Here is a 113677-nt window from a genome sequence, read left to right on the forward strand (position 1 = left end):
GATCGTGGCGGCGTCGAAGACGCCGTCGGCGTACGGCAGGTGCATCGCGTCGCCGGCGACCATCGGGACACGGCGACCGATGCCGGCTGCGAGCATGCCCTTGGAGAAATCCGTGGCGACCACCCACGCGCCGGAGCGTCCCAGTTCGACCGTGGAGATACCCGTTCCGGCAGCGAGATCGAGGACCCGCTCTCCGGGCTTAAGGTCGAGCGCCGCACGCGTAGCCTTGCGCCAACTGCGATCCTGGCCGAACGACAGGACCGTGTTCGTCAGGTCGTAGCGCTTGGCGACGCCGTCGAACATCGACGCGACCTCATGCGGCTTCTTGTCGAGCGAGGCCCGCGATCCATGTGTGTCTGCCACGGTCGAAGACGCTACCAACCGGGTCGTTGCTGGACGGCTTCAGCCGCGTCCTCCGCCCCAACTGCGCCGTCCGACACAGGCTGGTCCGCAATCGGCGCGTTCCGACGAAGGGCGCGGGCTTTCCCTCGAGCCCACGGCACCAGCATGACGACCACCGCGGTCGTGACGGCGGACCCGACGACGGCTCCGGCGACGACGTCGTGCGGGTAGTGCGCGCCCTGCACGACTCGGGCGAGCGCTACTACGGCTGCAAGAGCTATTACGAGACCACGCTGCATGGGTGAGAGCATTCGTACGGAGGCGAGCACGATGGCGGCCGCAAGACCGAACGCGATGGCGGAGTGGTTGCTCGGGAACGACCAGTCGCTGACCGGGGGGCAGTTCGGAAGCGTCAGTTCTACATGGCACGGTCGCATCTCGCCGACGAAGACCTTGAGGACCTCGCTCAGGCCGTACGCGACCACCACGCCGAAGCCGCCCATCAACAGGTCTCCCAGATAGGACGAGCGGGTTCGCCACATCCGCACAGCGAGGACCGTGAAGATCGCGACGAGCACGAGCAGACCGCCGTCGGCGATCAGGTCGACGCCCGGCAGGTCCGACGTGCGCGGGACGATCGCGCGGTAGATCACTGCGCTGACGTCCTTCAGCAGGTAAAGGGCTACGACGACGACCGCCGCACCGATCAGCATCATCCCCGCGCGTTCGGAACTCGCGGCGCTACCCCTACCCGCTTGCATTCGTATGAGCATAGGAAACCTTCCTGAGTGAATTTCTCAGGAACTTTCGGTGCGGGCTCGCCGGCGCAGCACGAGCAGCACCGGCAGGGCGACGAGCCACGTCCCGACGACAACCGATCCGCACGGCACGATCGCGACGCTCGCGTCGCGGCCGGCGACGCGCACGAGATCCGGTTCGCTGCGCGCGTACTCGACTTCGATGCGCTGCCCTGCGGTGAGTCTGGTCGGATAGAGCACCCCGAGCCGCGGGTTGTGGGTGATGCCATCGGGGGTGACGAAGCTGACCGCCGATCGCAGCGAACCCGCCGAGAGCACTTCGGCGGTCGCGGTACCCATGTCCGACTCGATGGTCCGGTCGTTGCGCCATGCCGCAAGCACGAGCAGGACCGCCAGCACCGAGATGCCGGTGGCCACAGCGACGACTCCGAGCAGCGCGCGGTGCGCGGTCCGGGGACTCACGCCGGTCTCATAGTTGAGCCCGCACGGCGGCATGCAGTTCCCGCAGCACGGAACGATCGGTGACCACCTCGAGGACGCGGATGCCATCCGCGGGCGCGATGAGTGCGGCACCGAGATCGGCCAGAGCGACTCGGGTGTGTGGGACCCGGTACGCAGCACAAAGTGCGGCCAGGTCGATGCCGTGCGGTGTTCCGAAGACGCGGTCGAAGACGCCCGCATACTGCGGATCACCCTGTTCGAGCAGCTCGAAGATGCCGCCACCGTCGTCGTTGGCGACGACGATCGTCAAATCGGCCGGACGCGGCTCCCCGGGGCCGATGAGCAGGCCGGACGCGTCGTGCAGGAACGTCAGATCGCCGAGGAGGGCGACGGTGCGGCCCTCGGTCTCGTACGCGAGTGCCGCGCCGATGGCGGCGGAGACGGTGCCGTCGATGCCGGCGACACCACGGTTCGAGCGCACCTTCACGCCGGGCCGCGGGTAGCTGACCAGCGCGGCATCGCGCACCGGGTTCGACGCGCCCAGCAGCAACTGGTCACCACTGGAGAGGGCATCCATGACAGCGGCCGCCACATGCAGGCCCGTCGTCCGGGGGTGCGCGGCGAGCTGTGAGCGAACCGCCTTGTCGGCGTGCTCGGACAGGTGTCGGCAACGTTCGATCCATGCGGAGTCCGGGGCGCCGGACACGACGGCGCGGGTGCCGGTCCCGCGGACGTTGCCGGAGACGTCGGGCCAGCGCGGCCCGGTGGTGAGCGCGTACACCGCGACGGCAGGATCGGCGAGCAGCTTCGACACCGGACGATGCAGCGTGGGACGCCCGGTGACGATCGCCTGACGCGGCTTGATCTGCGACAACGCGAGCGGATGCAGCGGCAGCCCGTGCAGCGGCGCGGTGGGTTCGGCAACGGTCGGCAGCCCCGCCAGCTCGGGCCGATGCGCCGCGCCGTGCCCGGAGATGACGACGGTGTCGGGCGTGATGTCGATCTCCACCGGGACGTCGAGCGTCGCATGCACGGTCGTGGTCCACGCCGCGCCGTCGGGACGGCCCTGGGGGATCGGACCCTGGGCATGGACGTCCGGGACGAGTGGCTCGCGGAGCGGGATGTCGAAGTGGACGGGTCCGGCGTTGCCGGAGCGGGTGCCGCGGGCGGCTGCCAGCACGCGGCACACCGCGGATCGCCACTGGCTGTTCTGTTCGTCGAAGCGGATCCCTCGCAGCGACTCGTCGCCGGCCTCCTCGGCGAGCCCGAGGCTGATCGCGGCCCGGATCTGGCTGCCGAACAGGCCGAACTGCTCGACGGTCTGGTTGGCGCCGGTGCCGAGCATCTCGTACGGGCGGTTGGCGCTGAGCACGATCAACGGCACCCGCGCGTAGTTCGCTTCGAGTACGGCCGGACCGAGGTTCGCCACCGCGGTGCCCGAAGTCATGACGACCGGCACGGGGCGTCCGCCCGCGACCGCGAGACCGACCGCCAGGAATCCGGCGGTGCGCTCGTCGATGCGCATGTGCAGGCGAAGCCGCCCGGCGGCGTCGGCCGCGTGCAACGCGAAGGCGAGCGGCGCGTTGCGCGAACCCGGGCAGAGCACGGCCTCGCGCACCCCGCCGCGGATCAGTTCGTCGACTACGGCTGCCGCTTGTGCGGTGGACGGGTTCACGTCCTCCAGAGTGCCAGGTGCGGCGACCCACCCGCCGGGAGGGGCTGCGACGATGGTTGGCATGGTGCGCACGATCTTCGACCCAGCAGAGATGGAGCCGGGCAGCTTCTACCCGGTGTTGACCGCGTCGGTGCTGCCACGACCGATCGCGTGGGTGTCGACGCTGTCCGCAGACGGAGTGCCGAATCTGGCGCCGTACAGCTTCTTCACGGTGTCGAGCGCGGAGCCGCCGGTGGTGCAGTTCACATCGGTCACCCGCAAGGACAGCCTGCGCAACGTGGAGGCCACCGGCGAGTTCGTCGTCAACCTGGCGTCCGAACCGATGGTCGAGCACGTCAACGCCAGCTCCGCCCCGTACGAGCCGGGCACGGACGAGTTCGCGGCTCTCGGCATCGCAACCGAGCCGAGCGAGCGGGTCCGACCGAAGCGGGTCGCGGACTCCCCCATCGCAATAGAGTGTCGGCTGCGACAGGTGATCGAGGTCGGGAACTCGTTCGTGGTGATGGGGGACGTGCTGGCGGTCGCGGTGCGGCCCGAGGCGATCGCCGACGACGGACTTCCGAATTTCGCGGCACTGGCCCCTCTCAGCAGGCTCGGCCGCGACGAGTGGGGTACGCCGCCGCCGGTACGGCGGATCCCACGCCCGGGACCACCTGGCTGAAGAACGACTTTCCCGGGCGCATTAGGGTTGGCTAAACTCACGCCGGATTCGCGGGACGGGATGCAATGGCCAAACGCTCAAAGTTCGTAAAGCCCGAACAGCGCGAGATCGTCTCGGCGCACGTGCTCGGCAGCAAGCAGATCAGCCCGAACTTCGTCCGGGTCACGATCGGCGGCGACGGCCTGCACGGGTTCACGCCCATGGGCTTCGACCAGTGGTTCCGGATGTTCATTCCCGGACCCGAACAGACGGGCTTCCGACTGCCGACCACCACCGGCAATCTCTGGTACGCCCAGTTCAAGCTGATCCCCAAGGACGTCCGGCCGACGCTGCGGAACTACACGGTCCGCGAGTTCCGTCCCGAAGGCGGGGTCTTCGGTGACGGCCCGGAACTCGATATCGACTTCACCTCGCATGGTGACCTGGGCCCGGCGTCGGCGTGGGCCAACTCGTGCGCCACGGGCGATCCCGTGGGCCTGCTCGACGAGGGGCTGATCTACAACCCCACCCCCGACGCCCGCTGGCACCTGCTGGTCGGCGACGAGAGCGCGCTGCCCGCGATCGCCGGGATCCTCCGGTCGGTCGACCCCACGCTGCGGGTGCGCGCGTACGTCGAGATCCCCGACTCCGACGACATTGCGGCCGCCCGGGACGTCGCGGCGAGCGACAACGTCGACCTGCAGTGGCTGGTGCGCGAGAGCGCGATCGCCCGTCCGGGTGCGCTGGCGCTGGAGACCATCATGGCGTCGGATTTCTCGGATCTGCCGGGGGGCCCGTTCTACACGTTCGTCGCCGGCGAGAGCGACCTGGCTACGGGGGTACGACGCCACCTCGTCGCCGACCGGAACGTGCCCAAGTCCGACATCGCCTTCACCGGCTACTGGCGTCACGGTCACGCCTCGAATTGAGCTCACGCTCGGGCCGGACCGCATCCACGAACAGGCCGAAACAGACGGAGCCGTAACGACTGCGGGCCCGCCCGGATTCACCGGACGGGCCCGCGGACTCGGTCGTGCTTCAACTACGCGGCGTGCTTCTGCACCAGGTCACCAAGGCGCGGCAGGGCCTCGGTCACGTGCTTCTTGGCTGCCGGACGCAGCGTCCCGTAGACCTTCTTGATCGCACCGCGGTCGCTGGCCTCGATGCGGTCGTCGGTGACACCCAGCAGCGCGTCCGAGACGGCGTCGCCGCGCGCGGTCAGGAACGCCGAGAAGCTCGCCTCACCGCTGGCGCCGAATTCCTGCCAGAACGGCTCGAGGCGCACGACGAACTCCGGCAGCAGTCCCTCGATGGCGTCCGGCACGATCGACGGACCGAGCTTCTTGACGGCCGAGTACCCGCCCTTCAGCGCCAGCCCAGACGCGCCCGTCTTGTCCGAGACCTCCGCATCGACGAGCGCCTCGACGTCCGCGCGAACCGCGGGCATCCGTGCGTCGTCCAGCAAGGTGTCGTTCAGCGCTGCAACCACTTTCATGCCTCCATATCGATTTGTCCATTTCTGACCGCGCACGACCCTATACGACTCATTCGTCCCATGCGTCACCGCTCACGGCCAGCAGTTCGTAGCAGCGCCGTAGCCGGGCGAGCCACCACTGCGCGCGCTCGGGCGGCGCGCCCAGTTCGGCGAGACGCGTCTGGTCCGGGGCGATGGGATGCGCGGCGAGGCTGCCATCCGCCACCTGACGGGGCTCGGCGACGTCGGTGACGAACAGACCCCCGGTACCCAGTCCGCACGCGTACGGCAACGCCGGAAGCGCCGCGGCCGCGGCCAGTCCCGCGTTCATCCCGACAGCGGTGTCGAGCGCACTGGACACAACGACCGGCACACCGTGCCCGGCGAGGTCGTCAGCGAGCGAGAGCAGGCGGCGCATCCCGCCGAGCGGCGCCACCTTCACGACCGCGACATCGGCACCGCCGGTGCGCACCACCTTGAGGGGATCCTCGGCGCGGCGGATACTCTCGTCGGCCGCGATCGGCACACGCCGCCGGCCGTGCCGGTTCATGACCTCAGCCAGACGCCGTCGGACCTCGACGAGTTCGGGCACCGTCGCGCAGGGCTGCTCGGCGTACTCGAGCGGGCCATCGGCGGTGAGCGCGTCCAGCGCGGTGACCGCCTCGTCGACGGTCCAGCCACCGTTGGCGTCGACGCGGACGTTGTCGATCAACTCGCGGACCGCGGCGACCCGGGCGACGTCTTCGGCCAGGGTCTGTCCATTCTCGGCAACCTTCACCTTCGCCGTGCGGGCGCCGGGGAAGGGGGCGAGGATTTCGGGGACCTGCTGTGGGGCGATCGCGGGAACGGTCGCATTGATCGGCACCCGCTCGCGCAGCGGCGTCGGCGGACCGAGCCACGCGGCCTCGATCGCGGCGCGCAGCCAGGTGGCGGCCTCGGCGTCGTCGTACTCGGGGAAGGGCGCGAACTCCCCCCAGCCGGCCGGGCCCTCGAGGAGCACGGCCTCACGAGTGGTGATGCCGCGGAAGCGAACCCGCATCGGCAGGCTCACCACCCGCGCCCCCGCCAGGAGGTCGGCGAGGGACGGGCCCCCGAACGGAACCGTCACGGCTGTCCGGGCAGCAACTGAATCATGAGAGCCTCGCAGTCGGCGAGGATGTTTCCGTCGAGGTCCTTGAGTTCGGCGGTGCACATGAGCTTGCGGCCCTCGACTCGGTCGACGCGGCCCTCGACCACCAGTTCGGTCTCGATGGGCGTGACCTTGCGATAGTTGACGTGCAGGTACCCGGTGCGGGCAATGGGATGCCCCGACGCGTGGACAACCATGCCGAACAGGTCGTCGAACAGCAGCGCGATGGTGCCGCCGTGCGCGGCCCGGTTGCCGCCGCGGTGGAACATCCGGAACTTGCCGCGCAGGCGGACACCGTCGGCGCTGCGCTTCTCGTACTGCCACGGTAGGAGCAGCAGGCTGCCACGTCCGGGCAGGTGTGTGTTGAAGCCGGCCGGGGACTTGCCCTCCGGGACCCGGTGCGGCTCGAGCATCTCGCTCAGCGCGTCGATGCGGGCGATGGCCTCCTCGACGACGTCGTCGGGGATGTGGGTCGAGACGGCGAGGTCCTGCAGGCGGCGCAGCGATTCGACGAATTCTGCGTAGTTCGGCCCGGCCTTGACCGGCGTGAACATGGGGAAGCCGCCGTGATGTTCGTAGACGTCGTCCCCGGTGGTGGTGTCGGTCTGCAGTTGCTCGCTCATAGCTGCACCGTAACGCCGTGCCCGGGTCGACCACGCGCGAGGTGACCTACGCCACTCCACCGCCAACGCCTATCCTCGCTTGGTGACCTTCGACCCGCAGCTCTGGCGTCCCGTACCCGGTTTCGAGAACCTCACCGACATCACATACCACCGTCATGTCACGGAGGGGATCGTCCGCATCGCGTTCGATCGCCCCGAGGTACGCAACGCGTTCCGTCCGCATACCGTCGACGAGCTGTACCGCACGCTCGACCACGCCCGCATGACCTCCGACGTCGGGTGCGTGCTCCTCACGGGGAACGGCCCGAGCCCCAAGGACGGCGGCTGGGCGTTCTGCTCGGGCGGCGACCAGCGCATCCGCGGTCGCAGCGGCTACCAGTACGCGTCCGGCGAGACCGCCGACACGGTCGACAAGGCCCGCGCCGGCCGCCTGCACATCCTCGAGGTACAGCGCCTGATCCGCTTCATGCCGAAGGTCGTGATCGCACTCGTCAACGGGTGGGCAGCCGGGGGCGGACACAGCCTGCATGTCACATGCGACCTGACGCTGGCTTCACGCGAGCACGCCCGTTTCAAGCAGACCGACGCCGACGTGGGCAGCTTCGACGGCGGCTTCGGCAGCGCGTACCTCGCGAAGATGGTCGGTCAGAAGTTCGCCCGCGAGATCTTCTTCCTCGGCGACACCTACACCGCCGAGGAGATGCACCACATGGGCGCGGTGAACAAGGTCGTCGACCACGACCAGCTCGAGAATGTCGCGATCGAGTGGGGCAAGAAGATCAACGGCAAGTCCCCGCAGGCGCAACGCATGCTCAAGTACGCGTTCAACCTGACCGACGACGGACTGGTCGGCCAGCAGCTCTTCGCCGGCGAGGCAACCCGCATGGCGTACATGACCGACGAGGCCGTCGAGGGCCGTGACTCGTTCCTCGAGAAGCGGGACCCGGACTGGACGCCGTTTCCCTGGTACTTCTGACCAACTCTGGACGTGCACCGGGCAGATCGACCCGCCGCTATCCCGTCAGGTCCTTCAAGCTCCCGAACGTGAGGGCGATGTCCCACGGTGCCACGCCCCAGGTGTGGATCGCCGCCGTGACAAAGACACCGGCAACCGACAGCGTCTTGTCGGAGGCCGGCGCCACCACGGTCGAGCCTGGCTGCTCGTGCGGGACCTCCGGCCAGAAGTCGGTACCGCGCGGCGCCGGGGCCGCTTCGAGCAGCGACATCGGTCCATCGCCCTGATCCATGACCGCAAATAGGCAGTACGGTTCGGTCGGGGCGTCCCAGCCACCCAGTTCCGCGACGTAGTATTCGCCTCGGTCGGCGGCCGACACTGCTACTGCGCTGAGGAATCGGTCCATGTCGTACCACGGGTTCGCCTCCGGTCGGGTCGGCTCACCTAACTGGACGACATTGACCTCGACCTCCACCTCCACCTCCGACCTCCCCGCCCCGGACGCGTACCGACTCTGCACCAGCAAAGTTCCGTCGTCAGAGTTCAGGAATACAGCCTCTCGGAAACGGTCGTTCGGCATCGGAGTACGGCCAACCAGCCCGCGACCGAGCACCCCGCTCAGCCAGTCGGGGTCCTCGACACTCCACAGCCTGCTCCCCTCGCTCGTCCAGGTCCGGATCAGCCCACCCGCGACGGGACTGATCATCGCGGTGTTCAAGGTCGCCCCCTGCTCGATCCCCCGCAGCGCCTCGTCCGACGTCATCCGCTTCCTCCCTTTTGTCGCACCGAACCGGGTCGGTGGTGCCCTTCAGACGGGCAACACGCCAACGTATCCGCAAACTCCGACAGATCCGCAGGGCTTAGCCGCGGGCGCGAGACCGACGACGAGACCGATGTCGGGACCCATTACCCCTTGGTGACCCCCGCCGATCGGGTGTGCAATGGGGGATATGAGCGGCGAGAAGACGTTCAAGGTCGACGGTGTCCGACTGTCCGGCTCACTGACCGATCCGGTCGGCGACATGCCGGTGGTGGTGTTCGCGCACGGCAGCGGCAGTGGCCGGTTCAGCCCTCGGAACCGCCACGTGGCCAGGCTCCTGCAGGACGTCGGCCTCGGAACACTGCTGTTCGACCTGCTCGCCCCGGACGAGGAGGGGGACCGCCGGCTGGTGTTCGACATTCCGCTGCTGTCGGCGCGGCTGTGTGAGGTGACGATGCAGTTGCTTGACGGGGTGCGGACAATCGCATACTTCGGCGCGAGCACCGGCGCCGGCGCGGCCCTGCACGCCGCCGCCGAGCCCGATGCCGACATCACCGCGATCGTCTCCCGCGGCGGACGCCCGGACCTGGCGGGATCGCGGCTGTCGGCGGTGCGCGCGCCGACGCTGCTTCTGGTCGGTTCCCTCGACACGACGGTGATCGATCTGAATCGGCAGGCCGCCGAACTCCTCGAGTGCGAGCACGAGCTCGTGATCGTGCCCGGCGCCACGCACCTGTTCGAAGAGCCAGGCACCCTCGACGCCGTCGCGGATCACGCCCGGAGTTGGTTCGTCGCACACGCGCACAACCCGTGAGGGATCGTCCCGGATGCCGCTACGAATCCCTGACGCCCCCCGTCGCACCGACGACCTGCGACGCGTCGCCCGGGAGGACTTCGGCTGGGAGCAGCTCAAACCCGGCCAGCTCGAGGCGATGGCGCCGATACTCGACGGCCGCGACGTGGTGGCCGCGATGCGACGGCACCGACGCACTCGCGTTGCTTTTCTACCGCCCGGAGGATCTGACCCTGCGCACGTTCTTCGCCTCGAGGCACCCCCGGGAAGACGCACTGCGCCGGATCTACCGAACTCTCCCGACCGAGCCGATCTCACTGCGCGAGTTGCGGTTCCGAACAGAACTATGCTCTCGGACCGTGACCAACGCGGTCAACCTGCTGGCCCGCGCCGGGGTCGTCGGCGACGGGGAGTTCGGCATCGCATCCGCAGGTGTCGCAGAGGACGACGCGGTGACAGTGGCGCTGCACGTCGCCGCGACCGACCGGAGGAGGGACCGCTCCCGTGTCGAGATGATTCAGGGCTACGCCGAAACCCGCGGGTGTCGTCGCCGGTTCCTCCTCGAGTACTTCGGCGAGCACCCCGACCGATCGTGCGGTAATTGCGACCGCTGCGACGAAAACGATAGCTCGCCAATACGTTTCGAACGCTCACCGTTTCCCGTCGACACCCGAGTGACTCACCGGGACTGGGGCGCCGGCGTGGTGATCCGCACCGAAACCGACCGGATCACCGTCCTGTTCGACGAGCACGGCTACCGGACGCTGTCACTGGATGCGCTGGAGAGTACCGAGCTGCTGCGGGCATCAAACTGACGCGGCGACGCGCCGAGTCGATCGACGCGCCACGCTGCGTCACCGGATCAGGACATAGACATGGATCCGTACAGCAAGGCCACAGGCAACTGCGGCATCACCAGGGAACTGACCAGCATGCTACCGATCGCCGGAGCGACGAAATCCATCGGACCCGGCGGCGGCGGCGGTGGCGGAGCCGGCGGGTCAGGCAGTCGGGTCCAGGTGCCGCACCGACTCGACTTGAAGGCAGTGTCGCTGTAGTAGATGCGAACGACCTGCCGCCCGGAGGCGAAATCATTCGCGATGATGTCGTCAAGATCGCCGGACAACCCGCTCAAGCGCTCCCAGTAGCAACTGTCGCTCCACTGGGATTCGTAGACGCCGGGCCGAATGTGCGTCCCGACCAGGTGGGTGCCGTCCCCGAAGGACGTCGCCGCGGCACTCGCGGTGCCCGCTCCAAGAGCGATTGCGCCGACCATCACCGCTGCAACCGCGGTGGACTTTCCAATCATTGTGTGACTCTCTCGATTCCGCTCGTTGTACCTGGAGTCGGACATCGCGACTACCCGCGACGACGTCGCGGGCGGATGATCGACTTTCCTCCCCCAATTGCCATTTACTTGTATCAGCGCGGTCCGACAAACAGCTCATTCCGGACGGTCGAGGCGCTCCCAGCTCGAGCAACGCCCCAGGCAGGCACACTGGACGCATGACCGCCGACCGCGAGCAGCCCGCGCCGGAGCACCGCCGCCCGGAAGGGGTCACGGATGCCACAATCGAGGCGGTGGGCAAGCTGTCCGAGGCACTCGAGACCGTCGAACAGGCCCGCGGCCACCTGTACGCGTTTCACCAGTTGATGGGCCGCGCCGACCGGCAGCTGGGACGGGCGGCGCAGATGCTCTCCGAGTCCGGGCACACGGCGCACGCCGAGCGGCTCGAGACGGCGATGGTGGGCCGCAACGTGCTCGAGGGGCGGTGGACGTTCCAGATCGTCGAGGAGTTCGACGACGGCTACTGGGCCGAGTTTCGCGAACACGAGAAGGCGGTTCGCGAGGCACTGCTCGCTGGTCGCCGACACCTGTACGAGGCGGAGATGAAGGAGGCCCGGCGAACGAAGGGCCGGCCCGGGCACGAGGCGCGTCCCGCCCCCGAACAGTGACCCGGGTAGAGACGTCGAGTCGGGAGGAACGACCGTGGAGATACTGAGCAGCAGAACGCTTCTGCGGCCGCGGGACTACGAGGTGACCCTGTCGTTCTACCGCGACGTCCTCGGCCTCGCCATCGCACGCGAGTACCCCGGTGGCACGGTGTTCTTCGCCGGCCAGGGCCTGATCGAGGTGACCGCGCACGGCGGTACGGATCTCTATTTCCGGTTCCCGGGCGCGCTGTGGCTGCAGGTCCGGAACCTGTCGGACGCACAGGACGAGTTGATCCGCGCCGAGGTCCCGATCGTGCGCGAGGCCCGAGAGGAGCCGTGGGGCCTGCTCGAGATGTGGATCGCCGACCCCGACGACATCCCGATCGTGCTGGTCCAGATTCCCGAGAATCACCCGCTGCGACGCGACCTGCGGTGAGGCGGGGCGGCCCGCGCGAAACCGGCCGCGTGAAACCATCTGAGGGTGAGCACCCTCCTGCACCTCCTCCCGATCCCGCCCGGCAGCGCGGTGGTGTCGGTCCTACCGGAACTCACGCGAGTACTGGACGGCTCGAGCCCTCCGCTGCTGCCGGTGCCCGACGGAGATGCGAAGGAGACAGACCGGCTCGCGCACGCCCTGCGCCCGGGTGAACCGATCGACGACGTGGCCGACGACATCGCGCTGGTGATGGCGACGTCGGGCACGACCGGCGTTCCCAAGGGCGCGCTGCTCTCCTCCCGCGCGCTCCGTGCGAGCGGCGAGGCCACGCACCGCCGCCTGGGCGGCCCCGGATCGTGGCTCCTGGCGCTGCCGGCTCATCACATCGCCGGCATGCAGGTGTTGCTGCGCAGCCTGCTGGCCGGGCAGACACCCGTCATCGTCGACGTCACCGCCGGATTCGATCCGGGCGACCTTCCCGCCGCGGTCGACGCGATGACCGGTTCGCGTCGCTACACGTCGCTGGTCCCCACTCAACTCGTCAAGGCGCTCGATCATCCGGATGCGACGGCGGCGCTGGCGGCCCTCGACGCCGTTTTGCTCGGCGGCGCGGCGACCCCGCCGCCGCTGCTGCGCCGCGCCGTCGACGCCGGCATTCGGGTGGTCCGGACTTACGGCATGAGCGAGACGTGCGGCGGGTGCGTCTACGACGGCACCCCCCTCGACGTCGCCACGGTCCGGATCGACGACGACTCACGAGTGGTGCTCGGCGGCGAAATGATCGCCTCTGGCTATCGCGGACTGCCCGAACACCCGGCGTTCGCCGAACCCGGCCGGTTTCGCACCGACGACGCCGGCAGCCTCTCCGGCGGGCGTCTCACGATCCACGGCCGCCTCGACGAGGCGATCTCCACGGGAGGACTCACCGTCGTCCCCCAGGTGGTCGAGGCCGTGCTGGCCGAGCACCCTGCCGTACGCGAGTGTGCGGTCCTCGGAGTCCCGGACGATCGGCTGGGTGAGCGAGTCGTCGCGGTACTCGTCCCTGCGCCGGGGCTGGTGCCGACCGTCGAGGATCTCCGTATGCACGTCAGTTCCGTACTCGACGTCACCGCGGCCCCGCGCGAGATCCGGGTGGTCGATGCCATACCCATGCGTGGCCCGGGGAAGGTCGACCGCATTGCCCTGCGGGAGGCCTGGAATCGCCGCTGACGGTATGGCCACACCGCCCGCGTGACCTCGGCAATCACGGACCTGGCGCACCTCGGCGCAAGCGCGTGCAAGCTCGACGCAAGGCCGATGCCAGTCCGGTGCAAGCGGCCACCCTCATCGTGAGGTCATGAACCTCAACACCTCACCCCCGGCAATCGAAGCCGTCGGGCTCGTCAAGACCTTCGGTGGGCAGCGCGCGGTGGACGGCGTGAGCCTCACCGTGCCGACCGGATCGGTGTACGGCGTGCTCGGCCCCAACGGCGCCGGCAAGACCACGACCGTGCGCATGCTCGCAACGTTGCTTCGTCCCGATGGCGGCGAGGCCCGAATCTTCGGCCGCGACGTCGTCCGCGAGCCGACGGCCGTCCGGTCCCTTGTCGGCCTCGCCGGACAGTACGCATCAGTCGACGAGGAACTCACGGCCACGGAGAATCTGGTCATCTTCTCGCGTCTGTTGGGCCTGGGTCGCGTGGCCGCCAAGCATAAAGCCGCCGAACTCCTCGAGGAGTTCGGACTGACAGAGGCTGCGTCCAAGCCGCTCAAGGACTTCTCTGGCGGCATGCGCCGGCGTCTCGACCTCGCGGCCAGCCTCATCGCCCGTCCCCCGCTGCTGTTCCTCGACGAGCCGACCACCGGGCTCGATCCGCGGACACGCGCACAGATGTGGGACACCATCCGACAACTCGTCGCGGAAGGCTCGACCGTGCTGCTCACGACGCAGTACCTCGACGAGGCCGATCAGCTCGCCGACCGAATCGCCGTCATAGACCGCGGTCGGGTGATTGCGGACGGTACCGCCGACGAGTTGAAGGCTTCGGTCGGAGCATCGGCGCTGCAACTGACCCTGGCGGACCGTGACCTGATCGAGCAGGCCCGGACCGTGATCTCCAGCGCGCTGGGCGTCGAGGCCGCCGTCACCCCCGAATCGGGCCGAATCACCGCACCACTGTCGGATCCGTCGATTGCCGCGGATCTGCTTCTACAACTGCGGGATCGGTCGATCGCCGTCGACGAGATCACCGTCTCCAGACCAAGCCTCGACGAAGTCTTCCTCACAATCACCGGGCACGACACCGCAGAGTCCGAACGGAGCGTTGCATGACCACCACACTCACCTCGCCAGCCAGAACGACTGCAACGCGGACCATCGAGGCCGTCGACCGAATCAGCCCCCAGGCCGCGGTCGCCCACAGCTTCACGATGGCCTACCGCGGTATCCTCAAGATCAAGCACAATCCCCAGCAATTGTTCGATGTAGTGCTCTCGCCGATCATCTTCACCGCCATGTTCACGTACATCTTCGGCGGTGCGATCTCCGGTGACGTGCAGTCGTACCTGCCGATCATCATCCCGGGCATCCTGGTGCAGTCGGTGATCACGACTTCGATCGTGACCGGCACACAGCTACGCGAAGACATGGACAAGGGCGTGTTCGACCGGTTCAAGTCATTGCCGATCGCCCGAATCGCCCCGCTGTCAGGAGCATTGATCGCCGACGTCGTCCGCTATCTGATCGCGACGATAATCACCATCATCGTCGGTCTTGCCATGGGCTACCGTCCAGGCGGTGGGTTCGTCGGCGTGGCGTCCGCGGCACTGCTGATCATGGTGTGCGCGTTCGCGATCAGCTGGATCTTCGCCTTCTTGGGTGTGATCATGAACAAAGCCACTGCCGTGCAGGGTCTCTCGATGTTGACCCTCTTCCCGCTGGTGTTCATGTCCAATGCGTTCGTCCCGGCGGACTCGATGCCGGGATGGGTGCAGGCCTTCGTCAACATCAATCCCGTGTCGCAGTTGGTCACCGCCGTCCGCGAACTCGCGAACGACGGGCACTTCGGCATCAACACAGTGTGGGCCCTGCTGGGCGCGGCGGTGATCGTCGGGATCATGGCGCCGTTGACCGTGCGGACCTTCATGCGCAAGGCCTGACGGTTCACGAGCCCAGTGCGGCTAGGATGTCGAGGATCTCGCGGTGCGCGACGGCGCGGGGCGTCCCTTCCACGGACGCCAGCGCCGTCGCGACGTGGGCGTCGCCGAGGACCGTCCGCGCCCGCGTCAGGTGCCGGTCCAGGTGCATCGACGGACAGTCCTGCCGGGCAGCCACTCTCGTGGAAAGCGTGAGCAGCCGCAGTCCCCGGTCGAGATCACGACCGGCGGTAATGTCGAACGTACCGAGGGCACACGCCACCGCACCCACCAGTGTGAGATCGGCATAACCTCCCGGTCCAAGGCGGGCAACGACGACGGACGGCAGGCGGTCCGCCAGACCTACGACCGACTCGATCCGTCCGGCGAGGGCATGCGCGTCGATGGCCGCCACCGCCACCATGATCTCGTAGAGGTCGACCCCCACCGATACCTCGAGATCGCCGGCACACGCGGCGGCCCGCCGATACTCGGCCAGACCCTGGTCCACAAGCCCGGCCGCGAGATCCACCTCCGCGGTTCCCATCGCAAGCGACGCCTGGTTGTGCGGATCGTCGGCCCGCGCGAGCCCGCCGCGATGCGCCGGGCGGAGCCGCTCGAGTTCCGCACGCGCCTGGGCGATCTGCCCATCGCCGACCATCGCGGCCACCATGAATCCCCGTACTTGCAGGTTCTCGTCGTAGAGATGCAGCTTCCAGAGCCCCTCGGCGGAGCGGCGGTAGTAGGCGATGGCCTCGGCGTACCGCCCGGACTGAGCGCAGACGCTGCCCAGATGTTGGCTCAGCAGCGCGTGATCCCACGAGTCGGAATCCGCCGTCAGCGCGAGCGCACGCTTGGCGTCCGATTCGGAGCCGTACAGGTCTCCGTTGTTCTGCCGGAGGCTGGCCCTTGCTATCAGCGCGATGATGCGGGCGTCCGGATCGCACGAGCGGACTGCGGCCGCGAGCAACCGCGACACTCCCCGGCCCGTCGCCGGGGTGAGCACCAGCGCCGCTGCGATCCGCAGTCGTTCGGAGATGTCTTGTCGCGCAGCGAGAAGGCGTCGCAACCGGATCCGTGCGATGGCTACCGGGCGGACGTTTCCGTCCGTGGTCACATGAACGGCGGCCAGCACGTAGCTTATGGCGAGGTGGTCGCCTGGGACCTCCTCGGGTGAGAGGGCCGATCCGTCGAGGTCCAGCAGTCTCGGCGCCCAAGTAGAAACCTCGGAGTGGGCGCCGCAGGCCGCCCACACGCCGCCGAGCACCGGGAATACCGTCAACGCGGTCCGGACCTGCTTCTCGGCCAGCGCATGTCGGAGAACGGCACGGAGATTGTCGTGCTCGGCCCGGACACGGTGGGCGACCGAGGTCTGTTTGCCGGCAAAGAAATCACGCACGGCCTTCTGCGAGAGCTGTTCGGCCCACCGCGCCGTCCTGCGCCGAACTTCTTCGGCCTCCGACCCGTTCGTACCAACGAGCAACTGCTCTTCACCAAACTCACGAACGGTCTCGAGCATGTGGTACCGCAGCCCGAACGAGTCGGTCCCGGAGGCCGGTTCGACAACCGACAGCATCGAGTGGTTCGCCAGCCCCTCGAGTGCGTCAGCCGCGTCCTCGACGCCGTCCCACTGCGCGACCGCGATGGCGGCGTCCAGGGTGAACCCGGAGGGGAAGCGGCACAGTCGGCGCAGCGCGGCGCGTTCCGACTCCTCCAGCAGGTTCCAACTCCACTCGATGACGGCGTGCAGGTTACGGTGCCGTGCCGGAGACGTGCGGCTACCCGAACGCAGCAGCGCGAAGCGGTCCACGAGGCGGGCGTTGATCTCCTCGACGCTCATCGTGCGAACCCGCGCGGCGGCCAATTCGATCGCCAGCGGCAGCCCGTCCAGTGTCCGGCACAGCTGCGTCACCTCCGACGGGTCTAGACGCGCCGACGGCCGGACCGCGAGCGCACGTGTCCGGAACAACTCGGTCGCCGGGGACTTCTCGTCGCTGATCGCCAGCGGCGGTAACGGATACACCGCCTCGGCGGTGATCGACATCGGGGAGCGACTGGTGGCGAGCACAGTGAGTTGGTCACTCGCCCCGATCAGGTCGGACACTACCTCGGCGACATCGTCGACAAGGTGCTCGCAGTTGTCGAGCACCAACAGGGACGGCCCGGTCGACAGTGCGTCGCGCAGCCGCTGCCGCGCGTCATGGATGTGCGCGCGCGTCAATGCGCCAGGCCTGAGGTCGCTCTCGCTGAGGCCGAGGGTGCTGCTGATGGCGGCGACCAGGTCCTCGCCGCTGCGTACCGACGCCAGTTCGACGAGAGCGACCGGCATCCGCTCGGACACCTGGGCACCGAGCGCATGGGCCACCCGAGTCTTGCCGGTGCCACCCGGCCCCAGCACCGTGACAACCCGCGAACGCTCGAGCAGACTCTCGAGCGCGTCCAGATCTTCCGTGCGGCCGAGCAGTCGGTTCGGCGCAGCACGCAATCCGATCACGTTCGGCAGTGTTTTCGGCAATGTTGCGGGCTCAGATCCGCGTGTGGCACTCGCGTCATCCCGGACGGCCCGGATTGCCGGCTCGACGCCACCGCGCAGGATCGCCGCATTGAGGTCGACAAGCCGCGCCGATGGGTCGGCCCCGAGTCGAGCAGCGAGCCGATCCCGCAGACCGGCGAACACCTCCAGCGCCTCGTTCGATCGACCTCCACCGTGCAGGCACTCCATCAGCACGGCGTGCGCAGCCTCTTCCAACGGCGCAGCGTCCGCGACGGCGCGCGCCTTCGGGAGGGCTCGCTCGAACTCACCCAAGGCGAACAGAGCGGCGAGTTCCGTCGCTGCGAGCGCGTCGCGGTACGTGGCCGCCTCTCTCGCCAGATCGCGTGCAAGGTCGCCGTCGGGCAGGTCCGCCCCCGGCTCGCCGCGCCACAGCGCGCCGGCCAGTTGCACGGTCTCGATAGCGCCTAGGTGATCGCCGTCGGCATGCTGCTCGCCCGCCACCCGGGAAAGCTGCCTCGCCCGCGCCAGATCGACCCGTTCGGCTGCGAGAGTGAGCCGGTAGCCTGCGGGCCCGGCCTCGACAGCGCCGTCCGGCAGCACCGCACGCAGCCGTGAGATCTGGGTGTGCAGGGCATTCGCCGGTGACTTGGGAGGCGCGTCGCCCCACACGTCCTCGACGAGAGCCGCGGCACCACGACTCCTTCCGGGCCGCCTCGCGAGCGCGACCAGCAGACTCCGGGCCCGGGCTCCGGCCAGTGCGACCAGGGCGCCGTCCCTGCGGGTGGCCACATCGCCCAGCACGGCCACCTCCACCTGGACGGGCAGTCGCACAGGTGCAGGAATGTCGGGGATTCTCGTCACAGGCTGCACAAGCGGCGAGCGTATTGGACGAGCCGACCGGCGGCCACTTTGAAACTCCGAAGGTGACAGGATCGAGGCATGGCTTCTGTGTCCCAGTGGATCGAGGGCGCCCGACCGCGCACCCTCCCGAACGCGATCGCACCGGTCCTCGCGGGCACCGGCGCGGCCGCCTCGCTCGACGCCGCGGTGTGGTGGAAGGCACTTCTCGCGCTGATCGTGTCGCTCGCGTTGATCGTCGCGGTGAACTTCGCCAACGACTACTCGGACGGTATCCGTGGCACCGATGACGAGCGAGTGGGCCCGCTGCGTCTCGTCGGCTCCAAGCTGGCCTCGCCCGCCGCGGTAAAGACCGCGGCGATGATGTGTTTCGCGGTGGCAGCTGTGGCCGGCCTGGTCCTGGCGCTGTTGTCGGCGTGGTGGCTGATTCTCGTCGGCGCACTGTGCATCCTCGGCGCCTGGTACTACACCGGCGGCAAGAAGCCTTACGGATACAGCGGTTTCGGCGAGATCGCGGTGTTCGTGTTCTTCGGCCTCGTCGCGGTCCTGGGTACCCAGTTCGTCCAGGCCGGCCGGGTCGACTGGGCCGGGCTGCTAGCCGCTGTCGCGGTCGGCTCGTACTCGAGCGCCGTGCTCGTGGCCAACAACTTGCGCGACATCCCCTCCGACACCGAGTCCGGGAAGATCACCCTCGCAGTCAGACTCGGTGACGCGCGCACCCGCATCCTGCACCTCGTCCTGCTGATCGTCCCCTTCGTCGTCACCGCCGCTCTGCTCGTGCGCACGCCCTGGGCGCTGGTCGGCTTCATTGCGCTGCCGCTCGCGGTGCGCGCGAATGCCCCAGTCCGCGGCGGCAGCCGTGGCCCAGCACTGATACCGGCGCTGGCGATCACCGGTCAATCGATGTTGTTGTGGGCCACGGCAACCGCGTTGGCGCTCGGGCTGACCTGACAGACCGTGCCCGAGGTCAGCGCTTGTCGGGGACGAGGGCGCTGAGCACGACGTTCACCAACGAGATGATGATCGCCCCCCACACTGCGGTCCAGAAGCCGTCGACGCTGAGACCCCAATCGGTCTGCGAACTGATCCACGACGTCAGCAGCAACATCAACGCATTGATGACCAGGGTGAACAAGCCGAGCGTGAGGATCAGTAGGGGTAGCGAGAACAGCTTCACGATCGGCTTCACGAATGCGTTGACGGCGGTGAATACCAAAGCGATGCCGAGGACGATCAACACGTCCGCGCCGGTCCCCTCCCCCGAGCGGGCAATCTCTATACCACTCACCCACTGAGCGGCGAGCCAGATGGCGAACGCGTTGATCACCAGACGAATCACGAGTGTCATGGGTTCATGCTGACACGAACCGGTCCGGCAGGAGAGTTGTGGTGAGCGACGACTCCGCTCGGCCCGTCACGCCCGCCGGACGATGGCCGCGTTCAATCGAAGCCGCTCGTGCAGGAAGTGTTCGATGCGATCGACCTCGTCGTCGGTGCAATCGAGCAACACCACCACGTCGACGTCGCGCTTGGTCAGGTCGGCAGTGAGCGCGACCCCAACGATGCCGGTGCCTTCTGCCGACCCGCGGAACACGTCCACGCCTTCGCGGTCCCTACCCGCCGTCTCCTCGAGATAGCCGTGGTCGACCGGATAGACGACCTCCGGGAATCGCGGATGTGCGCTCCCCGTCGGACGGTCGATTCGCAGCGGAGTCTTGCGGACCAACTCGTCGAGGGCCGCGAAGTAGGCCACGAGGTTCGTCATAACTCAAGCCTGCCATGACGAGCCAGGCCGGCGGCCCAGAACTCTGGGCAGTGGGCAGGTATGTCAAAGAGATCCGCCGACACACCACACCGCCGACTGGCTCGTGAACGGCGCGGCCTAGCCTCGAATCGAAACGTCCCCACGATCGGAACGGGAGAATCCCACCATGCTGAGCAAGACCGCCACCTCCGCCCTCGCCGCCGCAGGACTCGTCGGCGGGTACGCCGTCGCCCGCCAGACCGGCAACCGCCAGCTCGGTGGCGCGGTACTCGCGGCAGCCGGGGGCGTCTGCACGTACAACTGGGCCAAGAGTTCGGGGCCCGGCCGGGCCGCGGCACTCCTCGGCACCTACGTCGCGGCGTTCGGCGGCTCGCACCCCCTCGCGAAGAAGATCGGCGCCTGGCCCTCGGTCGGAGTCGTCGCCGGGACCACCGCGCTCGTATCCCAGCTCGTTTCCAAGTCGGACGGGTAGCGACCAGGGCCTGGTCGGCCCGCCGCCAGGCGTCGGCAATTCCGTTGCGAGAGTGCCCCTACCAGCGTGTTTCGGGGGGAGGATGAGATCGCAAAAGAAACTCTTGTCATACCACACTAACGGATCTAGGTTTCACAGTGGACATTGAACTGTGGCCCCAATCACGACCGCAGTAATTCATCGCGGAATCAGCCATCCCGCCGACTTCGGCTGGAGGAGCTTTCATGGCCACTACTGCAGATGGCACTCCGGGGGGAGGTGAGAACCGCGACCCAGGCGTCGGGTTGGCCGAACGCCAAGCTCTGAGTTCGCCGACCGAGATGCCCAAGCCGCGGGTTCTGGCCGCGTTCGCGTTCGCGCAGTTCGCTCTGTTCGTTGCGCTGCTCGGACCACCGACAGTGAGCATCGCGATCAAACTCACCGCAGTGGTCGGGTCCGACAATGCACCACAGGCGGCGGGATTGGTCCTCGGCGTGGGCGCGATCGCGGCACTGGTCGCCGGTCCCATATTCGGCTACCTGTCCGACCGCACGACCGGACCCTGGGGACGGCGCCGGCCATGGATGATCGGCGGCAGCATCGGACTCGCTCTGTGCCTGTTCGTCATGGCGATCAGCGACAGCGTTCCGGTTCTGGTCGCCAGCTGGTTCGTAGCGCAACTCGTCGCGAACGCCGCCTTGGCGGCCTACTTGGCCACCATCGCCGATCAGATCCCCGTCCACCGTCATGCAAGTATCTCGGCGTTGGTGAACGTCATGCAGCAGGCAGGGATTCTCGTCGCCGTCTACGCCGTGAGTTTTCTGTCGTCGAGCATCGTTGCGATCTTCATGGTCCCAGCCGCCATCGGCGTGGTCGGCATGGTCGTGTACTCACTCGTACTTCCGGACAAGCCGCTACTCGAGAGGCCCCCGTCACGGGGCGCGCGCGAGTGGCTTTCGTTGATCTGGGTCAACCCACGCGAGCACCCGGACTTCGCCTGGGCGTTCCTCTCGCGCTTCCTGTTCTTCATCGGTCTCTTCCTGTTCACCTCCTTCCGGCTGTTCTGGATGCAAGACCGCATCGGTCTCGACACCGATACCGCCGCCTCGGTCGTGGCCACCGGGGTACTCATATACACGGTGATCCTGATGTTCACCGGGCAGATTGCCGGGATGGTCTCCGATCGGATCAAGCGGCGCAAGCCCCTGGTATTCATCTCGGTCGCAATGTCCGCGCTCGGCTTCGGACTGCTTGCCGGTGTCACCACGGTCACCGGCTTCTACGTGGTGGAAGCAATCCTCGGGATCGCGTACGGGATCTACTTCGGGGCGGACCTCGCCCTGGTCATCGAGGTGCTTCCCGATCCCGAAAATATCGCGAAGGATCTCGGGATCTTCAACATCGCCAACGCCGCCCCCCAATCACTCGCGCCGTTGTTCGGTGCAGGGCTGCTCGCCATCGGATCGGGGGGCCAGAACTACACGCTCCTCTACATCGCCAGCGCTGTAGTAGCACTGCTCGGAGCCGTCGCCATCCTGAAGGTGAAGAAGGTGAGGTAGAGCCCTATCCACACTCGCGCCGCGCTGACTCGGCAAGGCGGAGAGGAGTTCTGATGTCAGCGGGTACGCCGACAGGTCCAGGCGACGTCGAGCGCGGAAGCGCAGAAAATGCTCCGAACCCTCCTCCAGCGGAAGGCTCGGTGCTTGCTCCCCCAACTGAGATGCCCCGGATCCCGTATCTGGTCGCATTCGGGTTCGCGCAGTTCGCGCTGTTCGTAGCGCTGCTGGGGCCGGTACTGGTGAGCATGGGGATCAAACTGATCTCTCTGGTCGGCGAAGACGATGCGCCCCAGGCCACCGGATTGGTACTCGGAGTCGGAGCGATCGCAGCAATGATCGCCAATCCCGTCTTCGGGCGCATCTCGGACCGCACCACCGGGCCGTGGGGCCGCCGACGACCGTGGATCATCGGGGGAAGCGTAGGGCTGGCCGTGGCCCTGCTCGCTATCGCGCTCGCCAACAGTGTCGTTGTATTGGTGATCGGTTGGTTCATCGCACAAGTCTTGGCGAACGCGGCCTTCGCCGCCTATCTGGCAACCATCCCCGACCAGATCCCACCGCACCGGCACGCAAGTATCTCCGGGTACGTCAACATCACGCAGAACCTGGGAATCCTCGCCTCCACCTACATCGCCAGCTTCTTCGAATCGAACATGCTGGCGTTGTTCATGGTGCCGGCCGTCATCGGCTTGGTCGGCATGAGCATCTTTGCGATCGTGCTCCCTGACAAACCACTCACCGTCAAACCACCGCGCATGCGCGCTCGCGGCTGGATCACGATGTTCTGGGTGAGTCCGCGTAAGCACCCGGACTTTATCTGGGTGATCCTTTCGCGCTTGCTGCTGTTCGTGGGCATGTATTTGTTCGTCACCTTCCGACTGTTCTGGGTTCAAGATCAGGTTGGCCTCGACCTGAGTGCAGCGACGAGCGCTGTAGCGACTGCAGTGCTCATCTACACGATCGCGTTGTTGGTTACCACCCAGATCGCCGGCTACGTCGCCGATCGACTGAATCGCCGGAAGGCGCCGGTATTCATATCGACGATGATCTACGCCATCGGCACACTGCTCTTGATCGGCGTCGATACGGTAGGCGGCTTCTACATCATCGAAGCTGCCCTGGGCATCGCCTATGGGATCTACTTCGCCTCCAACTTCGCGCTCGTACTCGCCGTACTGCCCGATCCCGACAACCCTGCAAAGGATCTCGGCATGTTCAACATGGCAAACGCCCTCCCACAGTCGCTCGCACCACTGATCGGCGCAGTGCTGCTCGAGGTGGGAAGCGGCGGGCAGAACTACACGTTGCTGCTCGGCGTCGCCGGGGTCGCCGTGTTCGTCGGAGCGATGGCGGTCCTTCCCATCAAGGCGCGGTAGCGACCCCACCACCTTCACAGTGCCTACCGATCGAGAAGGAGCAACCCGTGAACAGTCGCAGTTCCAAACCCGTCGAGGACAGTTCAGGAACGCCGACCCATGCGGGCCTGATCGCGTCTCTCGATCTTCCGTCGAAGGTCCGGCTCCTCACCGGTGCAACGACATTCACTACCGCCGCTGACGATACGATTGGCCTCGGCGAGTTGCGCCTGTCGGACGGCCCAACCGGAGTCCGCGGGCTCGACTCCAGTGGGGTTCGTGAGGTGACCTTGCTTCCCAACGCAACGGTACTGGCGTCGAGTTGGGACACTCGCCTGCTCTACGACGTCGGCCAGCTTCTTGCGGAAGAGGCACTGGCACAACGGATTCACGTGGTTCTCGGTCCGACTATCAACCTCCACCGCTCCCCCCTCGGGGGCCGCCTCTTCGAGGCGTATTCGGAGGACCCGCTGCTGACCGGTCTGCTCGCGACGGCGTACGTACGCGGACTGCAGGACGCTGGAGTCGGCGCATGCCTCAAGCACCTGGTAGCCAACGAGTCCGAGACCGAACGCCACACCATGAACAGCGTCGTCGACGAGGCCACGCTCCGCGAGTTGTACCTGACGCCGTTCGAGATCGCGGTCGCCGATGCAGATCCCTGGTCGATCATGGATGGGTACAACAACGTCAACGGGGTTGCCGCCACGGAGCACGTGCACGTCAACAACGAGATCGTCAAAGGCGAGTGGAATTACAGCGGCCTGCTCATGTCCGACTGGTTCGCAACCAAGACGGCTGCCCCCGCCGCCAACGGAGGCCTGGATCTGGTCATGCCCGGCCCCGGCGGTCCTTGGGGCGAGGCATTGGTAGCCGCCGTGGAGGCGGGAGAGGTTCCGATGTCGGTGATCGACGATCACGTCAATCGCCTCTTGGTGCTGGCCGCGCGGGTCGGGGCTCTGGGTGAGCACCGGCAGTACCCCTCGGATCTACCCACGCCGACGTCACCCGAACGCAGAGAGCAACTGACGCGGCTCGCAGCCGCCGGGATGACGGTCTTGACCAACAACGAAGGCACCCTCCCGCTGCGGCAAGACCAGTCGGCCGTCCTGATCGGCAGACACGCCCTCGACACCGTATGCATGGGAGGCGGTTCCGCGGAGGTCAATCCACCCCACCAGGTCAGTATTGCCGAGGGCATCGCTGCGCTGACGGGAACACCGGTCACCGTCGTCGACGGCGTCGCCGTACGCACCCGACCGGGTTCGATACAGCGAGGTGTCCTGCTCGACCCGGAGACCCGTGAACCCGGAATGCACTTCGTGTTGCGTTCCGTGGACGGGTCGGTAATCGAGGAACGACGTTCAGCCTCGGCAGTCACAACCGTGGGCTGGGACGACGACCTCGACGTCGACGTTGCCGCTGTCGAGTTTCGTGCGGTGACCACTCTCGAGGGACCCATCGATGTAGGCGCAATGGGCGTCGGCGACTGGACCCTGAACGCCGGTGACGCCGGCTTCGAGTACACCCTGGGTCCACCACTGGCCGACGACGCCCACGCCGGCCGGCCGGGTCCGTCGTTGGACGAGATTCTGGGTGGGGCGATGCAGAAGCCGCCGTTCCGGTTGGACACCGTGGTCGTCGGATCGGGCACCGAGATCAGCGGTGCCGTCCGGCGGCCCATGACCCCCGGCAGGTTCTCCGTGACAGTGGCTCCTGCTCAACGCAGCAGCGCCGACGCCATCGCCGAGGCGGTATCGGCCGCGGCCGAAGCCGACGTCGCGGTGGTCGTGGTCGGCACCACCGAAGAACGGGAAACCGAGGCGTTCGACAAGTCGACACTGCACCTGCCGGGCGATCAGGATGCTCTGGTCTCGGCCGTCGCGTCGGCTGCCCGCAAGACCGTCGTGGTGGTCAACGCCGCGACACCGGTGATCATGCCGTGGCGCGACGACGTGGACGCGATCCTCTGGGTCGGGCTGCCCGGCCAGGAGGCCGGACACGCCGTCGCGGCAACCCTCTACGGCACCATCGAGCCGTCGGGCCGACTGGTCACCACGTTCCCGCCCGAGGACGGGCAGAGCCCGGCCTGGTCGGTGACACCCGTGGGCGGCGACCTGGAGTACACCGAGGGGACCTTCATCGGGTATCGCGGCCATCACGCCGGTCGAGCCCCGGAGCCGAGCTTCTGGTTCGGCCACGGCCTGGGCTACTCCTCGTGGGAGTACCGCGACGCCCGCCTGGCCGGCGGCTCGCGTGTGCACGTGACCGTGGCCAACGTCGGCGGCCGAAGTAGCCGCGAGGTGGTCCAGTTGTACTTCGCCCCCGACGAACGCGACCAGCCGGTGCGTCTGGTCGGCTGGCAGGGCGTGACTGTCGAGGCCGGATCCTCCGCCGACGTCGAGGTGTCGGCCGATCCCCGAGCGCTACGCCGGTGGGACACGTCCGCTTCACGGTGGACTCCGCTGTCGGGCCGCGGACAGTTTCTTCTCGCGCGCGGACTCGGCGATGTCCGGGCCCGGCTCGAAGCCGTGCCTGCCGGCTCCTGAGTCCTTGCGCGCCAGAGGAAGTGCCTCAGGTAGGACCATCCTCGGCTCGGATGGCCGTCAGTGCCGACAACGCGTCTTCGGCGTCGAATCCCGCGGCCACGACCGCGGTGAGATAGTCCCTGGCCAACCTCTCCAGCAAATCGGGTGACGGTGGGGAAGCAGACTGTGGTCGCGTGCGGGCAACTTGAGTCCCCTTGCCGCGTCGTGACTCCACCCACCCTTCCTGCTCCAAGTCGCGATACGCGCGTGCGACGGTGCCGATTGCGACGTCGAGGTCCTTCGCGAGTTGCCTCAACGACGGAAGTTTGTCCCCCGGTGAGATCTGGCCGGACATGATGAGAGCGACGATCTGCCGACGAATCTGCTCATAGGGGGGCAGTAGATCGTCGGAACGAACTACGACTCGCGAACTGTTCATCGCGACACCGGTCATCGCAACACCAGTGGCTGTGGCGCAACGAATCGGACGATGGCCCACAGGCCGAGAGCGCCGCTGTAGATCATCATTCCCACCCCGAGGATTCCGGCCGCCTTCCAGCCCCAGCTCGTGTCGCCAACACTTGCAACCGCACCTGCTGCCTTCTGTAGAGAGAACCCTGCGACGAAGAGCCCGAACGCCGAAATTGCTGCAGCACATGCAACTCCGCGGGTCGCGATTCGGGTCCGAAGCGCCATGTCGTAAACCCCAGTATCGACTGCGCCCCATCGCTGGGCGCCCTTTGCGCAGACCAGAGCGAGGACCAGAACCAAGACGATCGCGATGATCAGAGGGGAGGAGTAGAAGGATCCCGGGTAGGGCGAGAACGTACGGCCGATGTCTCCGTGTGAGATCGAGAACGCGCGCATCTCGTTGCTGAAGGAGTCTGCCGATGCCGTGAGCGTCGTAGCGATCAGCCCCCCGATGGCAAGCAGCACCCCCACCACCGCGGCAACGGTGAAGCGCAGTGGCACAACAGACCTCAGCGATCGAGGTACCAGGCTCGCCTCCCGTTCGGACGAATCGCGGTCGACCCGATCGATACTCGAGGCGCTCAGGGCAAGCCCGATGGCCAGACATGTGACTACCCCAGGCACCAGCGTCACAGGCCCACGCCCGAAGTCGTTCCACCACAGCAGAGCGAATCCGACGGGGAGCGCGAGAACACCGCCCGCCATGAGCAACAGCGCACTCCGGCGACGCGCGTCTTTCGCCGAGGCCGGCATGTCCGAGCGCCGTGCCGCCACTGCATCACTGAATCCCGCCTGAATCAGCACGAGTGCCGCAACAAGCGTAAACAGGACGAACACGAACAGCGGAGACAAGACCATCGATTCCTCCAAGTACTACTGTGTCAGCTCGTTGATACAGTAGTACTTAGAGGAGCGGTGATCCAAGTCCGCGATCAGAGGCCTAGTCGGCCCAGTGCCCGGTGCGGGCGAACCCGTCGAGGACCGCTGTCGGCCCGGTGAGATCGATTCCCTCCGAAGCGACCCAGTCATCGTCGAAATAGGTCTCGGAGTAGCGCTCACCGCCATCGCACAGGAGCGTGACGACGCTGCCGCTGCGCCCTTGCTCGAGCATCTCGGCCACCAGCCCGAAGGCACCCCAGAGGTTGGTCCCGGTCGACCCACCCACCTTGCGGCCGAGCACGTCGCTGGCGTGCCGCATGGCCGCGATCGAACCGGCGTCGGGCACCTTGACCATCCGGTCCACAACCTGGCCGACGAACGACGGCTCCACCCGTGGGCGGCCTATCCCCTCGATCCGAGAGCCGCGTTCCGATGTGGATGTGAGGGCGCAGTCGTCACACCGCCACGCGTCGAAGAAGACGGAGTTCTCCGGGTCCACGACGCACAGTCCGGTGTCGAACTTGCGGTACCGCAGGTACCTGCCGATCGTCGCCCCAGTGCCGCCGGTGCCGGCGCCGACCACGATCCACTCCGGAATCGGGTTCTCCTCCTGCTGAAGCTGCGTGAAGATCGACTCCGCGATGTTGTTGTTGCCGCGCCAGTCGGTCGCCCGCTCGGCGTGAGTGAACTGATCCATGTAGTGGCCACCGGTCTCGGTCGCCAACCGCTGCGACTCGGCGTAGATGCGTGACGGATCCTTCACGAAGTGACAGCGACCACCCTGTGCTTCGATGAGCGCGATCTTGGCCGGACTGGTACCCGCAGGCATCACCGCAACGAAGTCGAGGCCCAGGAGCTTCGCGAAGTACGCCTCGCTGACCGCGGTCGATCCCGAGGACGCTTCGATGACCGTGGTGTCCTCGCCGATCCAGCCGTTGCAGATCGCATACAGGAACAGCGAGCGGGCCAGCCGGTGCTTGAGGCTTCCGGTGATGTGGGTGGACTCGTCCTTCAGATACAGCTGGACGCTCCACTCCGGCGGGAGCGGGTAGCGCAGCAGATGTGTGTCCGCGCTGCGCTGCGCGTCGGCCTCGATCAGACGGACTGCATTGTCGACCCACGCTCGTGGGCCCCGCCGGTCGAGGACGACCGTCACCGCCGGTCTTCTCCCCGGAGCTTCGCCTGCAGGTCGGCCTTGTCGGCACGGCGCTGCGAATCGACCGCGGCGATATCGCGGTTGACCCTCTTGCGAAGCCTCGAGAAGAGAACCAGCGAGAGCGGCAGCGCGATGAGAACCGCGAACAACGCCGCCACGAGGAGCGGCACCTCCACGCCGAACAGTTCGCCGCCGAACAGGATGACGGCCGCGAGTACGACCACTAGTCCGAGTCGCGCCGCCGAGTAGGCGACGACGTCGCGGACAAGGGTGCCGGTCGTTACGGTTCCGCCAGCCGGGCTGTCGGTATTTCGATCCTGTCCAGGAGGAGTCTGCGCTGCTTCACTCACACGATCAGGGTACCGACAGCAGGTGGCGCCCACTGCAGAGCAGCGAGGCGGGAAGGACGGAACGACGACACCGGGATGAGGTCATCCGATCGCGGAAGCGAGATTTCGTGCTGAGGGGCCAAGCGTCGAACACACAGATGGATCCACATTAGGTGCTGGCAACACCATCCATACTGGGATTTCCGATACCCGTGCACACCCCGTAATACACGAGTCCGACTAGTCCGTTTTGTCTATTACCTCCGCTTTACCAACTTTAGATCGTTCGAGTACCCGGGGGGTTGAGTGCCACTATGTCGAAGCCGGTTGACAAACGAACCGGTCCCGTATCCCCCCGGCCGACCCCCGCGGTAGGCCCCGAACCTTGGAGGATCGATGAGCGCACCCACCTACAACGGCGCCAAGGAAGCCTTGCTGACTCCAGGCCAGGTCGCCGCACTGTTCCATGTCGACCCCAAGACCGTCACGCGTTGGGCGCATGCCGGCCGGCTCGGATCTCTGCGCACCCCCGGAGGACACCGGAGGTTCCGTGAGGCCGAGGTGATGGCGCTGCTCTCGTCCCTCACCACCGAGGCACACCACTCCTGAGTGGCGTAAACGCCGACCGGGACAGGTAGATGCCGGGGTGACCCGGACACGGCTACCCTCGTAATCAGGAGGTGCACCGTGATCTACCTGTTGGCCTTTATCGGCCTGGTAACGCTCGCTGTCCTGTTGTGGAAAGCGTTCGGTCCGTCCGCGACGACCATGGTTCGCGGCGGCGGCGCGAGCAGGACCGGCCGAGTAGTCGGCCCGGACGACGATCCCGAGTTCTTGTGGCGCGTGGATCGTGAAAACCATCGCCGACAGTCGGGAACCGACACCCCGACCGACCCGGAGAGCTGATCCACGCTCCCCAGGGGTGACGGCCCACGCCGGGTAGGCCCGACGCGCCCGGACGACAACCGAACGAGCAACGGTCGCCGTGCTTCTGCACGGCGACCGTTGCTCGTTGCCGCCCGACTCCGTTCGGGCGGTGAAGTTCAGTTGAGGCCGGCGTAGGAGTGCAGGCCCGAGACGACCATGTTGATGATGAACAGGTTGAACAGCATCGCCACGAAACCGGCGACGTTGATCCAGGCCGCCTTGGTGTCGCGCCAGCCCGACGTCGCACGGGCGTGCAGGTACGCCGCGTAGACCACCCACGTGATGAAGGAGACGGTCTCCTTGGGGTCCCAACCCCAGAACCGGCCCCAGGCGGCCTCAGCCCAGATCGCGCCGAGGATGACGCCGGCACCGAACAGCGGGAACGCCACGATGGTCGTCTTGTAAGCAAGACGGTCGAGGGTCAGAGCGTCGGGCAGACGTTGGGCCAGCTTGGCGAACGGCCCGGTGCCCTCCTCCCCCTGCGGAAACCGGATCCGGTACAGAAACAGCAGGCTCGCGACGCCGGAGACCAAGAAGATCCCGCTGCCGACGCTGATGATCGTCACGTGGATCGGGAGCCAGAACGACTGGAGCGCCGGAACGACGGGGGCCGCATCGGAGTAGAGGACGGTCGCCGCGAGGAACATCAGAACCAGGACCGGCACCAGCAGGAAGACGAACAGGTCCGTGTTTCTGCGCATGGCGACGATGCCAGCGACCACCGCGGCCGCACAGGCCATCGTCACGAACTCGTACATGTTGCCCAGCGGGAAGCGGTCGGTCGCGAGTCCTCGCAGCACCATCGACGCGATGTGCAGCACCACGCCCACGATCAGCAGGGAATACCCCATGCCGCCGAACTTCTCCGACCACGTCTTGCCGGGCGTCGTCGCCACCCGGCCGGGCTGCTGGCCGGTCGTGGCCACCGGGCCACCCCCAGCTGTGACCAGCTCGCGTTCCTGGACCTCACGCGCCCGCATCGACGCGTACCGGGCGATCAGCAGAACGGTGGCAAGGACGTATATCGCGAACGCCGACTCGAACGACCAGTCGCTGTAACGCGCGAGTGTCTCGTTGATCGTCATGAATTCATCTCCTGCGCGTCGTAAGACCGTGCTGTCCGTTGTGCGGAGGGCTGACCGAGCATGCGGCGGCGCAGTCGGTCGAACTCGTCGCCCCAGCCCGCCTGATCCGTTCGAGCCAAGCCACCGAGTTCTACTACGGTTCGTCGTTCATTTGCGGCCAATGTAGCCGACGCCGTTTCGGGACCCTTCCCGGGCGCAGTCTCCGGGTAAATCCGCACCCACACCCGACGACGCTTGACCACCAGCGAGACCAGCAGGCCCGCCATCATCACGAGCGAGGACACCAGAACCCACTGCTGCGCGGGATCGTGCGAGACCTGCAGGTTGACGAAGTCGACGGCGCCGTCGAAACGCACCTCCGTGCCGTCGGCGAGGGTTGCGCTCTCACCGGGGAACAGGTTCACACGCTCCTGCTTGACCAGGCGGCCCTGGTTGATCAGCTCCTCGTTGAGCGAGAAGATGCTCTGCGGAAAACCGGTGTCGAGGCCGGTGTCGCCCTTGTAGATGTCGATCGCGACGGCCGGATCGATCAAATCAGGGAAGCCCGACGACAGCAGGTTCCCATCAAACACTGCAGTCGGGGCGAAAAGGCCCTCGATCGCGATCTGGTTCTTGCGCCGATCGTCCTCGTTCGGATACAAGCCGCCGGGCGGGTCGAAACGCATCGCGCCGCTCGACAGGAACGTCGTCGCGTCCTCAGGTGCCCACTGCAGGGTCTCGGTACGCGTCTCACCGTTCGGGAACGTCACGGTGAACGTCGGCGCGTAGCCATGGCCCTGCAGGTAGACCCGGTCACCTGCGACCCGCAGCGGATGGTTCACCTTGAGCTGGGCGTCGCGCCATGTGTTCGAGGTCAGGTCGTCACCCACCTGGTACGAGATGTTCGAAGTGAACATCTCGGCCTGACCGTTGTCGAGGTAGTCGGCCGTGAAGTCGTTGACCTTGACGCACAGCGGGGTCATGCCCGTGCCGTCCCGCTCGTTGCCCGCCCGGAACGAGTCGAAGACCGCGGGGGACGTCGTGCAGATACCCGGCCCACCGTTCGCCACGATGATCACGTTGCCCTCGTAGTGGAACAGCTTGCCCGCTGCGATCGAGATGAGCAGCGCCACCAACGACAAGTGGAACACCAGATTGCCGGCCTCGCGCAAGAAGCCCTTCTCGGCGGAGAGTGTGATCTCGCCTGTGTGCTTCGCGCGCTCCCCGCCGGAGCGCTGCTCGACGCGCCAACCGCGCAGGTGGCTCCGGACGCGCCCCGCGACGGCCTCAGGGGCCTCGTCGACGGTCTCGACATGGTGATGTGGAAGCCGACTGAGGTTGCGTGGCGCAGCAACGGGCTTCGCACGCAACGCCTTCGCGTACTCGACGCAGCGCGGGACGATGCAGCCGACCAGAGAGACGAACAGCAGGACATAGACCGCGGTGAACCAGAAGCTACCGAAGACGTCGAACAGTTCGAGTCGGTCCATGATCGGCCCGAGCGTCGGTCGGGCCGCGATGTACTCGTCGACCTTGCCCTCGTTGAGGCTGCGCTGCGGAAGCAGGGCGCCCGGAATGGCCGCGAACGCCAGCAGGAACAGCAGCACCAAGGCGGTGCGCATCGAGGTCAGACCGCGCCAGGTATTGCGAACCACGGCGACAGCACGGCCGAGCAGCGACTGCCGTGGCGGACGCGGCGACGGCTCGTCGATCCCGTCCGGGGACGACGCGTCGGCACTCAGTGTGTCTCGAGCGGTCATATCGGCAGGACCACGTCCGTGATGAATGCGTCACGGACCCAGCTGACGAACAGGTCCCACGCCCCGGTGACCAATGCGATACCGACCAGGATCAACAAGATCCCACCGAACACCTGGATGGCCCGGCTGTTGCGGCGCAGCCAGCCGACACCGGCCAGCGCGCGCGCCGAGCCGAGCGCCACCAGTACGAAGGGAAGCCCGAGGCCGAGGCAGTAGGCGACGATCAGGGCGACGCCACGTGCTGCCGTCGCGCCTTCGGTACCGGCCGCGACCGACAGGACGCCGGCAAGCGTCGGACCCAGGCACGGCGTCCAGCCGAGTGCGAACACCCCTCCGAGCAGCGGGGCACCCGCCAACCCCGAGACCTGTCGCGGCGCGAACCGGGTGTCCTTCTGCAGGACCGGGATCAGCCCGACGAACGCCAGGCCCATCACGATCGTGACGACCCCACCGACACGCTGGAGGACCTCTCGGTTGAGCGCCAGTGCCTCGATGGCACCGAAGACGGTCGCGGTCGCCATCACGAAGACGACGGTGAATCCGAGGACGAACAGACCGGCAGCCCCGGCGACGCGCAGTCGCCCGTCGCGCAGCGTCGCGGTCCGCGTGTGCGCCTCCGCCGTAGTCACGGCCGGCGCCTCCGCCCCGACCACCCCGGCCAGATACGACAAGTACCCAGGAACGAGTGGCACGACGCACGGTGAGGCGAAGGAGACCAGACCGGCGAGCACACACGCGCCCAGTGCGAGCAGCAGTGGGCCGCTCGAAGCGGTCTGCTGGAACGCCTCACCGATGCCGGCCAGAAGTATCGTGTCCTGGGTCATGCCTGATCCTGCGGTTCCTGCGCGATCCGTTCCACGACCGGTTGCAGATCCTCGGCCAGCAGTTCCTTCAAGTAGACGGCCGCAACGCGATGCTCACGGTCCAGCACGATCGTCGTCGGCACGACGCTGGTCGGGTAGTTCTTCCCGAGCATCATCAGCGTGCGGAACTCGGGGTCGTAGATCGAGGGATAGGGCACGTTGTAGTTGACATGGAAGTCCTGAGCCTTGCTCTTCGTCGGATCCTTGACGTTGATGCCGAGGAACTGGACGCCGAGATCCTTGGTGTTCTGGTAGACGGTCTCGAGATCGTCGGCCTCAGCGCGGCACGGGGCGCACCACTGGCCCCATACGTTGAGCACCACGACCTGTCCCTCGTAGTCGGACAACGATGTGGTCTTGCCTTCGGTCATCAGGTCCGGACCCGAGACGTTGCCGGCCTTGCCGCGATCGGAGGGCGGATCGTAGAACAACTCGGTCTTGCCACCCGGCGAGACGAACACGAAGGTGCCACCCTGCGCGACTGCGTCACTGCCGGTGGCGCAGCCGGCGACAACGGCGGCGAGGGCGGCCGAGCAGGCCGCCGCGGCCATACGTAGAGAAAGGAACTTCATGCGCCGGTCACCCTCGGGTCGGACGCACCGGCCGGCTCGGAGTAGACGATGTCGACGAGTGTGTCGTCCTCGTAGACGAGGGACGTCAGCGACGCGAGGCCGCACTGCCGGTTGCGTGGATCGTGCCAGAGCCGCTCGCCCTGCAGGAAGCGGCGCAACGTCCACACGGGCAGCTGGTGGCTCACGCACACCGCCTCGTGACCGGCCGCGGCAACACGAGCGGCGTTGACGGCGGCGAGCATGCGGTGCGCGATCTGCAGGTAGGGCTCGCCCCACGACGGGGTGAACGGATCGCGCAGCTTCCACCAGTGCCGCGGGCGGCGCAGCGCACCGTCGCCGACGGACACCTTGAGGCCCTCGAAGTCGTTGGCGGCCTCGATGAGATTGGCGTCGGTCCCGATCGGCAACCCGTGCTTCTCCGCGATCGGCGCGGCGGTCTCCTGCGCTCGCTGCAGCGGCGACGCGAAGACGTGAGTGATGTCGTGGTCGGCGAGCGCCAACGCGACCGTGCGGGCCTGCGCTTCACCGGTGGCCGACAGCCGGAAGTTCGGGAGACGTCCGTAGAGAATTCCGCTCGGGTTGTGCACCTCTCCGTGCCGGAGCACGTGGACGATTGTGCGGGTGTCGGAGTGCCGGTGGTCGGCAGCGCTCGCGTTGTCGGCGTCGGTCACGTTGTGGTCCCTGCGTTTCGGTTGTCAGCCAGTTGCGGTTGTCAGTCTGCGCTGCGGCTCAGTTCTGTGCTGCGGCGGCTGCCTTGGCCGCGTGCGGGGCGGCGTCGGCGATCTTCGAAAAGGCGTCGTCGTCGAGGGCCGACGAGACGAACCATGCCTCGAACGCACTCGGCGGGGCGTAGACGCCACGCGAGAGCAGGGCATGGAAGAAATCGGGGAACCGCCACGTGTCGGCGGCCTTGGCCTCGGTGTAGTTCGTAACCGGGTCCGCGGAGAAGAACACGCTCACCAAGGTTCCCGCGAACTGGACGCGATGCGGGACCCCCTCGGCGGTGAGCGCGTCGCCGAGCAGTGTGCCGAGCGTCCGCGCGTTACGGTCGAGCGCGGCGTACACGTCGTCGTCGGCGGCTCGCAGACTCGCCAGGCCGGCGGCTACGGCCACTGGGTTACCGGACAGCGTGCCGGCTTGGTACACGGGCCCGGACGGTGCCAGTCTGCTCATGACGTCGGCGCGGCCACCGAATGCGGCAGCCGGCAGCCCACCACTCATGACTTTTCCGAACGTGTAGAGGTCACCGGCGACGCCGTCGCAGCCGTACCAGCCGGAACGGCTGACACGGAAACCGGTCATGACCTCGTCCATGATCAGCAGTGCGCCGTACTCGGTGGTCAGGGCGCGCAGGCCCTCGTTGAAACCGGGCAGCGGAGCGACCGCCCCCATGTTGCCAGCGGCGGCCTCGGTGATGACGCAGGCGATCTCACCGGGGTTCGCGGCGAACGCGGCTCGCACGGCCTCGATGTCGTTGTAGGGCAGGACGATGGTGTCCTCGGCCTGTGCGCCGGTCACCCCGGGGGACGTCGGGAGACCGAAGGTGGCCAGTCCCGATCCGGCGTCCGCGAGCAGCGCGTCGACGTGCCCGTGGTAGCAGCCGGAGAACTTGACGATCTTCGAGCGGCCGGTGAAGCCGCGGGCCAGGCGCACCGCACTCATGGTGGCCTCGGTGCCGGAGTTGACCAGGCGGACCTGCTCGACCGGTGCGACACGGGTGACGATCTCCTCGGCGAGGGCGATCTCGCCCTCGGTGGGAGCACCGAAGGACAGCCCCGTCGTCGCGGCCTTCTGCACGGCTTCGACGACGGCCGGGTGCGCGTGGCCGAGGATCATCGGGCCCCACGAGCACACCAGATCGACGTAGTCGTTGCCGTCGACGTCGGTGAGCGTGCAGCCGGATGCCTCTGCCATGAAATGGGGAGCGCCACCGACGGAACCGAACGCGCGTACCGGGGAGTTCACGCCACCGGGAATGACCTTGGACGCCCTGCCGAAGAGCTCAGAAGAACGGGCATCACGAAATTCGGGTCCCGCACCGGACCCGCTGGAGGCAGCACTCACGCCTCCAGTGTCCCAGTTCTTCCGAATTCGACAACGACGGGCTGTAGGAGGTGGCCGGAATCACACCAGTTCGCGAGCGTCTCGCCGCGACTACGCACCCTGCGGCGCGACGTGGAGCACCTTGTCGTCCGAACCGTTGTCGGTGGTGATCAGCAGGCTGCCGTCGGGCATGCGAGTGGCCGAGCGCAAGCGACCGTATTCCTCGGTGAGCGCTGAATCCGTCGCGACGACATTCTCGCCGTCGTCCGACAACTTCAGGAACAGCAGCTCCTGCTCCTTCTGACTGGTGACGGCGAGCGCGCCGTCCCACTCACCCCAGCTCGCGCCGGAGACGAAAGTGCCGCCGGGCGTCGCGATCGTCGGCGTTCCGGAACTCCACACGGCCGCGACGGCACCCGGTACCCGGTCCGGGTCGGTCATGGGCACGCTCTCGTCGTATATGCCCGGCTCGCGATCCGGCCGCCAGCCGTAGTTGTTGCCGGCCTGCAGGAGGTTCACCTCGTCGTCGCGATGGGTGCCCTGTTCGATGCTGTAGAGCCGCCCGGTGCCCGGCTGCAACGCCAGGCCTTGTACGTTGCGATGCCCGAGCGTGAACAGCGGGCTTTCGGGGTCGGGGTTCCCCGCCGCCGGGGTTCCGTCGGTGTTGATGTGCAGCACCTTGCCGCCCAGGGAGTTCCGATCTTGCGGCGCGGTCGGTGACGTCGCATCACCCGTGCCCACGTACAGAGTGCCGTCCGGATGGGCGAGGATACGGCAGCCGCCGTGACGTCCATCGGCAGCCGTCGGCATTCCCGTCAGGACGTCGCCGGTGCGGGTGAGGGTGGTCCATCCCGGATCCACCGTCCACGACACGACGCGGATGTCGGTGCCGCTGCCGGTGTCGACGGATCCGCCACCGTCGCTTCGATGCCCCTGGCACGTGTAGATCGTCCGACTGGTCGCGAAGTCGGTGGCCAGCGCTATCCCCATGAAACCGGTCTCACCCTGGGCGTACAGATCCGACAGGTCCGCGGTTACCTCGCCGACGCTGCCGTCGGCCCGCTTGACCACGAACCGGCCTGCACGTTCACCGGTAAGGATCGCGCCGTCCGGGGCGACCACCACGTCCCACGGATTCGCGAGATCGTCCAGGACCGTGGTGACTTCGAGCGCGGGAAACGACGTCGTCGGTTCGGCACAGGCAGTTGGCGCGACGACGATTCCGATGACCGCCATCACACCGATACCTACCCGTCGAACCGGTGCGCGCACGAATAGGCCCTCCCTGTCGACTGCCGATTCGTACACACCCTACGACAGCGCCGCCGCGCCCGCGGTCAACCCGACGGTGGTTCCTGCGCCAGGTGGCTACTGGACGAGCTCGTAGCCAGCCTCTGCGACCGCGGCGGCGACGGCGATCGTGTCCATCGGCACATCACTCGTCACGACGACACGTCCGGACGCCACGTCGACGTCGACGTCAGTCACCCCCGACAGCTCGCTGATCTCCTCGGTGACCGCGGAGGCGCAGTGCTGGCAGGTCATGCCCTTGACGATGTAGGTGTGCTCCATCGGGGTCTCCTCATCCGGGGTCTCCTCATCGAGGATCGCGCAGTGGTCAGGATTTGGCAGCTCTCACGACTTGACGAGGCGGGCGATGGCGTCGGAGGCCTCCTTGACCTTCGCGTCAGCTTCCGGGCCGCCCTTCTTCGCGGCCTCGACGACGCATCCCGCGAGGTGTGCCTCGAGCAGCTTCAGAGACACCGACTCCAGCGCCGACGTGGCCGCCGACACCTGGGTGAGCACGTCGATACAGTAGCGATCGTCCGCGACCATGCGCGAGATGCCCTGCACCTGTCCTTCGATGCGTCGCAGACGCTTGAGCAGGTCCTCCTGCTGCGAGCTGTATCCGTTGTTCATGAGCCCCATGATACCCCCTACGGGTACTTGCCCGATGAAGATCGCCGCGCGTATCGACGTAGAACAGCCAGCACGAGTAGACCCGCGACGACTAGCAGTGCGAACGCTGCCGAGATCCACCCGCCCGAGTACCGCACCGACGTGAACGGTGGCGTCCCGGGTGCTATGGGTGCGAACTCGACGGTGGTGACACCTCGCGTCCAGCACACGAAGGCGAGCGCCAGTGCCAATGCAGCACCGAACACCTCGGCGACCAGGATCACTAGGGCCCTGGCTCCTGTACCCGTCGCCACCGGCCGCTTCACGATGTCCCCCGCACCCGGGCGAGCGCATCGGTGAGAGCCTCCCGTAGGCCGTCGTCGTCGCGGGCCCACGCCTGTACCAGCGAGCCGTCACGCAGCCTCAGCCCGATCCCCTTGCGCCGCCTGGGCACACCCGACAGTTCCCCGAGACTGCGTGCGCGCTCCCAGCGCTGGGGTTCGTCGGCATATGGGTCGGCCTTCGGCAGCACGGTCTCGATCTCAGTGAGGGGCAACGCCGCCGTACCCTGCCGCAGCGCCGTCTCTGTCAGTTCAACGCTGACGTGCCGACGCGCAGCGACCACCTGCGCGTACACGATGCCGGTAAGGATGACGGCGAACAGCGTCAATGCGAACCAGTGCACAACGGGGCCGGTCAGCAACTCGATCACGAGGGCGACGACGCAGAACACGGGACCATAGGCGACGGCCCGCCAACGGGCACCGGGCTCGGTGAACAGCACGTTCGGCCCGGTGACGGTCAGCTCAGTCGGACTGTCGGCGTCGAAACCACTCACGCGCACCCTCCCGGAACACCAAAATGCAAGCCACGACCAGCAGCAACGGAACCACGAGCAGCACCGGCGCGATCACCCCGACAGTGGACAACGCGATCGCCGCCACCGCGAACACCGCCGAGAGCAGGACCACGACGTTGCGCAGGCGTGGATTGCCGGCGCGCACGGGCGCTGCGAGGAAACCTATAACGAGTCCGAACAGCAGCGATGCGATTCCGATTCCGCGCAGCACCCCGACAAACGAGTCTGCATCGGATCCGAGCCGTTCTTCGATTGCGTCCGCGGACGTGGTCATCGCCAGCAGACCGAGGAACACCATGGCGGCGGCGCAGACCACCCAGATCCAGTAGGCGACGGAGACCAGGCGCGGGGTCGACTCACTCACCACCACATCCTGATGCATCGATCGCTCGCCGACGAGGGGTCCAGCAGACGCGGGACAGGGCTCAGCGGACAAGGGCGCCCGATACAACCAGGAGCACGAGTGTCACCAGTCCGAACAGCGCGAACAGGGCGATCCACAGCAGTTCCCGCCGACTACCGGTTCCATGATCGACACGCATCACAACTCCCTGAACGAATCCGAGCACCGAGCCAATGTGACGTGCTTCACACTACAGGGGCGGTGTACGGAACCCCGACCTCCGGGGCGATCAGTGCCTCCCGGCCCGTAGTCAGCGCTCCGGCGGAAGTTTCGCGAAGTACTCGTTGGACCCCTGGCGGTACATCAGCACGATCGCACCGACCGCCATCACGGCCTGCAAGATCACTGCGGCACCCATGACCAACGCCGCGGACCCACTGGCCGGCCCCCCGCTGACGACCGTTTGCATCGCTGAGAACACGACGAACGCACCGGCCATCGTCAACAGCACGCGGGCCCAACTCCTGCCGCCGCGCATCTTGAACGCGAACAGCACGGTCAATCCGCCCAGCACAACGGCGAGGAGGACGCCCGTGATGACGAGTCCGATCGCCAGCAATTGCTCGGCCTGCGCCCGCGTGACCTCCTGGCCCGACTGCGTGGCGACGTCGTCCAAGAATTGGTCGACGAACGCGGCCCGGTCGTTGTAGAGGAACAACAGCACCGCAACCAGGTGGACCACACCGAGCGCCGCGACGCCGAGCCACAATTGGAAGGCGGTGACGATGTCGGCAGGCACCGGCTTCTGCTGCTGCACCACGGGCCGCATCGGATCCTGCCCCGGCGGCTGGGGCGGTCCCGCCGGATACCGCGGAGTACCCGGCCACGGGTCGGGCTGTCCCGACTGCTGCTGGTTCTGCCCCGGCCACTGTTCGGTCATGCCAGCCACCCCGCAGCCTCGGCAGCCCAATAGGTCAGCACGATGTCGGCTCCGGCACGGCGGATGCTCAGCAGCGACTCGAGGACGGCGGCGTCCCGGTCGATCCAACCGTTCTGGGCGGCCGCTGTGATCATCGAGTACTCGCCGGAGATCTGGTACGCGGCCACCGGAACCGTCGAGCGATCGGCGACCTCACGAAGCACATCGAGATACGACATGGCGGGCTTGACCATCACCAGATCGGCACCCTCCGCGAGGTCCAGATCCACCTCGAGCAGCGATTCGCGCCGGTTCGCAGAGTCCTGCTGGTATGTGCGGCGGTCGCCTTCGAGGGACGAGCTGACAGCCTCGCGGAACGGGCCGTAGAACACCGACGCGTACTTGGCCGAGTACGCCAACTGCCCGACGTCGGTGTGTCCGGCCTCGTCGAGACCCTCGCGGATCGCCGCGACCTGACCATCCATCATCCCGCTGGGGCCGAGCAGGTGGGCGCCGGCTTCTGCCTGGGCGATCGCCATCTCGACGTACCGGGCCAGAGTGGCGTCGTTGTCGACCCGGCCGTCCTCGGAGAGCACACCGCAGTGCCCGTGCGAGGTGAACTCGTCGAGGCACGTGTCCGCCATGAGGACCGTCGCGTCGCCCAGTTCGGTCTTCAGCGCGACCAGACCGCGGTTGAGGATGTTGTCCGGGTCGGTCGCGCAGGAGCCGTCCTCGTCCTTGTCCTCCTCGCGGGGCACCCCGAACAGCATCAGTCCGCCCACGCCCGCCTCGACCGCGTCGGTCGCGGCGGCCCGGAGCGAGTCGAGCGTGTGCTGGACTACACCCGGCATGGAGGAAATCGGTCGCGGTTCGTCGATGCCGTCGGCGACGAACATCGGAAGCACCAGATGGCGTGGTTCGAGTGACGTCTCGGCGACCAACCGGCGAAGCGCGACGGTGCCACGCAGCCGCCGCGGGCGGCGGGCGGGAAAGTCACCGCGGCGGGCGGGAAAGTCACCGCGGCGGGCGGGAAAGTCACCGCGGCGGGCGGGAAAGTCACCGCGGCGGGCCGGAAAGCCGCCGCCGGCGGCCGGAAAGCCGTCGCCGCGGACGGGAACGCCATCCCGGCGGGCGGGAAAGATGTTGTCGCGGTGTGTGGGATACAAGGGGACGGCTCTCCTGTGCCTGGCTCTCTCCTGTGCCTGACTCCGGTCAGCGGCGGGCGCGAGACTTCTTGCGCGGGGGCGGCAGCGCACCCTCGGCGCGCAACCGCGCCGCGTGCTCGGCGAGCGCCTCGACGAGCGGACCCATCTGCGCCGTCTCCGGTCGGACGTCGACGCGCAGACCGAACTCGATCGCGGTCTCGGCCGTCTTGGGCCCGATGCACGCGACGATCGTCCGGGCGTGCGGCTTACCGGCGATGCCGACGAGGTTACGGACGGTCGACGACGACGTGAAGCACACCGCGTCGAAGCCACCAGTCTTGATCATCTCGCGGGTCTCGGCCGGTGGCGGGGCCGCCCGCACCGTGCGGTACGCGGTGACGTCGTCGATCTCCCAGCCGCGCTCGCGCAGACCCTCGGCAAGGGTCTCGGTGGCGATGTCCGCACGCGGCAGCAGCACGCGGTTCACCGGATCGAAAACCTCATCGTACGGCGGGAAGTCGGCCAGTAGACCCTCACTGGACTGCTCGCCGGACGGCAGCATTTCCGGGGTGATGCCGAACGAGCGCACCTTCTCGGCGGTGGCCTCGCCAACGCAGGCGATCTTCACGCCCGAGAAGGCACGTGCGTCCAGGCCGAACGCCTCGAACTTCTCCCACACCGCGCGCACGGCGTTGGTGGAGGTGAACACGACCCACTGGTAGCGGCCGTCGACCAGTCCCTTGACGGCCCGCTCCATCTGGGCCGGGCTGCGGGGCGGCTCGACCGCGATGGTCGGGACCTCGATGGGGATCGCGCCGTGGGTGACCAGCCGGTTGCTCATGTCGGCGGCCTGCTCCTTGGTGCGTGGCACCAGGACGGTCCAGCCATACAGTGCACGCGACTCCCACCACGACATCTTGTTGCGCTGCGAGACGATCTTGCCGACCGTGACGATCAGCGGACCGACCAGTTCGGACCCGACCTCGTTGAGCGTCGCGAGGGTGGCCTCGACGGTGCGCTGCTGACGGGTGGTGCCGCGCACTGTGATCGCCGCCGGGGTCTGCGGAGCAAGGCCGTGTTCGACGAGCGCGCTTGCGGTCTCGGCGAGATGCGCCGAGCTCGCGTGCAGCACGAGGGGGCCGGGGGCACCGGCCAACGCCGCCCAATCGACCTCGCCGCGTACATCGGCCTCGGTGTGCGTCGAGCCGAGCGCCATACCGGCATAGCTCGGCACCGCGGACCCTGACGGCAGCCCAGGAAGCACCTCGAACACCACCTGGGTTCGGGCAACACACGAGACCTCCGCGATCACCGAATCGGTGGTCAGCGGGTCGCCCGCCACGAGACGGACCACGTCGCGGCCGCTGCGGGCCTCGGCGACAAGGGTCTTGGCGACCTCGGCCGGCTCTCCGAGCGCAGGCCGGACCTCGGCGATCGGCTCGTCGGTCTCGGGGTCACGGCCGAGTGCGGTGCCGACGAGTGCGGTGATGCCCTTGTCGACATCGGGATCGGTGAATGCCAGGGCTGCCGACTCGAGCACATCCCGCGCCCGGACGGTGAGCAATGCCGGGTCACCGGGTCCCGATCCCACAAACAGGATCCGCCCGGGGCTGTTCTTACGGACTCGGCTCATCGGTAGTTCTCCAGTGCGGTCTCATGTCGATAGGAAGAAAATGCAAAATCGGACTCTTGACGGTCAAGCAGATCAATCATCGGCATCACCGTCCTCTGCAATCGTCATCAGATCTCGTGCGCCGAGTTCGAGTAACTCACGTGCAACCGCGCGCCCCAACTCGTCCGCACTCTCGGGCGACCCCACCTTAGATGCCCGAAGCACGTCGGAACCGTCAGTTGAAGCGGCGCATCCGCGCACCGACAATTCCTCGAACACGCGACCCTCGCCATCAATCGATTCGACGATCTCGGCAATGGCGCCCACCGGCGCGGTGCAGCCCGCCTCGAGTTCCGCGAGCAGTGCGCGCTCGGCGGTGACCTCGGCTCGCGTGGTCGAGTCGTCGAGTTCGGACAGGATCGCAATCAGGTCCGGCTCGTCGGCGCGGCACTCTACGGCGAGGGCCCCCTGCGACGGGGCCGGCAGCATCTGCACCGGCTCGAGCGTCTCGGTGATCTCGGAGGCACGGCCGATGCGGGACAGGCCGGCGCGCGCGATCACGATTCCGTCGAGCTCACCGGACGCGACCTTGCCGAGACGGGTGTCGATGTTGCCACGCAGCGGCAAGATCTCGAGGCCCAGGCCGAGAGCGCGCAGCTGCGCGCGGCGGCGCGGCGCCGAGGTCCCGATCTTCGAACCCGAGGGCAGCTCACCGAGCACGAGCCCGTCACGGGCCACCAACGCGTCACGCGGGTCCTCACGCGGCGGGACCGCCGGGATCACCAGCTCATCGGGCTGCGCCGTAGGCAAGTCCTTGTAGGAGTGCACCGCGACATCGACCTCACCGGCCAGCAGCGCCTCGCGAAGTTCGGCGACGAACACCCCGACGCCGATGCGCTGTACCGGACCTGCTGTGACATCGCCCTTGGTCTTGATGATCACCAGCTCGGCCGGGTGTCCCGCCGAGATCAGCGCGTCCCGGACGGCACCGGCCTGCGTCATGGCGAGCAGGCTGCCGCGGGTCCCGATCCGCAGGGTGCGGAACTTCGGGCCGGTGAGATGTTCAGTCGCGGTCGACGTTGCCGCGTCCGTGCTCATGCCTGCGCGTCCTTTCCTGCTGTACCGGGGCCGGTGGCGAATTCGTCGAGATCGATCGGAGCGACGACGGCCTCGGCCGCACCGGGCCGCAGCTCGAACAGCTCACGCAACGCGGCCGCATACGAGTCGCCACCGGGTGTGGAGGCCAATTGCTTGACTCGCACGGTGGGCGCGTGCAGCAGCTTGTCGACCACCCGGCGGACCGTCCTCGCCACCTCGTCGCGTTGCGGGTCGTCCATACCGGGCAGACGCGAGTCCAGTCGCATCAGTTCGGCCTCGACAACCTCGGCCGCACGCTGTCGGAGCGCCGTGACCGTCGGGGTGACCTCGGCTTGTCGCTGCGAGGCGAGGTATTGGGCAAGTTCGGACGCGACGATCTCGCGTGCGGCATCGGCGTCGTTGGCAGCGGCGCCGGCGGCCGGATCGCGTTGCAGCGCAGCCATATCGAGCACGACCACCTCGGGTAGCCCGACCACAGCAGGCTCGACGTCGCGGGGCAGACCCAGATCGCAGATCACCAGTGGCCGCTTCGGGTCGCGTCCCGGCTGGGCGAGCGCCAGGTGGGTGTCGGCGAGCGTGACGACCGCACCGACCGCACCCGTACAGGTCACGAGGACGTCTGACTGGGCCATCGCCGAGGACAGCTCGTCGATGCCGACCGCGGTCGCGTCGACACCGTTGCCGATTGCTGTGGCAGCGAGGTGCTCGGCGCGCTCGCGGGTGCGGTTGGCGACGAGAATCCGGCCGATGCCGACGCGGGTGAGGTACGCGACCGACAGGCTGCCCATCGCACCGGCACCGAGGACGACGGCCGTGCGACCGTTCAGCCCACCGTCACCGAGGATGCCTGCGGCACGGTCGAGCGCGACCGACACGACAGAGGCGCCGGCGGAGTCGATACCGGTCTCGGCGTGCACGCGCTTGCCGACCCGCAGAGCCTGCTGCGCCAGCTCGTGCAGCGCGCGCCCGGCAGCCTGCTGGGCGTCGGCAGCGGCATACGCGGCTCGGATCTGGCCGAGGATCTGCTGCTCGCCGACGACCATCGAGTCCAGGCCGCTGGCGACCGCGAACAGGTGCTCGGCGGCGGCCTCGCCGTAGTGGACGTACGCGTGCTTGTGCAGCTCGGAGAGGTCTAGCCCGGAGTGCCCGGCCAAGAGGCTGCTTATCTCGGTCAGCGCGCCGTGGAACGCGTCCACCACGGCGTAGATCTCGATGCGGTTGCACGTCGAGACGATCATCGCCTCGTGTATGTGGGCCGAAGCCAGCATCTTGTCCGTCAGCTTCGGGCGGTCGGTGTCGGTGACCGCGATCCGCTCGAGGACGGAGACGGGGGCACTCCGGTGTGAGATCCCGACGAGAAGCACACTCACGGCCGTATCACCGATCCATTCCGGTCGCAGTGGCGACCGCTGCGGGTGCAGCGGCAGCCTGGGGATTTCGTTGCTTTTCCGGAGCGTTGTTCCGGGCCATGTTGAACGACAGCACCTGCATCTCCATCGCGAGATCGACCCGACGCATCTCCACGTGGTCGGGGATCTCCAACGCGAGCGGGGAGAAACTGAGAATGCAGCGCACGCCCGCCCCGACGAGCTGGTCGCATACGTCCTGCGCGGCGGAGTCGGGGGTGGCGATGACGCCGATCGTGGCCTCGAGATCACGACATGCGTCGGCGAGTTGGGCGACGTCGCGGACCGTAAGGCCGCCGACCGTCGTGCCGATGCGGTCGGGGTCCGCGTCGAACAGGGCGACCATCGAGAAGCCGCGCCGACCGAAGCCGCCGTACCCGGCGAGGGCTCGGCCGAGATTGCCGACACCGACGAGCACCACCCGGTGCCCACGCTCGAGACCGAGCGCGGACTCGATGCGCGCCCGCAACCGGGTGACGTCGTATCCGACACCGCGAACACCGTTGGGGCCCAAATGAGACAGATCCTTGCGGAGCTTGGCCGACCCGACGCCGGACGCGGTGGCCAGCTCCTCGCTCGAGACGATGAGTACTCCGTCCTCGGCGAGGACTCCGAGGACCCGCAGATATGTCGCGAGACGCGTCACCGTAGCCTGGGGGATGTCACGTTGCGAAGCCGGAGAGGCATCCCTGCGCTGAGGAGTGGACGAAGCAGCCCCGGCGACGCCACGGGTTCCTGTCCCCTGCGTCTGGTGCTGTTCGGTCACGTCGATGGCTCCTCGTCCGGTCGGCCACGTACCCCGGCCCTCACGTCGAAGGTCCGGGGAAATTGTTCACCCCACGGTAACTGCTTGTGAAGCCATGCACAAAGTCGATCGACTGCCCCCGAACGTGCTCTCACCTGCAAAGTGACCGAATCCGACGGTCCGGGGTGACCCTTCCCACTCCCAGGCGGACCCCCGCTGCCCGAGGCGTAACTTCAGCTCGCGGCAAGGTCCCCGCGCAACCGATCCTCGTCGACTTCCCAGTAACTGTGCTCCTTGCCGTCGAGTAGGACGACGGGCAACCGGTCCCCGTACTCGGCCCGCAAGTCGGGGTTGTCGGCCGCCGCCTCGTCTACGTCGATGCAGGTCAGTTCCAGATCGAACTCCTGACAGACTTGGTCCAGCACCTCGCGGGCGGGAACGCACGCCCCGCAGCCTGCCCGCGTGAGAAGGGTGATCCGGTTTCGAGACTGATCCATGGCTTCCAGTGTTCCTCGAGGCCCGTGATGTCGATCCGACGACACCGGCCCATGGGAGTTGCGGACCGTTCCGTTTCGAGACGAACATCACACGCTGTCGATAGTGCCCTGTTCCGACGGGATACATCACGACTGTCGGGCTAGGGTGAGCCAGAGGTGTCTGCGACACGGGAGGTTCGAGTGCCTGGGCGATCACTGCCGAACGGCGCCGGATTCGGTGTGGGTCTGTCCGGGATTCTGCGCCCCGGACGTCGCCGGATCCGGAACCTGCTGGGTCCGAGCGAGGCCGAGCTGCGTGCCAACCTCGCCGGTGAGGCCAGCGCCGACGCGGCGCTCGCACTGCAGGAAGCCGAGGCCGAGGCGGCTACCCTCGCCGCCGACGAGACGGAGGCCCTCGAAGAGGCTTCGGAAACGGCGCCCGCGCCCGAAACGGTGGAACCGCCCGCCGAGCCGGCCGTCCCCCGGGATCTCACCGCCGCCGCGTTCTTCGATGTCGACAACACCATGGTGCAGGGCGCATCGATCATCCATTTCGCGCGTGGTCTCGCGGCCCGCAAGTACCTCAAGACCTCGGACCTGGTCGACTTCGCATGGAAGCAGGTCAAATTCAGGGTCACCGGCAAGGAGAACAGCGACGACGTCGCCGAGGGCCGGGAGAAGGCACTGTCGTTCGTCGCCGGCCGGTCGACGGCGGAACTGGCCCGCCTCGGCGAGGAGATCTACGACGAGGTCATCTCCGACAAGATCTGGGAGGGAACCCGGGCGTTGGCGCAGATGCACCTCGACGCCGGCCAACAGGTATGGCTCGTGACGGCCACACCGGTCGAGCTGGCGCAGGTGATCGCCAAACGCCTCGGCCTCACCGGCGCGCTGGGGACCGTTGCCGAGAGCGAGGACGGCGTGTTCACGGGCCGACTCGTCGGCGACATCCTGCATGGGCTCGGCAAGGCGCACGCCGTGCGTACCCTCGCGATTCGCGAGGGGTTGAACCTCAAGCGCTGCACGGCGTACTCGGACAGCTACAACGACGTGCCGATGCTGTCGCTGGTCGGTACTGCCGTCGCGGTCAACCCCGACGCGGACCTACGCGAGCTCGCGAAGAACCGCGGGTGGCAGGTACGGGACTTCCGGACCGGCCGCAAGGCCGCGAAGATCGGTGTACCGACGGCGCTCCTGCTGGGCGCGGTCGGCGGTGCGGTGGGCGCGATCCTCAGCCGCCGCCGAGAGCGCGTGCGCGCGGCGACGGCCTCCGAGTCGAACCCTGAATTGAGCGGCGCTCAGCCCATGAAGACGTTCCGGCGCTGGGCCAACAAGCGGTAGAGCGTCTGCTGGATCGTCTCGCGGACGTGGTCGGTGACCTCGAACAGCACCATCGGGTCGTCGGCCTCGGCAGCGTCGTAGGTGTCCGTGACGATCGGGGTGCCGAACTCGATGTACCACTTGGAGGGTAACGGCACCAGGCCTAGCGGCCCGAGATGCGGAAACAGTGGTGTGACCGGGAAGTACGGCATGTCGAGCAGCCGGGCCAGCGGCGTGATGTCGCCGATCTTGGGGTAGATCTCCTCGGATCCGACGATCGAGCACGGAATGATCGGTACCCCGGCGCGCATCGCGGCGCAGACGAAACCGCCGCGGCCGAACCTCTGCAACTTGTAGCGCTCCGAGAACGGCTTGCCGATGCCCTTGTAGCCCTCCGGAAACACCGCCGCGAGCTCGCCGCTGCGCAGCAGCCGCTCGGCATCCGGATGGCACGCGAGTGTGTGCCCGGCCTTGCGAGCGATATTCCCGATGACCGGCATCTCGAACGCCAGATCCGCCGCCAGCATCCGCAGTGCCCGATGCTCCGGATGGTGGTCGTGCACCGCCACCGACGTCATGAGTGCATCGATCGGGACCACGCCGGCGTGGTTGGCCACCACCAACGCTCCGCCGTGCATCGGGATGTTCTCGACGCCGCGGGTCTCTACGCGGAACCACTTCTCGAACAACGGCCGCAGAGCGGGGAGGAAGACACTGTCCGCGAAGTCCTGGTCGTAGCCGAACTCGTCGACCTCGTAGTCGCCCGTGATACGGCGACGCAGGTACCCCGCGACGCCGGTGACCTGCTCGATGACGAGGGAGCGGAGGCTGTCGACCGGTGAGCCGCCGTGCTGCTCAGCGGCAGGCTGTTCGTCGGATTCCTCGGTGGCTTCCGCAGCGGCAGGCGCCTCGTGTTCGCGGAATCGCCGACGGTCCACAGGGCCTGACGAATGTCGATTCGTCGTGCGACCATGCACCGGTGGGCGACCCGGCCCGTGCAACGGAATCACTTTCGCCACGTCGTTCACAAAAGCCCCCTGCCCTGGTTTCTGCCCATATCGATGGTCACCTGATCTGAGACTCGGCACCCGCGACAGCAAGCACCGTAGATTCGGCCCGGTCTACCCAGTGGGGTTTGATCACACGGCTGAGCCGTGCACCCCGGACGAAGTCGTCGAGCGCCTGCAGCGTTGTCCAGCGCGGCTCGAAGCTGAGGTCGGCGCGCATTCGCGTGGTGTCGAGGCCGCACCCGAAGTGGAAGTAGTCGAGCTGTTCGTGGGTGAACGAACGCATCTGCGACCCCATCAGGGCCCGACCCGCGCTTCGGAACAGGGAAAACGGTATCGGTACCTCGGCCCGTCCGGCCCGGCGAATCGCCTGGGACATCATTACCGCGCCGTCACCGGCCACATTGAACGTCCCGGCCGGCCCGGCGACGGTCGCCCGTTCGAGAGCGGCGAGTGCGTCCTCCTCGTGCAGCAACTGCATGCGGGCATCGCGCCCGAGGATGCTCGGGACGATCGGCGACGACAGGTACCGTGCCACCCATCCGTGCAACCGCGGGCCCATGAGCGGGGCCAAGCGGAGGATCGACACCCCGATGTCGGGACGATGCCTGCCGAGACGTCGCGCGTACCCCTCCATCTCGATACAGTCACGTGCCCACCCGCCCTGCAGCGGCCTGCGGGCACTCATCTCCTCGGTGAACTTGGCCGGGTCCTTGGGACTACCGCCGTACACCGCGGACGCGGATCGCAACACGACCTTGCGGACACTCGGAGCCTTCTGGCACGCCGCGAACAATTGCATCGCGCCGATGACGTTCATGTCCTTCATCGCCGCCCGACTGCCGGACTTAGGGGCCTGGGCCAGCACTGCCGCGTGAACTACCGTGTCGACCTCGGTGCCGCGAATTACCTTTCCGATGAGCGGGTTTCGAATGTCGGCACGAACGAACTCGGCGCGCCCCATCCGCCTCATCATGTCCTTGCTCGGCGAAACTGCGTCGACCGCGACGACTCTATCTATCTCGGGATGCTGAGCGAGTCGTGACACAAGGAACCCACCCGGGAACCGGCTGGCACCTGTCACCAGCACTACCTTCGGTAGCTGCGCGCCCCGATCGTCAGAATTCACATCTGCCCCCGTCCCTTCACCCCTCCGGCGAGCCTAGCGAATCCGGGCACGTGGGCAAGGGTTCGGCACAAGCCTTTACAGCCTGGCAACCTGCCGTCCACATCCGGGTGAACCTCGGCGAACATGCGCCTGCCGAACACGTGACTCCGAACGCACAGATGCCCGCCACCGAAACGGCGACGGGCATCCGAGTACACGACCCTGTGCGGCTTACTTGCCGAGTTTCCGACGTTGAACCCGCGTACGACGAAGCAGCTTGCGGTGCTTCTTCTTCGACATGCGCTTACGGCGCTTCTTGATCACTGAACCCATGGTGGGTGTCCCTCACAGTCTTCTCTAGCGTTCAGCGCACGCCGGTCACGTACGCCTGTGTCTTCCTCTGGCGCTTCACGCCTTCGATTGCCACTAGGCCTCGAGGCCGCGTTGCCACCGGACCCTCGAGGCCTGGTTGCCACTGGCCTTCAGGCCGCGTTGCCATTGGCCTTTCAGGCCGCGTTGCCACTAGACCTTCTAGGCCGCGTTGCCACTGGCCGCTCTCACGACGCCAGCGCCTGACGACACCGGCTGGCTGGTACGACGACTCATGATCGTACCGGGACAAGCCCGCGCGACGAAAACCGAGGTTCAGCTCCGACTCACGGCCGGTCAGCCTGCGTCGAAGAACGAAGTCTCCAGGTAGTCGTGCACCGCCTTCGCATGGACGCGGAACGAGCGCCCGACGCGAACAGCGGGCAGTTCACCGCTGTGCACGAGGCGGTACACGGTCATCTTCGAGACCCTCATGAGGGCCGCGACCTCCGCGACAGTGAGGAACTGCGTCCCGGCCAAACCTGCGCCGCCAGGACTTTCTTGTTTGCCGGACTTGTCTTGCCTAGCCGGCTTCGCTGGGTTCTCAGGAGATCCCATCTGTCCACCTACTTCCGGCACGTGTCGCGCCGCCGGCTTCCCCTCCGGCGGAACAGACACGCACGTGCTGACACGAGAGCTTAGCGGGACCAGAGGGGTTGGTGCGACGGGTGTTACAAACACGATCAATAATCGCGATCTACTCGGGTGCCACTCCAAGCTCGGCCGACCGATCGCGCGCGGCAGTGAGGGCATCGTAGAACGCCGTCCGCAGACCACCGCGCTCGAGTTGGCGCACTGCTGCTGCGGTGGTACCGCCGGGTGACGTAACGGCGGCCCGAAGCTCTGTCGCGCTCTCGCCCGACTCGGTGAGCATCGCCGCGGTGCCGACCATCGTCTGCACCACCAGTTCGCTCGCCGTCGCACGGGTCAGCCCGAGCGCGACCCCGGCGTCGATCATCGCCTCGACCACCAGAAAGAAGTACGCCGGGCCAGATCCGGACACCGCCGTCGCGGCGTCGATCATGGTTTCGGGCACCGTGGTGACCGTGCCGACGGTCCCGAGGACCGAGCGCACCAGTTCCAGGTGCCCGCGCTTGACGTGACGTCCGGGCGTGATGACGCCCGCGCCCTGCCCGACGAGCATCGGAGTATTGGGCATTGCCCGGACGACCGGGAAGCCGGCAGGCAGCCTCGCCTCGTACCGCGTCGTCGGGATGCCGGCCGCAAGCGAGACCAGGAGCTGTTCCCGATCGCTGTCGAGATCGACCTTGCCGAGCTCGGTCAGCACGGTGTCGACGTCCGCAGGCTTGACGGCGACGACGATGACGTCCGCGCCCTCGGCTGCATCCGCGATCGTGGTGACACGGATCGAGTACTCCGTTGCCAGGTCCTCCGCGCGAGGCTCGTACTGCTCGGCAACAACCAGGTCTCGGACCGAATGACCCCCGTGCAACAGCCCCGAGATCAGCGCCTCGCCGATCTTGCCGCCACCGATCACCGCAATTCTCGTCATGGCCTCCAGCCTGCCACGACGCGCAATCGGGACCTCCCCCGGTCCCCGAGGTGACAGAACGTCAGCGGGGGATCATTGCGAGCTGGCGACTCTGGACAACGACCGCTCCGGTCGAGTCGAGGACCGTGTGGTCCTCCTCGAACCACGTGCCGCCGAGCACCGTAGAGGAGGCCATCACCCGCAGCCATCCGGGCGCTGGTTGCCGACGCAGGTAGGTCGTCAGCTGAACGGTGGGTGCCCAGCCGAACATGCCCCGGTTCATCGTCACCGGAGCACTGACATCGCCGGTCATGATCGCGAACAACGCCGCGGTGACCGGGTCCTCCTCGTCGGCCGACCATGGTCGCGCCCACATCCGCACCTGGGGCTCGCCCTGCTTGCCGCTCAGGAAGTGTGCCGACGAGGCGTCGACACTCAGATCGCAGCCCTGGGAGACGTGCACGACTTGCGCCATGGGGTGGTCGGCGACCAGCGCGTCCTCTGCGGGTGGCTCGACCGGCAACTGCGCGAGCGTCTGCTCCTCGGTGTAGTGCGGCTCCCCGGCGTCGGGCACGCCCATCGTGACCGCGGCGTGCACGGCAGGCCGACCGCTCTGGGACAATTCGACGTCGACGAGTGAGACCTGACGTCCACGCTTGCGGACGGTCACGACCGCGTCGACCTCACCCGGGTCCGGTGCGTTCAGGTAGCTGGCGCTGACTGCGAGAGGCACCACCGCCGGGTCCAAGGGCATCTCCGGTGGTGCCGTTTCGAAGAGTTCACTCCGGGCCGCCGCCGCGCAGACGGCCATCAGGCAGCCGCCGTGAACCTTCGGCCCGATGGTCCAGATCGGGTCGATGTGGGCGGTGTACCGACCGGCACCGTGCGGGGTGACGGTGGTGAGATCCCGAAACGGGTGAAGGGTCATGGGTTTTCCTGTCTATCTGGGGTAGTTCTATCTGGGGTGGCGAAGCCGTCGAAGGTACGCCGGGCGAACATCGTGGCGCCGACGTCCTGGTGTGCCAGGCGGCGCAGCGCGGTCAGAACCGGTTCGTAGATCGCGGTGCCGAGCACGGCGTACTCGATCGCGGACGCGACCGAATCCGTGGGCATGAGCTGGAGGTCGATCTCGGCGATGGAACGAATGTGCCGCGCGTACACATCGAGCCGCTCGTCGGTCATCGGTATGCCGACGTCCTCGGCCGCAGCCAGCGCCTTTTCCAGTTGCGCGACAACGGGATACGACGGCTGGTACACCTGGCCGAGTCGCTCGAGGACCGCACGAGCGCGCGGGTAGTCGTCGGCCTCCGCGTCCGCGTCGGCGGAATACGGTGGCAACGCAGCCAGCGCGCGACCGATCGTCTCGAAGACGGTGTCGGCAGGGTGATCGACGAGCCCGACGATGGTGCGGATCTTCGCCAGCGGTAACCCGACGCCGGCGAGTGCCTTGATGAGCGAGAGGCGTCGCACGTGCTGCTCGCCGTACTCGGCCTGAGTCGCACTGCTGGCCTCGCCGGGCATGAGCAACCCCTCACGCAGGTAGTACTTCACGGTCGCGAGGGGCACACCGCTGACCGCGACGAGTTCGGACACCCGCATGTCGACCCTCCTCTGCTTGACACCCGGCCACAACGTGTGTTGATCATGGAATTCGAACTGGATAGTCGAACTATCCAATCTTGGGCAGAATACCTCACGCAAGGAGCACCGCATGAATCCCGTCCTCACCATTGTCGTCGGCGTCACAGTGCTGACGGTCGTCACCATCGCGTCCGGCGGAGTGTTTCTGCTCCGGATCCTGACCGGCCGCCAGGGTGCCAACGAACTGCAGAAGTCCTTCTTCCGCGCCGGTCACGCACACGCCGGTGTGCTGGTCACACTCGGCGTCCTGCTCGCGACCCTCACTGCGGTTGTAGACGCGAACCCCGGGTGGGCAGCGGCCGGGGCGATCGCGGTGCTCGCCGCCGCGATCTTCATTCCCGCGGGCTTCTTCCTGTCGGTCCTCGGCCAGAATCCCGCGAAGCCCGGGCCGATGTTCGCATCGATCTGGATCGGAGCGGCCTGCCTCGTGGCGGGACTGGTGATCTCGGGGATCACGGTGATCAACGCGGGCGTAGCCGCCCTGTAGAGGTCAGCGCAGGAGAGGTCAGCGCAGGAGAGGTCAGCGCAGGAGAGGTCAGCGCAGGAGAGGTCAGCGCAGGTTCTCTCTAGCGAAGCTCAGTGCTTGGCCCAGCATCGAGGCCCGCTCGGGACGGGTCCGCGCGTTCTGGGTGTTGATCTCCACGACGACCTGACCGCTGAATCCGTTCTCGACCAGGTGCCTACACACCTCGACACACGGCTGCGTCCCGTGTCCGGGGATGAGGTGCTCGTCGACCGATGCGCCGCGGCCGTCGGCGAGATGCAGGTGCGACATGCCGCTGCCCATACGGCGTACCAGATCCATCGCATCCATGCCGGCGGTCGCCGTGTGCGACAGATCCAGTGTGTAGTGCCGATGCCCGGATTCGGTGGGGTCGTACGACGGACTGAACGCCGACAGTGCTGCACCCGGGCCACCCCGCTTGCGGAGCCGCTCGGCGGTCCTCTCCCGTCCACCGAAGAAGCTGTCCGCGCGCATCGGAAACATGTTCTCGACCGCGACGACGACACCCGTCTTCTCTTCGAGTCCGGCCACCTGGTCGGAGAATCCGTCGGCGTACCGACGCTGCCAACGGAACGGTGGATGCACCACGACGTTCGACGCCCCCAAGGCTTCGGCGGCCGCGACCGAACGGTCGAGCTTCGCGGCGGGGTCGGCACCCCACACGCGCTGTGAGATCAGCAGGCAGGGGGCGTGCAGGGCCTGCACGGGCACCGCGTACTTGCGGATCAGTCGCTTGACCGCCGAGACGTCCTGGCTGACCGACTCGGCCCACACCATCAACTCGACGCCGTCGTAGCCGACCTCGGCCGCATACCGGAAGGCCGCCTCCGTGTTCTCGGGGTAGACGGAGGCGGTGGACAGTCCCACGAGGATCTTCCGATCCGACATGCGCGCCCTCCCCGCGACCTTCCCGATGCCGTCCCCGATGTCGTCCCCCTATGCCGTCATATCAGCTGGTACTGAGCAGGAAGGCCAGTGGACCGAGGGTGACGAAGACTCCGGCGATCAGTGCAATCACCAGGCTGGTGACGTCGTCGGTGCGACGCAGGATCCGAACCATTGCGACCAGCCCGACGATCACGAGGACCGAGAGGACGAGCGCCACCATCGGCAGCGTGTCCCACAGCTTCTCGAAGCCCTTGAACATCAGTGCCCCGGCGACGACCGCCACGGCACCCTGGCCCAGCAGGACCGCCCACTGCTTCACTCGGTTGGGCTCGGGTTCGACGTCGGTGAGGTCCGTATCGTCTGCGTATTCCGCGTCGTCCGCGTCGCCCACATAGTCGACGTCGTCCGCGTCACCGACATCGGCCGCCAGTGCTTCATCGGGTTCGGCGACCGCCGCATCGCGACCCTGCCGAAGCGGATCGTCCCCGGCCGACCACCCGGACAAGAGCTTCGGTTCGGGCTCGTGCTTCGGTTCGGGCTCGAACTTGGGTTTCGGTTCGAACCTCGGTTCGGGCTCGTCGAGACGCTCGTCCGACGGCACCTGCGGGATGATCGTCGTCGCGGCCGAATCCTCGGAAGGCTCCGACGCCTTCCACGGCTTGGCGGGCCCCGCAGGACTCGATGGGCCAGAGCGCGGAGGCCCGGCAGGACTGGACGGCGCGGCGGGACCCGAGGGCGCGGCAGGACTCGAGGGCCCAGACCGCGGAGGCCCCACAGGACTCGATGGCGCGGCGGGACTGGACGGGGCAGCGGGGCCCGAGGGCGCAGCGGGACTCGAGGGCGCAGGGCGCGAAGGCCCGGAGAGCCCGGAGGGCTTCGGGTACGAAGCCGTCCCGAATGAGGCGGATCCGTTCGGGGTCGCTCCATTCAGGGCCGCCCCGTTCGGGGCAGCGGTCGGTCCGGACCTCTCGGCTGCCCTCTTCTCCGCAGCAGCCGCCTCCGCTGCGGCCTTCTTGTCCTCGACGGTCTCCGTGGCGTTGGAGAACCTGAACAATGCGGTCTTGTCGACGTCGGCGGGTGCGTCGGATTGTGGGGTCGGGGCCGACTCCTGCTCGTCGTCGATGGCCGGAAGGTCGCCGGTCAATTCCGCGACGGAGATGCCGCCCTTGGAACCTCGACGACGTCGTCCACCGCCACCGGAGCTAACCCTCTGGCCGTTGCGGGCCAACAGCTCCGCAACCGAGATCGCCTTGCTGTCACTCTCGGGGTCAGTCATCGTGTGCTCACCACCAGTTCTCCACCCATGTCCGTATCGAGCTTGCGAAGAATCAGACCTTCACGCAATGCCCACGGGCAAATCTCCAGCGTGTCGATCCCCAGCGCGCGCATGCTGGCCTCCGCAACGAGAGCACCGGCCACGATCTGCTGCGAGCGGTCGGAACTCACACCCTCCAATTCTGCACGGTCCGAGGTAGTCATCCTCGAGATGAACGCGATCAACTGCCGCAGACCGCTCGCCGTCAGGGTCCGCTTGACGCGCGGACCTGCGCCTGACGGCGCGGCACCGGTCAGACGCGCGAGTGAACGGAACGTCTTCGAGGTGCCGACACTCAAGTCTGCACTCCCGGCCTCGCGCAGGCGCTTCGCCGGGCCCACCAGTTCGGCGTCGAGCCAGTCCCGCAGCACTGCGACGCGACGCTTGCCCGGCGGATCTTCCTGCAGCCAGTCGCGCGTGAGGCGTCCGGCACCGAGCTGGAGCGAGAACGCGACGTCCGGGTCCTCGTCTCCGCCGGACGTCAGCTCCAGCGAGCCGCCACCGATGTCGAGGTTGAGGATGCGTCCAGCACTCCAGCCATACCAGCGGCGCACTGCAAGGAACGTCAGCCGCGCCTCGTCGACGCCGGACAGCACCTCCAGGTTCACGCCGGTCTCGGCGCGCACACGCGACAGGACTGCCTCAGAGTTGTTGGCGTCGCGAACCGCGGACGTCGCGAACGCCATCAGTTCCCCGCACCCGGAAGATTGCGCGATGCCGGCGAAATCCTGAACTGTGGCAACCAGACGGTCCGCACCGCTCCGGGTGATGTCACCCTTTTCGTCGGTGTTCTCCGCGAGCCGCAATGCAGCTTTGGTCGAGCTCATCGGTGTAGGGTGCCCACCACGATGAGCGTCAACCACGAGCAGGTGGATGGTGTTGCTTCCGACGTCGAGTACCCCAAGGCGCACACGGCTACGGTACTGGGTCTACGGTCGGGCACTGTGACAGCAGGCAGCACAAGCGGCTCCCACAAGATCTTGCCCGCGCCGGAAGTCGATCTCGATTTCCCGCGCGAGTGGGTCCAATTCGTCGACCCTGAGAACCCCGAACACTCCATCAAAGCCGACCTGACCTGGCTACTTTCGCGCTGGACCTGCGTATTCGGCACCCCCGCGTGCCAGGGCACGGTCGCCGGACGGCCCGACGACGGCTGCTGCTCGCATGGCGCATTCCTCTCCGACGAGGAGGACAGGGAGAAGCTGGACGCGGCCGTGAAGATGCTCACACCCGAGGACTGGCAGTTCAGAAAGAAGGGTCTGGGGAAGAAGGGATACGTCGAGGAGGACGACCTCGAGGACGAGCCCGCGCTGCGAACCCGCAGGCACAAGGGCGCGTGCATTTTCCTGAACCGTCCAGGCTTCGAGGGCGGCATCGGCTGCGCACTGCACAAGATGGCGCTGCGCAAGGGCATCGAGCCGCTCGAGGTCAAGCCCGACGTGTGCTGGCAGCTGCCCATCCGCCGCACCCAGGAGTGGGTGGACCGCCCAGACGGCAAGCAGATCCTCGAGACGACCATCACCGAGTACGACCGCCGTGGCTGGGGCGAGGGCGGCGAGGACCTCGCCTGGTACTGCTCCGGGTCACCGGATGCACACGTGGGAGAGAAGCCGGTGTGGCAGTCGTACGCTCCGGAGCTCACCGAATTGCTCGGGAAGGCCGCGTACGACGAACTGGCGTCGCTGTGCAGGCGTCGTCAGGGCCTAGGCCTGATCGCGGTGCATCCTGCGACCACAGCCGCAGGCGAGATGGCGGCGAAGGCACAGCACTCGCAGGAGTGACGCCCGCGCGATGACCGACCGTCACAGTGGTCACTCCTCGAGCTTGTACCCCAGCCCGCGAACGGTCACCAGGTGCCTCGGCTTGCCGGGATCGGCCTCGATCTTGGCGCGCAACCGCTTGACGTGGACGTCGAGTGTCTTGGTGTCGCCCACGTAGTCGGCACCCCACACCCGGTCGATGAGCTGTCCGCGAGTGAGGACCCGACCGGAGTTGCGCAGAAGGTACTCGAGTAGATCGAATTCCTTGAGTGGCAGCGACACCGGCTCGCCACCCACGCGCACGAGGTGGCGCTCGACGTCCATCCGAACCGGGCCGGCTTCGAGGACACCTTCCGCAGCACCGTTGTCGGCCTCGGCGTCGACACCACGGCGCAGCACGGCCCGGATCCGGGCGATGAGTTCACGAGCCGAGTAGGGCTTGGTGACGTAGTCGTCGGCGCCCAGTTCGAGCCCGACCACCTTGTCGATCTCGCTGTCGCGGGCGGTGACCATGATCACCGGCACCGACGATTTGGCACGCAACTGCTTGCACACGTCGGTTCCGCTCATTCCGGGCAGCATGACGTCGAGCAGGACGATGTCAGCACCGGACCGCTCGAACTCGGCCAGGGCGGACGGGCCGTCACCGACGACAGTCGCCTCGAACCCCTCCTTGCGGAGGAGAAACGCGAGGGGGTCGGCCAGCGATTCCTCATCCTCCACGATCAGCACACTCGTCAACGGTTCCCCTCCTGGCTCATGCCGCATCGCCTCAGGATGCGGCCCTCTTGTCGATCATTGCGGGTTTGCGGGATTCGGCAACATCGGCCGCATCAGCGGATGCGGACGCGAAGTGCCCGGGGATCTGCAACGTGAAGGTGGATCCGGTGCCGGGGCGGCTCCACAGGTCGATGGAACCGTTGTGGTTCGCGGCGACGTGCTTGACGATCGCCAACCCCAACCCGGTCCCGCCGGTCTCGCGTGACCGGGCCTTGTCCACCCGGAAGAAGCGCTCGAAGACGCGCTCCTGGTCGTCCTTGTCGATACCGATGCCGCGGTCGGTGACCGCGATCGCGACGTTGCCGTCGCGGACCGTCCGACTCACCGACACCGACGTCCCCTTCGGCGAGTATGCGATCGCGTTCTCGACGAGGTTGGACAGCGCGGTCACGAGCAGGGTGCGGTCGCCCATCATCTCGAGACCGCTCGGAGCGTCGGTGTGAACAGTGATCTCGGCGGCCTCGGCGGCCAGCGTGGATCGGCGCAGCGCCTCGGTGACGACGTCGTCGACGTCGACCACCTCGAGGTCGGGCAGTTTCTCGGCGCCCTGCAACCGTGAGAGCGCGATCAATTCGCTGACCATGTTGCCGAGCCTGGACGATTCACTGAGCACGCGTTGACCGAAGTAACGCACCGAATCCGGGTCGTCCGCAGACTCGAGCAGCGCCTCCGCGAGCAGGCCCATCGCGCCTACCGGCGTCTTGAGTTCATGGCTGACGTTGGCAACGAAGTCGCGGCGGGTTGCCTCCATCCGGACCTGCTCGGAGTCGTCATCGGCGGTTATCACGACGAACCGCGGGTCCGCCTTGCTCAACAGGCGGGCCTCACCGCGAACCGCCATCTTGTCGCGGCCGCGTACCGATGTGCACCCCGTGAGATCGATCTCCACCGGCTCGCCGGTCTCGAACACCTCGGCCGCGGCGACCCACGCCCGGTCGTCGATCGTCCGGTTCCGGACCAGACCGAGTACCTCGGCGCGCGGATTGGACAGGACTACGTCGTTGAACTTGTCGACGACCGCGATGCCGCTGTCGGAGGTGCGAACGATCAGGTCGAGGACTTGTGACAGCGTCAGGCCCATCTGGGACTGCCGACGCTGCGCGTGACGAGAGGTGAGTCGATGGACGGCCGCTCCGCCAACGACGAAACCGACGACGGCGATCAGGGCGGCCAGCATCACGGCCTGAACGACAGTCACACCTGAATCGTACGTTCGGCAAACCTGATCTCGAGGCTGGGTGTGACAGATTACTCGCATGTCACAGGACTGAGAGCTGGCGTTTCCTGGTCGTTCACCGTTCGTTTCCGAACGGGCGTTCGCTCAGCGCAACAAGCTGGGGCCGGCACGAACGTCGTTCCGTACCGACCCCAGCCGGATCTTCGTCAGAACTACCTCGCACCCTGGTTCGCAACGGCCGCAGCTCCCGCCGCGGCGGCTACCGGGTCGAGATAGGTGCCGCCAGGGTTCAGCGGCCTCAGGTTCTCGTCGAGGTCGTAGCGCAGCGGGATGCCCGTCGGAATGTTCAGGCCTGCGATGTCTTCGTCGGAGATGCCCTCGAGGTGCTTGACCAGCGCACGCAACGAGTTGCCGTGGGCGGTGATCAGGACGGTCTTGCCGGCCCGGAGGTCGGCGGCGATGGTCTCCTCCCAATACGGGATCAGGCGCTTGACCACGTCGAGCAGGCACTCGGTCAGCGGAACCTCCGGCAGGTCCGCGTACCGCGGATCCGCGTCCTGGCTGTACTCGCTGCCGGCCTCGATGGGCGGCGGTGGGGTGTCGTAGCTGCGGCGCCACAGCATGAACTGCTCCTCGCCGAACTCCGCCTTGGTCTGGGCCTTGTTCTTGCCCTGCAGGGCGCCGTAGTGGCGCTCGTTGAGGCGCCAGTCGCGCACGACCGGGATCCAGTGACGGTCGCACGCGTCGAGCGCGAGGTTCGCGGTGCTGATCGCGCGGCGCAGCAGCGACGTGTAGAGAACGTCCGGGAGCAGGTTGTGTTCGGCAAGCAGTTCACCGGCACGCTTGCCCTCGGCCATGCCCTTGTCGGTGAGATGCACGTCCACCCAGCCGGTGAACAGGTTCAGCGCGTTCCATTCGCTCTCGCCGTGGCGGAGCAGCACGAGTGTTCCGGTACTCATGCCGTCAATCCTGGCATGACACGTAATCGGGTGGTCGCGCGAGCCTTTGGGCGCCCCCGTCGGCGGGGACACTCGGTACGGAAACAGCTCGGCCGGCCGACTTTGCTCGACGGCGGTTGGCGTCATTTGCGTGCCGATCGAGAGTAGTCATTGAAACTCTTGCGTCCGCGTTCATACCGTGGGTGGAGTCATCCCGCGATTGGAATGACGTCCCCGTCGAACGGAGAACTCTCGATGGCTGACGTGAGCCAGGCGACCTACGACGTGCTGCGGGCGCACGGTCTGACGACGATCTTCGGCAATCCCGGATCCAACGAACTGCCCTTCCTCGCCGGCATGCCCGACGACTTCCGCTACGTCCTGGGCTTACATGAGGGCGCTGTGCTGGGGATGGCGGATGGCTTCGCGCAAGCGCGGCGCGGCGCGGCGTTCGTCAACCTGCACGCGGCTGCGGGCACCGGCAACGCGATGGGTCCGCTCACCAACTCGGTGTACGCGCACAGCCCACTGATCATCACGGCGGGCCAGCAAGTTCGCTCGACGATCGGTCAGGAGGTGATGCTCGCCAACGTCGACGCTCCGACCCTCCCGAAACCGCTCGTGAAGTGGTCGAGCGAACCGGCGTGCGCGCAGGACGTGCCCCGGACCTTCAGCCAGGCCATTCATATCGCGAACCTGCCCGCCAGGGGGCCGGTGTACGTGTCGGTGCCCTACGACGACTGGGGACAGGAAGCCCCCGCCGAGACCCGGCACCTGGTAGAGCGCACCACGGCGCCGGCCAACTCATTGAGCTCCGATCAACTCGGGGCCCTCGCCGAGGCCCTCGACCGTGCCCAGCACCCCGTCCTGGTCCTCGGCTCCGAGGTGGACGCCGAGGGCGCCAATGACGAGGCCGTTCGCCTCGCGGACGCCCTGAACGCGCCGGTGTGGATCGCACCATTGCCGTCGAGGTGCCCGTTCCCCACCCGCCACCGCAGCTTCCGGGGCGTACTGCCGGCCGCCGTTCAGGAGCTGACCGACGCGCTCGCCGGGCACGACCTGATTCTCGTCGTCGGCGCCGCCGTCTTCCGGTACCACCAGTTCGTGCCCGGTGAGTACCTGCCTGAGGGAGCCCGGTTGATCCACCTGACCAGCGATCCGAGCGAGGCGGCCCGGGCGCCGATGGGCGACGCTTGGGTCGCGGGTGTACGCGACTCCCTGACCCGTCTCGCCGATGCCGTGACACCGGGACGTCGGCCGGCACTCCCGCCGCTTCCCGACATCGCGCCGCCTCGAACGTCACCGGAGGCCGTTCACCCGGAACAGCTGTTCGCGCTGCTGCGCGAGAGTGCTCCCGACGACGTGGTTTACGTAAAAGAGTCGACATCGACGATCGCGGCCTTCTGGTCTCAGGTGGACCTGTCCCGGCCGAACAGCTACTTCTTCCCCGCGTCCGGGGGTCTCGGGTGGGGACTTCCCGCCGCGGTCGGCGCCCAGCTGGCACTCCCCGACCGCCGCGTGGTCGGCCTGATCGGGGACGGATCCGCCAATTACGGGATTACGGCGCTGTGGACTGCCGCTCGCTACCAAATACCGGTCATCGTCGTGATCCTGAAGAACGGCACGTATGGCGTCCTGCGGTGGTTCGCGCGGGTTCTCGATGCCGGGGAAACCCCGGGGTTGGACGTCCCAGGGATCGACTTCACGGCCATCGCGTCCGGCTACGGGGTCACGGCGACCGCGGTTCGCACACCCACCGCTTTCGTCGCCGCGTTCGAGAAAGCGCTGGCCGGCAACAGCCCGGCCGTGATCGAGGTCGAGACGGCTGTCACCGAACCCTGAACCGCACGCCTCGGCTACCGAGGCGTGCCCTATGACCCCTCGCCCTATGACCCCTCGGACACCTTGTCCGGCCCGTCGGCGCCGTTCTCCTCGACAGAGTCGTTCTCCTCGACAAGGTCGTTCTCCTCGACCAGGTGCTTGAACGGCTGCAGGTTCGCCAAGGATTCACCTCGGGATACGCGCCACTCCCATTCCCGCTTGATCGACGACGCAAAGCCCAGTTCGAGCAGCACGTTGAAGTCTCCGTCGGAGGCCTCGAGCACCTGGCCGAGCACACGATCGAGCTCCTCACCGGTCACCGCGTGCGACGGGATCCGCCCGGTCAGGTAGACGTCACCGATCTTGTCGAGGGTGTAGTGGACGCCGTACAGCCGGCGATTGCGGCGCAGCAAGTACTTGTAGACGCCCTCGAAGTTCTCGTCCGGCTTGCGGCACACGAACGCCTCGACACGTACGCCGTGGTTGCCGACGGTGAGCAGCGCCGTCGTCGCGAGCTTGTGCTCGCCGGGCAACTCCACGACGAACTGGTTCTCACCCCTGCGGGTGTAGTCGAGCTCGCGGTCCTTCAGCGCGCCGTCGATGACATCCGCGACGACACCCGGGCTTCGATCCGATTCACTCATACCCGCACCCCACCCTGTTGGATATTCTTCCGGCGCAGCCTCCACAGCCCCCGCGACCGCGGGGAGAACTCGCCGGCTTCCGACATCCGTAGATACTTCGCGCTCGCGGCCCGATAGCTGTCGAGCAACCCGTCGGCGGTGTGTTGCCACGAGAAGTTCTCCGCGTGCCGCGGCGCCCTGGCCGACAGTTCGTCGAGCCGGTCCGGCGTCGTCAGGAGCGACTGCAGCGCCGATGCCCAATCGTCGATACGGTGCCCCTGCACGAGCAACCCGGTCCGTCCGTCTTGCACAGCTGTACCGAGTCCCCCGACGTCGGCTGCGACGACGGGGGTTCCGCATGCCTGAGCCTCGATCGCGACCAGGCCGAACGACTCCGAATAGCTGGGTACCGCAACCAGATCCGATGCACAGTAGACGGTTGCCAACTTCTCGGGCGGCTGTGGGGGCAGGAAAGTCACCCGTGCCGTGATTCCCAGCGCCGCTGCGAGCTCGATCAGCGAATCGGGCCTCTCGAGGCCCGTGCCGGACGGCCCGCCGACGACCAGCACCCGCAACGGTAAGTCCGCTTCGCGAGCCATCACCTCGGCCGCGGCCCGCAGCAGGACGTCGGGTGCCTTGAGCGGCTGGATCCGTCCGACGAACGTCACGATCGTCTCGGACGGGTCCAGTCCGAGAGCGACCCGCGCCGCGCAGCGGTCTCCGGGCCGATAGCACTCGAGGTCGGCGCCCGGGGCGACGACGTCGACGTTGTCCGCGCACGCCCCGTAGATCGAAGTGAGCTGGGCGGCCTCCTCGGCGGTGTTGGCCGTGAGCCGGTCGGCCTCCGCGACCACCTGCTGCTCACCGATCCGACGGGCCGCCGGCTCCGGCGTGTCGCCGTCGGCGAGGGAGGCGTTCTTCACCGCCGCGAGAGTGTGCGCGGTGTGGACCAGGGGTACACCCCACCGGTCCCGTGCAAGCCAGCCCACTTGGCCCGACAGCCAGTAGTGCGAGTGCACGAGGTCGTAGTAGCCGGGCTCGTGCCGCACCTCTTCACGCAACACCCCCGCCGCGAACGCGCACAGCTGCGTCGGTAGCGCGTGCTTGTCGAGGCCCTCGTACGGACCGGCCGCGACATTGCGGACACGGACACCGGGCGCGGCCTCCTGCACCACCGGATCGTCCGACGAGGTCGCCCGGGTGAAGATGTCGACCTCCACATTGCGGCGCGCAAGTTGGATCGCGGTCTGCAACACGTACACGTTCATTCCGCCCGCGTCGCCTGTGCCTGGCTGGGCGAGCGGCGAGGTGTGTACGGAGAGGACGGCGACCCGTCGGGGCTCCGCGCTGTGCTTGGGTGTCACGGGTCCATAGTGCCCTGTCGTGCTGCCGTGGGGTAATTGCACCTGCAACCACGCCACGGAACCCCGCGCCCTCCCGGTACGACGACCTTCCCCGTACACCGTCGGGCCCGTATGTGAACATTCAACTCATGAGCGTTCTGGTTTGCTTCCATGCACATCCCGACGACGAGGTATTCCTGACGGGCGGAGTAATGCGGCAGGCCGCCGATGCCGGCCACCGCGTCGTCGTGGTCACCGCGACCGACGGCGCACTCGGCCAGGTACCGGACGGGCTGCTCACTGACGATGAGACCCTCGCGCAGCGTCGCCGCCGTGAACTGGAGGCGTCGACGAGCGCCTTGGGCGCGCACCGATTGGTGATGCTGCACTACGCCGATTCCGGCATGGCTGGGACGGCGGACAACGAGAATCCGGACGCATTCTGCAACATCGACGTCGAGACTGCCGCGGCCCGGCTCGCGGAGATCCTCGCCGAGGAGTCCGCGGACGTCCTGACGATCTACGACCCCAACGGGGGCTACGGACATCCCGACCACATTCAGGTGCACCGCGTGGGGGTGCGCGCGGCCGAATTGGCGAACGTGCCACACGTGTACGAGGCCACGATCAATCGCGACCACATTCGTGGGCTGACACAGTCCAACCCCGAGTGGGCCGCGACGGATTTCGACACGTTCGGACTGCCCGACTCGGAGGTCACGACGGTCGTCGACGTGAGCACGGTGCTCGCGGCGAAGCGGGCGGCGATGTTCGCGTACGAGACACAGATAGGCGACTTCGGACCGTTTCTGCACATGCCCGGGGAACAGCTGCAGGCCGCGTTCGGCCGGGAGTGGTTCCGACGCCACGGCGCACCGGCGGGAGCGACGGAGACCGCCCTCCCGCTGGAGGGTGTGAGCGCCTCAGACCGAGGCGGCAGCGCGGATCGCGCCGTCGAGCACGGTCAGGGCGTCCTCGAGGAGGTTGTCGCCGATCACTAGTGGCGGCAGCAGGCGGATCACATTGCCGTAGGTGCCGCAGGTCAGCAAGAGGACACCCTGTTCGAGGGCGCGCGCCACGACGACCCTCGTGAGGTCGGCGTCCGGTTCGGTAGTGCCCGGCACAACGAGTTCGATCGCGATCATGGCTCCACGACCGCGGACGTCACCGACTGCGGGAACCTCCTCGGCGAGGGCCTGCAGCCGGCTCGTCGCGAGCTCACCGATCCGGCGGGCGCGGGCCGGCAAGTCGAACTCGCGCATCGTCGCGAGTGAGGCAAGGGCAGCAGCGCAGGCGACCGGGTTGCCACCGTAGGTGCCGCCCAAGCCACCGGGGTGCACCTTGTCGAGCAGATCGGCGCGGCCGGTGATTGCCGACAGCGGCAGGCCGGCCGCGATGCCCTTGGCCATCGTGATGATGTCGGGAACGATCTGTTCGTCCTCGCACGCGAACCACGAACCCGTGCGGGCGAACCCGGTTTGGACCTCGTCGGCGATGAATACCACGCCGTTGCTACGCGCCCACGTGAGCAGGGTCGGGAGGAATCCCGATGCGGGAACGATGAATCCACCCTCACCCTGGATCGGCTCGATGATGACCGCCGCTACCGACTCTGCACCGACCTGCTTCTCGATCTGCGAGATCGCGCGGTGGGCGGCCTGCTCACCGGTGAGACCGGCCTCGTCACGGAACGGGTACGACATCGGCATCCGGTAGACCTCGGGAGCGAACGGGCCGAAGTTTCTCTTGTACGGCACAGACTTCGCGGTCAGCGCCATCGTCAGGTTGGTGCGGCCGTGATAGGCGTGGTCGAAGGCGATGACGGCGCCCCGCCCGGTCGCCAGGCGCGCCACCTTGATCGCGTTCTCGACGGCCTCCGCGCCAGAGTTGAAGAATGCGGTGCGCTTGTCGTGATTGCCGGGGGTGAGAGCGGCAAGCTGCTCGGCGACCTGCACGTAGCTCTCGTACGGGGTGACCATGAAGCACGTATGGGTGAACCGGCCGACCTGCTCGCGCACCGCAGCGGCCACCCGCGGATCCGATGCACCGACGCTGGTGACGGCGATCCCCGCGCCCATGTCGATCAGCGAGTTGCCGTCGACGTCGACGATCACACCACCGTCCGCGTCGGCGGCGTAGACGGGGACACTGGAACGGACACCGGCCGCGACCGCCGCGCGGCGGCGCGCAGCCAACTCGACGGACTTGGGGCCGGGCAGCTCGGTAACGAGTGCCCGCTCCTGGGGAAGGCGATAAGAGATGGTGCGCATGGGAGATGTCCTCCGAAAATGGCCCGATCAGTGCCGCTACCTCGTATGCCGCTAACTCGTATGCCGCTAACTCATATCGTGCTCTATCTTCCAGAATGGCAGTTACGAGCGCGCCCCGTTCACGATCCACGAGTCGCAGGACGCGGTTCACACCCGAACGGTCGCCTTCCGCATGGTCGCCAGCGGATTCGAGTACAGCGAGCTGAGCGAGACCACGCAGGCCGCGTGCTCCTGCACTCGCTTTCCGAACCTCGTGATGCGCGCGTCGGTGGTCCCGGCCCGCCCGCCGCGCGACAGGGCCTGCGCCACGTGAGGTGCAGCCTCGGGGTAGTCGGTGAACGCCTGCCCGCCGAGTGTGACCCGATCCGGGTTGAACAGGTCGCGTACCACCGCGACGGCACGTCCCAGAGTCTGCGCGCGCTCGGTGAGAATCTGCTGAGCGGCGGTCGATCCCGAGCGCGCCTCCCGGTACAGTGCCGCGATCGGCGGCAGCGTCGCAGTCGCCGGTAACACCCCGGCGCGCTGCGCCGCTCGCAGCACACCGCGATCGCCGACGGTCACCTCGAGACAGCCGGTGGCACCACATTCGCAAGGCACGTCCGAACCGGTCGACAGATGCGCGATCGAGCCGGGTCCGGCTGCCGGTGTATGCACCCTGCCGTCGAATGCGACTGCGACACCGACGGTTTCACGGGCGTAGAAGTACAGGTCGTTCCCTCGGGTCTCGGTGCTCTCCGTCCGTTGCGGGGCAAGCAGCAGCTCGGAGGCCGCCATCGCCTCCACCTGCCCGGCGACCGAGACGGGCAGCCCGAAGCCGGAACCGATTACCTCACCGACACGTGCACCGGTCCACCCGAGGCGCGCGTGGTCGACCACGCCGGCCACAGGATCGACACGGCCACCGAGCGCGACGCCCACCCACAGGGGCCGGCGGCGGTGCCAGCGGGCCACGAAGCGGCGCGCGCTCGCGGTGACCTTCGCGAGAGCGGAGTCCGAGTCTCCCGGTGGTGTCGGAAGGTCAACGCCACCGAGGATCCGCCCCCGTAGGTCCGAGACGATGACGCTCGTGGCGATCGCGCCGATGTGTATTCCGACGGTCAGGTACGGCTCATGGTTGACCTCGAACGGGATTCGGGGGCGCCCGGCAGCCCCGGAGACGGCGAGGTCCGGTCGCTCGCGAAGCAGCCCGGCGGACAGCATCGCGCTGACGTGACGGTTGACGGTTGCCGCACTCGCACCCGACATCCGGGCACCGTCGTCACGGTAGATCGGTCCGTGGACTGCGGCGGCTCGGAACACCGCAGCGGCCGGACCGTCGATGATACCCAGCGTGGGCGGCACGATGCGCGATCGGCTCGCGGGACGGGTTTGGGCAGTACCGGCTGGTCGAGCGGATCCGGTACGCACGGCCACGGACCCGGTCAGGGGTGCGTGTGGTGCTGCGATTGACATGGGATGTCCTTACCCCGCCCCGGCTGGGGACGGCTGTCGACGCGGTCGGGGAGGTGCTACCGATGGGATGCCGACACCGATGCGGACATCGGGTGATCACCGTCAAATGGGGTGTGAGCAGCGCAGAATCAGCAGCACATGGTGCGGCAAGGACAACAGAGTTCCCGCGGACGCGGCAGCCGGGAGCCCAACGCAGCGGTCACGTAGGTGACCCGCAGAGCGGACGTGGCGCCGGACGACATGACGATCAAGCTAGCACCTGCAATCCCGCCCATGCGCCCGTCCCCGGTCACACCGTCGTCCCGGCATACGATCAGGCCATGATCTTGTCACCGGACACTCGTGTCGCCGTCGTCACCGGAGCCAGCTCCGGGATCGGGGAAGCGACCGCCCGCACCCTCGCCAAGCAGGGGTTTCACGTCGTGCTCGGCGCCCGTCGCCTCGATCGCCTCGAGGCCATCGCCGCAAATATCGGCGGAACAGCGCTCGAACTCGATGTGACCGAAGAGGATTCGGTGGAGGCCTTCTGCACGGTCCTCCCCCGGGTCGACGTCCTCGTCAACAATGCCGGCGGAGCCATGGGGCTCGCACCCGTCAGCGAGGCGGACCTCGACGACTGGCGCTGGATGTGGGAGACGAACGTGCTCGGTACGCTCCGGATGACGAAGGCGCTGCTCCCCAGGCTCATCGAGTCCGGCGACGGTTTGATCGTCACGGTTACCTCGCTTGCGGCAGTCTCCGTCTACGACAACGGCGCGGGATACACCTCGGCCAAGCACGCGGAGGCGTTGCTGCACCGCACGCTGCGGGGTGAACTGCTCGGCAAGCCGGTCCGACTGACCGAGATCGCGCCGGGCGCGGTAGAGACCGAGTTCTCGCTGGTTCGGTTCAAGGGCGACCAGGAGCGGGCCACGCGGGTCTACGAGGGTATGACGCCTCTGGTCGCGCAGGACGTCGCAGAGATCATCGGGTTCGTCGCGTCCCGGCCGTCGCACGTGAACCTCGACCAGATCATTGTCAAGCCGCGTGACCAGGCCACCTCGGAGCGTTTCCACCGCACCACGGACTGACCTCGCCTCCTCATGATCGGTGCCGGCCAGTCGTGCGCGTCCTGAGTATCGGAGTCGGGCGCGCGGCCGGTCGCGGGGCGGCTGGATCGAACTCCGTCGCGACGGTCGGTACGAGATTCCGAACGCTCGGTCCACCCGGGTCCGGGTCGGGCAGGTCCACTCTGTCGGTCCCCCGTGCCGCAACCGGGGCCATCGGGTCCGCGACCCGCGCACGAACATCGGTGCTCGCGGCGCGGGCCGCGGCACCCACCGAGGCCGCGAGCCGGTCCGGCGTTGTCCGTGTGAACGCCGTCGGGTCGATCCACACCGACAGCACCACCCCGGCGGCATCGACGGTGACCCGGACCAGACCGTCCGGCGACTCGGCTTCCGCCGTGATACGCGACCTTTGGAGCGCTTCGTCTCGAAGTCCGTTGTCGACCATCGATCCCTCCCATTTCTCCCCTTTGCTGGGTTGGACGCGGGATGTTCCGGATCGGTTCCTACATCGGGCGGGTCTCAGTGAGCCATCTCGCGCGCTCTGATCGTGCCTAGGAGTTTTTCGATCTCCGCCGCGATCTGGGGCACCGATGCCGGCGAGACGACGATGTCGGCAGCATCCCTGAGCGCGTATCGTCCGTCGCCGCCGAAGTCGATCCAGTGCAGTCCGACACCGCCGGTACCGGGGCGGCTGTCGTAAGCGACACCGGCGAACGCGGTGATCTCACCAATTCCAGTGCGTGGACGCCGCAACAGTCCGAGCGCCTCGTCCCGTAGGCCGGTCGCTCCTGCCGAAACGAGCAGCGGTCCGCCGCCGGGCTGCAGATCGGTCCGCCGGAACCGGACCGGAGCACGGGATCCCGCGGGCATTGCCGGGAGGGCCGAGGCGATCGCCTCCGGGAGCTGAGCCGGCGCGGGACCGTGCACCATCACGTCGCCGCCGCTGTCGACGTCGGGTCCGGGCATCTGGATCGCGAGTGTTGCCAGGCCGCCGCGGATTGCTCCATGCATGCGGACCGCGACCGTGTCCTCCCGGCCGACGAAACCGGACACCTCGATCCGGATGTCGGGTTCGGCGAGCACCGTCAGGTGCCGATGCAGGGTCTCCGTGACGCGCGGAAGCCACGATGCCGCCGCGGCTTGCCGGAGACGGTCCAGATCTTCCTGGGTGTCGGCAGTCGGCCGGTAGCGCAGCGGGTACGGCAGGCGGTCACGACCGAGCTGTCGCCACAAGACCTCGAACTCGAGCCCGGTGAACTGCCAGGCCTTCGAATACTCCATGAAGGGGTAGACGCATCGGACCGGCGGACGGTTCCACCGGCCTGAGTGGCTCCGTCACGCGAGCGCCGACATCGACAGCCACGTCGGCCAATCGACGGCCCAGTCATAGATGTCTCCGTCCGCGGCGGACAGACCGATACGGGTTCCGGTGACCTCCACAGGATCGCCGTACATGGCCATGCCGAAGTACTCCTCGGCGTCCGAGAGCGAGAGGTTGATGCACCCGTTCGTCACGTTCGACGCCCCCTGGACCCCGATGGTCAAGGGGTTGGCGTGGATGAACTCGCCGTTGTTCGAGATACGAACCGCCCACCGCTCACGCACGTTCTCGTAGTAGGGCGGATTCGACATCACGAAGTCTTCGTGCTTCTCGGACACGACGTGGATGCCGCTGCGGGTGACGTTGCGGGCCTCGCTGCCTTCCCCGTAGCTGACCGGGATGTCCATGACCGTCGCACCGTCGCGGATCACCTGCATGCGATGGCTGGGGGCGTCGGCCTTCACGATCTGGCTGCGTCCGATCGTGAAGTCCAGCGACAGGTCGCTCGCCCCGTAGGCGCCGTCACCGAAGTCGAGACCATAGAGCTTGGCGTCCAGATCGACGGTGGTGCCGGGAACCCAGTAGTTCTGCGGACGCCAGTGCACGCGAGCTCCGTGATCGTCGGCCAGCCACGCCCACGACCCTGTCGTCGGCGGGTCGGTGGTGATGTGCAGCGCCTTCTCCACGGCAGCCTTGTCTGCGATCGGGCCGTCGAACTGCAGCATGATCGGGGCAGCGATACCCACGACCTGCCCGTCGCCGATGTTGGTGCGAACCGCCGTCGTGGTATCCGGATCGAGCGTGGTGAAGCTCCCGGACACCGGGACGGTCTTGCCGTCGCCGCCGACCGCTGTTCCCGACCAGGTGTACGTCGCTCCGTAGCCGAGCGGTTCGGTGATCGTGTAGGCCGTGCGGTCGGGCGCGAGCGCGCCTTGCACGACCTTGCCCGCCGCATTGGTTAGGGCGACGCTCTCGAGCACCCCCTGATTCACCCGGACCGAGATCGGATCGACGGGATTCACGTTCTGGGTATCGGCGCTCGGTGTCTCGACAACCTGCGCGACGGGCTCCACGGCCGCAGGGTCGACGCTTGCGAACCCCCCGGTCGCGCAGCCCGCCATGAGGGACAGCCCCACAAGCGCGGCCAGCACTGCCAACAGACGCACCCGACGCTTCCGAGAACCCTGATGACGCACGAATTCAACCGTACGCTCAGTGCATCAGCGGCTTTCGCTACGCAGGACGCGCGGTCCAGCTCGTTGCAGGTCCAGCCGCTGCAGATCCAACCTCAGCGAAGAGCGCCGCTCAGATCGAGCAACCAACCGTGACCGGCTCCGGTTCGAGACGCACCCCGAACGCTGCCTCGACGCCGTCGCGGACGTTGCGGGCCAACGAGACGAGGTCGCGCGTGCTCGCGCGCCCGCGGTTGGTCAACGCGAGCGTGTGCTTGGTGGACAGCCGGACCGGCGACTCGATGCCGGGATAGCCCCTGCCGAACCCGGCACGCTCGATGAGCCAACCAGCCGACAGCTTGGTGCCGGGGTTACCCGGGAACTGCGGGATCCTCGTGTCCGCACCGACCTTCGCCCTGATGGCGTCGAGCACCGGGGCCAGGCCCGCATCGGGTATCACCGGGTTGGTGAAGAACGACCCGGCACTCCAGGTGTCGTAGTCGTCGCCGTCGAGCACCATGCCCTTGCTGCGGCGTAGCGAGAGGACGGCGTCGCGAACCTCCGCTGTCGGGCGCCGCTCACCTTCCCGCGCACCCAACGCGACGGCGAGCTCGCGGTACGCGAGTGGCGCGCTCGCCCCGTCGGGGCGGACCGCCATCTCGACGGCCAGCACCACCGCGTCGCTGCGGTGTTTGAGGACACTGGTGCGGTAGCCGAGGCCCAGCTCGGACGGGTCGAGCCAACGCACCTCACCCGTGGCGCGGTCCAACAGCTGCACCCGGCGCAGCAAAGACCCCACCTCGACACCGTACGCACCGACGTTCTGCACGGGCGTCGCGCCGGTCGAGCCGGGGATGCCGGACAGGCATTCGAGCCCGCCGAGCCCGGCCGCGACGGTCTTGGCGACGACGTCGTCCCACACCGCCCCGGCCTGCGCGAGCACCGTGCCCGCGCCGAGTTCGACACCCGCGTCGGCGACGCCGACCACCACGCCGTCGAACCCGTCGTCCGAGATCACCAGGTTGGATCCGCCACCGAGGATCAGCGTCGGCACGCGCGCCTCGTCGAGCAGACGCACGACAGCGACGAGAACGTCGGTGGACGGGCATTCGGCCAGCACTGCAGCGGGACCGCCGAGCCGCAGGGTCGTCAGCCCGGACAGCGGCACACGCTCGGACAATTGCGCGCCGGTCTGCTCGAGGCGCCCGCGGATGAGTGGATCCAACACGTGAAAACGGTAGCGTGCGATTCATGGCCCGACGTATCGACCACTCCGCGCACTACCCTCATCCGGTCTCCACCGTGCACACTGCCCTCACCGACGAGCGGTATTGGCGGGCCTGGTTGCAGGAGGTCGGCGGGCCCGGCGCGAAGCTCGACGAGGTGACTGTGGGCGACGGCACGATCGACGTCGCGATGACCCAGTCCATCCCCGCCGAGCACCTGCCGTCGATGGTCACCAAGATCCGCCCGGGTGACCTGATCATCACCCGCACCGAATCGTGGCACGCGCTACAGGGTGACCATGCCGAAGGCACCTTTTCGGCTTTGGTCGACGGCACCCCCGGGCGACTACGCGGCACCATGTCCCTCACCGCAGACGCTGACGGATCGCTGCTGGTCATGGAGGGTGAAGTGGAGGTCAAGCTACCCATCTTCGGCGGCAAGATCGAGTCCGTCATTGCTGAACAGGTCATCGAACTCATCGAGGCCGAGAACAACTTCACCGCTCGCTGGACGGCGTCGATCTAGTCATTGCGTTCGCCGACGGCACCGCCATCGAACGGTAGCCTGCCCGTCATGGCCCGTCGCATGGACTACTCCGCCAGGTTCGAGCATCCTGCCGAGAAGGTGTATGCCGCGCTGAGCAACCGGGACTACTGGGAAGCGCGGGTGGAAGAGATGCGCAAGTACTCGGACAACCACATCGGATCCCTCGAGGTGACCGACGACGGGATCGATCTGGTGCTGCACCATGTGCTGCCGCGCAAGGACCTACCCGAGATCGCGCAAACCGTGATGAAGAAGGACCTGATCATCACCCGTCGGGAGACTTACACCAAGTTCGGGGAACCGGTGACCGGCACCTACGAGGCATCGGTCCCGGCCGGGCCGGGCAGCCTGACCGGGACCATGGAACTGTTCAGCACCGACACCGGCTGCACGCTCCGCACGTCGTCGGAGGCGAAAGTGTTCATCCCGTTCGTCGGCGGCAAACTCGAGCAACTGATGCTGACCAGTCTGGTCGACCTGTTCCAGTCCGAGGCCGAAGTCACCGCCGCCTGGCTCGCGGAGCAGTAGCACGCGTGGGCGAGGGCAGACACGAAGGCGTCACCTGCGGAACTGCAGGTATGAATCGGCTGCGGTAGCGGCGACTAGTCGCACACCCCCAGCGCGTGCGCGATGCGCTCCGCGACCTGCTGCGGTCGGCCATCACATTCGGCACGCAGTTCCTCGGGGTCGATCCGCCCGATCGCGACCCCGTCGCTGACGACCTCGTCGAACAGATCCTGGGCGATCCCACCGGCCGCGAGGTCCAGCGCGGTACACAGCGGCGTGGTGATGGGAAACGTTCCGGTTTGTTCGCAGTCCTCCGGTCGCAGTTCCCTGCGGTGGAGCGCGAGTCGGCGCGTGGGCGCAGGAGCGGACCGTGCCGTCGTCAGGTGAACGAAACTGGGATGCAGGTGACCGAGGCCGTGCAATTCGGCCGCGCTCTGGTGGGAGACCACCGCAGCGCCCTCGAACCACGCACACCACTTGGCGTACTCTTCGAGATCGCTGCGCGGGAATGAGGCGAGACGGAACAGATCCCGTTCGATCCGCAACCAGGACCCCTCGGCCAGGCGGCCGTCGATATCCTCGGCATTGCAGCCAAGACGGAGCGCCTGCCTGGTCGTGAAATAGCCCGCTTGCCTGAGCGCAAGACGACGCAGATCCTCCCCCACCTCGGGAGTGGGTTCGCGCCGCGGATCTCTCCAGCCCGCCATGAAGACACCCTACTGCGACATCGTGTCCTAGATCACAGTTTTTCGGACCGAGGTGTCCGTACCGAGTCCACATTCACAGAATCGGCTCAGAGTCTTCCGGCAGAATCGCTGACATGTCGGCACCAGTGAATGCGCCCCAGATGCCCAGTGCCCCCCGGCCAAAGCGTCGCAAGGCAGTCGTGATCTCGCTGATCGTGGTCGCGGCGCTCGTAGTTGCGCTGGTCGGCGTCGAACTGTTCTTCCGTAACCGCGCGACCAGCTGCATGGAGTCGCAGTTCCGGAACGACCTCGGCTCCGACGTGAGCGTCGGCCTCAGCTGGAAGCCGGTACTGCTGCAGATGGGCGGGAACATTCCCTACGTGACGATCAACAGCACCGGTCCGTCGTTCGGTCCGGCGCAGGGCATGGAGGTTCATGCCCGCGCCAACGACATTCAGGTCACCGACTCCCCGGACAGCAGCGGCACCATCGGCAGCTCGTGGGCCGACGTCAACTGGAGCACCGACGGCATCCTTGCGACCGTGCAGTCGCAACCGCTGGGCGGCCTCGTCGACTCGGTGACCACCAACCCCGAAACCGGCACTCTGATGTTCACCGTCGGTCCCGCGGGCATCGCCGATCTGACAGTGCGCCCGACGGTGCAGGACGGACAGGTGCAGGTCGAGACAGTCGGTGCCGCGATCCTCGGCTTCGGGTTACCGACCGCGCTCGTCGACGGGATCGTCCAGACACTCACCGACAGCCTGCAGCAGTACCCACTCGGGATGGTGCCGACGACGCTGGCCATCACCGACAACGCGGTCGGCCTGCACCTCGAGGGCGGTCAGTATGTGATGCCACCGCAGGACCCGAACGCACCGCAGCCCGAGTGCGGCATTTTCTGAGCGCGCCGAGTAGCGGGGAGCCTGTCAGGTACTGCGAAACCCATCGAGCACCGCGCTGGTTCGGGACAATCCCAGCCGGGTGGCGCCGGCGTCGATCATCGCGAGCGCGTCGTCCGCAGTGCGGATGCCGCCGCTCGCCTTGACGCCCAGCCGGCCGCCGACGGTCTGCGCCATGAGCCGCACCGCCTCGACGCTGGCGCCGCCCGCCGGGTGGAAGCCGGTCGACGTCTTCACGAAGTCGGCGCCTGCCCGCTCGGCGGCGCGGCACGTCTCGACTATCGCGTCATCGGACAGCACCGCCGATTCGATGATCACCTTGAGCACCGGCGTGTGCCCGATCGCCTCGCGGACGGTGAGGATGTCAGCGTGCACCGCGTTGTACTCACCGGCGACGGCGGCACCGACGTCGATCACCATGTCGACCTCGGCAGCGCCCTGGTCGACCGCGAGTCGAGCTTCCGCGCCCTTGATGAGCGAATGATGTTTGCCGGAAGGGAATCCGGCAACTGTCGCGAGTACCGGTCCTGATGGGTCGCCGGTGGTGCGCAGAGGCAGCATCGACGGCGATACACACACCGCGTACACGCCCAGTTCGCGGGCCTCGTCGACGAGCACGCGCACGTCGGCGTCGGACGCAGCCGGATCGAGGAGGGTGTGGTCGATCATTGCAGCGACCTCGGAGCGATCCAGCTTGGTCTCGGACATGCCTCGTAGCTTGGCACAGCTCGCTAGCATCGGGCTGCATGAGCTCCGACGACACCGTGCGTGCACGCGAAGACGACACCGTGCGCGCCGAAGAGATCGCCGCGACGTTCGACGCGGCCGCCGCTGACTTCGACCGCGTGACGCCCGACGTGTGGGGGCCGGCGGGACAGTGCCTCGTGTTCCAGGCAGGGCTGCGTTCCGGGGACACCGTGCTCGACGTCGGCAGCGGTACCGGTGCGTCGGCGCTGCCCGCCGCGGTCGCGGTCGGCCCGACCGGTCAGGTGCATGCGATCGACCTCTCCGACGAGATGCTCGAACGCGGGCGAGTCAAGGCGTCGGAGCGAGCGCTGCTCAACATCGAGTTCGTCACCGCCGACGCGACGACGTGGGAGGCGCCGAGCTCGGTTCCCGACGCCGGCTACGACGCGGTGCTCAGTTCGTATTCGGTGTTCTTCCTACCGGAGATGGACGAGTCGTTCGCGCGCCTGCTCCGGTTGGTGCGTCCCGGCGGGACCGTCGGGGTCACCGCCTGGCGCGAGACGGCATTGCGCGAGTACGCCACCACCTTTCTCGACGCCCTCGGCCCGCACCTGCCCCAACCGCTGCCCGACCTCACCGCCCAAATGGAGCCCGCCCAGCGACTCGACACCCCGGACAAGCTGCGCGGGTGGCTCACGGCCGCGGGCACCGAGGCGGTCGAGGTGCGCGAGCTGTCGAACCTGATCCCGGCGACGGAGGAATTCTGTTGGAGCTTCGTGCTGGGCAGCGGCTTGCGCGCGACCCTCGCGGGTCTGGCTCCGGACGTCGTCGAGCAGGTGCGCACCGACTTCATGACGCTGATCATCGACCGTGGACTGCACACCATCGACGCGTCCACGCTCGTCGGTACGGCGAAAGTCGTGGGGTTCGGGGGACCTGACAAACTGAGGCAATGAGTTCAGCTACCTCGACTGACGACCGTCGTTACGTCCTGTCTCTGGGTTGCCCCGACCGGACCGGCATCGTGGCCCGAATCTCGGGGTTCCTCGCCGAGATCGGCGGTTGGATCGTCGAGGCCGCGTATCACGCGGACGCGGACACCGGATGGTTCTTCACCCGGCAGGCAGTGCGCGCATCGTCGATCAGCTTGAGCCTCGAGGAGATGCGCGAGAGGTTCGCGGCCGTCGCCGAGGAGTTGGGGCCCGAGGCCGAGTGGACGCTGACCGACACCGGGGAACGCAAGCGCATCGTGCTGCTCGTCAGCAAGGAGGGCCACTGCCTGCACGACATCCTCGGCCGCGTCTCGGCGGGCGAACTGCCGTGCGATGTTGCCGCGGTCATCGGCAACCACCAGGACCTCGAGCGGGTCGCGAAGCGGCACGGCGTCGACTTTCACTACGTGTCGTTCCCGAAGGACCCGGCCGAGCGAGGTCCCGCATTCGAGCAGGTCCGCAAGCTCGTCGACGCGCACGACCCGGACGCGGTGGTACTGGCCCGCTTCATGCAGGTGCTGCCCTCCGAGTTGTGCGATCACTGGGCCGGCCGCGCGATCAACATCCACCACAGCTTCCTGCCGTCATTCGTCGGCGCTCGCCCCTACCACCAGGCGTTCGCCCGCGGGGTCAAGCTGATCGGCGCAACATGCCACTACGTGACCGCCGAGCTCGATGCCGGTCCGATCATCGAGCAGGACGTCATCCGCGTCGACCACAACGACCAAGTCGCGGACATGGTCCGACAGGGGCGCGACATTGAGAAGCTGGTGCTGGCCCGTGGTCTGCGATGGCATCTGGAGGATCGCGTCCAGGTCCACGGCTCCAAGACCGTCGTCTTCAGCTGAGCACGCGTCTTCAGCTGACCAAGCCCCGGCAACGTGCGTCCTGGCGGGCTGCGCTGTCGGTTCAGGCCGTCATTTCAGGCTGCGAAGTCGCTCGACCTCGGCGTTGAAGTCGGTCACGGCCTCGACTGAGGTCATGTGCCCGATGCCGCGGAGGACGACGAGCCGTTCGAGGTTCTCGGCGTCGTCGAGCATCTGAGCGAGCCGTCGCGAGTGCGCGGGTGGGGTGAGCCGGTCGGCGGCACCCACCAGCACCGTCGTCGGCACCTGCAGGTTCTTCAGCCCATCCGTGATGTCGAGGCTGCTCAGCGCCGCACCCCAGCCGCCACGGGCGCGCGGGTGGCACTCGGTGAGGATGCGCGCGCAGAATGCGACCTCGGCGGGCGTCGAACCGGGCGCCATCGCTACGTACTTGATCGCGCGGGCGGTCACCGGGGACGCCGGCATCGGCATCGCCGACCCCAGGATGACGCGCCCGACCGGCACCGGGATCCGCGGAAACCGCTGCGGCAGCGGTATCACCCTGGTTTCCGCCACGAGGCTGTCGGTGCCTGTGCTCGCCAACAGCACCGAACTGGCGTACTGCTGCACTTGCTCCGGGTACTTGCCGGCCCACGCGACAATGCTCATGCCGCCCATGCTGTGCCCGACGATGGCCGCCTTCCGTCCGTCCCGTACGGTCCCGGCGAGGACGGCGGCCAGATCGTCGCCGAGGATGTCGGGGGCCAGCGGGGTGTCGCCCATCGCACTGCGCCCGTGTCCGCGCAGGTCGTAGGTGATCACCCGGTACTTCTCGGCGAACGCATTGACCTGTGGGTTCCAGTAGTCGGCCGAGCAGGCCCACCCGTGGCTGAAGACAATCGGATCCGCATCGGGGGAACCGTAGACACGAACATGCAGTTCGGTGCCGTCGGCGGAGACGACGGGAATTATCTCTGGTTCGAGCCGAGGAGTCGCGAACACGTCGTCCTGGTTCGACTGTGCCCCGGGCACTCCGGACCCTGGGACTCCGGACCCCGGGACTCCGGATACCGCCTTCCGTGGCCGGTCTGCCGCCATGGCGACAACAGCCGCACCGGCGACCAGACCTACCCCACCTGCTATGCCTGTCAACGCCCACAGTCCCTTGCGGGACTTCCGTTCGCTCACCGAGCCTCCCCTGTTCCCAGCCAAAACGCGTGGAGGACCTGAGTTGCCTCCAGTAACCACGAATCCGCGACCAGTACGCCCTCTCGGCCGTCGCAGCACTAGATGATGTGCGCCCGGCGCAGCAACACCTTCGACGGCCCACCGATCAGGCCGCACTCGTCGAGGAATTCGATCGTCTTGCGCGAGCCTTCACGGATCATCCGATGGTAGTGCTCGTTGTTCCGCACGGCCCGCTTGGCCTCCTCGACGTCAAGTCCCGCGGCGGCGTAGACCTGCTCGTTCACCAGGCACGTGACTACGAGGTACGCGCTTACACCGAGAACGAGACGCTGGTAGGCACGCTTCCCGCGGGACAGGTCCCGCACTCGCCGCACCGTCTCTTCGCGCGCGAACTTGATATGCCGGGCTTCCTCGACGACGTGAATCTTGCTGACGGTACGGATGATCGGTTGGACGCGCTCGTCCTTCATGAAGTCGCGCTGCATCATGTCGAGGATCTCCTCGACGAACAGCGTGCCGCCGTATGCGAGGGAACCCGACGCGGTGGCCTTGAAGAGGCGTGCGTACTGCAGGATCCAGGTCTTCGGCCGGTAGGACGGAATTCCCAACCGCTGCGCCGAGCGCGCGAACATCGTCGAGTGCCGGCATTCGTCGGCGATCTCGGTGAGTGCGAACTGCACGTGCGGTGTGGACGGGTCGTGAGAGTAGATGTCACGCAGCAGCATCTGCATGAGGATCATCTCGAACCAGATGCCGGCACCGGCGATGCTCGCGGCCTCGTGCTGGGTCAGCGTGATGCGCTGATCCTCGGTCATCCGATCCCACAGTTCGGTGCCGTACAGGCTGCACCACTCGGGGGTCATGCCGTACAAACCCTCGGGAATCGGGGCCTCCCAGTCGATCTCGACGAGCGGGTCGTACGACTTGCGGGCAGCCGATGCGAGCAGGCGGGTCGCGGTGTCCTGCCGGTCCCCGACTCGCATATGGCGGGACCCTGCAGACTCTCGGGACACTGCAGACTCGCTGGACGCTCCGCGACGTCCCCTCGGATCGGTGCTAAACATTGTCAACTCCTGCCCCGCTGGTTGCTCACGTACTGCTCACATACAAAGCGCGTTCTTGCAGGTCACCTGCCGATAAAAGGGCAGGTCAGGCCTGTTTCCAGGCGTGTTTCGACGATAGCACCGCCCCGATGAGCGGTGTCAAGGATTATCTGTGACCGTTCGTCACCACATTCACTGACCGTGTAGCGGACAGCTACCAGCGCGGTCCGCGCTGAACGTCGTCGACCCGGGGACGGACGTCGACGAGATAGACGCACACAGCGATGACGGCAATCAGCCCAAGTAGGTGGACCGCCCCGAAAAGGAAGATCACGACCAGCGACGCGACGAGGACGCCGAGCCAGATCGGCTTGGTCAGCTTGTCCACCGCCGTGAACGCGTCCTTGCGCTGACGAGCTGCGTGGAAGACCGCGAACACCGCCGCAGCGAGCGCAACCATCTGCAGCGCGAACAGGATCAGACCGGTGATGCCTTGAGGATTGAACACCTTTCCATCCTACGAACCGACCGGGACACGCGCAGGCCCCCGCGCAAACGGACTGCGCGGGGGCCTGCGGCCGATCGGAAGTACGTGCGATCAGTTTCCGATCAGCGGGTGGCCTTCTTCGCCGGGGCCTTCTTGGCAGCGGGGGCCTTCTTGGCAGCCGGGGCCTTCTTGGCAGCCGGGGCCTTCTTGGCAGCCGAAGGCGTGGCAGTCTTGGCGGACGCGGCCGTGGCCGTCTTGGCCGACGCGGCCTTCGTCGCTGCAGGTGCCGCCTTCTTGGTGGCCGGCTTCGGAGCAGGAGCAGCCTTGGGGGCGGCAGCCTCGACACCTTCGGCCGCAGCCGCCGACGTCGATTCGGCGCGCTCACCGGCAGCCTCGACCCGGCTGGCGACGGAGTTGCTGGTCTCCGCCAGGCGGTTCGCGACGGTGTCGGTCGCCTCCGAGATCACGAGTGCGGTCTCGTCGGCGACTTCGCCGATGCGACCGGCGGCGCGACCGGCGAACTTCGCGGCCTGCTCACCGACGGCACGCGTCTGGCGCGCGACGGTGCCAAGCGCCTCCTCGGTCAGCTCGACTGCATCGTCGAACGCGGCCTCGGCGCGCTCGATCTGCTCCTCGACACCCGGCTGCTTGCGGATACGCTCTACGGCCTCCTCACCACGCTCTGCGAGTGCTACGTACAGGTCGGACGCGACCTTGAGGTATGCCTCGGCAACCTTGCGCAGTTCCTCAGCGCTGAAGCGCTCCCGCAGGTCGGCGAGTTCTTCGGGCAGCTCGGACGGCAGCGTCGCGAGACGCTCGCGAAGCTGTTCGACACCCTCGGACACCTCGGTGGGCAGGTTGGCCCAGCGCTCTCGGGCCTCTTCGATGCGATCGGACACGTCCATGTTGGGGTTCTCGGCGCGTTCCCGGACCTGCGACACGACGTCGGCGACGGCCTGGACGACCAGATCGCCGGTGCCGACCGCGGCATAGAACGGCGTCTTGACGTTATCGATCAACCTTGGATCAGTCATTCTCGGATCTCCTGTCGAGTGGATCTGCGATCTGGTGCTCTTCTTCGTCCGAGGCAGCCACACCTTCCGGGGCCTGACCGGCGATTTCGGACTGTTTGGAATCGTTCTCCCGACAGAACGACTCGTAGATCTCGAGCAGCACCTGCTTCTGGCGTTCGGTGATGGCGCCATCGGCGAGCAGTGCGTCCCGGACCGGGCTGGGCGGGCGCTTCTCGAGAATCCCGGCCTGCATGTACAGAACCTCGGACGAGACCCGGAGCCCCTTGGCGATCTGCGCGAGGACGTCGGCAGACGGCTTGCGCAGGCCGCGTTCGATCTGGCTCAGGTAAGGATTGCTGACGCCGGCGAGTTGGGCGAGCTGACGCAGAGACACCTGCGCGGCTTCCCGCTGCGAACGGATGAAACTGCCGATGTCCTGAGCGGCGCTGCTGACAACGCGTGCCGCACCGCTCATGTCGGAACCGCTCATGTCACCGGGTTCGTCGACCACCATGACTCCTTGTTCTGTATGCGTAACCCACGCTAGAGCAGGGTGCTAACTATTGCAAGCGGTTTGTTAGCACGTGTTGGGCGCCACACCGCCGTCGTGTCAGGCGAAGAGCATGTGGGAGATCGTGTAGATCGACAGGCCCGCAAGTGCCCCGACGACGGTGCCGTTGATTCGAATGAACTGCAGGTCCCGGCCGACCTGGAGTTCGATCTTGCGGCTCGCCTCCTCGGCGTCCCACTTCTGGACGGTCTCCGTGATGACCGCGGTGATCTCGTCGGTGTAGTTCTCGGCGATGTACCGGGTGCCCGACAGCAGCCAGCCGTCGACCTTCCCGCGCAGTCCTGCGTCGTCGCGCAGCCGTGCTCCGAGGTTGGAGACGTTCTCGGCGATCTTGCGGCGCAATGTACTGTGCGGATCGTCGACGGATTCAACGATGAGGCGCTTGGCCACCCGCCATGTCGCAGCGGCGAGCCCGGTGATTTCCTCGCGACCCATGATCTCGGCCTTGATCGCCTCCGCCTTCGCGATGGTCGAAGGGTCGTTCTGGAGGTCGTCCGCGAATTCGACAAGGAACCGGTTGGCGGCGAGCCTTACCTCGTGCTCGGGGTTCGAGCGAACCTTCCACGTGAACTCGACCAGTTCTCGGTAGATCTTCTCGCCCAGCATCGCGTCGACGAACTTGGGTGACCACGAAGGCGAGTCCCGGCTGATTATTCGGTCGATCGTGTCCTGACTGTTCAGTGCCCACTGGTGAGCACGCTCGGCGAGTAGGTCCAGCAGTGGCAACTGCCGGTTCTCGCGCAGCAGTTCAGCGAGGACCTTGCCGATCGGCGGCCCCCAGGCCGGCTCGGCGATCCTCCGGACGATGGTGTTGTCGATGATTGCGGTGATGTCGTCGTCCTGCACCACCTCGACCACGCCCCGCAACAGCGTCGACGTCTCCGCGGCCACCCGCTGCGCGTTCGCGGGTTCGGCCAGCCACGTCCCCAACCGCAGCGGGATCTGCGCGTTCTCAACCTTGACCGACACCACCTCGGGCGCGAGAAAATTGTCGCCGACGAAGTTGCTCAGGCTCTCACCGAGCTGATCCTTCTTCCGTTTGATGATCGCGGTGTGCGGAATCTTCAAGCCCAGCGGATGCCGGAACAGCGCGGTCACCGCGAACCAATCGGCCAGCGCACCGACCATCCCGGCCTCCGACGCGGCCCGCACGTACCCGACCCACTCTCCCGCGCCGCGGGTCTCCTGCCACCGGCAGAAGAGGTAGACAACGGTCGCGAACACCAGGAAGCCGGTCGCCACCGCCTTCATCTTCCTCAGTTCGCGACCCTTTTGGACGTCGTCGAAGGCGCCGGCGAACGACCCGGGTCGGTCGGCCCTCCTCGTCTGAGGTTGGGGCGACCGTGCGGGCTTCGAGGGTGACTGTCCAGACTGCACTCGGTGCACATCCGACATTGTGCCGAACTCTGTGACCACGGTGAACAGATAGACCTCACTCCCGCAGGAGCGGCCCACTAAGCTGATCTTCTGGATCAATCCCGAACGAATGTGGCGAAACCCAGTGCCGAAGCAAACAGCAGATCTGCAGCAGACACCCGAAGAGACGATCGCCAAGCTCGAGAAGACCGACGGCCGCAAGCGCCGCTGGCGTGAGCACAAGATCGCGCGCCGCGAGGAACTCGTCGATGGCACGATCGCCGCCATCCGCGCACGTGGCCGCGACATCGGGATGGATGACATCGCCTCGGAGATCGGCGTCTCGAAGACTGTCCTGTACCGGTACTTTGCCGACAAGAACGACCTGACCAGCGCGACCATGATGCGCTACGTCGAGACGATCCTGGCGCCGCGCATGTACGAGGCGATCGGCGAGGATCTCGACGAGTACGACCTCACCCGCGTCGCGATCTCGGCCTACGTCCATACCGTCGCCGAGGATCCCGAGGTGTACCTGTACGTGATGACGAACAGCTCTGGGCCCAACCGTCACGTCGTCGCCGACTCCGAGCGGATGATCGCCGAACTGCTCGCCACCGTCCTCGGCGAACGGTTGCGCGGCATGGAGATGGACTCGGGTGGCTCGGTGCCGTGGGCATACAGCGTCGTGGGCGCCGTGCAGCTCGCGACCCACTGGTGGATCTCCAATCAGTCGATGTCGACCGACGACCTCATCGACTACCTCGTGATGATGACGTGGGGCGGGCTCTCCGGCATCGCAGCATCCAACGGTTCGCCGGCACGGTTCAAGTCGGAGCCGCATCCGTTGTTCGGGAAGGCCGCCGACAATTGACACATCTCGAGTGATCCATCTTGTGTAACCGCCGGTAACAAGTAGTGTGGCGGAGTGGCTGGTTATCGAGGTCCCGCCCATGTCACCGTCGCGGACCAGCACCCGGTGATCGTCGGCGTCGAACTGTCCGGAAACTTCGAACCGATCAGCGGCCGGTTCGTCTGGCGCGGCCGGGTTCGAGAACTGACGCACGCGCTGGGCAGCCCCAACGCGGTGGCCTCCGGCACAGAACTGGTCATCACGACACCGACAGCATCGGGCGTGGCACGTGTCAGCGGAACGGACCTGTGGGGAAACCACATGGTCGACGGCGTCACCCGCCCCCCTTTCCCAGCGCTGGAGGACCCTTTCCCAGGGACGGAGGACACAGAGGGAGTGCTCTAACGTGACCAGCTGCCCAGCGGCGCGATAGTGGGCGTGAATCTCACTCGAGAGCGATCGGGCGACACCACCCCTGTGGCAAAGTCGGTGCATGACGACGCACGATCGCACCAAGCGGCACCCGCTGTGGACCACCCCCGCGGTCGAAGCGCTGCGCACCACAACGCACACAAAGGTGTCGGAGATCGACACGAAGGCCACGCCCGGCTTCGCCGGAAACAAGGCCGACGGTGAATACATGCTCGAGGAGCGTGGCGCGGTCCTCTCAGCGCTGCAAGAGATGCTCTACGCCAACGGACGTTCGGGAGACAAGCGTTCGGTGCTGCTGATCCTGCAGGGGATGGACACCGCAGGCAAGGGCGGCATGGTGCGGCACGTGATCGGGCAGGTCGACCCGCAGGGCGTCGATCACACCGCGTTCGGTGTTCCGACACCGGAAGAGAAGCGTCACCACTACCTGTGGCGCATCAACAAGGCGTTGCCCCGCGGCGGCCAACTCGGCGTGTTCGATCGCTCCCACTACGAGGACGTGCTGGTGGTGCGTGTGCACAACCTGGTCCCCCCGGAGGTGTGGAGCGGCCGCTACCAGGAGATCAACCAGTTCGAGCGCGAACTTGTCTACAACGGGACGACGCTGGTGAAGGTCGCGATGTTCGTCTCGCTGGACGAGCAAAAGCGCCGGTTGGCCGAACGCCTCGAGCGCCGGGACAAGCACTGGAAGTACAACCCGGACGATGTCACCGAGCGGTCGCTGTGGCCTCAGTATCAAGAGGCGTACCAGGCGATGCTCGACAAGACGTCCACCGACCACGCCCCCTGGTATGTGGTGCCGTGTGATCGCAAGTGGTACAGCCGAATTGCAGTGACAGAACTGTTGATCGACGCCCTCTCACGCCTCGAGCTGGACTGGCCGCCCGCCGAGTACGACATCGAGGTCGAGAAGCAGCGCCTGGCGCGCTCCTGACCGGCGTCACTCGCTCGAGAGTCAGAGCATGTGCGGTGTGCTGTGGTGCACCTTGTGGTCGTAATGGGTCACACCGCCGAAGATCCCGGCGGCGAGCGCGAACGACGCGAACGACACCAGCCCGGCGATCAACGCCCAGCCCGCGAATCCACCAGCGACGGCGACGAGGAACAGTCCCAGAGTGGCAATGCCCAGCAGCGCCAATCCGTATCCAGCCCATCCGGCGAAGTCATTGACGGTCATAACTCCTCACCTCTCGAGTCGGTCATAACGCTACGCCGACCCGAGAAGGACAGGGACAGAACAGAAATACCGGACGGATATCAGAAAGTGGCCGCGTCGATCACGAAGCGGTAACGCACATCGCTGCCGATGACGCGCTCGTACGCCTCGTTGATCTTGTCCGCGGGGATCAGTTCGATCTCTGCCCCGATCCCGTGCCGGGCACAGAAGTTCAGCATCTCCTGAGTCTGGGGGATGCCGCCGACGAACGAACCGGCCAGGCTTCGACGGTTCCTGATCAGCGAGAACCCGCTCACGGTGATCGGATTCTCAGGCAACCCCAGTTCGACGAGGGTCCCGTTGACGGCGAGCATCGCCAGGTAACGATCCATATCGAGCGGGGCCGAGATGGTGTTGAGGATCAGATCGAACCGCCCCCGCAGTGCCCTGAAAGTTTCCTTCTCCGAAGTGGCGTAGTAGTGGTCGGCGCCGAAGCGCAGGCCGTCGTCCTTCTTGCTCAGTGTCTGACTCAACACGGTCACCTCGGCACCCATCGCATGGGCGATCTTCACCCCGATGTGCCCGAGACCGCCCATGCCGGCGATTGCGATCTTCTGACCGGGGCCGGCGCCCCAGTGCGCGAGCGGTGAGTACAGTGTGATGCCCGCGCACAGCAGTGGTGCGGCGGCGTCGAGTTCGAGCCCGTCAGGGATCGACAGCACGAAGTGCTCGTCAACGACGATGTGCGTGGAATATCCACCGGCCGTGTGCTTTCCGTCACGCCCCACGTTGTTATAGGTGCCGACATAACCGTTCGGGCAGTACTGCTCCTCACCGGCCTCGCAGCTGGCGCACGCGCGGCACGAGTCGACGAAGCATCCGACACCCACTCGGTCTCCCACCACGTGCGTGGTGACCTCGGAGCCGATCTCGGCGACCACGCCGGTGATCTCGTGGCCGGGAACGACCGGGTAGACAGTGTGGCCCCACTCGTTGCGGGCTGTGTGGATGTCGGAGTGGCAGATGCCGGCGTATTTGATCTCGATGAGCACATCGTGCGGGCCTACGGCGCGGCGTTCGATGGTGGTCTTCTCGAGGGGGCCGCCTGCGGAGTTCGCTGCGTATGCGGAGACGTCGATCATGCATACATGACTACCGGCTACCGGGAGGCCCGTGCAACGGACGTGGCCAGACCCGGCACGACGTCCCCACCGCGGGCGGTGCCACGACGAACGGAAACACAGCGCGCCGGGGCCGGACCCGCAGACGGTCCGGCTCCGGCACGCCGACTGATAGGCATGCCTACCCCTGCGCGGCACGCCTCCGCAATCGCCGAGCCGCGGCGACCAGGTTGCGGAGCGACGGCTCGAGCTGCCAGTAGTGTCGGGTCTTGAGCCCACCGTCCGGGTTCGCCCACAGCCGGTCGAGGTCGACCGACTCGGCGGCCTCGGTGAGCAGCTCGTCGAGTTCGTCGATGTCCGGGATCCTGGCCGAACGGCTCTCGTAGACACCGGGTCCGACGCCGTGCGTGAGCGCCTTCTCCTTGATCGCGTCGAGCACCCAGCTGATGGATCGAGTCGCGACGATCGCGGTGACGTCGGCGTCGAGTCGCTCGATCGCATCGACCACCGAACGCCTGCCCGAGTACGTCAAATGCGTGTGGATCTGTGTCTCGGGCTTGGCGCCGCCCGTTGCGAGCCGGAACGCGTCGACCGCCCAGTCCAGGTACTCCTTGTGCCCGGTTTCCCTCAGCGGCAACAGCTCCCGGATGGCGGGCTCGTCGACCTGGATGATCGCGATGCCCGCGGCCTCGAGATCTGCGACTTCGTCCCGGATCGCGAGCGCAAGCTGGTCCGCGGTCTCGTGCAGAGGCTGGTCCTGACGCACGAAGGAGCGCGCCAGCATCGTGACCGGACCGGTGAGCATCCCCTTGACGGGCTTGTCGGTCAGCGACTGTGCGTATGAGGTCCATTCGACGGTCATCGGTTTCGGACGTCGGACGTCGCCGTACAGAACCGGCGGCCGCGTGCACCGGGAACCGTACGCCTGCACCCAGCCTTGGTGCGTGAACGCGTAGCCCTCGAGCAACTCGGCGAAGTACTGGATCATGTCGTTGCGCTCGTGCTCACCGTGTACCAGCACGTCGAGGCCGATGTCCTCTTGCAGCGCAATCGTCTTCGCGATCTCGTCCTGGATGCGCTTGTAGTACGCGTCCCAGCCGAGCCTGCCCTCGCCCAGGTCGTAGCGCGCCTGCCGGATCTCGGTGGTCTGTGGGAACGACCCGAGCGTCGTCGCCGGCACCAAGGGAAGGTTCAGTCGCGCCTGCTGCGCGAGTCGACGCTGTTCGTAGGGAGCACGAACCCGGTCCCCCGGCTTGATCGCATTGACCCGAGCACGGACGTCGTGTTTCTGCTTGAAGTGCACCGACGTCGGTTTCTTGCGCCAACGGTCGGACGGGCCCTCGGTGAGTGCCTTCGCGAGCGAGACGACCTCACCCACCTTCTGCTTCGCGAATGCCAGCCGGTCCGCGACGTCGCCGGGCATGTCGTACTCGACGAGCACGTCGTACGGGACGTGCAGCAGCGAACACGAGGTCGACACAACCAGGTCCGGGGTGACGTCCTTGATCTCGTTGAGGTAGGTCAAGGTGTTGAATCGGTCGACCCGCCACACGTTGCGGCCGTCGACGATGCCGGCATAGATCCGCTTACGCCTGATGCCTGGGACCTTCGCGAGTTCCTCCGCCGAGATGCGTCCGTTGACGAGGTCCAGGCCCAGTGCCTCGATGGGGGTTGCCGCCAGGATCGGCAGCGCCGCACCGAGATGCCCGTAGGGGCCGGTGACGAGCATGCGCGGACGGAGCGGCGCGTGCGCCAGCTTCTCGTACGCGCGGCTCAGCGCCGCCAACTCCTCCGGGGTGCGGTCCTCGGTGAAGCACGGTTCGTCGAGCTGCACGCAGGTCGCACCGGCCTTGGCCAACTGTGCGAACAGCTTTTCGTATTCCGGAAGCAACTGGTCGAGCAGGTCGAGCGTCGCGAAACCCTCCTGGGTGGAACCCGGGGCGATCTTCGACAGCAGGAGCAGGGAGACCGGGCCCAGGACCACCGGACGCAGTTCGATACCACGCGACTTGGCCCGCTCGAATTCGTCGAGCACGGACTCCGAGCGCAGCGCGAACGTGCTGTTCTCGGATAGCTCGGGCTGCCGGTAGTAGTAGTTGGTGCCGAAGAACCTCACGAGCTCGAGCGGCGGGAAGTCGGGTCGGCCGCGAGCCATCGTGAAGTAGAAGTCGAGCGGGTCGAGTTCGCTCTCGAGCGTGGCGAACCGCTCCGGGACGGCTCCGAACAGCAAGGCGTTGTCGAGGACGTGGTCGTAGTACGAGAACGTGTTGCCAGGGACCTGCGTCAACCCGGTGGCTGCCAGCTCGCTCCAGGTCTGCTCCTGCAATTCCTGCGCGACGGAGACGAGTTCGGCCTTGGTCCCCTTCTCGTGCCAATAGGCCTCGAGGGCCCGCTTGAGTTCACGATGAGGCCCGATGCGCGGGTATCCGAGGACGCTGGATCCGTACCCGTCAGTATTTGCGGCGGCCATTCGGATCGACCTTTCCCTTCAAGCGCCTCGAGCCCGTACGCCTTGTCCGCTGCCGAAAGTGCGGAGAAGGCGCACGGGCGCCGAGGAGCGGGCTTGGTGTTGCCTTGAAGTGCTGTCTAGCTAGCCTTCTTGGTGACACGGCCGTTGTCGGCGTATTCGTAGAAGCCGGCACCCGACTTCTTGCCGACGAGCCCTGCCTCGACCATCCGCAGCAGCAGAGGCGGTGCCGAGTACAGCGGTTCCTTGAACTCCTCGTACATCGAGTCGGCGATCGACTTGACGGTGTCAAGTCCCACCAGATCGGTCAGCGCGAGCGGACCCATCGGATGCGCACATCCGAGCACCATCGCCTTGTCGATGTCTTCCTTCGTTGCGAAACCGGATTCCACCATGCGGATCGCGGAGAGCAGGTACGGCACCAGGAGCGCGTTGGCGATGAAACCGGAACGGTCCGCCGAACGCACGACCTGCTTGCCGAGCAGCTCGCTCGCGAACGTCTCTGCCCGCTCAGACACCGCCGGGCTGGTCTTGAGAGTGGTGACCAGCTCGACGAGCGGGAGGACGGGAACCGGGTTGAAGAAGTGCATGCCGATGACGCGCTCGGGCGCCTTGGTCGCAATGCCCAACTTCATGATCGGGATCGAGGACGTGTTCGATGCGAGCACCGCGTCCGGATCCGTCACAACCTGATCGAGTTCGGTGAAGATCTCACTCTTGATCTTCTCGTCCTCGACGACGGCCTCCACTACGAGCTGCCGATCAGCGAAGTCACCGAGGTCGGAGGTGAAGCGCAGCCGCCATGCTGCCTGCTCCCGCTCTCGTTCCGTGATCTTGCCGCTGCTCACTCCACGATCGAGCGAGCGCATGATGCGCGAACGTCCGGCCGCCGCGAGTTCGCGGGTCTGCTCGAACACCAGCACATCGACGTGTGCGCGAGCGCACACCTCGGCGATTCCCGAACCCATCATGCCGGCGCCGATCACGCCGACGCGCTGAATCTTCTCGCTGGTCACGTGAGCTCCTTTTCGGAAGTGGAGGTCGGTCCCCGGGGCGGGTCGGGTGCACTGCACCCGCCGCGCCCCGGGGTCTGTCGGACTAGTGGAACTGGCCCTCTTCGGTGGAGCCCTTGAGGGCAGCCGTCGAGGTGTTGGGGTCGACGGTGGTGGCGATGGAGTCGAAGTAGCCGGCGCCGACCTCACGCTGGTGCTTGATGGCGGTGAAGCCACGCTCGGCAGCAGCCTTGAACTCCCGCTCCTGCAGATCGACGAAGGCCGTCATGCCCTCGCGGGCGTAGCCGTGGGCCAGGTCGAACATGCCGTAGTTGAGCGAGTGGAAGCCGGCCAGCGTGATGAACTGGAACTTGAAGCCCATCGCGCCGAGCTCCTTCTGGAACTTCGCGATGGTCGAGTCGTCGAGGTGCGCCTTCCAGTTGAAGGACGGCGAGCAGTTGTACGCCAACAGCTGGTCGGGGAACTCACTGCGGACGGCCTCGGCGAACTGCTTGGCGACCTCGAGGTCCGGGACACCGGTCTCCATCCAGATCAGGTCGGAGTACGGCGCGTAGGCCTTGGCGCGGGCGATGCAGGGCTCGATGCCGTTCTTGACACCGAAGAAGCCCTCGGCTGTGCGGGTGCCGTCGAGGAACTCGCGGTCACGCTCGTCCACGTCGGAGGTGATGAGGGTCGCGGCCTCGGCGTCGGTACGCGCGATGACGACCGTCGGAACGTCCGCGACGTCGGCGGCGAGACGCGCCGAGGTCAGCGTGCGGATGTGCTGCTGGGTGGGGATGAGCACCTTGCCACCGAGGTGGCCGCACTTCTTCTCCGACGCCAGCTGGTCCTCCCAGTGCGAACCGGCGACACCGGCCGCGATCATGGCCTTCTGCAGCTCGTAGACGTTGAGCGCGCCACCGAAGCCGGCCTCACCGTCGGCCACGATCGGGGCGAGCCAGTTGTCGACGCTGGTGTCGCCCTCGACCTTGGCGATCTCGTCGGCGCGGAGCAGCGCGTTGTTGATGCGGCGGACGACCTGCGGAACCGAGTTCGCCGGGTACAGCGACTGGTCCGGGTAGGTGTGGCCGGACAGGTTCGCGTCACCAGCGACCTGCCAACCCGAGAGGTAGATGGCCTTCAGGCCTGCGCGGACCTGCTGGACGGCCTGGTTGCCGGTGAGCGCACCGAGAGAGTTGATGTAGTCCTCGTTGTTGACGAGGTCCCAGAGGATCTCGGAGCCACGACGAGCGAGGGTGGCCTCTTCGACCACGGTGCCCTGCAACTTGACGACCTGCTCGGCCGTGTAGTTGCGGGTGACGCCCTTCCAGCGGGGGTTGGTGTCCCAATCCTGCTGGATCTGCGCTGCGGTCCTCGGGGTGCCGGTGGTCGACATCGAAAGCTCCACTTCTTGTCTGCTGCTTTGCCCGGTACGTGTGTACTGCTTCACATCGTTGCCAGGTCGATCGGACGTACATGCCGACAATGACACAGACGAAAACCCGCGTCTACCTGTTGCTAATGCCAATCTTCGCTAGGTTTTCAACTCGATCTGCGAATCTTGCTAAGTAGCCGAAGGCCAAGCGGTTGCTTGGGTTACCGATCGGTAGCAACGAAAGTTACCTGCAAGTAGGCCTCTACCTCGGCGTTAGCTTCAAACCCGGACACGGCCGTGGAGCACGAAATCGGACGCCCGTCCGGCTCCGGCCGCGACTGGATCCCGCCGAGGCGGCGCGTGCGTGTGGGAGCAATCACACGAATCGGACACCTGTCCGGTGCACACGGCGATCGACAATTCCGGCGCCTTTGGTCCCGCAGGGGACGGACAGACGCTACGGCTGCTGTCGACCGACGATCGTCAAACGAGCGAAGCCGTACCGCGCTTCCAACTCGGCCGCCGAGTCCGACAGGTCATAGTTGCGCGACCCGAACTCCGCACACTCGACGACCGCCGGGCCGGTGACGATCGGCGACAACCGCGTCAGCTCCCACTGAGTGTGGACGAGTCCGGGTCGTCGATCAGCATCACTGGCGTCCACGACTCGGTCGGTCCGCCACGACTGACAGACGAGCCAGTCCGGCGCCAGCTGTGCCTGCGTGGACCCGCACTCCGACAGCTCCACCCGACCGACCATCCCCCTGCCCTCGCCGTCGACCGGTGAGACCGAGAACCCCATGCCTCCGACATCGTTGACAAGACTCATGGTCGTCTGCGGCAGCGGGGGTAGGGCGAAGGGAGCCCGATCCTCGTCGCCCATGGGCGTCCCCGTCAGGAAGTCCGAAGTGAAGGCACTCTCGTCCTGCTCACCCGGTAGCAGGCAGCTGCACGACATTCCCGCCAGCAAACGGCCGGCGGGTATGCCGACGGAGTCGTCGGACAGCGGCTCGACGATCCATGCCGCGAGCTCCGGCCGATCCGGGACCTCGAACGGTTCGGGTAGCAGCGCCCGGGCGAAGTCGCGGCTGACATCTGTCGTGAGGATGAGCCAACGCGCGGTCACGGAGATCGCCTCCGGATCCCGAGCGTCGTCGGCATCTTCGATGCTCACGGCCGCTACCCCACCACCCGCAAGCGCGCGCCCCTCGGGCCGGGCCGAGGAGGCGGGCGTCGGCAACTGGACTCCGCCGGCTGCGCGGCGCTTCGACCTGAAGAACATCGTGACCTCTGACAACCTGGTCGGGTGATGGGCCGGTGAACCGCGAAGCTCACGCGACGACCACCATGACGACCACTCGGACATGGAACGACTCGTGCCCTCACAGGAGGGCGGGCGCGAGCCGGGACCCCACCCGCCGGCGGGAGTCCGCCTCTGTTCGCTCGGGACGTGCGAGCCCCCGCCCACACCCCAAACTGGCTTGCAATCAATTCTTTACAAAAAAGAGCTTCGTCTGTTGCCCACCTTTTGTCACCGTTACCGAGATGTCAAGGCTTGTTGGAAAAACGTCACCTTCGTCCCCGTAGCCGTATCCAGTCTCATTGGCCCCACACGAGGGCGTCGGCCTGACCTGCACGCTGCTAACCCGATCCTTTGCACAGTTAGCAGCACGCTCGTACCCTGACGTCATGTCCAGGACCTTCGTCGGCGCACGACTTCGACAGCTCCGCACCGAACGTGGACTCAGCCAAGCCGCCCTGGCGAAGACCCTGGAGATCTCCGCCAGCTACCTCAACCAGATCGAGCACGACGTGCGCCCGCTGACGGTCCCAGTGCTGCTGCGGATCAGTGAGGTGTTCGGCGTCGACACGACGTTCTTCTCGTCGCAGGACGACACCCGGCTGATCGCCGAACTGCGCGAGGTGGCACTCGACGAAGACATGGGCATCGAGGCTGACGCGCAGGAGATCGCGGACATGGTGTCGTCGCATCCGGGTCTGGCGAGGGCCATGGTCAACATGCACCGCCGCTATCGCAACACCACCGCGCAGTTGGCAGCGGCCACCGAGGACCGGTTCAACGACGGCAGCGGCAGCGGCTCGATAACGATGCCGCACGAGGAAGTACGCGACTACTTCTATCAGCGGCAGAACTACATCCACGATCTCGACACCGCCGCCGAGGAACTCACCTCGCGCCTGCGCTTCCACCGCGGGGACATCGCCGAGGGCATCGTGCGACGGCTGGAGAACCTGCACGATGTACAGATCGTGCGCCGCATCGACCTGGGCGAAAACGTACTGCACCGCTTCGACCCCGAGACCCGAGTACTCGAGATCTCGCCAGCGCTCTCGGGTGGGCAGCAGGTCTTCAAGTTCGCGACGGAACTTGCGTACCTCGAGTGCAACGACCTGCTGCGGCATCTGGTTGACGAGGGCAACTTCACCTCCGACGAGGCCCGATCGCTCGCAATGCTGGGTCTGGCCAACTACTTCGCGGCGGCGACGGTGCTGCCGTACGGGCAGTTCCATGAGATCGCGGAGGATTTCCGCTACGACATCGAACGGCTGTCGGCGTTCTACGCGATCAGCTACGAGACCATCTGCCACCGCCTGTCGACGTTGCAACGTCCCAGGCAGCGCGGGGTGCCGTGGTCGTTCGTCCGCGTAGACCGTGCGGGGAACATGTCGAAACGACAGTCCGCCACCGGTTTCCACTTCTCGTCCAGCGGTGGCACGTGTCCGCTGTGGAATGTGTACGAGACGTTCGCCTACCCGGGCAAGCTCATGACCCAGATCGCGCAGATGCCGGACGGGCGCAACTACCTGTGGGTCGCCCGCACCGTTGAGCGTCGTGCGCAACGCTACGGCCAGCCGGGCAAGACGTTCGCGATCGGCCTCGGTTGCGAATTGCGGCACGCGCCGCGCGTCGTCTATGCCGACGGACTCGATCTCGGTGGTGGCGCCGCGACCCCGATCGGCGCGGGGTGCCGCGTGTGCGAGCGGATGAATTGCCCACAACGCGCGTTCCCGCCCCTCGGTAAGGAACTCGACATCAATGAGCACCGCAGCTCGGTGTCGCCGTACATGATCCGCTGATCCGCCGACGCCCCTCCCTGTCGTCCGGCCCCTATCGTCCGACCTGCTCCGTCGAGACGCTGTGAGCTCCTGTTCACATGTGCGAAATATCCGACACGAACTCGTGATCCACAGACATTCCAGCGCAACAACTTCCGCCTACTGTCTCCCATCACGGATACAGCGTCGTATACGTACTTCTCCGCAGCTCAGCGTCCCTCCACTCGACGGAAAGGCCCGTCCATGCACTCCTTCTCGAAGCGTGCTCTCACCGCGCCGGCCGCCCTAGCGGCACTCGGCCTGGTCCTCGCCGCCTGCGGCAGCAAGGTGTCGGACACGTCAGCGTCCGCCGGCACCCCCGCAGCCTCGTGTGTCGACACATCCGGCGACACCATCAAGGTCGGCTCCCTCAACTCGCTTTCCGGCACGATGGCGATCAGCGAGGTCACCGTCCGCGACTCGATCGCACTCGCGGTCGAAGAGATCAACGACGCCGGCGGCGTTCTCGGCAAGAAGATCGAGATCGTGGCCGAGGATGGCGCATCCGAGCCGACGGTGTTCGCGGAGAAGGCCGAGAAGCTCATCAGTAGCGACTGCGTCGCGGCGGTTTTCGGTGGCTGGACGTCATCGAGCCGTAAGGCGATGCTCCCGGTCTTCGAGGACTCCGGCGCCCTGCTGTACTACCCGGTCCAGTACGAGGGCCTCGAGGACTCACCCAACATCTTCTACACGGGCGCGACGACGAACCAGCAGATCGTGCCGGCCCTGGATTACCTGAAGGAGAAGGGCGTCAAGTCGCTGTACCTGGTGGGCAGCGACTACGTCTTCCCGCAGACCGCGAACCGCATCATCAAGGCGTACGCGGACGCCAACGGAATCGAGATCAAGGGAGAGGACTACACCCCTCTCGGCTCCACGGACTTCTCGACAATCGTCAACAAGGTCCGCACCGCCGACGCCGACGCGGTGTTCAACACGCTCAACGGTGACTCCAACGTCGCGTTCTTCCGTGAGTACTCGAACGTCGGACTGACAGCCGCCGACATGCCGGTGATCTCGGTGTCGATCGCCGAAGAAGAGGTGGGCGGAATCGGTGCCCAGAACATCGCCGGCCAGCTCACCGCGTGGAACTACTACCAGAGCGTCGACAGCCCCGAGAACAACAAGTTCGTCGCTGCTTACAAGGACAAGTACGGCGCGAACAAGCCGACGTCCGACCCGATGGAGGCGGCCTACACGTCGGTGTACTTGTGGAAGAACACTGTTGAGAAGGCGAATTCGTTCGCGGTGGCCGATGTCCAGGCTGCGGCAGGCGGAGTCAGCTTCCAGGCGCCGGAGGGTCTGGTCACCATCGACGGCGACAACCACCACATCGCCAAGACCGCACGTATCGGTGAGATCCGCGAAGACGGCCTGATCTACACGGTGTGGGAGTCCGACGGCCCGATCCAGCCGGACCCCTACCTCGAGAGCTACGACTGGGCAGCCGGTCTGTCGGGCTCCGATAGCTAGAGCTCGCTCCAAAACGACGACGAAGAAGGGCGGGCACCGATGGATGTCATTATCGGGCAGCTGTTCACCGGCCTGAGTATCGGGTCGATCCTGTTGTTGGCGGCACTGGGTCTGTCGCTGACGTTCGGGCAGATGGGCGTGATCAACATGGCCCATGGCGAGTTCATCATGGCCGGCTCGTACACCGCTTTCGTAGTGCAGCAGGTGGTGTCGAGTGCCGGTGCGTCACTGGTGATCTCGCTACTGTTCGGCTTCCTCGTGGGCGGCCTGATGGGCGCCTTGCTCGAGGTCACGCTGATCCGTCGGATGTACCACCGGCCGCTCGACACCCTGCTGGTGACGTTCGGTGTCGGACTGGTACTGCAACAGTTGGCCCGTGACATCTTCGGTGCCCCCGCCGTCAACGTCGTCACACCATCCTGGTTGACCGGCGGCGTCGAGATCCTCGGCGCCGTCGTACCAAAGAGTCGTGTCTTCATCCTGGTCCTCGCGATCGTCGCCGTTGCGGCGCTGTCCTTCGCGCTCGCGAAGACCTCGGCGGGACGTCGCATCCGAGCCGTGGTGCAGAACCGTGACCTCGCCGAGACCAGCGGAATCTCCTCCCGCCGAACCGATGTGACCACGTTCTTCATCGGTTCCGGCCTGGCCGGCGTGGCCGGCGTGGCGCTGACACTCATCGGGTCCACGAGCCCGACCATCGGACAGTCCTATCTGATCGACGCGTTCCTGGTGGTCGTCATCGGTGGCCTGGGTCGGCTCTCCGGTGCCGTGGTCGCGGCCTTCTCACTCGGCATCCTCAATTCGTTCATCGAGTACTCGACCACCGCGTCGATCGCGAAGGTGATCGTGTTCGTGCTCATCGTCATCTTCCTGCAGGCACGTCCGCAGGGGCTGTTCGTGGCCAAGACTAGGAGCCTCGTATGACCATCATCAGTCGTTACCGAGCGTGGGTTGGCTTCGCCGTCGCCGCGGTCGTGCTGTTCGGGGTGGCTCCGGCGGTCCTGTCGGACTTCCGACTCAATCTGCTGGCCAAGTTCCTGTGCTTCGCGATCGTCGCCGTCGGCATCGGACTCGCCTGGGGCCGTGGTGGAATGCTCACCCTGGGTCAGGGCGTCTTCTTCGGACTCGGTGCCTACCTCATGGCGATGCACCTCAAGATGGCCGACGCGCAGCTGCGCGGTGACACCGTGCCGGACTTCATGCAGATCGCCGGCATGCGGGAACTACCGGGCTACTGGGCCCCGTTCGCGGATCCGCTGACGACTATCGTCGCGATCCTGGTCGTACCCCCGCTCGTCGCGTTCGTGCTGGGCCTCGGCGTGTTCAAGCGGCGGGTCAAGGGCGCGTACTTCGCGATCCTGTCGCAGGCGCTGGCCGCGGCATTCGCGATCCTGCTCATCGGGCAGCAGTCGATCGGTGGATCCAACGGACTCAATCGGTTCCGCACGTTCTTCGGGTTCGACCTATCGGATCCGGCGAACAAGCAGATGCTGTTCTTCATCGCCGCCGGGGTACTGCTCCTGGTGGTCGCGGCCACCCGGCAGTTGATGAACTCCCGCTACGGCGAACTGCTCGTCGCCGTCCGGGACCAGGAGGAACGGGTTCGGTTTCTCGGCTACGACCCCGCCAACGTGAAGGTCGTCGCCTACGCGGTCGCCGCGTTCTTCGCCGGCATCGCGGGCGCACTGTTCGTGCCGATCGTCGGGATCATCTCCCCCGCCGACGTCGGCATCGTCCCCTCGATCGCATTCCTCGTCGGCGTCGCGATCGGCGGTCGCACGACGCTGCTCGGCCCCGTGCTCGGCGCGATCGGCGTCGCGTGGGCGCAGACGACGCTCTCGGAGAATTTCCCGTCGGCGTGGACGTACGCACAGGGTCTGCTGTTCATCGTCGTCATCGGCTTCTTCCCGTTGGGAATCGCCGGTCTCGGCAAACTGCTGCGCCCCCGTGCCGTCGCCACCCCGCCCGATCCCGAACCGGAATCAAGCCGCGAGGAACCAAGCCGCGAAAAGGAGTTGGCGCGATGAACCCCACCCGCACCCAACCGAGTTTCGGCGGCAACGCCGGCATGTCGAGCCAGTACCTCGAGATCCGCAACCTTCGGGTCACCTTCGACGGCTTCACCGCCGTCGACGGCGTGGACCTCACGCTGTTCCAGGGCGATCTGCGATTCCTCATCGGCCCCAACGGCGCCGGCAAGACCACGCTCGTCGACGCCGTCACCGGCCTGGTACCCGCGACCGGGTCGGTCACCAAGTCTGGTGTGGAACTGCTCGGACAGAAGGTCCACAAGATCGCCCGGACGGGCGTGGGCCGGACCTTCCAGACGGCGTCGGTGTTCGAGGAGCTGACAGTGCTGCAGAACCTCGACATCGCGGCGGGCGCCGGCCGATCCGCACTGACAATGCTGCGCCGCCGCAAGACCGTCCTGCCGCACATCGAGGAAGCGCTCGAGACGATCGGGCTCTCGCACCTGCGGGACCGGCCCGCCGGCATCCTCGCCCACGGTCAGAAGCAGTGGCTCGAGATCGGCATGCTGCTGGTTCAGGACGCCGACGTGCTGCTGCTCGACGAACCGGTGGCCGGTATGAGCCACGACGAGCGCGAAGAGACCGGAAACCTGCTGCGCCGCATCGGTGCCGAGCGCACCGTAGTGGTGGTCGAGCACGACATGGACTTCATGCGGGCCTTCGCGACCTCGGTGACGGTGCTCGCGCGCGGCCAGGTCATCGCCGACGGCAGCGTCGAACAGATCCAGGCCGATCCGATGGTCCAGCAGGTGTACCTCGGTACCGCCGCTGCCGTCGAAGCATCCGAGGAGCACTGACCATGCTGGAACTCGTCGACATCCGCACCGGGTACGGGCGCACCGAGGTCGTCCACGGCGTCTCGATCACCGTCCCCACCGACGGCGTCGCCGCGGTCATGGGGCACAACGGTGCCGGTAAGACCACACTGCTGCGCGCCGCGGTCGGCCTCGCCAAGACCACGTCGGGCAAGATCCTGCTCGACGGCGAAGAGATCACCCGCCTGCGTCCCAGTGCCCGCGTGTCTCGTGGTCTCGCGTACGTCCCGCAGGGGCAACAGTCGTTCGGCCAGCTCACCTGCCGAGAGAACATGCAGGTGGTGGCCGACGGTCGCAAGCGGGGCAAGGCACTCATCGACGAGCAGCTCGCTCTGTTCCCGGCGCTCGAGGCGTTGCTCGACCGCCGCGCCGGACTGCTGTCCGGAGGACAGCGTCAGCAGCTCGCGATCGCGCGCGCGCTGATCACCGAGCCGCGCGTGCTCGTCCTCGACGAGCCGACCGAAGGAATCCAACCGTCGGTCGTTGCCGAGATCGAGGCCGCGATCATCGGCCTGACCCGCCGCGGCAATCTCGGCGTCCTGCTGGTCGAGCAGCACATCGGCTTCGCGCTGGACTCCGCCGAGCGTTACTACGTCCTCGAGTCCGGCCGGATCACCTCCTCCGGCGAGGGCGGCGCCGGCGCCGAGTCCCTCGTGCGCGCCGCCCTCGCCATCTGACCGGATCTCCAGCACTGCCCCCACCGAAGGAGCCCCTCGTGTCCCCTGCACTCGACACTGGTTTCGACACCCTCCTCGTCGCCAATCGCGGCGAGATCGCGTGCCGCATCATGCGGTCGGCCCGCGCACTCGGACTGAAGACGGTCGCGGTGTACTCCGACGCCGACGCCTCGGCCATGCATGTCGAGATGGCCGACACCGCGGTCCGCCTCGGCCCCGCCCCGGCCGCGGAGTCGTATCTGCGCAGCGACCTGGTGATCGAGGCTGCGCTCTCCACCAGCGCGGCGGCGATCCACCCGGGCTACGGATTCCTCTCCGAGAACACCGAATTCGCCACAGAGGCCGAACGGGCCGGTATCGCGTTCGTCGGTCCGACGGCGGAGCAGCTGCGGGTGTTCGGCAACAAGCACACCGCCCGCGAGGCGGCGCGCGCGGTGGGCGTCCCCCTGGTACCCGGCACCGGACTGCTCGAGTCGGTCGAGGAGGCCGTGGACGAGGCCGAACGCATCGGCTACCCGGTCATGCTCAAGGCGGTCGGTGGCGGCGGCGGGATCGGGATGCAGGCCTGCTTCACGCCGGAAGCCCTACGTGCCGCCTACGAGACGGTGCAGCGGTTGGCCGCGGCGAACTTCTCCTCGTCGGGCGTGTTCCTCGAACGGTTCGTCGCCCGCGCCCGCCACGTCGAGGTGCAGGTGTTCGGCGACGGTACCGGGCGCGTGATCAGCCTGGGGACCCGCGACTGCTCGCTGCAGCGCCGCAACCAGAAGGTGGTCGAGGAGGCACCCGCCTACGGTCTGCCCGACTCCGTCGTCGATCAAATCCTCGGCGCATCCAGGGATCTTGCGTCGTCGGTGCAATACCGGTCGGCCGGCACCGTCGAGTTCGTCTACGACGTCGATCGCGGAGAGGCGTCGTTCCTCGAGATGAACACCCGGCTGCAGGTGGAACACCCGGTCACGGAGGAGGTCACCGGCGTCGACCTCGTGGCGTGGATGCTGCGTCTGGCCGCCGGCGACACGTCGATGCTCGACGGGATGCCCGCTTCCGGTCCTACGATGACCGGCCATGCCGTCGAGGCGCGCGTGTATGCCGAAGATCCCGGACACGACTACCGACCCAGCGCCGGCACCCTGACCGCCGCCGAGTTCCCGCCGGACGCACGTATCGAAACGTGGGTGGAGGCCGGCACCGAGGTGAGCGCCCACTACGACCCGATGCTCGCGAAGATCGTCACCCGTGGCGCCACCCGTCAGGAGGCGCTCGCGAACCTGGGATCGGCGTTGGACGAGACACGCCTCTACGGTGTCCAGACCAATCTTCCTCAGTTACGTCACCTGTGCGCGCAACCCGTGTCCGAGTTCACGACGTCGTCGCTCGTCGACGTCCCGGCAACCGGGCGGCGGATCGACGTGCTGCGGGCGGGGACGATGACGACGGTGCAGGACCTGCCGGGCCGGATCGGTCTGTGGGAGGTCGGTATTCCACCGTCGGGGCCGATGGACGACCTGTCGCTGCGCCTGGCGAACACCGCGGTCGGTAATTCCGTCGAGACGCCCGGACTCGAATGCACGCTGCAGGGTCCGCGCCTCGTGTTCTCCGAATCCACCATCGTCTGCGTAACGGGCGCCGACGTCCCGGTCACGGTCGACGGTGCCCCGGTCCCGATGTGGGAACCGATCGACGTCGGGGCCAGGTCGGTCCTGGATATCGGGTCACCCACGGACGCGGGTCTGCGCACGTATCTCGCGGTTCGCGGTGGCCTCGACGTGCCGCTGTTCCATGGCAGCGCTTCGACGTTCACTCTCGGTGGCTTCGGCGGTGTCACCGGTAAGGCTGTCGCAACCGGCGACGTCCTCGGAACGTTACCGGAAACCCATGCACTCACCGATCCGGCGAAGGTGCCCGTCGAACTGCGTCCGGAGATCACGCACACGTGGCACCTCGCGGTCACGGAGGGCCCGCAGCCGGCACCGTCATACTTCACCGACGCGGACATGACGCAGTTCTACGAGACCACGTGGATCACGGCCAGTCACGCCAACCGCACCGGGATCCGCCTCGACGGCCCGAAACCGACGTGGTCCCGTCCCGACGGCGGCGAAGCCGGGCTGCACCCGTCCAACCTTCACGACAACCCGTACAGCGTGGGCGCCCTGAACGTCTCCGGCGACACCCCGATCCTGCTGGGTCCGGACGGACCGAGCCTGGGCGGGTTCGCCTGTCCGCTCACAGTGGTGAGTGGGCACCGCTGGAAGATGGGGCAGATCCGTCCCGGAGACGCGGTTCGGTTCGTCCCCGTGCCGGACGATGCCGCCGAGACGCTCCGCCGTAGCGACGTCGACCGCGCGAAGGACGTTCCAGCGGTGAGGCTCTCGCACGGCGACGGTGGCGTACTCGGGCGTTCGGAAGCTGGTGACGACCGTCCATCGGTGACATACCTGCGTGGCGGCGACGACAACATCCTCGTCGAGTACGGGCCGATGGCACTCGATCTGGGTCTCCGCATGCGAGTTCACGCGCTGTCGGAAGCCCTCACGGCACTGAGCATCCCCGGACTGGTGGATCGCACGCCCGGTGTGCGCTCGCTGCACCTGCACTTCGATCCCGACGTACTGCCGCAACGACGGCTGCTCGGGCTCCTGCAGGAACTCGAACAGGATCTGCCCGCAACGCACGACCTGGTCGTCCCCAGCCGAACTGTGCGACTTCCTATGTCGTTCGACGACCCGTCCATCGGCGAAGCCCTCGACCGCTACCGCAGCGGCGTGCGCGACAGTGCGCCGTGGCTGCCGTCGAACCTCGAGTTCATCCGCCGCATCAACGGACTCGACAGCATCGACGACGTCCGCGACACCGTCTTCGACGCCGAGTACCTTGTCCTGGGACTGGGCGACGTGTATCTGGGTGCGCCACTGGCGGTTCCACTGGATCCGCGACACCGGCTGGTCACGACGAAGTACAACCCGGCACGCACCTGGACCCCGTCCGACGCGGTGGGCATCGGCGGAAAGTACCTGTGCGTGTACGGCATGGAGTCACCCGGGGGCTACCAGCTCGTCGGGCGCACGGTACCGATCTGGTCCGGATATCGGCAGCGGCCGCCGTTCGAGCCGGGCAAACCGTGGCTGTTCCGATTCTTCGACCGGATCGTGTGGGAGCCGGTGACCCCTGAGCAACTCGAGGAGGCGCGGGCCGAGTCCCGCGCCGGTCGGTTCCACGCCGACATCAGCGAGGGGACGTTCGCACTCGAAGACCACCTGCGGTTCCTGGCCGAGAACACCGACTCGATCGCGGCGTTCGAAGAGCGTCAGGCCGCCGCGTTCGAGGCCGAGAAGCAAGCGTGGCACGCGGCGGGAGAGTTCGATCGCAGCGAGAGTGAGGCCGCGATCGAGCCCACCCAGGCGACGGTGGACGTCCCGGCGGGAGCGATCGTCGTCGAGGCGCCCATGGTCGGGAACGTGTGGCGGGTGGAACTCGAACCCGGACAGCAGGTCTCGGCCGGCCAGCCCGCGGTGATCCTCGAGGCGATGAAGCTCGAGATGCCGGTGCCGTGTCCCGAGTCGGGCACGGTGCTGCAGGTCCTCGCGGAACCGGGCGCAAAGGTCGCGCCAGGGACTCCGCTGGCCGTCATCGGCTGAGGCGTCGCTCCGACAACCTTCTCTGGCAGCCGGCACCGCGGCCCGACACGGATCCAACTGGGCACACGGATACGACCGGGCGACGTGGTTCCGCTCCGTATGCTCGCGTAGAGGCCCTGCTCACGTAGAGGCCCGACGAATCACTGCGACCGTGGCGGCCGACCAGGGGAGGACGAGTGACGACAAACGACGAGAAGACCGGCGACAGGACGGTGCCACGCATCGCACCAGGGCGGTTCAGGGAACTCGGTCCGCTCAACTGGGCCAGCTGGCGAGTCCTGTCGCTGGGTTCACGTACCCGGGATGCCAAGCTGTTCAGCACGCTCGGCCGAACAGGTGGGCTGTTCCGTGGCTGGCTGCACTATTCCGGCGTGCTGATGCTCCTTCCGGGCACCAAGCTGAACCGGTTCGAGATCGAACTCGTCGTCCTGCGCGTCGCTCACCTGCGCGAATGTCGGTACGAGATGGAGCATCACATCCGTCTCGGCCGCCGCGCCGGGGTGACGCAGCGGATCCTCGACCGTGTGCTGGAAGGCCCCGGCCACCCCGGCTGGAGCCCCCGGTACCGGGCAATGCTGGCAGCCACCGATCAGTTGGTCCTCACCGACGACATCGACGAGGCGACATGGTCGGCACTGGCCGAGCATCTCGACGATCGGCGCCTGGTCGAGTTCTGCCTCCTGGTCACGCAATACGACGGCCTGGCCACCACGATCGGGACGCTGCGGATCCAGCCCGACTTCTGATCCCGACGGCTACCTCTCCCGACAGCTGCTTCTCCCGGCAGCTGGGGGAACCCACTCTGATCGCCGCACTGCCTGCGGAAAGGAAAGAAGCCCGCACCATCGGGTGCGGGCTTCTTGCCGACGAAGTGCCTCCGGCGGCGATCCGTCAGAAGTTGATCATGTGGCCGGCGAGACCGTGGATGGCTTCCTGCAGCGCCTCGCTCAGCGTCGGGTGTGTGTGGACGTTGCGGGCGAGCTCGTTGACGGTGAGGTCCCACTTCTGCGCCAAAGTCAGCTCCGGCAGCAACTCCGAGACGTCGGGGCCGATGAGGTGGCCTCCGAGTAGCTCGCCGTACTTGTTGTCGGCGATCAGCTTCACGAAGCCGTTCGGGTCGTTCAGGCCGTGCGCCTTGCCGTTCGCGGTGAAGGGGAATGTGGCGACCTTGACGTCGTAGCCTTCGGCCTTGGCCTCCGCTTCGGTGAGGCCGAAGCTCGCGACCTGCGGCTGGCAGAAGGTGGCGCGCGGCATCATCCGGTAGTCGCCCAGCTCCATCGTCTCGGCGCCACCGATGGTCTCGGCGGCGACGACACCCTGCGCCTCGGCAACGTGTGCGAGCTGCAGCTTGGCGGTGACGTCACCGATGGCATAGATGCCGGCGACGTTGGTGCGCATGCGCTCGTCGATCGCGATGGCACGGCCGTCGGTGAGCTGGACGCCGGTTTTTTCGAGACCGTAGCCCTCGACGCGTGGCGCGAATCCGACGGACTGCAGGACCTTGTCGACGGTGACCGTCTCGACCTCGCCGGACTTGTTGTCCTTGATCGACACGATGACGTCGGAGCCGTTGTCGACGATCGACTCGACCGCCGCACCCGTCTTGATCTTGACGCCGAGCTTCTTGTACTGCTTGGTGATCTCTTTCGAAACGTCCGCGTCCTCGTTCGGGAGGGCGCGATCGAGGAACTCGACGATCGTCACGTCGACACCGTAGTTGGCGAGGACGTAGCCGAACTCCATTCCGATGGCGCCCGCCCCGACGATCACGATCGAACCCGGCAGGTCGCGGGTGAGGATCTGCTCTTCATAGGTGACGACGTTCCGACTCAGCGAGGTCCCCGGCAGCAGCTTGGTCACCGAACCCGTCGCGATGATGACATTGTCGAACGTCACCGTGTCGGTCCCACCCGAGGTGAGCGCCACCGAGATCGACTTGGCGTCGACGAACGTGCCCCGACCGTCGTACTCGGTGATCTTGTTCTTCTTCATCAGGAAGTGCACGCCCTTGACGCGGCCGTCCGCAACCTTTCGACTACGGTCGAACGCTGCTCCGAAGTCGAAGGACACGTCCCCCGACATACCGAACGCCTTGGCCTCCTTGTGGAAGATATGCGCGAGTTCGGCGTTGCGGAGAAGTGCCTTCGAAGGGATGCAGCCCACGTTCAGGCAGACACCGCCCCAGTACTTCTCTTCGATGATGGCGGTCTTGAGCCCCAGTTGTGCCGCGCGGATAGCTGCGACGTATCCACCGGGGCCGGCTCCGAGGACAACGACGTCATAGTGTGAGGTCACGAGGCCCTAGCCTAGTCGGGTCACATTTCGGTGTCCCAAGATGGTCGCTACTCGAAAGTAGGGTCGATCCGACACGGCGACACAGCAACTCGGATGCCACGAAAAGACTTACGACCCCAGCCGCCTTGGCGACTGGGGTCGTAGGTGCGAATGCTCAGCTGAACGAGATGGTGCTCCCGAGGTCTCCGATCGTGCTACCACCGAAGACGCTGCCAGCGCCGAGGCCAAGGCCGAAGAGGATCTCGATAAGACCCCCCACGGACCCCGCTGCAGCCCCAGACAGCGAGCCGAGGTCGATTTCGTCCAGATTCATGGCAATCGCCTTTCTACCGCTTGTGTCCAGGCGCTCAGCTGAGGTTGTTGGTGGAACCGAGGCCCACGACGTTGCCGATCACGGCGACGATGGCGGCGAGGATGTCATCCAGGTTCATTTGATTCCCTTACTTTCGTGGTGGTTGTGTGACAGATGCGGCGGACTAGCTGAGGTTGTTGGTGGAACCGAAGCCCACGACGTTGCCGATCACGGCGACGATGGCGGCGAGGATGTCATCCAGGTTCATTTGATTCCCTTACTTTCGTGGTGGTTGTGTGACAGATGCGGCGGACTAGCTGAGGTTGTTGGTGGAACCGAAGCCCACGACGTTGCCGATCACGACGGTGATCAACGAGATGATGTCATCGAGGTTCATTCCTCTGCCTTTCGCGAGAGATTCGTGATGTTTGTGATGATCTTGCTTCAGCCCGGGCTGGGAGTCCGTACGATCGGGGAGTGGTGCAGCCCCCGGAGTTTGTACTCCCTTGACATCCCGTCCGGTTTGTACGCCTTGCGGTGCTTCACCACTCGGTGCTCAGACCAGGAAGACGATCGGGTTTATTCGACCGTGATGAAAAGATAACCCATCTGGATCGCTTTGTCTGCAAATTCGTTACATCCCCTTTGCGGATCTTCAAGATCTCTAAAGATTCACCCTCGTCCTCACCCTGAGACCGCAACCGGTTGACCCCGCCCGTAGCGCGGGTGGCGCACGTCAGTCCTGAAGCACCGTCGCCACCCACCACAGTCGTCACCATCGCTACCGTCAGTACCGCCCCACAATGGACCCATGACGCACTCACCCTCCATCTCCACGCCGGCCGCCGACACGAACCTGTGGCTCGAAGACGTCACCGGCGACAACGCTCTGACCTGGGTACGCGAGCACAACGACAAGACGATCGCGGAGTTCCCCGGCAACACCGCGTTCGAGCGCCTCGAATCCAACATCCGGTCGATTCTCGACACCGACGCCCGTATCGCCTATGCGCGTCGACGTGGGACTTACGTCTACAACTTCTGGCGCGACGCCGAGCATGTCCGCGGCCTGTGGCGCCGCACCACGATGGACGAATATCGCAGCGACACAACGAAATGGGAGATTCTCGTCGACGTCGACGAACTAGCCGAACGCGAGGGGGAGAACTGGGTGTGGTCCGGTGCGCAGGTGCTGCGGCCCGACCAGAACCTCGCGCTCGTCAGCCTGTCCCGCGGCGGTGCGGACGCCGTCGTCGTGCGCGAATTCGATCTCACCACTCGCACCTTCGGCGACACGGAAGATCGCTTCCACGTCGCGGAAGGCAAGACCGACATAGGGTGGATCGACAGCGAAAGCGTCTACATTGGAACGGATTTCGGCGAGGGAACGCTCACCGACTCCGGTTACCCACGCCTTGTGAAGCGCTGGCACCGCGGTAGGCTGCTGGCCGAGGCGGTCACCGTATTCGAGGGCGAGCAGACCGACGTCGCAGTCTCCGCATGGCACGACAGCACCCCAGGATTCGAGCGCAGTTTCGTCGAACGCTCCATCGACTTCCACAGCTCGCACCGCTTCCAACTCCTGGGCGACGACACCCTCGTCCGGATCGACACCCCCGAAGACGCCCGGATCTCCGTCCACCGGGAGTGGCTGCTGATTCGCCCCCGCTCGCCCTGGACCGTCGGCGACACCACCTACCCGGCAGGTACGTTGCTGGCCGCGAAGTACGACGACTACCTCGCCGGATCGCGCACACTCACCACACTGTTCCGCCCGGATGCGCGCACATCGCTCGAGCAGTACGCGTGGACGCGCAATCATCTGCTGATGGTCACCCTCTCGGACGTCCAGTCCCACGTCCACGTCCTTACGCCCGACGAGAACGGTTGGGATACAACCCCACTCGAGGGACTACCGGACCTGACCTCGTCCGAGATCATCGACACAGACCCCCGCGAGAGCGACGACTTCTTCCTCAACTCCAGCGGCTACCTCACCCCCGCCACCCTGTTCTCGGGAACTGCGGGGGGACCGCTCGAGGCCCTCGATTCGGCGCCGGCGTTCTTCGACACCACCGCCCTCGCTGCCGCCCAGTACTTCGCCGAGTCCGCGGACGGCACCCGCGTCCCCTACTTCGTGGTCCGCCGCGAGGACGCCCCGGCCGGACCGACACTGCTGTATGGCTACGGCGGATTCGAGAAGTCGATGACCCCCGCTTACAGCGGGATCAATGGCATTGCGTGGCTGCAACGTGGCGGTACGTACGTGGTCGCAAACATCCGTGGTGGAGGTGAGTACGGCCCCCAGTGGCATACCCAGGCCCTGCGCGACGGACGGCACAAGGTCCACGAGGACTTCGCTGCCGTGGCCGGCGATCTCGTCACTCGCGGCATCACCACCCCCGAACAACTCGGCGCACTCGGCGGCAGCAATGGCGGACTGCTGATGGGCATCATGCTCACCAAGTACCCCGAAATGTTCGGCGCCATCGTCTGCCAGGTGCCGCTACTCGACATGAAGCGCTACCACCTGCTGCTTGCCGGGGCGTCGTGGATGGCCGAATACGGTAACCCCGAAGATCCGGATGACTGGGCGTTCATCTCCGAGTACTCGCCGTACCAGAACACGCGCGCGGCGGCGTCGTACCCCCCGATCCTCATCGCCACCTCCACCCGTGACGACCGCGTCCACCCCGGGCACGCCCGCAAGATGACGGCCCGCCTCGAGGACGAAGGCCACATCGTCTACTACTACGAGAACATCGAGGGTGGCCACGGCGGCGCGGCCGACAATGCGCAGGCGGCTTTCAAGTCGGCCCTCGCCTACACATTTCTGTGGGAGCAGTTGTCCCGATGACGTCCGAAGCTCGCCCTGCTGGGCTACGATTCGCCCGAATCAGACAACCGGAAGCGAGCCTCTACATGACACCCGATGCGACCACCTGCCCACCACTGCGCCGACTGCGTGCCGGAGCGCTTGTCACCGCCACCGCCGTTGGCGCAGTGCTGGGCCTCGCACCGATCGCCATGGCCGAAGGTCCGAACTCGGCTCGAGACACTGCGGTGCAAGCGGATCCAGCTTCCCCGAGCTCCGACAGCGCCTACATCACCGGGGTCGAGAACATCACCGATCGGTGGCTGCGGGTGTTCGTGTACTCAGCGGCGATGCAGTCGGAGCAGCAGGTGCAGGTTCTCCTGCCGCGCGACACCTCCGTGCCCCGGCCCACGGTGTACATGCTCGACGGCCGCTCTGCCGAGCCGGGAACGAACAACTGGACCGAGCAGGGCAACGCGGTGGAGTTCTTCGAGGACAAGCCTGTCAACGTCGTCTTGACCACTGGTGGTAGGGCCAGCTACTTCACCGACTGGGAACAGCCCGACGACAGCCTGGGTACCTACGCGTGGGAAACATTCCTCACCAGGGAACTTCCCCCGCTGATCGACGATCGGTTCGCAGGCAACGGTATTCAGTCGATCGCCGGGCTCTCGATGGGCGCACAGTCCGCGATGATGCTGGCGATGCGCTCGCCCGGACTGTATCGCGGTGTGGCCGCCTACAGCGGTTGCTACGAGACCACCAGCGACCTCGGACGGACGCAGATCGGCATGGTCGTCGCGAGCTACGGCGGTGACGTCGAGAACATGTGGGGCCCGTTCACGGACCCGAAGTGGGCCGAGCACGACGTGCTGATCGGGGCCGAGAAGCTGCGCGGCACAACGTTGTACGTCTCCACGGCCAGTGGGTTGCCTGGTCCGAACGAGACGCTCGACAACCCCGATCTGGTCGTGCTGGTTACCCAGGGCGGGCCGATCGAGGCCGTCACTCAGTACTGCACCCGCCAGTTCGACGATCGGCTGCGTGCGCTCGACATCCCGGCGACATTCGTCTATAACCCTGTGGGCGTCCACACCTGGGCGTACTGGCGTGACGAGCTGCCCAAGTCGTGGCCGACCCTAGCGGCATCCCTCGAGATCGAGCCGAGTATCTGAGCCTACCGAACTCGAAGATCGCAAAGGGCGGTGATGATGATCATCATCACCGCCCTTTGCGACCCTCCGGTTCGGCAATTAGGAGCCGAGGGAACCCGTGGCCTCCGCGCTGCTGTTGTTGAGGTCGGTCAGTGCGTTCATGAAATCGGTAGCGGTTTCGAGAAGCGAGATGATGTCGGTGCTCATGGAAACTCCTGTAGTTGCGGTGTGGTGTCGCGCTTCGACGCGATGGCGACGCGTAGATCTTAAAGCTAAGGTAACTGTTAGGGAACAGTTAAGTCCCGATTAGACCAAGACGTGGGATCGGCTCCGAGGTGGGCTCTCACTGCCGGTCGTGGATCCACGTGACGATCCGCTCGACCGTGCTGTCCGGCGTCCGAATCCAACCGCTGTGCCCCAGTTGCTCCGGTTGGTGCCAGGTCGTCACGTCCGAACCGGACAGCTTGCTCAACAGGTTCGTCGAGGAACTTCGCGGCGCCATATCGTCGCCCTCGATCGAGATCGACAGCACCGGGAGCTTCAGCCTTGCGATTCGCTCTTCGTAGTCGATGTCGGCTCCCGCCGGCTCGATCCGCCCACTGCGGGCGAACCGAGACCAGTCGGAGATCATCACGCGGGACTGTCGGCCGAAGCCGCCGACGTCCAGACGATCCCCCGGCCAGAATCCGGCAGCGTTCGCCGTGACCGAGATCGCCGTCGAGCCCAGCAGCATGCCCGATGACCGAGTTCCGGGGAACCCGCGGTAGTAAGGCGAACCGGATGCCACGAGGATCAAGCCGCCGAGCCGTCCCCGGATCCGCGCCGCATACATCACGCCCAGTTGCCCGCCTATGCTGTGTCCGAGCAGGTAGGGAGTGCTCTCGTCGAAACGCTCCCGCACAACCTCGAACATCGCAGGCAGATCGACCGACACCAACTCCTGGTAGCCGAACGTGCTCGACGCACTCGGACGCGGACGACTGTCCCCCTGCCCTCGCAACTCACATGTGGCAGCGCAGAAGCCGTGCTCCACAATCGACTTCGCGAACCTGTCGTAAAAGCCGGCGGGAATTCCGAGTCCCGGCACGGTGACGACTACCGGCGCACCCTCCGGTCCGGGAAACAGCCGAACCGGCGTTGTCGTCCCGTCGGGCATCTGGATCGGCACGGTCTCCACCACAGTTCCGAGCCTATGCCCAGACAGTCGCCGCGGCTCGGCTATCTCCACGCCGGCTGCACCGACCGAGGCATTCTGACGGCATGACCGAGTTCAGGTTTTCGCAGAACATCTTCGGCCTCACAACATCGGACGCGTTCGCGCAGGCGTGCCGCCGTGCCGAGCAGGGCGGATACGACGCGGTGTTCGCCGCCGACCATCTGGGCACCGCGTCGCCGTTTCCACTCCTCGTCGCGGCCGCGGCCGTCACCGACCGATTGCGGGTGGGGACACTCGTGCTCAACATCGGGTTCTGGAATCCGGCCCTGCTCGCACGGGAGATCGCGACCGTCGACATTCTCACCGGCGGCCGGCTCGAGATCGGCCTCGGCGTTGGCCACATGAAGTGGGAGTTCGACGAGGCCGGTACTACCTGGGAACCATTCGGGACCCGCGTGAGACGCCTCACCGAGACCGTCGACGCACTCCGGAACCAGTTCGCCGCCGATGGCTACCCGCAGCAGGCGGCGCTGCACGAGAACTACGGCATACCGGTGCTGCGGCCCGTGCAGCGCGTCGGATTCGCCGGCACCGGACCGCCGCTTCTGATCGGTGGCACCGGCGAACGGGTCCTGCAACTGGCCGGCCGAGTCGCCGACATCGTCGGGGTCGCCGGTACCGTTCAATTGCCGGGACAGCCCCCGGGCACCATGCGACTGGCAACCGCCGCCGAAGCCGACGAGCGGATCTTGTTCACCCGCGAACAGGCTGGCAGGCGTGCGGCGCAACTGGAGTGGCAAGCCCTCGTGCAGGCGGTGATCGAGACCGATGACCGCTCCGCGGCCGCTACCGAACTGGCGGCAGGTTTCGGCGGGGTCATGTCCCCCCAGGACCTCCTCGACACCCCGTTCGCCCTGCTCGGCACCGTCGATGAGATGGCCCGGCAGATCCTCGCGAACCGTGAGCGCTACGGATTCACCCACTACACGGTGCACGAACCGAACGCCGCCGCGTTCGCGTCTGTCATCAGCAGGGTCCGAGCCCTCCAGAGGTGACTCCGAACGGGAGGATCGGGTACAGATCCGGGGAAACCCTGATGGTTTCGGTGGGCGCCCTCAACCAGACTCATTACCATGCCGTACGACACCGAACTTCCCCGACCGTTCGTCCGCTCCCGCGACCGCCGCATGCTCGCGGGAGTATGCGGCGCCGTCGCCGAGTACTTCGACATCGACGTCAATATCGTCCGTGTCGCAACGCTCGCCGCCGCGTTCGCGTCCTTCGGCACCGTCGCACTGATCTATCTCGCGGCATGGATGCTCGTGCCTGAGGCCTGACACGAAAGACCGGCCTGACACGAAAGACCGGCCTGACGCTGAAAAGCGGGAAGCCCAGGACACCGCGAACTTGTCCCGGGCTTCCCTGTCTATCTGAGCCTGTCTATCTGGGGCTGTCTACCTCAGATCAGGCCGAACTAGATCAGGTCGAACTCCCGAGGGGGATCAGAAGTCCATGCCGCCCATGCCGCCGGTCGGGTCGGCCATCGGAGCAGCCGCCTTCTCCGGCTTGTCGGCGACGACAGCCTCGGTGGTCAGGAACAGGGCCGCGATGGAGGCAGCGTTCTGCAGCGCCGAGCGGGTGACCTTGACCGGGTCGTTGATACCCGCGGCGAGCAGGTCCTCGTACTCCCCGGTCGCAGCGTTCAGGCCGCTGCCGGCGGGCAGGTGGCGGACCTTCTCCGCGACGACGCCGGGCTCGAGGCCGGCGTTCAATGCGATCTGCTTGAGCGGAGCCTCGAGGGCAACC

General features: G+C 66.7%; 117 protein-coding genes and 1 pseudogene (2 of these 118 only partly in view). 44 read left to right on the plus strand and 74 right to left on the minus strand.

Annotation, left to right across the window (positions count from 1 at the left end; all coding sequences use genetic code 11):
• The 4 genes in view from EF834_RS13950 to menD are tightly spaced (at most 36 nt apart) and all read right to left on the minus strand, a layout consistent with a single transcriptional unit that may run on beyond the window.
• A protein-coding gene (locus EF834_RS13950) for a demethylmenaquinone methyltransferase (protein ID WP_127947839.1) crosses the window boundary here: on the minus strand, positions 1-363 show its 5' portion. 336 nt of this gene lie to the left of the window's left edge; 363 of the gene's 699 nt are visible here — the first part of the coding sequence; the start codon lies at positions 361-363; its stop codon lies beyond the left edge, outside the window.
• Between the two features lie 11 nt (positions 364-374).
• Positions 375-1103, minus strand: coding sequence for a phosphatase PAP2 family protein (locus EF834_RS13955; protein ID WP_235871205.1), 729 nt, complete (start codon positions 1101-1103; stop codon positions 375-377).
• 36 nt (positions 1104-1139) lie between these two features.
• Entirely contained in the window at positions 1140-1562 is a 423-nt protein-coding gene (locus EF834_RS13960) for a DUF3592 domain-containing protein (RefSeq protein ID WP_206615284.1), read from the minus strand.
• A gap of 7 nt (positions 1563-1569) precedes the next feature.
• The gene (menD, locus tag EF834_RS13965; RefSeq protein WP_127948118.1) at positions 1570-3216 is read right to left on the minus strand and encodes a 2-succinyl-5-enolpyruvyl-6-hydroxy-3-cyclohexene-1-carboxylic-acid synthase; all 1647 of its coding nucleotides are present in this window, start codon (positions 3214-3216) and stop codon (positions 1570-1572) included.
• Positions 3217-3280: 64 nt separating this feature from the next.
• Between menD and EF834_RS13970 the strand changes: the two genes are divergently transcribed.
• Positions 3281-3877: a flavin reductase family protein gene (locus EF834_RS13970; protein ID WP_127948119.1), complete on the plus strand. Its 597-nt coding sequence runs from the start codon at positions 3281-3283 to the stop codon at positions 3875-3877.
• 65 nt (positions 3878-3942) lie between these two features.
• Positions 3943-4785 (plus strand): siderophore-interacting protein, encoded by an 843-nt coding sequence (locus tag EF834_RS13975; protein ID WP_127947841.1) that lies wholly within the window; start codon positions 3943-3945, stop codon positions 4783-4785.
• Positions 4786-4898: 113 nt separating this feature from the next.
• Here the strand turns inward: EF834_RS13975 and EF834_RS13980 are convergent, their stop codons facing one another.
• Genes EF834_RS13980 through EF834_RS13990 form a run of 3 tightly spaced genes read right to left on the minus strand, consistent with a single transcriptional unit; the run spans position 4899 to position 7082 of the window.
• The gene (locus EF834_RS13980) at positions 4899-5345 is read right to left on the minus strand and encodes a DUF6918 family protein (RefSeq protein ID WP_127948120.1); all 447 of its coding nucleotides are present in this window, start codon (positions 5343-5345) and stop codon (positions 4899-4901) included.
• 55 nt (positions 5346-5400) lie between these two features.
• On the minus strand, positions 5401-6438 hold the full coding sequence (locus tag EF834_RS13985; protein ID WP_127947842.1) for an o-succinylbenzoate synthase: 1038 nt from the start codon (positions 6436-6438) through the stop codon (positions 5401-5403).
• On the minus strand, positions 6435-7082 hold the full coding sequence (locus EF834_RS13990) for a PaaI family thioesterase (RefSeq protein ID WP_127947843.1): 648 nt from the start codon (positions 7080-7082) through the stop codon (positions 6435-6437). The genes EF834_RS13985 and EF834_RS13990 overlap by 4 nt, the downstream gene beginning before the upstream one ends.
• Before the next feature lie 82 nt (positions 7083-7164).
• Here EF834_RS13990 and EF834_RS13995 point away from each other — a divergent pair, with 82 nt between their 5' ends.
• Positions 7165-8058, plus strand: coding sequence for a 1,4-dihydroxy-2-naphthoyl-CoA synthase (locus EF834_RS13995; RefSeq protein ID WP_127947844.1), 894 nt, complete (start codon positions 7165-7167; stop codon positions 8056-8058).
• Between the two features lie 37 nt (positions 8059-8095).
• On the opposite strand, the gene EF834_RS14000 is transcribed toward EF834_RS13995, so the two are convergent.
• Complete coding sequence (locus EF834_RS14000) at positions 8096-8800, minus strand: hypothetical protein (RefSeq protein ID WP_235871206.1); 705 nt, start codon at positions 8798-8800, stop codon at positions 8096-8098.
• Positions 8801-8987: 187 nt separating this feature from the next.
• On the opposite strand from EF834_RS14000, the gene EF834_RS14005 reads away from it, so the two are divergent.
• Both EF834_RS14005 and EF834_RS18325 read left to right on the plus strand, forming a co-directional pair.
• Positions 8988-9611, plus strand: a complete 624-nt coding sequence (locus tag EF834_RS14005) for a dienelactone hydrolase family protein (protein WP_127947845.1) — start codon at positions 8988-8990, stop codon at positions 9609-9611.
• Between the two features lie 338 nt (positions 9612-9949).
• Positions 9950-10405, plus strand: a complete 456-nt coding sequence (locus tag EF834_RS18325; RefSeq protein ID WP_206615301.1) for a RecQ family zinc-binding domain-containing protein — start codon at positions 9950-9952, stop codon at positions 10403-10405.
• 47 nt (positions 10406-10452) lie between these two features.
• Here EF834_RS18325 and EF834_RS14015 read toward each other — a convergent pair whose 3' ends face one another.
• Positions 10453-10899: a hypothetical protein gene (locus EF834_RS14015; RefSeq protein WP_127947847.1), complete on the minus strand. Its 447-nt coding sequence runs from the start codon at positions 10897-10899 to the stop codon at positions 10453-10455.
• Positions 10900-11096: 197 nt separating this feature from the next.
• Between EF834_RS14015 and EF834_RS14020 the strand changes: the two genes are divergently transcribed.
• The 5 genes from EF834_RS14020 to EF834_RS14040 all read left to right on the plus strand — a co-directional run bounded on the left by EF834_RS14020 (position 11097) and on the right by EF834_RS14040 (position 15099).
• Positions 11097-11546 (plus strand): hypothetical protein, encoded by a 450-nt coding sequence (locus EF834_RS14020; RefSeq protein ID WP_127947848.1) that lies wholly within the window; start codon positions 11097-11099, stop codon positions 11544-11546.
• Positions 11547-11580: 34 nt separating this feature from the next.
• Positions 11581-11961, plus strand: a complete 381-nt coding sequence (locus EF834_RS14025; RefSeq protein WP_127947849.1) for a VOC family protein — start codon at positions 11581-11583, stop codon at positions 11959-11961.
• Between the two features lie 45 nt (positions 11962-12006).
• Positions 12007-13170 carry an o-succinylbenzoate--CoA ligase gene (gene menE / locus EF834_RS14030; protein WP_127947850.1) on the plus strand — a complete coding sequence of 388 codons (1164 nt, stop codon included), beginning with the start codon at positions 12007-12009 and terminating at the stop codon, positions 13168-13170.
• A 127-nt stretch (positions 13171-13297) separates the two neighbouring features.
• Positions 13298-14272: an ATP-binding cassette domain-containing protein gene (locus EF834_RS14035; RefSeq protein WP_127947851.1), complete on the plus strand. Its 975-nt coding sequence runs from the start codon at positions 13298-13300 to the stop codon at positions 14270-14272.
• Positions 14269-15099, plus strand: coding sequence for an ABC transporter permease (locus tag EF834_RS14040; protein ID WP_127947852.1), 831 nt, complete (start codon positions 14269-14271; stop codon positions 15097-15099). Before EF834_RS14035 ends, EF834_RS14040 begins: the two co-directional genes overlap by 4 nt.
• Positions 15100-15103: 4 nt before the next feature.
• On the opposite strand, the gene EF834_RS14045 is transcribed toward EF834_RS14040, so the two are convergent.
• Entirely contained in the window at positions 15104-18439 is a 3336-nt protein-coding gene (locus tag EF834_RS14045) for an AfsR/SARP family transcriptional regulator (RefSeq protein ID WP_235871208.1), read from the minus strand.
• 69 nt (positions 18440-18508) lie between these two features.
• Here EF834_RS14045 and EF834_RS14050 point away from each other — a divergent pair, with 69 nt between their 5' ends.
• Complete coding sequence (locus EF834_RS14050; protein WP_127947853.1) at positions 18509-19378, plus strand: 1,4-dihydroxy-2-naphthoate polyprenyltransferase; 870 nt, start codon at positions 18509-18511, stop codon at positions 19376-19378.
• Positions 19379-19394: 16 nt separating this feature from the next.
• Here the strand turns inward: EF834_RS14050 and EF834_RS14055 are convergent, their stop codons facing one another.
• On the minus strand, positions 19395-19775 hold the full coding sequence (locus tag EF834_RS14055) for a phage holin family protein (RefSeq protein ID WP_127947854.1): 381 nt from the start codon (positions 19773-19775) through the stop codon (positions 19395-19397).
• A 66-nt stretch (positions 19776-19841) separates the two neighbouring features.
• Entirely contained in the window at positions 19842-20192 is a 351-nt protein-coding gene (locus EF834_RS14060) for an inorganic pyrophosphatase (protein ID WP_127947855.1), read from the minus strand.
• A 166-nt stretch (positions 20193-20358) separates the two neighbouring features.
• Here EF834_RS14060 and EF834_RS14065 point away from each other — a divergent pair, with 166 nt between their 5' ends.
• From EF834_RS14065 to EF834_RS14080, 4 genes are all read left to right on the plus strand, one after another.
• Positions 20359-20664: a hypothetical protein gene (locus EF834_RS14065; protein WP_127947856.1), complete on the plus strand. Its 306-nt coding sequence runs from the start codon at positions 20359-20361 to the stop codon at positions 20662-20664.
• Positions 20665-20888: 224 nt separating this feature from the next.
• Complete coding sequence (locus EF834_RS14070) at positions 20889-22202, plus strand: MFS transporter (protein ID WP_127947857.1); 1314 nt, start codon at positions 20889-20891, stop codon at positions 22200-22202.
• A gap of 53 nt (positions 22203-22255) precedes the next feature.
• A complete protein-coding gene (locus EF834_RS14075; protein ID WP_127947858.1) occupies positions 22256-23578 on the plus strand; it encodes an MFS transporter in 1323 nt (440 codons plus the stop codon).
• Positions 23579-23625: 47 nt separating this feature from the next.
• Positions 23626-26106, plus strand: coding sequence for a beta-glucosidase family protein (locus EF834_RS14080; protein ID WP_206615285.1), 2481 nt, complete (start codon positions 23626-23628; stop codon positions 26104-26106).
• Positions 26107-26131: 25 nt separating this feature from the next.
• On the opposite strand, the gene EF834_RS14085 is transcribed toward EF834_RS14080, so the two are convergent.
• The 4 genes from EF834_RS14085 to EF834_RS14100 all read right to left on the minus strand — a co-directional run bounded on the left by EF834_RS14085 (position 26132) and on the right by EF834_RS14100 (position 28941).
• Positions 26132-26524, minus strand: coding sequence for a GntR family transcriptional regulator (locus tag EF834_RS14085; protein WP_127947859.1), 393 nt, complete (start codon positions 26522-26524; stop codon positions 26132-26134).
• Between the two features lie 11 nt (positions 26525-26535).
• A complete protein-coding gene (locus EF834_RS14090) occupies positions 26536-27414 on the minus strand; it encodes a hypothetical protein (protein WP_127947860.1) in 879 nt (292 codons plus the stop codon).
• A gap of 82 nt (positions 27415-27496) precedes the next feature.
• Positions 27497-28591 carry an L-cysteine desulfhydrase Cds1 gene (gene cds1, locus EF834_RS14095; RefSeq protein WP_127947861.1) on the minus strand — a complete coding sequence of 365 codons (1095 nt, stop codon included), beginning with the start codon at positions 28589-28591 and terminating at the stop codon, positions 27497-27499.
• Entirely contained in the window at positions 28588-28941 is a 354-nt protein-coding gene (locus EF834_RS14100; RefSeq protein WP_127947862.1) for a DUF4229 domain-containing protein, read from the minus strand. The genes cds1 and EF834_RS14100 overlap by 4 nt, the downstream gene beginning before the upstream one ends.
• Before the next feature lie 375 nt (positions 28942-29316).
• Between EF834_RS14100 and EF834_RS14105 the strand changes: the two genes are divergently transcribed.
• A complete protein-coding gene (locus EF834_RS14105) occupies positions 29317-29529 on the plus strand; it encodes a BldC family transcriptional regulator (RefSeq protein WP_005518137.1) in 213 nt (70 codons plus the stop codon).
• A gap of 78 nt (positions 29530-29607) precedes the next feature.
• Positions 29608-29826: a hypothetical protein gene (locus EF834_RS14110; RefSeq protein ID WP_127947863.1), complete on the plus strand. Its 219-nt coding sequence runs from the start codon at positions 29608-29610 to the stop codon at positions 29824-29826.
• 137 nt (positions 29827-29963) lie between these two features.
• Here EF834_RS14110 and ccsB read toward each other — a convergent pair whose 3' ends face one another.
• From ccsB to EF834_RS14205, 19 genes are all read right to left on the minus strand, one after another.
• Positions 29964-30932: a c-type cytochrome biogenesis protein CcsB gene (gene ccsB / locus EF834_RS14115; RefSeq protein ID WP_127947864.1), complete on the minus strand. Its 969-nt coding sequence runs from the start codon at positions 30930-30932 to the stop codon at positions 29964-29966.
• Positions 30929-32671 carry a cytochrome c biogenesis protein ResB gene (gene resB, locus EF834_RS14120; RefSeq protein ID WP_127947865.1) on the minus strand — a complete coding sequence of 581 codons (1743 nt, stop codon included), beginning with the start codon at positions 32669-32671 and terminating at the stop codon, positions 30929-30931. The genes ccsB and resB overlap by 4 nt, the downstream gene beginning before the upstream one ends.
• Positions 32668-33495, minus strand: a complete 828-nt coding sequence (locus tag EF834_RS14125) for a cytochrome c biogenesis CcdA family protein (RefSeq protein WP_127947866.1) — start codon at positions 33493-33495, stop codon at positions 32668-32670. The genes resB and EF834_RS14125 overlap by 4 nt, the downstream gene beginning before the upstream one ends.
• On the minus strand, positions 33492-34085 hold the full coding sequence (locus tag EF834_RS14130) for a TlpA disulfide reductase family protein (RefSeq protein ID WP_408014520.1): 594 nt from the start codon (positions 34083-34085) through the stop codon (positions 33492-33494). The genes EF834_RS14125 and EF834_RS14130 overlap by 4 nt, the downstream gene beginning before the upstream one ends.
• A gap of 17 nt (positions 34086-34102) precedes the next feature.
• Positions 34103-34777, minus strand: coding sequence for a histidine phosphatase family protein (locus tag EF834_RS14135; protein WP_127947868.1), 675 nt, complete (start codon positions 34775-34777; stop codon positions 34103-34105).
• A gap of 58 nt (positions 34778-34835) precedes the next feature.
• Entirely contained in the window at positions 34836-36170 is a 1335-nt protein-coding gene (hemL, locus tag EF834_RS14140) for a glutamate-1-semialdehyde 2,1-aminomutase (RefSeq protein ID WP_127947869.1), read from the minus strand.
• Between the two features lie 90 nt (positions 36171-36260).
• A complete protein-coding gene (locus EF834_RS14145; protein WP_127948124.1) occupies positions 36261-37385 on the minus strand; it encodes a PQQ-dependent sugar dehydrogenase in 1125 nt (374 codons plus the stop codon).
• A 132-nt stretch (positions 37386-37517) separates the two neighbouring features.
• Complete coding sequence (locus tag EF834_RS14150; RefSeq protein WP_127947870.1) at positions 37518-37721, minus strand: heavy-metal-associated domain-containing protein; 204 nt, start codon at positions 37719-37721, stop codon at positions 37518-37520.
• Between the two features lie 63 nt (positions 37722-37784).
• On the minus strand, positions 37785-38069 hold the full coding sequence (locus EF834_RS14155; RefSeq protein ID WP_127947871.1) for a metal-sensitive transcriptional regulator: 285 nt from the start codon (positions 38067-38069) through the stop codon (positions 37785-37787).
• A 17-nt stretch (positions 38070-38086) separates the two neighbouring features.
• A complete protein-coding gene (locus tag EF834_RS14160; RefSeq protein WP_206615287.1) occupies positions 38087-38374 on the minus strand; it encodes a hypothetical protein in 288 nt (95 codons plus the stop codon).
• Complete coding sequence (locus EF834_RS14165; RefSeq protein ID WP_235871209.1) at positions 38371-38886, minus strand: hypothetical protein; 516 nt, start codon at positions 38884-38886, stop codon at positions 38371-38373. The genes EF834_RS14160 and EF834_RS14165 overlap by 4 nt, the downstream gene beginning before the upstream one ends.
• Complete coding sequence (locus tag EF834_RS14170) at positions 38855-39271, minus strand: hypothetical protein (RefSeq protein ID WP_127947872.1); 417 nt, start codon at positions 39269-39271, stop codon at positions 38855-38857. The genes EF834_RS14165 and EF834_RS14170 overlap by 32 nt, the downstream gene beginning before the upstream one ends.
• A gap of 289 nt (positions 39272-39560) precedes the next feature.
• Positions 39561-40190 (minus strand): hypothetical protein, encoded by a 630-nt coding sequence (locus EF834_RS14175; RefSeq protein WP_127947873.1) that lies wholly within the window; start codon positions 40188-40190, stop codon positions 39561-39563.
• Positions 40187-41335 carry a porphobilinogen synthase gene (gene hemB / locus EF834_RS14180; RefSeq protein WP_268961018.1) on the minus strand — a complete coding sequence of 383 codons (1149 nt, stop codon included), beginning with the start codon at positions 41333-41335 and terminating at the stop codon, positions 40187-40189. The genes EF834_RS14175 and hemB overlap by 4 nt, the downstream gene beginning before the upstream one ends.
• A gap of 46 nt (positions 41336-41381) precedes the next feature.
• On the minus strand, positions 41382-42947 hold the full coding sequence (locus EF834_RS14185) for a bifunctional uroporphyrinogen-III C-methyltransferase/uroporphyrinogen-III synthase (RefSeq protein ID WP_127947874.1): 1566 nt from the start codon (positions 42945-42947) through the stop codon (positions 41382-41384).
• A 72-nt stretch (positions 42948-43019) separates the two neighbouring features.
• Positions 43020-44024, minus strand: a complete 1005-nt coding sequence (gene hemC / locus EF834_RS14190) for a hydroxymethylbilane synthase (protein WP_127947875.1) — start codon at positions 44022-44024, stop codon at positions 43020-43022.
• A complete protein-coding gene (locus EF834_RS14195) occupies positions 44021-45394 on the minus strand; it encodes a glutamyl-tRNA reductase (protein WP_127947876.1) in 1374 nt (457 codons plus the stop codon). Before EF834_RS14195 ends, hemC begins: the two co-directional genes overlap by 4 nt.
• A 7-nt stretch (positions 45395-45401) precedes the next feature.
• Positions 45402-46196, minus strand: a complete 795-nt coding sequence (locus tag EF834_RS14200) for a redox-sensing transcriptional repressor Rex (protein ID WP_127947877.1) — start codon at positions 46194-46196, stop codon at positions 45402-45404.
• A 212-nt stretch (positions 46197-46408) separates the two neighbouring features.
• Positions 46409-46672 carry a glutaredoxin family protein gene (locus EF834_RS14205; RefSeq protein WP_127947878.1) on the minus strand — a complete coding sequence of 88 codons (264 nt, stop codon included), beginning with the start codon at positions 46670-46672 and terminating at the stop codon, positions 46409-46411.
• Between the two features lie 180 nt (positions 46673-46852).
• Between EF834_RS14205 and EF834_RS14210 the strand changes: the two genes are divergently transcribed.
• The gene (locus tag EF834_RS14210; protein ID WP_127947879.1) at positions 46853-47992 is read left to right on the plus strand and encodes an HAD family hydrolase; all 1140 of its coding nucleotides are present in this window, start codon (positions 46853-46855) and stop codon (positions 47990-47992) included.
• Here the strand turns inward: EF834_RS14210 and EF834_RS14215 are convergent.
• From EF834_RS14215 to EF834_RS14245, 7 genes are all read right to left on the minus strand, one after another.
• A complete protein-coding gene (locus tag EF834_RS14215; protein WP_235871211.1) occupies positions 47950-48999 on the minus strand; it encodes a lysophospholipid acyltransferase family protein in 1050 nt (349 codons plus the stop codon). The genes EF834_RS14210 and EF834_RS14215 overlap by 43 nt on opposite strands.
• A 37-nt stretch (positions 49000-49036) precedes the next feature.
• Positions 49037-50068, minus strand: a complete 1032-nt coding sequence (locus EF834_RS14220) for an NAD-dependent epimerase/dehydratase family protein (RefSeq protein WP_127948128.1) — start codon at positions 50066-50068, stop codon at positions 49037-49039.
• A gap of 249 nt (positions 50069-50317) precedes the next feature.
• Positions 50318-50419 carry a 30S ribosomal protein bS22 gene (locus tag EF834_RS14225; protein WP_003402602.1) on the minus strand — a complete coding sequence of 34 codons (102 nt, stop codon included), beginning with the start codon at positions 50417-50419 and terminating at the stop codon, positions 50318-50320.
• A 333-nt stretch (positions 50420-50752) separates the two neighbouring features.
• Complete coding sequence (locus tag EF834_RS14230) at positions 50753-51013, minus strand: helix-turn-helix domain-containing protein (protein ID WP_235871213.1); 261 nt, start codon at positions 51011-51013, stop codon at positions 50753-50755.
• A 139-nt stretch (positions 51014-51152) separates the two neighbouring features.
• A complete protein-coding gene (gene proC, locus EF834_RS14235; RefSeq protein ID WP_127947881.1) occupies positions 51153-51968 on the minus strand; it encodes a pyrroline-5-carboxylate reductase in 816 nt (271 codons plus the stop codon).
• A gap of 61 nt (positions 51969-52029) precedes the next feature.
• Positions 52030-52875, minus strand: a complete 846-nt coding sequence (locus EF834_RS14240) for a thioesterase family protein (protein ID WP_127947882.1) — start codon at positions 52873-52875, stop codon at positions 52030-52032.
• A complete protein-coding gene (locus EF834_RS14245) occupies positions 52872-53546 on the minus strand; it encodes a MerR family transcriptional regulator (protein ID WP_127947883.1) in 675 nt (224 codons plus the stop codon). Before EF834_RS14245 ends, EF834_RS14240 begins: the two co-directional genes overlap by 4 nt.
• 112 nt (positions 53547-53658) lie before the next feature.
• On the opposite strand from EF834_RS14245, the gene EF834_RS14250 reads away from it, so the two are divergent.
• Positions 53659-54075 carry a hypothetical protein gene (locus EF834_RS14250; protein WP_127947884.1) on the plus strand — a complete coding sequence of 139 codons (417 nt, stop codon included), beginning with the start codon at positions 53659-53661 and terminating at the stop codon, positions 54073-54075.
• Between the two features lie 63 nt (positions 54076-54138).
• Here EF834_RS14250 and EF834_RS14255 read toward each other — a convergent pair whose 3' ends face one another.
• The 3 genes from EF834_RS14255 to EF834_RS14265 all read right to left on the minus strand — a co-directional run bounded on the left by EF834_RS14255 (position 54139) and on the right by EF834_RS14265 (position 57207).
• Complete coding sequence (locus EF834_RS14255) at positions 54139-54981, minus strand: sugar phosphate isomerase/epimerase family protein (protein WP_127947885.1); 843 nt, start codon at positions 54979-54981, stop codon at positions 54139-54141.
• A 61-nt stretch (positions 54982-55042) separates the two neighbouring features.
• The gene (locus EF834_RS14260) at positions 55043-56257 is read right to left on the minus strand and encodes a hypothetical protein (protein ID WP_127947886.1); all 1215 of its coding nucleotides are present in this window, start codon (positions 56255-56257) and stop codon (positions 55043-55045) included.
• On the minus strand, positions 56254-57207 hold the full coding sequence (locus EF834_RS14265) for a Ppx/GppA phosphatase family protein (protein ID WP_127947887.1): 954 nt from the start codon (positions 57205-57207) through the stop codon (positions 56254-56256). Before EF834_RS14265 ends, EF834_RS14260 begins: the two co-directional genes overlap by 4 nt.
• Between EF834_RS14265 and EF834_RS14270 the strand changes: the two genes are divergently transcribed.
• A complete protein-coding gene (locus EF834_RS14270; protein WP_235871214.1) occupies positions 57145-58077 on the plus strand; it encodes a hypothetical protein in 933 nt (310 codons plus the stop codon). The two genes, EF834_RS14265 and EF834_RS14270, sit on opposite strands and share 63 nt — an antisense overlap.
• Positions 58078-58107: 30 nt before the next feature.
• Here EF834_RS14270 and EF834_RS14275 read toward each other — a convergent pair whose 3' ends face one another.
• The 3 genes from EF834_RS14275 to EF834_RS14285 all read right to left on the minus strand — a co-directional run bounded on the left by EF834_RS14275 (position 58108) and on the right by EF834_RS14285 (position 60981).
• Positions 58108-58797, minus strand: coding sequence for a response regulator transcription factor (locus EF834_RS14275; protein ID WP_127947889.1), 690 nt, complete (start codon positions 58795-58797; stop codon positions 58108-58110).
• Positions 58798-58828: 31 nt separating this feature from the next.
• Positions 58829-60034, minus strand: coding sequence for a sensor histidine kinase (locus EF834_RS14280; protein ID WP_127947890.1), 1206 nt, complete (start codon positions 60032-60034; stop codon positions 58829-58831).
• A gap of 191 nt (positions 60035-60225) precedes the next feature.
• Positions 60226-60981 carry a phosphoglyceromutase gene (locus tag EF834_RS14285; protein ID WP_206615296.1) on the minus strand — a complete coding sequence of 252 codons (756 nt, stop codon included), beginning with the start codon at positions 60979-60981 and terminating at the stop codon, positions 60226-60228.
• A gap of 225 nt (positions 60982-61206) precedes the next feature.
• Here EF834_RS14285 and mdlC point away from each other — a divergent pair, with 225 nt between their 5' ends.
• On the plus strand, positions 61207-62793 hold the full coding sequence (gene mdlC, locus EF834_RS14290; protein ID WP_127947892.1) for a benzoylformate decarboxylase: 1587 nt from the start codon (positions 61207-61209) through the stop codon (positions 62791-62793).
• A gap of 44 nt (positions 62794-62837) precedes the next feature.
• Here the strand turns inward: mdlC and EF834_RS14295 are convergent, their stop codons facing one another.
• On the minus strand, positions 62838-63416 hold the full coding sequence (locus EF834_RS14295; RefSeq protein ID WP_127947893.1) for a type III secretion system chaperone family protein: 579 nt from the start codon (positions 63414-63416) through the stop codon (positions 62838-62840).
• Complete coding sequence (gene mshA, locus EF834_RS14300) at positions 63413-64759, minus strand: D-inositol-3-phosphate glycosyltransferase (RefSeq protein WP_127947894.1); 1347 nt, start codon at positions 64757-64759, stop codon at positions 63413-63415. Before mshA ends, EF834_RS14295 begins: the two co-directional genes overlap by 4 nt.
• 128 nt (positions 64760-64887) lie before the next feature.
• Here mshA and EF834_RS14305 point away from each other — a divergent pair.
• Positions 64888-65646 (plus strand): annotated as a pseudogene (locus EF834_RS14305) (PIG-L family deacetylase); the annotation flags it as partial.
• A 15-nt stretch (positions 65647-65661) separates the two neighbouring features.
• Here EF834_RS14305 and gabT read toward each other — a convergent pair.
• Both gabT and EF834_RS14315 read right to left on the minus strand, forming a co-directional pair.
• Positions 65662-67008 carry a 4-aminobutyrate--2-oxoglutarate transaminase gene (gabT, locus tag EF834_RS14310; protein WP_127947896.1) on the minus strand — a complete coding sequence of 449 codons (1347 nt, stop codon included), beginning with the start codon at positions 67006-67008 and terminating at the stop codon, positions 65662-65664.
• A gap of 147 nt (positions 67009-67155) precedes the next feature.
• Positions 67156-68460: an ROK family protein gene (locus EF834_RS14315; RefSeq protein ID WP_127947897.1), complete on the minus strand. Its 1305-nt coding sequence runs from the start codon at positions 68458-68460 to the stop codon at positions 67156-67158.
• 320 nt (positions 68461-68780) lie between these two features.
• Between EF834_RS14315 and EF834_RS14320 the strand changes: the two genes are divergently transcribed.
• Entirely contained in the window at positions 68781-69530 is a 750-nt protein-coding gene (locus EF834_RS14320) for an SDR family NAD(P)-dependent oxidoreductase (protein ID WP_127947898.1), read from the plus strand.
• A gap of 10 nt (positions 69531-69540) precedes the next feature.
• Here the strand turns inward: EF834_RS14320 and EF834_RS14325 are convergent, their stop codons facing one another.
• The 4 genes from EF834_RS14325 to EF834_RS14340 form a co-directional block, all read right to left on the minus strand.
• Positions 69541-69954, minus strand: coding sequence for a YbaB/EbfC family nucleoid-associated protein (locus EF834_RS14325; RefSeq protein ID WP_127947899.1), 414 nt, complete (start codon positions 69952-69954; stop codon positions 69541-69543).
• 74 nt (positions 69955-70028) lie between these two features.
• Complete coding sequence (locus EF834_RS14330; protein WP_127947900.1) at positions 70029-70790, minus strand: ESX secretion-associated protein EspG; 762 nt, start codon at positions 70788-70790, stop codon at positions 70029-70031.
• A 54-nt stretch (positions 70791-70844) separates the two neighbouring features.
• Positions 70845-72026 (minus strand): L,D-transpeptidase, encoded by a 1182-nt coding sequence (locus tag EF834_RS14335; protein ID WP_127947901.1) that lies wholly within the window; start codon positions 72024-72026, stop codon positions 70845-70847.
• A gap of 109 nt (positions 72027-72135) precedes the next feature.
• Positions 72136-73230, minus strand: a complete 1095-nt coding sequence (locus EF834_RS14340; protein WP_127947902.1) for a UDP-N-acetylmuramate dehydrogenase — start codon at positions 73228-73230, stop codon at positions 72136-72138.
• Between the two features lie 23 nt (positions 73231-73253).
• Between EF834_RS14340 and EF834_RS14345 the strand changes: the two genes are divergently transcribed.
• Complete coding sequence (locus tag EF834_RS14345) at positions 73254-73754, plus strand: DUF2505 domain-containing protein (protein WP_127947903.1); 501 nt, start codon at positions 73254-73256, stop codon at positions 73752-73754.
• A 48-nt stretch (positions 73755-73802) separates the two neighbouring features.
• Positions 73803-74303, plus strand: a complete 501-nt coding sequence (locus EF834_RS14350; protein WP_127947904.1) for a DUF2505 domain-containing protein — start codon at positions 73803-73805, stop codon at positions 74301-74303.
• 74 nt (positions 74304-74377) lie between these two features.
• Here the strand turns inward: EF834_RS14350 and EF834_RS14355 are convergent, their stop codons facing one another.
• Positions 74378-74989, minus strand: coding sequence for a type IV toxin-antitoxin system AbiEi family antitoxin domain-containing protein (locus EF834_RS14355; RefSeq protein WP_127947905.1), 612 nt, complete (start codon positions 74987-74989; stop codon positions 74378-74380).
• Between the two features lie 140 nt (positions 74990-75129).
• Between EF834_RS14355 and EF834_RS14360 the strand changes: the two genes are divergently transcribed.
• On the plus strand, positions 75130-75873 hold the full coding sequence (locus EF834_RS14360; RefSeq protein WP_127948129.1) for an LmeA family phospholipid-binding protein: 744 nt from the start codon (positions 75130-75132) through the stop codon (positions 75871-75873).
• A gap of 24 nt (positions 75874-75897) precedes the next feature.
• Here EF834_RS14360 and deoC read toward each other — a convergent pair whose 3' ends face one another.
• Positions 75898-76578 (minus strand): deoxyribose-phosphate aldolase, encoded by a 681-nt coding sequence (gene deoC, locus EF834_RS14365; RefSeq protein ID WP_127947906.1) that lies wholly within the window; start codon positions 76576-76578, stop codon positions 75898-75900.
• Between the two features lie 38 nt (positions 76579-76616).
• Between deoC and EF834_RS14370 the strand changes: the two genes are divergently transcribed.
• Complete coding sequence (locus tag EF834_RS14370) at positions 76617-77513, plus strand: class I SAM-dependent methyltransferase (protein WP_127947907.1); 897 nt, start codon at positions 76617-76619, stop codon at positions 77511-77513.
• A complete protein-coding gene (purU, locus tag EF834_RS14375; RefSeq protein ID WP_127947908.1) occupies positions 77510-78397 on the plus strand; it encodes a formyltetrahydrofolate deformylase in 888 nt (295 codons plus the stop codon). The genes EF834_RS14370 and purU overlap by 4 nt, the downstream gene beginning before the upstream one ends.
• Positions 78398-78466: 69 nt before the next feature.
• Here the strand turns inward: purU and EF834_RS14380 are convergent, their stop codons facing one another.
• From EF834_RS14380 to EF834_RS14405, 6 genes are all read right to left on the minus strand, one after another.
• Positions 78467-79453: an alpha/beta fold hydrolase gene (locus tag EF834_RS14380; protein WP_127948130.1), complete on the minus strand. Its 987-nt coding sequence runs from the start codon at positions 79451-79453 to the stop codon at positions 78467-78469.
• Positions 79454-79641: 188 nt separating this feature from the next.
• Positions 79642-80526 carry an AurF N-oxygenase family protein gene (locus tag EF834_RS14385; protein WP_235871216.1) on the minus strand — a complete coding sequence of 295 codons (885 nt, stop codon included), beginning with the start codon at positions 80524-80526 and terminating at the stop codon, positions 79642-79644.
• A 274-nt stretch (positions 80527-80800) separates the two neighbouring features.
• Positions 80801-81094, minus strand: coding sequence for a DUF2516 family protein (locus EF834_RS14390; RefSeq protein ID WP_127947910.1), 294 nt, complete (start codon positions 81092-81094; stop codon positions 80801-80803).
• Positions 81095-81195: 101 nt separating this feature from the next.
• Complete coding sequence (locus EF834_RS14395) at positions 81196-82107, minus strand: heparin-binding hemagglutinin (protein WP_127947911.1); 912 nt, start codon at positions 82105-82107, stop codon at positions 81196-81198.
• On the minus strand, positions 82100-82600 hold the full coding sequence (locus EF834_RS14400; RefSeq protein ID WP_328590559.1) for a helix-turn-helix domain-containing protein: 501 nt from the start codon (positions 82598-82600) through the stop codon (positions 82100-82102). The genes EF834_RS14395 and EF834_RS14400 overlap by 8 nt, the downstream gene beginning before the upstream one ends.
• Positions 82601-82696: 96 nt before the next feature.
• Positions 82697-83908 carry a DUF445 domain-containing protein gene (locus EF834_RS14405; RefSeq protein WP_235871218.1) on the minus strand — a complete coding sequence of 404 codons (1212 nt, stop codon included), beginning with the start codon at positions 83906-83908 and terminating at the stop codon, positions 82697-82699.
• Between the two features lie 235 nt (positions 83909-84143).
• On the opposite strand from EF834_RS14405, the gene EF834_RS14410 reads away from it, so the two are divergent.
• The 3 genes from EF834_RS14410 to EF834_RS14420 all read left to right on the plus strand — a co-directional run bounded on the left by EF834_RS14410 (position 84144) and on the right by EF834_RS14420 (position 86232).
• Complete coding sequence (locus EF834_RS14410) at positions 84144-84887, plus strand: TetR/AcrR family transcriptional regulator (protein WP_127947913.1); 744 nt, start codon at positions 84144-84146, stop codon at positions 84885-84887.
• A 54-nt stretch (positions 84888-84941) separates the two neighbouring features.
• Positions 84942-85271: a DUF4873 domain-containing protein gene (locus EF834_RS14415; RefSeq protein WP_127947914.1), complete on the plus strand. Its 330-nt coding sequence runs from the start codon at positions 84942-84944 to the stop codon at positions 85269-85271.
• Between the two features lie 88 nt (positions 85272-85359).
• Positions 85360-86232 carry a PPK2 family polyphosphate kinase gene (locus EF834_RS14420; protein WP_127947915.1) on the plus strand — a complete coding sequence of 291 codons (873 nt, stop codon included), beginning with the start codon at positions 85360-85362 and terminating at the stop codon, positions 86230-86232.
• 21 nt (positions 86233-86253) lie between these two features.
• On the opposite strand, the gene EF834_RS14425 is transcribed toward EF834_RS14420, so the two are convergent.
• The 6 genes from EF834_RS14425 to EF834_RS14450 all read right to left on the minus strand — a co-directional run bounded on the left by EF834_RS14425 (position 86254) and on the right by EF834_RS14450 (position 93583).
• Entirely contained in the window at positions 86254-86475 is a 222-nt protein-coding gene (locus tag EF834_RS14425; protein ID WP_127947916.1) for a hypothetical protein, read from the minus strand.
• A gap of 80 nt (positions 86476-86555) precedes the next feature.
• Positions 86556-87596 (minus strand): NAD(P)-dependent alcohol dehydrogenase, encoded by a 1041-nt coding sequence (locus EF834_RS14430; RefSeq protein WP_127947917.1) that lies wholly within the window; start codon positions 87594-87596, stop codon positions 86556-86558.
• Positions 87597-87756: 160 nt separating this feature from the next.
• On the minus strand, positions 87757-90045 hold the full coding sequence (gene metE / locus EF834_RS14435; RefSeq protein ID WP_127947918.1) for a 5-methyltetrahydropteroyltriglutamate--homocysteine S-methyltransferase: 2289 nt from the start codon (positions 90043-90045) through the stop codon (positions 87757-87759).
• A 116-nt stretch (positions 90046-90161) separates the two neighbouring features.
• Positions 90162-91058, minus strand: coding sequence for a 3-hydroxybutyryl-CoA dehydrogenase (locus tag EF834_RS14440; protein ID WP_127947919.1), 897 nt, complete (start codon positions 91056-91058; stop codon positions 90162-90164).
• An 82-nt stretch (positions 91059-91140) separates the two neighbouring features.
• Positions 91141-92430: an isocitrate lyase gene (gene aceA, locus EF834_RS14445; RefSeq protein ID WP_127947920.1), complete on the minus strand. Its 1290-nt coding sequence runs from the start codon at positions 92428-92430 to the stop codon at positions 91141-91143.
• Between the two features lie 436 nt (positions 92431-92866).
• A complete protein-coding gene (locus EF834_RS14450; protein WP_235871220.1) occupies positions 92867-93583 on the minus strand; it encodes an acetoacetate decarboxylase family protein in 717 nt (238 codons plus the stop codon).
• A 515-nt stretch (positions 93584-94098) separates the two neighbouring features.
• On the opposite strand from EF834_RS14450, the gene ramB reads away from it, so the two are divergent.
• From ramB to EF834_RS14490, 8 genes are all read left to right on the plus strand, one after another.
• Positions 94099-95508, plus strand: coding sequence for an acetate metabolism transcriptional regulator RamB (gene ramB, locus EF834_RS14455; RefSeq protein WP_127947922.1), 1410 nt, complete (start codon positions 94099-94101; stop codon positions 95506-95508).
• 222 nt (positions 95509-95730) lie between these two features.
• Positions 95731-96999 carry an urea ABC transporter substrate-binding protein gene (urtA, locus tag EF834_RS14460; protein ID WP_127947923.1) on the plus strand — a complete coding sequence of 423 codons (1269 nt, stop codon included), beginning with the start codon at positions 95731-95733 and terminating at the stop codon, positions 96997-96999.
• Between the two features lie 39 nt (positions 97000-97038).
• A complete protein-coding gene (gene urtB, locus EF834_RS14465) occupies positions 97039-97923 on the plus strand; it encodes an urea ABC transporter permease subunit UrtB (protein WP_127947924.1) in 885 nt (294 codons plus the stop codon).
• Entirely contained in the window at positions 97920-99026 is a 1107-nt protein-coding gene (gene urtC / locus EF834_RS14470) for an urea ABC transporter permease subunit UrtC (protein WP_127947925.1), read from the plus strand. The genes urtB and urtC overlap by 4 nt, the downstream gene beginning before the upstream one ends.
• Entirely contained in the window at positions 99023-99826 is an 804-nt protein-coding gene (urtD, locus tag EF834_RS14475; protein WP_127947926.1) for an urea ABC transporter ATP-binding protein UrtD, read from the plus strand. Before urtC ends, urtD begins: the two co-directional genes overlap by 4 nt.
• A gap of 2 nt (positions 99827-99828) precedes the next feature.
• Positions 99829-100521 (plus strand): urea ABC transporter ATP-binding subunit UrtE, encoded by a 693-nt coding sequence (urtE, locus tag EF834_RS14480; RefSeq protein WP_127947927.1) that lies wholly within the window; start codon positions 99829-99831, stop codon positions 100519-100521.
• A 38-nt stretch (positions 100522-100559) separates the two neighbouring features.
• On the plus strand, positions 100560-104159 hold the full coding sequence (gene uca / locus EF834_RS14485; protein WP_127947928.1) for an urea carboxylase: 3600 nt from the start codon (positions 100560-100562) through the stop codon (positions 104157-104159).
• A gap of 176 nt (positions 104160-104335) precedes the next feature.
• Positions 104336-104905 carry a carboxymuconolactone decarboxylase family protein gene (locus EF834_RS14490; RefSeq protein ID WP_127947929.1) on the plus strand — a complete coding sequence of 190 codons (570 nt, stop codon included), beginning with the start codon at positions 104336-104338 and terminating at the stop codon, positions 104903-104905.
• Between the two features lie 145 nt (positions 104906-105050).
• Here the strand turns inward: EF834_RS14490 and lpdA are convergent, their stop codons facing one another.
• Positions 105051-106454, minus strand: coding sequence for a dihydrolipoyl dehydrogenase (lpdA, locus tag EF834_RS14495; protein ID WP_127947930.1), 1404 nt, complete (start codon positions 106452-106454; stop codon positions 105051-105053).
• A 154-nt stretch (positions 106455-106608) separates the two neighbouring features.
• The gene (locus tag EF834_RS18215; protein WP_164874137.1) at positions 106609-106767 is read right to left on the minus strand and encodes a hypothetical protein; all 159 of its coding nucleotides are present in this window, start codon (positions 106765-106767) and stop codon (positions 106609-106611) included.
• Here EF834_RS18215 and EF834_RS14500 point away from each other — a divergent pair.
• The 3 genes from EF834_RS14500 to EF834_RS14510 all read left to right on the plus strand — a co-directional run bounded on the left by EF834_RS14500 (position 106766) and on the right by EF834_RS14510 (position 110736).
• Complete coding sequence (locus EF834_RS14500) at positions 106766-107350, plus strand: hypothetical protein (RefSeq protein ID WP_127947931.1); 585 nt, start codon at positions 106766-106768, stop codon at positions 107348-107350. The two genes, EF834_RS18215 and EF834_RS14500, sit on opposite strands and share 2 nt — an antisense overlap.
• Positions 107351-107557: 207 nt before the next feature.
• Positions 107558-109603: a prolyl oligopeptidase family serine peptidase gene (locus EF834_RS14505; RefSeq protein ID WP_127947932.1), complete on the plus strand. Its 2046-nt coding sequence runs from the start codon at positions 107558-107560 to the stop codon at positions 109601-109603.
• 65 nt (positions 109604-109668) lie between these two features.
• Positions 109669-110736, plus strand: a complete 1068-nt coding sequence (locus EF834_RS14510; RefSeq protein ID WP_127947933.1) for an alpha/beta hydrolase — start codon at positions 109669-109671, stop codon at positions 110734-110736.
• A gap of 322 nt (positions 110737-111058) precedes the next feature.
• On the opposite strand, the gene EF834_RS14515 is transcribed toward EF834_RS14510, so the two are convergent.
• A complete protein-coding gene (locus EF834_RS14515; RefSeq protein WP_127948131.1) occupies positions 111059-111892 on the minus strand; it encodes an alpha/beta hydrolase family protein in 834 nt (277 codons plus the stop codon).
• Between the two features lie 83 nt (positions 111893-111975).
• Between EF834_RS14515 and EF834_RS14520 the strand changes: the two genes are divergently transcribed.
• Both EF834_RS14520 and EF834_RS14525 read left to right on the plus strand, forming a co-directional pair.
• On the plus strand, positions 111976-112926 hold the full coding sequence (locus EF834_RS14520) for a TIGR03621 family F420-dependent LLM class oxidoreductase (protein WP_127947934.1): 951 nt from the start codon (positions 111976-111978) through the stop codon (positions 112924-112926).
• 78 nt (positions 112927-113004) lie between these two features.
• Positions 113005-113208, plus strand: coding sequence for a PspC domain-containing protein (locus EF834_RS14525; RefSeq protein ID WP_127947935.1), 204 nt, complete (start codon positions 113005-113007; stop codon positions 113206-113208).
• A 165-nt stretch (positions 113209-113373) separates the two neighbouring features.
• On the opposite strand, the gene groL is transcribed toward EF834_RS14525, so the two are convergent.
• Positions 113374-113677: the 3' portion of a chaperonin GroEL gene (gene groL / locus EF834_RS14530; protein WP_127947936.1), read on the minus strand. Its footprint extends 1322 nt past the window's final position; the window shows 304 of its 1626 coding nt (coding positions 1323-1626); its start codon lies off the right edge, out of view; it ends in the stop codon at positions 113374-113376.

The sequence above is a fragment of the Rhodococcus spongiicola genome (assembly GCF_004011835.1).
GTDB classification, from domain to species: domain Bacteria; phylum Actinomycetota; class Actinomycetes; order Mycobacteriales; family Mycobacteriaceae; genus Prescottella; species Prescottella spongiicola.

What these genes read in the sequence shown, in the direction of transcription:
- urtB (WP_127947924.1), top strand. Translation starts at nt 97,039, where the DNA reads ATGGATGTCATTATCGGGCAGCTGTTCACCGGCCTGAGTATCGGGTCG.
- aceA (WP_127947920.1), bottom strand. Translation starts at nt 92,430, where the DNA reads ATGTCGACCACCGGCACCCCGAGGACCGCAGCGCAGATCCAGCAGGAT.
- EF834_RS14155 (WP_127947871.1), bottom strand. Translation starts at nt 38,069, where the DNA reads ATGAACAACGGATACAGCTCGCAGCAGGAGGACCTGCTCAAGCGTCTG.
- EF834_RS14260 (WP_127947886.1), bottom strand. Translation starts at nt 56,257, where the DNA reads ATGACTGACCCCGAGAGTGACAGCAAGGCGATCTCGGTTGCGGAGCTG.
- EF834_RS14360 (WP_127948129.1), top strand. Translation starts at nt 75,130, where the DNA reads ATGCCCAGTGCCCCCCGGCCAAAGCGTCGCAAGGCAGTCGTGATCTCG.
- EF834_RS14315 (WP_127947897.1), bottom strand. Translation starts at nt 68,460, where the DNA reads ATGTCAATCGCAGCACCACACGCACCCCTGACCGGGTCCGTGGCCGTG.
- EF834_RS14050 (WP_127947853.1), top strand. Translation starts at nt 18,509, where the DNA reads ATGGCTTCTGTGTCCCAGTGGATCGAGGGCGCCCGACCGCGCACCCTC.
- EF834_RS14255 (WP_127947885.1), bottom strand. Translation starts at nt 54,981, where the DNA reads ATGTCGGATCGGAAGATCCTCGTGGGACTGTCCACCGCCTCCGTCTAC.
- mdlC (WP_127947892.1), top strand. Translation starts at nt 61,207, where the DNA reads ATGGCTGACGTGAGCCAGGCGACCTACGACGTGCTGCGGGCGCACGGT.
- EF834_RS18215 (WP_164874137.1), bottom strand. Translation starts at nt 106,767, where the DNA reads ATGAATCTGGACGAAATCGACCTCGGCTCGCTGTCTGGGGCTGCAGCG.
- EF834_RS14240 (WP_127947882.1), bottom strand. Translation starts at nt 52,875, where the DNA reads ATGACCCTTCACCCGTTTCGGGATCTCACCACCGTCACCCCGCACGGT.
- EF834_RS14385 (WP_235871216.1), bottom strand. Translation starts at nt 80,526, where the DNA reads ATGCGAGTCGGGGACCGGCAGGACACCGCGACCCGCCTGCTCGCATCG.
- EF834_RS14035 (WP_127947851.1), top strand. Translation starts at nt 13,298, where the DNA reads ATGAACCTCAACACCTCACCCCCGGCAATCGAAGCCGTCGGGCTCGTC.
- EF834_RS14005 (WP_127947845.1), top strand. Translation starts at nt 8,988, where the DNA reads ATGAGCGGCGAGAAGACGTTCAAGGTCGACGGTGTCCGACTGTCCGGC.
- EF834_RS14325 (WP_127947899.1), bottom strand. Translation starts at nt 69,954, where the DNA reads ATGGTCGACAACGGACTTCGAGACGAAGCGCTCCAAAGGTCGCGTATC.
- EF834_RS14020 (WP_127947848.1), top strand. Translation starts at nt 11,097, where the DNA reads ATGACCGCCGACCGCGAGCAGCCCGCGCCGGAGCACCGCCGCCCGGAA.
- EF834_RS14370 (WP_127947907.1), top strand. Translation starts at nt 76,617, where the DNA reads ATGAGCTCCGACGACACCGTGCGTGCACGCGAAGACGACACCGTGCGC.
- EF834_RS14250 (WP_127947884.1), top strand. Translation starts at nt 53,659, where the DNA reads ATGAATCCCGTCCTCACCATTGTCGTCGGCGTCACAGTGCTGACGGTC.
- EF834_RS14505 (WP_127947932.1), top strand. Translation starts at nt 107,558, where the DNA reads ATGACGCACTCACCCTCCATCTCCACGCCGGCCGCCGACACGAACCTG.
- EF834_RS14130 (WP_408014520.1), bottom strand. Translation starts at nt 34,085, where the DNA reads ATGGCCGCGGCGGCCTGCTCGGCCGCCCTCGCCGCCGTTGTCGCCGGC.
- EF834_RS14230 (WP_235871213.1), bottom strand. Translation starts at nt 51,013, where the DNA reads ATGGGATCTCCTGAGAACCCAGCGAAGCCGGCTAGGCAAGACAAGTCC.
- EF834_RS14060 (WP_127947855.1), bottom strand. Translation starts at nt 20,192, where the DNA reads ATGACGAACCTCGTGGCCTACTTCGCGGCCCTCGACGAGTTGGTCCGC.
- EF834_RS14105 (WP_005518137.1), top strand. Translation starts at nt 29,317, where the DNA reads ATGAGCGCACCCACCTACAACGGCGCCAAGGAAGCCTTGCTGACTCCA.
- EF834_RS14055 (WP_127947854.1), bottom strand. Translation starts at nt 19,775, where the DNA reads ATGACACTCGTGATTCGTCTGGTGATCAACGCGTTCGCCATCTGGCTC.
- resB (WP_127947865.1), bottom strand. Translation starts at nt 32,671, where the DNA reads ATGACCGCTCGAGACACACTGAGTGCCGACGCGTCGTCCCCGGACGGG.
- EF834_RS14075 (WP_127947858.1), top strand. Translation starts at nt 22,256, where the DNA reads ATGTCAGCGGGTACGCCGACAGGTCCAGGCGACGTCGAGCGCGGAAGC.
- proC (WP_127947881.1), bottom strand. Translation starts at nt 51,968, where the DNA reads ATGACGAGAATTGCGGTGATCGGTGGCGGCAAGATCGGCGAGGCGCTG.
- EF834_RS14320 (WP_127947898.1), top strand. Translation starts at nt 68,781, where the DNA reads ATGATCTTGTCACCGGACACTCGTGTCGCCGTCGTCACCGGAGCCAGC.
- EF834_RS14205 (WP_127947878.1), bottom strand. Translation starts at nt 46,672, where the DNA reads ATGGATCAGTCTCGAAACCGGATCACCCTTCTCACGCGGGCAGGCTGC.
- urtE (WP_127947927.1), top strand. Translation starts at nt 99,829, where the DNA reads ATGCTGGAACTCGTCGACATCCGCACCGGGTACGGGCGCACCGAGGTC.
- urtD (WP_127947926.1), top strand. Translation starts at nt 99,023, where the DNA reads ATGAACCCCACCCGCACCCAACCGAGTTTCGGCGGCAACGCCGGCATG.
- ccsB (WP_127947864.1), bottom strand. Translation starts at nt 30,932, where the DNA reads ATGACGATCAACGAGACACTCGCGCGTTACAGCGACTGGTCGTTCGAG.
- EF834_RS14525 (WP_127947935.1), top strand. Translation starts at nt 113,005, where the DNA reads ATGCCGTACGACACCGAACTTCCCCGACCGTTCGTCCGCTCCCGCGAC.
- EF834_RS14425 (WP_127947916.1), bottom strand. Translation starts at nt 86,475, where the DNA reads ATGACCGTCAATGACTTCGCCGGATGGGCTGGATACGGATTGGCGCTG.
- EF834_RS14345 (WP_127947903.1), top strand. Translation starts at nt 73,254, where the DNA reads ATGGCCCGACGTATCGACCACTCCGCGCACTACCCTCATCCGGTCTCC.
- EF834_RS14090 (WP_127947860.1), bottom strand. Translation starts at nt 27,414, where the DNA reads ATGGTCTTGTCTCCGCTGTTCGTGTTCGTCCTGTTTACGCTTGTTGCG.
- EF834_RS14410 (WP_127947913.1), top strand. Translation starts at nt 84,144, where the DNA reads ATGTGGCGAAACCCAGTGCCGAAGCAAACAGCAGATCTGCAGCAGACA.
- deoC (WP_127947906.1), bottom strand. Translation starts at nt 76,578, where the DNA reads ATGTCCGAGACCAAGCTGGATCGCTCCGAGGTCGCTGCAATGATCGAC.
- EF834_RS14150 (WP_127947870.1), bottom strand. Translation starts at nt 37,721, where the DNA reads ATGGAGCACACCTACATCGTCAAGGGCATGACCTGCCAGCACTGCGCC.
- EF834_RS13955 (WP_235871205.1), bottom strand. Translation starts at nt 1,103, where the DNA reads ATGCAAGCGGGTAGGGGTAGCGCCGCGAGTTCCGAACGCGCGGGGATG.
- EF834_RS14330 (WP_127947900.1), bottom strand. Translation starts at nt 70,790, where the DNA reads ATGGAGTATTCGAAGGCCTGGCAGTTCACCGGGCTCGAGTTCGAGGTC.
- urtC (WP_127947925.1), top strand. Translation starts at nt 97,920, where the DNA reads ATGACCATCATCAGTCGTTACCGAGCGTGGGTTGGCTTCGCCGTCGCC.
- ramB (WP_127947922.1), top strand. Translation starts at nt 94,099, where the DNA reads ATGTCCAGGACCTTCGTCGGCGCACGACTTCGACAGCTCCGCACCGAA.
- EF834_RS14085 (WP_127947859.1), bottom strand. Translation starts at nt 26,524, where the DNA reads ATGAACAGTTCGCGAGTCGTAGTTCGTTCCGACGATCTACTGCCCCCC.
- EF834_RS14405 (WP_235871218.1), bottom strand. Translation starts at nt 83,908, where the DNA reads ATGAAGGCGGTGGCGACCGGCTTCCTGGTGTTCGCGACCGTTGTCTAC.
- EF834_RS14350 (WP_127947904.1), top strand. Translation starts at nt 73,803, where the DNA reads ATGGCCCGTCGCATGGACTACTCCGCCAGGTTCGAGCATCCTGCCGAG.
- EF834_RS14380 (WP_127948130.1), bottom strand. Translation starts at nt 79,453, where the DNA reads ATGGCGGCAGACCGGCCACGGAAGGCGGTATCCGGAGTCCCGGGGTCC.
- EF834_RS14125 (WP_127947866.1), bottom strand. Translation starts at nt 33,495, where the DNA reads ATGACCCAGGACACGATACTTCTGGCCGGCATCGGTGAGGCGTTCCAG.
- EF834_RS14270 (WP_235871214.1), top strand. Translation starts at nt 57,145, where the DNA reads ATGAGCGTCAACCACGAGCAGGTGGATGGTGTTGCTTCCGACGTCGAG.
- EF834_RS14015 (WP_127947847.1), bottom strand. Translation starts at nt 10,899, where the DNA reads ATGATTGGAAAGTCCACCGCGGTTGCAGCGGTGATGGTCGGCGCAATC.
- EF834_RS14225 (WP_003402602.1), bottom strand. Translation starts at nt 50,419, where the DNA reads ATGGGTTCAGTGATCAAGAAGCGCCGTAAGCGCATGTCGAAGAAGAAG.
- EF834_RS14245 (WP_127947883.1), bottom strand. Translation starts at nt 53,546, where the DNA reads ATGCGGGTGTCCGAACTCGTCGCGGTCAGCGGTGTGCCCCTCGCGACC.
- hemC (WP_127947875.1), bottom strand. Translation starts at nt 44,024, where the DNA reads ATGAGCACGGACGCGGCAACGTCGACCGCGACTGAACATCTCACCGGC.
- EF834_RS14355 (WP_127947905.1), bottom strand. Translation starts at nt 74,989, where the DNA reads ATGGCGGGCTGGAGAGATCCGCGGCGCGAACCCACTCCCGAGGTGGGG.
- EF834_RS14175 (WP_127947873.1), bottom strand. Translation starts at nt 40,190, where the DNA reads ATGACCGAACAGTGGCCGGGGCAGAACCAGCAGCAGTCGGGACAGCCC.
- gabT (WP_127947896.1), bottom strand. Translation starts at nt 67,008, where the DNA reads ATGCGCACCATCTCTTATCGCCTTCCCCAGGAGCGGGCACTCGTTACC.
- metE (WP_127947918.1), bottom strand. Translation starts at nt 90,045, where the DNA reads ATGGCCGCCGCAAATACTGACGGGTACGGATCCAGCGTCCTCGGATAC.
- EF834_RS14070 (WP_127947857.1), top strand. Translation starts at nt 20,889, where the DNA reads ATGGCCACTACTGCAGATGGCACTCCGGGGGGAGGTGAGAACCGCGAC.
- EF834_RS14395 (WP_127947911.1), bottom strand. Translation starts at nt 82,107, where the DNA reads ATGACTGATCCAAGGTTGATCGATAACGTCAAGACGCCGTTCTATGCC.
- EF834_RS14185 (WP_127947874.1), bottom strand. Translation starts at nt 42,947, where the DNA reads ATGAGCCGAGTCCGTAAGAACAGCCCCGGGCGGATCCTGTTTGTGGGA.
- EF834_RS14430 (WP_127947917.1), bottom strand. Translation starts at nt 87,596, where the DNA reads ATGATCGACGTCTCCGCATACGCAGCGAACTCCGCAGGCGGCCCCCTC.
- EF834_RS14500 (WP_127947931.1), top strand. Translation starts at nt 106,766, where the DNA reads ATGGCAATCGCCTTTCTACCGCTTGTGTCCAGGCGCTCAGCTGAGGTT.
- EF834_RS14145 (WP_127948124.1), bottom strand. Translation starts at nt 37,385, where the DNA reads ATGGCGGTCATCGGAATCGTCGTCGCGCCAACTGCCTGTGCCGAACCG.
- EF834_RS14400 (WP_328590559.1), bottom strand. Translation starts at nt 82,600, where the DNA reads ATGGTGGTCGACGAACCCGGTGACATGAGCGGTTCCGACATGAGCGGT.
- EF834_RS14520 (WP_127947934.1), top strand. Translation starts at nt 111,976, where the DNA reads ATGACCGAGTTCAGGTTTTCGCAGAACATCTTCGGCCTCACAACATCG.
- EF834_RS14040 (WP_127947852.1), top strand. Translation starts at nt 14,269, where the DNA reads ATGACCACCACACTCACCTCGCCAGCCAGAACGACTGCAACGCGGACC.
- EF834_RS14065 (WP_127947856.1), top strand. Translation starts at nt 20,359, where the DNA reads ATGCTGAGCAAGACCGCCACCTCCGCCCTCGCCGCCGCAGGACTCGTC.
- EF834_RS13975 (WP_127947841.1), top strand. Translation starts at nt 3,943, where the DNA reads ATGGCCAAACGCTCAAAGTTCGTAAAGCCCGAACAGCGCGAGATCGTC.
- purU (WP_127947908.1), top strand. Translation starts at nt 77,510, where the DNA reads ATGAGTTCAGCTACCTCGACTGACGACCGTCGTTACGTCCTGTCTCTG.
- urtA (WP_127947923.1), top strand. Translation starts at nt 95,731, where the DNA reads ATGCACTCCTTCTCGAAGCGTGCTCTCACCGCGCCGGCCGCCCTAGCG.
- EF834_RS14510 (WP_127947933.1), top strand. Translation starts at nt 109,669, where the DNA reads ATGACACCCGATGCGACCACCTGCCCACCACTGCGCCGACTGCGTGCC.
- EF834_RS14295 (WP_127947893.1), bottom strand. Translation starts at nt 63,416, where the DNA reads ATGAGTGAATCGGATCGAAGCCCGGGTGTCGTCGCGGATGTCATCGAC.
- EF834_RS13990 (WP_127947843.1), bottom strand. Translation starts at nt 7,082, where the DNA reads ATGAGCGAGCAACTGCAGACCGACACCACCACCGGGGACGACGTCTAC.
- EF834_RS14000 (WP_235871206.1), bottom strand. Translation starts at nt 8,800, where the DNA reads ATGACGTCGGACGAGGCGCTGCGGGGGATCGAGCAGGGGGCGACCTTG.
- EF834_RS14420 (WP_127947915.1), top strand. Translation starts at nt 85,360, where the DNA reads ATGACGACGCACGATCGCACCAAGCGGCACCCGCTGTGGACCACCCCC.